The following is a 115,343-nucleotide window of genomic DNA, read 5'->3' on the forward strand; positions in this document are numbered from 1 at the left end:
AGACTTTCTGGTGGCGGTGTTTGGAACAGGCAAGGACCGGCGCGATAAGCCTTCTCGCAAATTGCCCCTGCTAGGTATAGCAGCTTATGTGAGTCAGCCCATAGGCCGGATAAGCGCCCTGACCGGTGGGGCCGAATGGATAGCGGACTTTACTCTGCGGGAATATCTGCAGGATGAAGAGGAGAATAAGAGTTTTCAGCGGGGTGCTCTGCTGGCAGGGCATGAGTTGCGCATCGGCCGGATCAGGTTCAGTCAGCAATTGGGCATATACGTATATGCTCCTCATAAGGCCCGCGACCCGGTGTACCAGCGCTGGGGCTTGGAGTACCACTCAGGAGGCCGCATGTTCTACGGCATCAACCTGAAGGCGCATCGCCATGTGGCTGACTTTGTGGACATACGAGTGGGGATGCGATTTTAAAGAACAACGGATAGTCAACAGCAACTCAGAAAATTCAGACACGTTCCATTCTATAAACTAGACTCCTCTATCATGAAACATCTACTTTTACTCATCACAGCTTCGTTACTGACCATTAACCTAGCAGTTAGTCAAGAACTCGCTTCTCAGACGATCAACACTACTCCCAGCTCATACAACATGGAAGAGACGCTAAGCAAATTGCGCACTTCTATGAAAGACATCGGCGTGAACATAATGGCTGAAGTAGATCATGCCAAAGCAGCTACCAAAAACGGGCTGGAGCTTCGACCAACTCACGTATTCATCTTTGGCAACCCGCAGGTGGGCACTAACCTCATGCAAGCTGACCAACGTGCCGGGCTGGACCTACCGTTGCGCCTGCTGGTTTGGGAGGATGAAAAAGGACAGGTAAATTTGGGCTACCATTCACCTAAATCTTTACACAACCTGTACGAACTCAAAAAACAGGATGCTGTGTTGATCAAAATAGCCTTGATGTATGAGAAGTTAAGTGAGGTAGTAAAGAAGTAACTTATCTACTTTTCTTGTCTATCAGCAACATAATAATACCACCCACGACCAATACCACGCCCACAATAGGGGGCCAGCCTATAGTGCGTTCTCTCTCCGCCTTTACTTCGATAGGCCCCACCTCGGCAACGGTTTCTTTAGACGTATAAGTAAAGCCTGTGTAAATAAAGGCCGCGATACCCAGCACGATCAATACTATGCCTAACGTTTTCATCTTTAGATTTTTACGCAATTGTACGCATGCCTAAACAAGTAGTTGTTTAGGCCTATATACTGATCTACATCCCTGCTTATTCACAGCCTAAAAACAGCAGCGGCTGCCCCCTTCCGAGAGCAGCCGCTGCTGTTTTATAAATTCTAAAGCTTACACGTCTACACGGGCATACTTGGCGTTGCGCTCGATGAAGTCGCGACGCGGGCCTACCTCGTCGCCCATCAGCATCGAGAAGAGGTGGTCGGCCTCAGCGGCTGACTCAATGGTTACTCGCTTCAAGCTGCGTGTGTCCGGGTCCATGGTGGTGTTCCAAAGCTGCTCCGGGTTCATCTCACCAAGACCTTTGTAACGCTGCACGCCCACACTCTCGTCCTTACCCTTGCCTAATTCAGCAATGGCCTCGATGCGGTCCTGCTCACTCCAGCAATAGCGCTCTTCTTTGCCCTTCTTCACTAGGTATAGCGGAGGCAAAGCGATGTAGATATAGCCGTTCTCGATCAGCTCCTTCATGTAGCGGAAGAAGAAGGTCAGGATTAGGGTACGAATGTGCGATCCGTCCACGTCCGCATCCGTCATGATGATGATGCGGTGGTAACGAAGTTTCTCCATGTTCAGGGCTTTCTCGCCGTCTGCCGTTCCGAAGCTCACGCCCAGCGCGGTGATCATATTCTTGATCTCTTCGTTCTCGTAGATGCGGTGTTCCTGTGCTTTCTCCACGTTCAGGATCTTACCACGAAGTGGCAGAATGGCTTGGAACCTACGGTTACGGCCCTGCTTGGCAGAACCACCCGCTGAGTCACCCTCCACGAGGTATATTTCGCAGTTCTCCGGATTGTTGTCGGAGCAGTCAGCCAGTTTACCAGGCAAACTCGTACCTGACAATACGCTCTTGCGCTGCACCATCTCACGGGCCTTGCGAGCTGCGAAACGTGCCTGTGCTGCTAGAATAACCTTCTGCACGATAATACGGGCTTCCTTCGGGTTCTCTTCCAAGAACTCGTTCAGCATTTCGCCGACAGCCACGTCCACGGCGCCACCCACGTCGGAGTTGCCGAGTTTGGTTTTGGTCTGCCCTTCGAACTGCGGCTCCTGCACTTTTACCGAAATAACGGCTGTTAGACCTTCGCGGAAGTCATCACCCGCGATCTCAATCTTTACCTTGTCCAGCATACCTGACTTGTCGGCATAGGCCTTCAGGGTACGGGTAAGGGCACGGCGGAAACCACCTACGTGGGTACCACCTTCAATGGTGTTGATGTTGTTCACATACGAGAAAATGTTCTCGGTATAGGAAGTGTTGTACTGCAGGGCGATCTCTACAGGCACACCGTTTTTCTCGCTCTCAATATGGATCGGCTCCGGAATCAGGTTCTCACGCGTCTCATCCAGATAGGCTACGAACTCTTTCAAGCCGCCTTCTGAGTAAAACGATTCAGTTAAAACAGGCTGTCCCTCTTCGTTCAGCTCACGCAAATCTTCCAGGTTAATACGGATGCCTTTGTTCAGGAACGAGAGTTCGCGCAAACGGCTGGCAATGGTGTCGTACTTGTATTCGGTTGTCGTGAAGATAGAGGCATCCGGCGTGAACTGTACCGTAGTTCCAGTCTTTTCCGTTGTGCCAATTTCTCGTACCGGGTATTGTGGCGCACCAATGTTGTAGTGCTGCTCAAAAATCTTCCCGTTGCGGTGCACGGTCACGTGCAGGTCCGTAGAAAGCGCGTTCACGCAGGATACACCCACGCCGTGCAAACCACCGGAAACTTTATAAGTGTCTTTATCGAACTTACCACCGGCGTGCAGCACCGTCATTACCACCTCAAGGGCCGAGCGGCCTTCTTTCTGGTGAAAGTCGGTTGGAATGCCACGTCCGTTATCGGAAACGGTGATCGAGTTATCAGGATTAATGGAAACGTTGATGGTGTCGCAATGACCGGCCAATGCTTCGTCAATAGAGTTGTCTACTACCTCCCACACCAAATGGTGCAAGCCTTTGATACCGATATCGCCGATGTACATGGCAGGACGCTTGCGAACGGCTTCGAGTCCTTCCAGTACCTGTATACTATCTGCTGAATAATTATTGTGCAATTGTTTTTCTTCCACTTCACTCATGTGTTTGAAAAGATAGATTGAATAGGTAAAATTACCACTTTTATTTTGTTTTAGCTATACTTTTGAGCATGCTAATTTAGTCTAATGTGCCCCGTTCTACAGCGGACTTGTTCCGCTTACTTCGCGTGCCTTGTTACTAACAAAACAACACTTACATTAGTGCCTGTTTTACAAATACTTATACCATAAAAAACACAAAAAGACCACCTTGTAAAAAGGCGGTCTTTCTATTTAGTTTTAATGCAAATTCAAGTAGGGTAAGCGCATCCGGGCAGGGCCTTCAGAACGCCTACATTAATTTTTTCATAGCTCAGTCAGGCATTGCATCAAGTCCAAAACGGTAATCCCCTTTTCTAGATTGCCCGACCTGTCAAAAATATCTATTGGAATAAGCTTCACATGTAGGCTCCCTTTAAAATATCACCATTGAGCTTAGGGAATGTCACCTCACCTACATCATCAAGGACGAGACTACCAACAAGGCAGAAAAAGTGCCCTATGAGAACATCTTAAATGACAAATATGAGTTTTATGAAAGCAACAAAGCCCTTAAGAATGTGTGCTTGCAATGACCAACATCACTCTGGGGGATTGTTTTCATATTCAAGCCCGTCAATTATCCTCTCCCTAATCAGCTCAAAAATCAGCTCACCGCCTAGTAGCTTTTCGTAGTTTATGAAGCTGCTCGGCAGTATCTGCCTCAGAAAGTGTGAAATGTCAGCATCATAAATTTCTGCTGTCTGCCCGCCAACTTGTAGCGTCCATGGAAGCCCAAAATGTTTTGCTTTAGCGCTGTGTAGCGAGAGCGTATCGCCAGTGTTATTAATCACTGTCATACTCAATGCAGGCTTCTCTTCTTGGAAACCCGACCAGTCGTAATCGTAATCCCTATATACCCTCTCCAAATGCTCGGGCACGATGGTTTTCACCACTTCTCGGTATTCATCAAATTGCCTATTATTTAGATCCAGTAAATAGGAAAAATCGCCACCCCATACTTTATTATTCTCCCTTTCCTCTCTTTTACTGGCAATCAGCCTTTCATAATCAGTGAAGTCTCTTTCTGAAAAGCGGATCTTTGCAGTAGAAGGTGTCCCATTGCTTATTGAATTGAGGCTATTCAAGAGCCTTGCTAATTCATTCTCACTAAACCTATACTCTCTGGCATACCTTCGCCCATACCCTTTGGACGAGAAAACAAAGGCAGTGTCAACCTTCTTGAATCTGGCTTCCTGCGTCCTTTCCCTGTATATGGTGTGCAAGCCCTTCCCTCCTTCAGCCTCATATACAATTGCCTTAACCATCACCGTCTTGATTCCTGCCGTGAGAAAGCTACCAAGCAAGATAGATGAGTTCTTGGTCTCTTTGTAAGGCTCCATAAGTGTGCTGTCCACGTATGAGCGTTTTAAGCTCAGGTTCTCAGATAGAACAAACACCTTGCTTCCGAGGCTTTTGAGATGCCACTCTACCTTTTCAGTATCAGCATAAAAGTCAATCACTGGAACACGAAAGGATTTCCAGTGGATTGAGTCTATTCCAGAGAAGAAGATATGGTCGTCTTGGTTGATAATGATGGTTGGACCAAGAATCTGGACTCTGTTTACCCTGTCTCTGGCAGAATTGGCGAGTATGGTGTACCTCCCCTGATCCAGTGGCGTCGGGAGTTGCTCTGTGGTCGCCCAGTTGTTATTCGTCACTGCCAGCCCGTTGTGCAAACTACCTGCTACGCCATACCTATGATCGACCATGTAGATGGAAAGAACTCTGCCCGCAGGCTCAAAGGGCTTTGGTCTTTTACTCCACGCCAATCCGTAGTTGGACGAATAGTAGACATGCCCATCAGATCCCCCCATCCACAGTAGTCCGTCTGGCTTATGATAAGCATCGTAGATCCACGCATCTCCGTTGAAGCTGCGTATTTCCCAGCTTTTGCCTCCATTTAGGGTTCTGTAAACAGTACTTTTGATAGCACTTAACTCAGGATCGGCAAGGTAACCTGCAACCACGATCGTATCCCGATTAAAGACGACAGACACGCTCGGTTGATCATATTCATTGAGCTTATAGCTGGACTTCAAGCTCTCTATTACCTCCTGATGGGTAGGTAAAGCACCTGACAACACTTTCTGTGCATAAGAAGAAGTTGCGCCAAGAAGCAGGAGTATGGGAATTAAAAGCTTCGTCTTATTCATTCACCTTTTTCTGTTCATAAACAAAATGAGCCAATCCGTATTCCCTTTGTCCACTTCTTTGAAGTATTCGAACTCCATGTGTGTTTCATCAAGCATGAGGTAACCGCAACCAATTCAAGCGGGTATTCAAGATTTCAAGCATTTTACATGACCATAGCACCGGCGATGGCTCCCATCACCTTTATCCAGATCAGGAAAACGTAAAAGAAAAGCCCAACGAAAACGAGCGGCAAACTGACATATCGCTTTACTCTTAGCCTTTTGGCCCAAATGACATTGAGCAGGCTCAGGAGCACTAACACTACTGTTGCGGTCTGCATCATTACGAAAATAGCAGCTGCTTCACCCAGCGCAGCAATGGCTATTGTCCAAAGGGCAAACAAAGCGAAAGGCAGAATCGCAGCCAATTTATAGAAGTACGGATACTGCCCTCTTTTAAAGTACCGATAGCCAAAAATTAAAAGCAGGGACAATATGAGCAGAAAGGGTACGATGGTGTAGAAAACGGAAATCCCCTTTTCATAGTAGCCATGGTTGATGATGTGCCAATGGATATCCCGGCTTCCATTCTCAGTGCCGTACGTCCAAATGCCAACCTTTTCCCAGTTGCTGAACTCTCCCTCAGCTTCCAGTTGACCGTTCCTGTGGAAGTACTGCGATTTACCATGACGGATGTTGTCTTTATATCGCTCGATATGCTTCAAGCTTGGGCTGTCGCCATAGTACTGATAAATGGTATAAGAAGGACTCCTTTCTAAAAAATATGCGGCAGAAGAATCTCCCATATCTCCGAATGAATTGTAGGAGTACACGACATTTTTCTGCAAATCCCATGTATGTTTCCTGCCGCCGTTCTCAAGGTAAGCCATCTCTGAAACCACTTCTCCAGCCCGTACCACTTGCATCGCCTTCACGTTGCCATTAGGGTGATAGGTATAGAGTGTATCAACTGGCAGAGCCACAGCAGAGAAAGCTAAAATGCAAAAGCTGAAAAAGAGCAAAAGTTTCATTTGATGACTACCAGGCTTATGGTTTCAAGGATATGGTTTCCTGTGATTTAAAAAAAATAACCGCACTTAGCTTATAAAAAGGTTGAATGAACCCAATACTTACTTTGTACATATCATATTCTATTTCAAGCAGAAAGGCTCTTCTCCCATCAAAAAGAGGTCAGGGCTATGAGGCGGGCAAAACAAGTAAAAATTTTCTCATATCGCCGCATCGAAGTGTTCTAACTAATCGCTAAAAGTGCAAGCTGGAGGCGACCTTGTCGAACAGCGGCTTGAACACGGGAAAGTTGTCTGAGATGGTGGCCATGGTGAGTATCAGCACTTTGTCCTCCCTGTTAGTAAGCAGCACATAGTTTTGCATTCCCTCCCCACTGTACTTGTTTTTGTGCGCCTCGATCAGGTATTTGTAGCGTCTTTCGTTAATGGTGGTATCGCCTTGCTCGATGACTCGGAATCCCTCCGCACTTCCAATGCTTCCAAGGAACTCCTTAAATATTCTATCCAAGTCCTGCTCACTGCGCTGCAGGATGTTAATGTTATAGGTTTCTCTCGGAACATCCGCCTCGCTCTCCTTCTGCCTGAGCGCAATGAAATCTACAGACTTGTCGGTAGGCACACCATAGCGCCAGCCCATTGGAACGCCCACTTCAAAGCCATTCACCGTATCCCGAACCGTAAAAAGCTCCTGACTGAAGGCTGCCGTTCCGAAAGAGACTAGTAATAAGAAACTGAGTAAAGCGTGTTTCATAGATCACGAGTGTAAAAAAAATTTAATGATATCAAAAGTGAAATGAGCAGTATATAATCAAATCCAGAATTATTCTGTGAGCCTCCTTTTAAGGAATCTTATTTCCTGCTTAAAGCATCAATATAGCAAAAACTTTATCTAAGTAAATGACATAGCTTATCAGGACATAAACTATTTACTTAATATTTCACTTTTCTGAATTGTCTGATTTGCTGGAAATATCTTCCCGGATAAGCTTCTCGTGTATTAAATTTCGGGCATGAAAACTATCCTCCTGCTGCTTGTCTCCAACATTTTCATGACTTTCGCTTGGTATGGGCACCTCAAATTCAAAGACACTATACTTTGGAAAGTCATTTTGGTGAGTTGGTTCATCGCCTTCTTCGAGTACCTGTTCCAAGTGCCGGCCAACCGCATCGGACACGGGCAGTTTACCGCTTTTCAACTCAAGACCATTCAGGAAGTGATTACATTGGTGGTCTTTGTGGGATTCTCGGTGCTATACCTGAAAGAGGAGGTGAAGTGGAACTACATTGTGGGCTTTGTCTTTATTCTGCTAGCCGTGTTCTTTGTGTTCAAAAAGTGGTGATTTTTTTAATGGTTGAATTGCTAAGTGGTTAGACTGTTGAATTGTAAAAGGTTGCTTGTTTTAGGCGCTGATTTTATTTGATTTGCATTCACCCGACTAACAAGTCCGCTCACATGTAAACCACAACCCCCTCACACCTAACGCGTTGATAATAAGACACAATGCATGTTAATCATTAAAAAAGGAGGTAAACATGGCAATGAACTTTGAGAATTATCAGAAGGAAGCCAAGACGTGGCTGCATGAGTTTTGTGACCAGCTAGGTATAGAGGATGAGCACAAAGCTGCACGCATCTTCAGGGCGGTGCTGCACGCCATCCGCGATCGTATACCTGCCGCTGAAGCAATCCATCTGGCCGCACAGATGCCGATCATTTGGAAGGGCATCTACTTCGACGGCTTCACACTGCATGAGGCGCCGGTGCGCATACGCCACGAGGATGAGTGGCTGGAGTTTATCCGCTCCAAAGACGCCTTCGCTGAAATGGCCGACTTCCCAACGCTGGACCATGCGCACTATGCCTTTAGGGATGTGATGATGTTCCTGCGAAGCCACCTGTCTGAGGGGCAGTACAACCAGCTGGCGCATGCCTTGCATTCAAATATCATGGTACCCGTTTAGGCAACCGTCATGTTGGTTTTCACAATGTTTTACTTTGCCCGGCCACCCGCTGGGCATTTTTATGTCTGCATAGCAATCACTTAATAAAGCTTCAGTTTTAAAACTTCCCTTATCCAACTCGGGTTATTCTGCCATAACCTATACCTTTGCACCATACCTACACTTCTAACTGATTGGTATCATGAAAAAGTGGTTATTATACCTTGCCTTACCGCTTGTCTTGACTAGCTGCCAAGATGGCTCCTCTTCCGAAACACAACAAAAACAGGAGTTGGAAACCGAGGTGATGAACCTGCACGACGAGGCTATGGCCGACATGGGCAAGATCTACCGCCTCCGACGCGACCTCAGCGCCCTGCGCGATACCCTGCAGGCTAGCACGACTGACACTGCTACCATTAGCCTGCTGAACCGCCGTATAGCGGAACTCAACGAGGCGGACGAGGCTATGATGGACTGGATGCGGAACTACAAGGCCCCTGACACGCTAGCTTATGAACCGGCCATGGTATACCTGCGAGATGAGCACGACAAAATGGCCCGCGTAAAAGCACTCATGGACAGCACGATCGCCAATGCCAAAGAAACTTATGCGACTTATGAACAGAAATAGAATTAGCCCCTTGCTATGCACGTTGCTCCTAAGCATTTCTGCCCTCGGTTGGCAAGGCTGCTCAGATAAGTCCGCCGAAACTGGCGACCTACCGATATTGGGTGAACGCCAACTGGTGCAACGCGAAGTAGACGGGCAGCAGGTAACCGATACGGTCTACCACCGAATACCTGATTTCGCTTTCATTAACCAAGACAGTCAGGTAGTAACCAGCCTCACTGTGCAGGACAAGGTATACGTCACCGACTTTTTCTTTACGACCTGCCCGACCATCTGCCCCAAAATGAAGAGCCAGATGCTGCGCGTGTACGAGGAATTTAAAGATGAGCCCCGCCTTATGCTCCTCTCCCACACCATCGACCCGAAACACGACACGGTGGCGGTTCTCCGCGACTACGCCGACCGGCTGCAGGTGAGCAGCGACAAATGGCATTTCGTAACTGGCGAGAAAGACAGCATTTACAGCATCGCCATGCAGTATATGGTAACGGCTCTAGAAGATGAGGAGGAGCCCGGCGGTTTTGTGCACAGTGGCGCTTTTGTGCTCGTGGACCAAAACCGCCACGTGCGCGGCATCTACGACGGCACCGATCCCGCCCAAGTAGACCGGCTGATCCGGGACATACCTGCCCTGTTGCCTAAAAAGAAAAAGAAGAAGGATGCGGATAAAAACTAAGCTTCTGCCACTGGCTGGAGGTATAGCGGCCCTGCTCACCCTCACCCAGTGCTTTACGGACAAGCAGAACGAAGGCGAGCGCCTCTATACCCAGTACTGCGCCAACTGCCACATGGACGACGGCAGCGGCCTGCGCAACCTCATTCCGCCCTTGGCCGGTGCCGACTACCTCGTAAACCACCGCGACGATTTAGCCTGCATCATTCAGCATGGGCAGACAGGCAACATTGTGGTAAACGGCAAAAACTACAACCAAGGCATGCCCGCTTTCGAACACCTCAACAAAGGGCAGATCACCAACATACTCAACTACGTGCAGACAAACTTCGGCAACAGCAATCCCCGTTTCTCCATTCAGGAAGTAGAGAAGCAGCTGTTCAAGTGCCGGCACCTGCTGGAGCAGTAAACAGAAACGGCGCTGAAACCTGAGGTTCAGCGCCGTTTCTGTTTTATACCTTATCGTGTAGGCTTATCTGCCAAAGTCGTCCTGCACCCGCACGATATCCTCTTCGTCAGACGGGTTCTCAGCATCGGTGTGCTGCCAGATCTCAGCCAGCACGCCCCAACCGTCCAAGCCCACCAGACGGTGCCGTTCGCCTTGGCGCAGTGTGATCAGATCGCCGGGGTGCAGCACTTTCAGTTCACCTTCTTCGTCGGTGTCGCTGGTCACGACGCCCACGCTGCCTTTCACCACTTTCCAGATCTCGGCGCGGCGGTGGTGGTACTGCCAGCTCAGGCGCTTGTTAGGTGCCACCAGTAGTATCTTCGGGCTCAGTTTTCCGGATATCTTCAACTTGTCCACCGACATGTTGTCGAAATAGGTGTTAGCAAAGTCCTGCGCTTGGTTTTCGTCGATTACAAAAAAACCGCCCCAAGGCCGACTCTGGTCTTGGCTGCTGATATTAAAATGCTGCTGTTTCAGTTGCTGTTCCGTCTCTTGAAAAAGACTTGTTTTATCTAGGGTATCGGCTGTCATGTTTTGTTCTTGTTCTAAGGGTGTTAGCTAGTATAGTTGCAGGTATAAGCTAACGGAAAAAGCGCCCCGCCTGTTTGGGCGGGGCGCAAATTTAGAATATTTCTGCAGAGCGAATTTCTAAACAGCACCTATTTTCAGTATGTAGCAGTTAAATGCGTAACAATTGTCCATCTCTATTTGTAATATATTCACAACTATGCTATTGCATTAAGGAGTGTTGTGTAGGAAGAAAGCTAGTAAAATTATTTTAGTGCATCATATCCCTGCATTTGCACCCTTTTTAGCTAATAGAAGTATAACAATTTATCATTGGCAAAGGCCGCGGATTAAGTAGCAAACTGGAAGCATCATCAGGAGCCTTTTAGAGCTACAAATCACAACGGACGCTTCGATTCCAGCGGTTCATTCTTGGATACAGTCCACCACCACAAATTGGATCATTCCAAAAGCTGTTCACAAGACTTGCCATTCACTTTTTCATTAAAAGAATGAATTCCCAACATAAATCTTACTATACATCCCAGGAATTGGAAGCTTCAAAACCGGGGTTATCACAGGATATTTTCCTGAACTTCAACGATAAATTAAGCGACACAGATTATCCTTGTGTAGGGGCGAAGGCCGCTCTTAACTCAGGGCAGATTCGCTTCGGGATTTACGGAAATATGGCCACCGAAGCTACCACAGAGCAACTGGGCAATGACCTGCGACAGTATATCGCAGAGACATTGGCGGCTGAAAGCGAATACATGACGTTGGTTGCTGTCTTTTCAGATGAAGGACCAGACTCAGAAATCAGTTTTGAGGAAAAGCTCTGGAAGCAGTTGCAGCTTCTGCACGACAGCGATAAAACGGAGCACCCTTGGGACCCTGAAGTGAGCAGCGATCCGGAGCAACCAGATTTCAGCTTTAGTTATAGCGGTACCGCTTTTTTTGTGGTGGGCTTACACCCAAACTCCAGCAGAAAGGCTAGGCAGCTTGGCTATACAGCTATGGCCTTTAACCTGCACCGCCAGTTTGAGCAGCTCCGCGAAAAAGGAGTGTATGAAAACATGAAGAAGGTTATACGAGAACGAGATGAAGCATACGATGGCGCTGTAAATCCTATGCTGAGTGATTTTGGAGAAGGCTTAGAAGCGCCGCAGTACAGCGGCAGACATGTTGATGAAAGCTGGAAGTGCCCTTTCTTAGCCGGAAAATTATAAAAGCTATAACACCTAACCAACAATATGACTGAAACAATAGCTAAACAAACTGGAGCTGCCTTTAAACTGAGAAAAGGTGAAAAGCTGAAGGTAATTGACCCGCAGGGTGAACAGGTAAGCGACATGGTGCTTTTTAATGCGGAAGACAAGCGTGAGAAGCTTTCTTCGGGCAAGACGCTCGACTTTGAGGAGACCATTCTCATCACGAAGGGGCACCACCTCTGGAGTAACCGCAGCCGCCAGCTCATGGAGATACTCGAAGACACCAATGGCCGCAATGATTTTTTGCTTGCCCCCTGTAGCCCCGAGACGTTTCAGATTATGTACCAGAATCCGGAATACCACCCTAGCTGTTTTGAGAACCTGTATACCAACTTAGCGCAATACGGGATTGAGCCTGACGATGTACCAACTGCTTTCAACATTTTCATGAATGTGCAATTCGCACAGGATGGCAAACTCTCCGTCGACCCGCCCACCAGCAAAGCCGGCGACTATGTGCTACTAGAAGCAAAGATGGATTTGATCGTCGGTCTCACAGCCTGCTCAGCAGAGCAATCGAACAACTACAGCTTTAAACCGATACAGTACGAAATCATCCCGGCTGATAAATAAGGGCATAAAAAAAGCCTCTTTACAATGAAGTAAAGAAGCTTTTTTGTTTTTTGAAGTGATCCCGTTTGGATTCGAACCAAAGACCTACTGCTTAGAAGGCAGTTGCTCTATCCAGCTGAGCTACGAGACCAGCGTCCTTGGGAGAGCGGTTGCTCTACCCTTAAACAAAAAATTTCGGAATTGCTTCCGAAATTTTTAAGTCGGGGTGGCAGGATTCGAACCTACGACCTCCACATCCCAAATGTGGCGCGATACCGGGCTACGCTACACCCCGAACTGTGCTTTCAACTCCGGTTAGCGATTGTGTCGCTGTTAATGTTGAACGCGGTGCAAAAGTAAGCGAAGAATTTAAATTGTCAAAACTTTTTCAATTTATTTTTCCGCTTGCGGAGGAGGGGGGATTCGAACCCCCGGTACCGTTTCCAGTACGGCAGTTTAGCAAACTGCTGGTTTAAGCCACTCACCCACCCCTCCGGGTCTCTCCCTGCTGAAGAGATTGCAAACATACTACATTAAATTTGCCCATACAATAGCACCCTCCAAAATTTTAGCAAACAAACCCGCCTAGCATACCCCTAAACTGCCTTTTTCAAAACTAACTACTTGATTCTATTCAGCTTTCTCAAGGCATATTTTTCTGAAAAAATTTTAGTCAGACACGCCTCGCAGCCTCCTCAACCCCGCTCCCCTGCCCCGCTTATACCTGCAACAGCTTTTGGTAGCCCTCAAAAACCCGTTACATTGGCTTTCCTTTCTTATATTTGTCATCGGGCACTGCCTGAAAACTGCTTTACATGACTTGGTACCAAACTATCACCCTGCTCGAAATTCTATTCGGTGTGCTGTTCCTCGGACTGTACATCGGGTATTTGCTGCGGGTGCGCCGGGTGGCGGCCTTCTTCGGGCAGCGTCCGCACGGGGTATGGGTTAAGTTTGTGCTGCGCCACGCCTATATCGTGCTGCTGATCATTGCCGTGTTAGGGCCTTCGTTCGGGGCCATGAAAAAAGAGATCAAGACTATCGGCAAGGACATTTACATCGCAGTGGACCTCTCGGCCTCCATGGATGCGAACGATGTGCAGCCCACCCGGCTCGAACGTGCCAAGCGTAATATCCTGCGACTGATCAGCCGCTTTAACTCCGACCGTATCGGCCTGATCGTTTTCTCCTCAGAAGCTTATTTGCAGAGTCCGCTCACGTACGACCAAAACGCTCTGCAACTCTATACCCAGACCCTGCGCACAGGGCTGCTTCCGCATGGGGGCACCACGTTCTTGCCCGTGCTGGAGCTGGTGTCACAGAAATTCGGGCAGGCGGCCTCTCCTGAGGCTGAAGAGCAGAAAGCGCGTATACTTGTAATAATAAGCGACGGCGAGGATTTTGGTAGCAGAACCACTGACTGGGCCGACAGGTTGCGCGAGCAAAACATCCGGATCTATACCTTGGGCATCGGCACGACCGATGGCAGCCAAATACCGATGGGCACCACCGTTCTGAAAGACCAAAACGGCAATTCCGTCGTTACCAAACTGCACCCCGAAGGCTTGGAACAGCTGGCAGAAGCCACCGGTGGCGAATACTTTGAGATCACAGAACGGGTGAACGAAGCACATCGTCTCATTACGGCCATCAACAACATAGAAGGCGAGCTGCGCGAAAGCAAGACCATCGATGTGACCGCCAACAAATACATCTACCCACTTGCATTGGCGCTCTTGCTCATTCTGCTCGATGTGCTGATCACCGTTAAACTGGTACGTATATGAAGTCGCTTATCTCGGCCATACTGTTGATTGGTTTACTGACGGGCGGGATCGGTTCCATCTCACGCATGAATGAGTATGCCAATATAGGGGCGGTGGCTTATGCGCGCGGTGAGTACATCGAGTCGGTGGCGGCGTATGAGTACCTGCTTGAAGACCTGAATGTACAGGACGACCAAGTCCGCCTTAACCTAGGGCATGCCTATTTTAAGGTGGGTGAGATACAGAAAGCACGCCAGCAGTATACCTTGTTGGCCGAGCACTCCTCACGTCACAACCGGGCGGTGGCCTTGCTGCAGCTTGGCATCATTTCCGCTCAAAGCAAGAAATACAAGCTGGCTCTCTCCCACTTCCGTCAAGCTTTGGTGGTGGAGCCAGGAAACGAGGCAGCCCGGTACAACTATGAACTGATCAAGAAACTACTGGACCAGCGGCCTGACTTGGCTGGCAAAGATGAGGAAGCCGCCACGCCACCACCAGCGGAGCAGGAGGAGCAGCTAGCACGTGACAAGCAAAACCAGTTGCCGCCCGATAACGACGAAGAGTCGCTTCAGCCCAAGAAGAAGCCCGACAGCAGCGGCGATCAGGAGGATGAGGTAGACACCGAAGAGGAAGAGGAAAACGAGGAAGGTGAGCAGCAGAAACCGGGCGGTGAGCAAAACCAAGAGGACGGCGGCTCCAGAAACAAACCCGAAAACAAAGAAAGGCAGGAAACCAGTGGCAACGAACCGGGCGATACCCAAGGGATGAACCCGGACAATAACTTCGATAAAAACCGACCAGAGCGTAGCCGGAGCAGTGACCCGCTTCCGGAGGCAGAGCAGCGCGCCCAGACCCGCAACAGCCGTCTGCAACAGATGAACATCAATCCGGAAAAAGCCCGCCTGATGCTCGAGGCCATGCGCAGCGCGGAGCAGCAGTACATCCAGCAGCTTCCGAAAAAAGCGACCCGCAAGCCAGACCCGTCCAAGCCAAATTGGTAGGCAATTCAGCAAGATGGAAAAGCATTTTCTTTTTTTGGAAATAAAAACCAATCGGTTTATTTTGCAGTATAATCCTTACCATGGAGACAATCATCAGCAAAGCCGAACGCACCCGCCAACTCATAATTGAGCGGTCAGCCCCCCTTTTCAACCAGAAGGGCTATGCCGGTACGTCCATGCAGGATATCATGGCGGCCACCGGCCTGACCAAAGGAGGCATCTATGGGCATTTTGAGAGTAAGGAGGAAATCGCGCTGGCCGCTTTTGAGCACGCAGCCGGTATCATCACGCGGCAGATTGGGGATCGAGTTGCGCAACAGCAAAGCGCTTCTGGCAAACTGAAGGCCATACTGGCTTTCTACAAGACCTACCTCATTTTTTCTCCTGTTTTGGGGGGTTGTCCGGTTTTGAATACATCCGTGGAAGCCGACGACACCAATCCGCTCCTTAGGGCCAGCGTGGTGAAAGTGCTTAATCGCCTTCACAAAGCTATTGCGAATATTGTCAGCCAAGGTATAGCCGATGGTGAATTTAAGCCCAAGACTGATGCTGCCCATTTTGCCATTTTGTTTGTGAGCCTGATCGAAGGCGGCATCATGCTTTCCAAAGCCTATGGCGACGGCAAGCACCTCAACACGGTGATTGGACAGTTGGAGCACATGATCGATACGGAATTAAAAGCCTAATATTTTTTTACCTTGAAATAAACCGAACGGTCTTTTTTGTACTATTATAGATTTAACACAATGGAAAGAAATTACGAGAAAATACTAGAGAGCACCGCCCTTATCCGATTCGAGGATTGCGACCCTTTCGGACACCTGAACAATGGCCGCTACATCGACTACTACCTGAACGCCCGCGAGGATCAGGTGCGCGAAAACTACGGGCTAGACATTTACGCGAGGGCCAAAACAACTGGCAACGCGTGGGTAGTAGCCTCTAATCAGCTGGCTTATCTGCGCGAGGTAAAATTCATGGAAACAGTTCACATCAAGACCTGCCTGCGCTGGTTCAATGGCTCTGACCTGCTGATGGAAGGACAGATGGTGGATATGAAAACGGGGGCTATTATCTCTGTTATCTGGACCCGTTTTGCCTACATCGATATCCGCAAAGGCCAGAAGGCGACGCATGAAGAAGAATTAGTTACGCTTTTCAACAAAGTGGCTGTGGTGGGCGAGGGAAAACGGGAGCAATACTTCGAAGATCGGGTAAAGGAGTTGCGACAGGAATCAGCCGCTCAAGTAGCTTCCGCACAGGTATAGTATAACTGAAGATAGAAGCTTCCGGCCTAGGCACTTCTACCTTAAAACAGGGCATGCTCACCAAGCAGCAAGGCGGTTGAGCAACATTTTTTCTTTAGACCACAACATAGTTTTCTGTTACCAGTATAAGGTACTCATAGCACAAAATATAACTATGAAAACGGGCAGCTAGTCACTAGCTGCCTTTGTTTTTTTAAGTCCCTTAACTTAGCTAAAATCAGAGTTTTATATCAGGGGCATATGCCACTTCCAACACAAAATGGTTAGGGTCGCGAAAGTCCACGGTGTAGTAGGTTTCATCGTACTGCGGCATCTCTTGCGGACCGCGAATCACATCCATTCCCTGCTCTCTCAACCAAACTCCAACCCGATCCACGACCTCCCTGCTTTCGGCATGGAAACAGATGTGCCGCACACCCAAGCTGTCATGGAAAGCCACGGGCATTTCTTTGAAATAGATCTCGTGCCGGCCACAGCTAAAGGAGGTTGCGTTCAGTGCATACCACCCTATCAGGGGGAACAGTTCGCTATAAAAGCGAAGCGACTCCTCTAGGTCTTTCACCCAGAATTCGATGTGGTTGATGCCGGGGCCGTAGGGGTAGTTCATAGTGTGTTCTAGCAGCTTATGAGGTTAACGCTCCATCACCTGCTTTCCAATATCTCCTTTATTTTCTTCAGGTCCTTGTTGTTGGCTTTTTTCATCATAGTCGCCATGATGGGAGCGAACACTTTGGAGAAGCCTGTCGGTTGTCCGGCATTGCGCAAGCTCATGCGTGTTGTATTGGCATCGACTTCCTGCCACGTATAGGTGGTCTCCATCGGAAAGGGTCCCTCTGCTGTCCGCATCACCATTTTTTGGCCGGGAATATACTCCACGATCTCATAGGTATAGGCAAGTTTCCTCCCTAGGAAGTGGGCAACAAAAGCCACCTGAGAACCAACAGCCAAAGGCTTCGGAGTTTTCCACTCCACGGACTTAATATTCTCATACCACACAGGCGCATTGTCCGGATCAGCCGCATAAGCCGCGACTTCAGCGGTTGGTCGGTTGATTGTTATTTCGGTGAGGATATTAACCATGAGGTGATGTTAGTATGCTTGCTTCAGGGAATGGACCGCATAGAATTAGGGATGCTCTCACCTACCCACTGAAGCTCATTTTTAAACACTATGCTTTTCGCACAAACTCAGACTTAAGCCCCATAGACCCGAAGCCATCAATTTTGCAATCAATATTATGGTCTCCGTCCGTCAAGCGTATGTTCTTCACTTTTGTTCCGGCTTTTACAGGTTTCGGAGCACCTTTTACGGGTAAGTCTTTGATGACAACAACAGAATCGCCATCCTGCAATACATTACCGTTTGCGTCTATTACTTTCAAGCCGGCATCCTCCTCCACTTCATTCGGATTCCACTCGTTTCCGCACTCAGGACAAGCATATATTTCCTCCCCCATGGCGTAGCCGTAAGGTGAATTACACTTTGGGCATTGTTTCAATTCTTCTGACATGATTATTTCATCTCTTTTTTACCTTGTGAACAGCCAACACACAAAAAGAAGCTGATTTCGTTTTGCCGCCCACGCTATACCTTTTATCAAGCCAAGGTACAAATATTCCTGCAATCGCTGCCGCTTCTTTCTTTCCTAGGAGCTCAATTGCCTGAGTAGCATTGCGTATACTTGCACAAAAAAAATGGCATGTCGACTAAAGCATAAGAGCACTACCGAAAACTAGAGAACCTATACCTTTTTGCTATTGTGCGCAGCGAAAGAGACATAGGCATGGCTATTAGCCTCTAATGGGAATGCTTCCGGAAGAACTCAACCAAATCGTTACCTATTTTCAAATCAGTTCCATGCCCTATATGAGAGTAGGTTCTGAAGTCAGCCTCTATGTTATTCTTGCGGTATACCTGCTGCACAAACTCCCACCGCTGTGGTATAAGCTGCTTTCCCATCAGCCGGTACACTAGTTCCCTGTCCTCTTGGCTATAAGCATCGTCGAAGGCGGACGGCATCATTGTCATCCAATGCACCCATGAAAAGCATCTTCGGCAGTTGGCGGAACCCGGCAATATCTACGGGTTGGCCCGTAATCTCCTCCATGTCGGCTATACCCAGCGGGTATGGGAGCTTGTTTCCTTCCCACTCAGAAACAGGGAGGATGGGTATGGCGTTGATTCCACCGTAGGCAGTCGCCTTGACTTTGTCAGGGTGCAGGAGAGAGAAACGGTTGGCGAAAGTACCCGAGGCAGAAAAGCCTGTCATAAAGAACTTTTCTTTGATCGGGTACCCTCGTGCCGCCAACTGCTTTTTGGCATCTTCCACCATCGCCAAGAGTTGCAGGTCGAGCCGCTCTATGTCGGGTTCCTTGGTCAGCAGCACATCCCGGTCTAGAGCATGGGTATAGAACGTCCAGTTAGTTTCTGACCTCGGGAAAATCGGAACAAGAAAAGGAATCCGCAGTCTCTTCGAGATATAAATCCCCACACCGCTTTTGCTGGCCGCATGCCGCGCTCCTCTCTCATGGTATTCAATGGAATCGTTGAGACCGGTGTTGTTAGTTTCTACAAGCAGGTGTGTTGTACTGTCGCTTTTAATCCCTTTTGGCAGGTAGATAAGGTAATCGAAGTTGAACCCCAAGGTTGGTTGGGCTTCGAATTTTAGGAGTGTATCAGTTACCAAAACCAGCGGCTGGGATGGTTCTGAAGTAGTTGTATGTTTTGTGTGGGAACTGCATCCAAGGCAGCTGCATACCAGCAGCAGAGCTAGCAGGAGTTTCATATTTTCTTCACAGTTTTAGGTTGAATGGCAAGGGTTATAGGAGGCTTATACGATGTAGTAAATGTCAGTAAATCAATTTTATTTTACAATAGCGACAAATCCCCATTAAGCTCAGTGATAGGCACTAACTGAGCAAATCCCAAGCTTATTTCCAGATCGCTTCCATGCCAGCTTCGCTTTATGTATACTTGCCTTCCGATCACACCCATTCTGTTATGATTATCGAAGAGCATTACCGGAAATTGGAGAAGCTATACCTGAGCGCAAATGTGCAGCAGCTGTTCAGCGGCAGCACGATTGCGGTATCGCACAGCAAATCGGAAATCACCCTGCCCGTCGATCCGAAGTACTTCCATGGAGCGCAGGCGATACACGGTGCAACCTACTTTAAACTGCTTGACGATGCAGCTTATTTTGCAGTGGCTTCTCTGGTAACGGATGTGTTTATTGTGACTTCCTCTTTCCAGATCAACTTGATCAGGCCTGTTACGAGCGGCACGTTGAGAGCGGTCGGCACAGTGCGTTCTGTCGCTAAAAACCTGTTTGTAGCGGAAGCCACTCTGTACAATGAGCGGGGCAAGGAAGTGGCTTTCGGTACCGGACAGTTTATGCGCACAGCCCAGCCGTGGGGGAGCCTTGAAAATTACGAATAAGGAATTAAGAATTCGAGAAACTAAAAAACCGCCCGGACTGGCCGAAGCGGTTCTAGTGTTTCATAGCGAAAAGGCACTCTAAAAATTTGCCCCATCCTGCTTACACAGCATCTGATAAACTGCTGAACGTGAAGTCACGGACTTTGAGCGGCGGCAGAATGTAGTTGATGTTCGACTCGCCACTCACCACCCTTTCTGGGCGCCCCATTTCCTCTAAGTTGTTCAGCATAATGATCGGGCTCTCGTTGAAACGGAAGTTCTTGACAGGATGTTTTATTTTTCCGTTTTCAATCAAAAAAGTACCGTCGCGTGTGAGGCCTGTCAGCAAGAGGGTTTGCGGATCAACGGAGCGGATGTACCACAGGCGCGTGACCAGTATCCCCCGCTTCGTGTTTTTTATCATGTCTTCCAGCGACGCATTACCTCCTTCCATGATCGCGTTGTTCGGCATCGGGATCGATTTTGCACCTTTGTTTTCCGCCCAGTAGCGCGATGCGTACAGGTTCTTCACTACACCGTTCTCAATCCAATGCGTTTTCTCTAAGGGTCTGCCATCGCCGCTCCAAGTAGCTGTGGGCAATTCCGGATGGGTAGGGTCTGAGTAGATGTTCACTTTAGAGTCCACGAGCTTCTCCCCTATTTTGGTTTTGCCGCCCTGCTTGCTCATAAAACTGCGGCCCTCGTCGGCGTTGCGGGCATCCATGTTGAAGAACATGTTCTCCAGTAGCACCGCTACCGCCGCTGGCTCCAGTATTACGGTGTACTTGCCCGGCTCTATGGCCACTGCCTTCGCCGACCGTTCGGCTTTGTCCATGGCAATTTGGGAGGCCGTGGCCGTGTTCAATTTACTGATGTCGTTGTACCCGCGAGAGGCATAACCAGAGCCTGTGCCCTCCTCGTTGCGCACCGTCACCGAAAACTCCACATCGGTGCTGGGGTGATAGGCAAACAGGCCTTTAGAGTTGAGCATGGACTGAAAGCCGGCATTGTGCTGCAGAAAGCCGGCGGCCTTCAGCTTCCGCTCCCGTGCAGGCAGTATGCTCGCTGCTGCGGCATTTGCCCTTTGCTGAGGCGAGAAGTCTGCGGTGCTCTTGAAAAAGGCATTGGAGCTGCTGTATTTCTGCGGACCAAGTATCGGCATGTACTCTGGATTTTCAGGTGCCAGTTGGGCCAGTTCTTCGGAGCGGCGCACAACTTTCTCCAGTGAGGCATCGTCAAACTCGTTGATGGTGGCTATACCTGTTTTTTTGCCGAACGCAGATGTCACTACAAGGCTGGTGGTGCTGTTCTCGCCGCTCGTGGACACAGCATTGTTTGCGTACCGGATATTGCCGCTGTTGCTCCCCTGCAGGTTCACAACGCACTCATCCGCCTTGGAAAACTGCAGCACCTTCTGCATAATCTCCCGTGCCTGTTGTTCTGTGAATATCATATGTTGAGTTCTGAGTTTGGGAGTTAAATTTTGCGTGCCGTATTGATCACATTCACCCCGTTGAAACGGGTGGTGGAACTGCCATGGGAAACTGCACTTGACTGCATGGGCTGGCCTTTGCCATCGAAGAAGGAACCGCCCAGCCGGTAGTCGCGCTCGTCACAGATGGCGGCACAAGAGTTCCAGAACTCTTGGGTGTTACTCTGATAGGCCACATCACGGAGCTGTCCGGCAATCTGCCCGTCTTTTATCTCATAGAAAAGCTGTCCCCCGAACTGGAAATTGTAGCGCTGCTGGTCAATTGAGAAAGAACCATCGCCGATGATGTAGATGCCTTTCTTCACATCCTTGATCATGTCTTGCACGCTGAGCGGTGTATTGCCCGCCGCCAGTGACACGTTTGGCATACGCTGGAATTGTACCGAGCTCCAGCTATCTGCGTAGCTGCAGCCATGCGATTCTTTCTCGCCAATGATGTGTGCTTGGTCACGGGTGGCTTGGTAGTTCACCAAGGTGCCGTCTTTTACCAGATCCCATTGTTTGGTCTTCACGCCCTCGTCGTCGTACCCAACAGCACCCAGTGAGCCGGGCTGTGTCTTGTCTGCAAAAAGATTGATGCGCTGGCTGCCATAGTTGAAGCTCTTGGATTTCCATTTGTCGAGCGTGGCAAAAGAGGTGCCGGCAAAGTTGGCTTCGTAGCCCAGCACACGGTCCAGCTCCAGCGGGTGACCAACCGACTCGTGTATGGTCAGCCAAAGGTGCGAAGGGTCGAGTACAAGGTCGTACTTGCCTGCCTCCACCGATTTGGCTTTCAATTTCTCTATCGCCTGCTTGCCGGCTGCGGTGGCGTCTTCCAGCATATCGTAGTGCTTGCCGTAGAGTGTGGTCACACTGGCTATTTTGCTTTCTTTACGGCCATCGAGGTACTCATAGCCCATGCCCATCGGCGCACTCAGCGATTGCCGGGTTTCGAACTTCCCTGTGGCCGGATCAATGGCCGTGGCAGTGAAAACAGGCCAGATGCGGTGCACGTCCTGATCGATGTAGGAACCGTCGGTAGAGGCAAAAAACTTCTGCTCATTCACGATGAAGAGAAGGGAGTTCATGTAGTTCGCCCCGTTCTTCATGGCGGCATCATTTACGGCCAGCAACAGGTCTGCTTTCTCCTTGATAGGTATAGCCAAGGCGTTTTTCTCGATTGGTGTTTTCCAGCTTACTTCGCCATAGCCTTGCTGTGGCGCCAACTGCACAGGTTGCTCCAGCAGTTTGGCGTTGGCTTTGGCAATAGCAACTGCTTTTTTGGCCATACTGGCAATGTTGTCTTTCGTGATATTGTCGGCGGCAACAAAGCCCCATGCCCCATCAGCCAGCACGCGTATACCTGCGCCGTACGACTCGGTGTTTACCGTGTTCTCCACCTTGTTGTCGCGGGTAATAACAAACTGGTTCAGGTAGCGGCCTATCCGGATATCGGCATAGCTCGCGCCACTGGAACGGGCTGAGTTCAAGGCAACATCCGCCAATTCTTTTTTCAGGGCCACGTCCATCTGCCCTAACAGGGCCTCCGGTGGCACATGATTTCCTATTACAGGTATAGGCAGCATCAGCGCACCAGCGCCCATACCTGCCAAGTACATAAAGTCACGACGTTTCAAATTTCTATTCGGTTAGTTAATAGAGAGTTGAAACTAAGTAATGGCTATATCAAATGCAAGTTTTTGTTGAATTTTAACAAAAACCTATTTATTACTTTGGATTATCTGTCTTTAATTAAAATTCACTTACTCCATACATTACATTTTCCCACTTCTAATCCTCTATGGGACAATATCTGTCAGCATAAACTTATATATACCTCTCACTTCAATTGCCCTTAATTCTTTCTTTTATAATATATGTGTTACAACACAGTTTAACCTCCTTACAAACTGGATTTTTCATTCACTTATTAATTAATACCACTTACACCAAAATTTGAATCATTCACCCTTCTTTCTTAAACATTTTTGAGGTTGGATGCTTGTATATCGTATGTAGTCAACATTCAAAAAATTATAATACTATGAAAAAACTAATTCAAAAGACGTCCGCTTATGTAGCAGTTGCTGCTATTCTTTTCTCTTTCAATGCCTGTGAACAGGCTGATGTGGCGCCTGATGCAAGCTTAGCGGCGCAGGGTATAGAAGAAGCACATCAGACTAACTCTATGAACCTGAATAAAACCTATACTGTACATCTGATGGAACTGAACAATTCAGGCGTAAGCGGCATGGCGACTATAGACCTCAAAGGCGACATGATCGATGTGCATTTAGAAGCATCAGGCCTGACACCCAACATGGAGCATATGCAGCACATACACGGCTTTACGGACAGCAATAAAAATGCGGTTTGTCCTCCCATGTCTGCTGATACGGATGGTGATGGCCTAATCAGTTTGGCTGAAAGTGTACCATACTATGGCCCTATCTTGGTACCACTCACGCCTTACCCTACAGCGGACGCAAGCGGCATGGTGAACTTCATGAATGACTATGGCATCTCCAGAGTGGTACGTCCACTGCAAAACAACGTAATCGTGCTGCATGGTATGTATGTTGATGGCGTATACGACCCGACCATACCTGTAGCCTGTGGCCAGATCAAAGTGATGAACAATGGCAAGGGTAATAAATAACCTGCCGGATGTTTAAAACAAAAAGGGGAGCAACCAGTTGGTTGCTCCCCTTTTTGTTTTAGCTTTTTACTATTTCTACTCTTTCGGCGCAGAAGAAACCTGTGGCTCTGTCAGTTCAAAGCCGTAGTCTTTGCCTTTCACCATTGTCGGCACTCCCTGATCCATCCACTTCGGAGCCGGAGCGCCTTTGAGGTAGTGGTCGAAGAACTGCGACATGCGCACCGACAGATCTTTGCGGTTTTTGCGCTGCATCAAGTTATGGTCTTCGCCATTGTACACGAGCATCCACACCGGCTTCTCGAGGCGGCGCAACGCCATGAAGAACTCTATACCTTGGTACCACGGCACGGCCCCGTCCTGATCGTTGTGCATAATCAAGAGTGGTGTCTTCACACGGTCGGCGAAGAAGAGCGGTGAGTTCTCGATGAATTGCATTGGCTTCTCCCACAGCGTGCCACCAATGCGGCTCTGCGTGCGCTCGTACTGGAACTGACGACTCAGCCCCGTACCCCAACGGATACCGCCGTAAGCACTTGTCATGTTCGACACCGGCGCACCGGCCATCGCAGCCTTGAACATATTGGTGCGGGTCACCATGTAGGCGATCTGGTAGCCGCCCCAGCTTTGCCCCTGCAGCGCCATGTTCTTATCGTCCACGAAGCCTTGTGCCACGATGCTCTGCACACCTGGTATGATGCAGTCCATGGCGCTCTCGCCCGGATAGCCCTCCGTGTATACAATGTCCGGCACGAACACGAGGTAGTCGTTGCTCACAAAGTATGGGATGTTGATGGTAGAGGCACTCGGAGCCGGCACACGGTGGTTGTGCATGCCGTCAGAAGAGCGCTCGTAGAAGTACACCATCATCGGGTACTTTTTGTTCGGGTCAAAATTCTCTGGCTTGTATAGGAGGCCCTCCAACGGCAAACCGTCTGTTGACTTCCAGTTTACCAGTTCCACGCTACCCCACAGGTACTCGCTCATCTGCGGATTGGCATCGCTCAGCTTCTCCACGTTAGCGAAGCTCAGGTCAGAGGTATAGAGGTCGTTGTACTCGCGGAATGAACCGCGGCGGAACGTGGTACGGTCACTGTTCTTAGCCTTGCGGAATGCCACGTATGAGTGTGGTGTCATCACCAGTTTCTCAGGCTGCATCTTTTTGCTCACATGGTCGCGGAAGAAACCGGCTGACTTGTCGGTAGTGTTGAAAGCGCTCAGGTATAGCGTCGCGTTAGCAGGTATAAACTTCTCTTCGCTGTCGAGTTGCTCGTAGCGCAGGCGCATTTTGTTGTTGCGGCCATACGTGTCAGTCAGGTTCTCAGGGGCTTTTTTGCCGCTTGGGTCCAGCTTCCAGATGTCGAAGCGGTCGTATACCAAGAAGGCATTGTCCTTCTCTACCCAGCCTGCAGCACCGTAAGAGCCTGGCAGCGCAGGTACATCATTGTCTTCTTCATAGAAAGCCTGCCCTATACCTTTGGTTAGGTTGATATTGGCGCCGCCCTTGGTGTTCATGGCATGCCAGCTACTGTCCGTTGGCTCATACCAGTAAACATACTGCCCCTGAGGCGAGAGACGCGGATAGCCTCTTGTCTCTTTCAGTATCTGCTTTGCTGTTCCCTTCTTCAGGTCGATCAGGTAAGCGTCTTTGCGGGTTGGTGTGTCGTAACCGATGGTTAATTTATACTTCTCGTCACTCACAGCCAGTGCTACGTCCGATTGGCCGTAGGCATCCAGGTATACATCGGGGATTTCGAGTGTGGCGAGTTGCTGCATTTTCTTGCCGCGCAGGTCGTACATGGCCAGGAAAGAGCGCTTCTGATCACGGCTCAGTTGCTTCAGCTGCATCGGCTGGATAAGTGGATCTTTGTAACCCCAGATATCCAAATTCACCTTTTCTTCCTCGAGTTTGGTAGTATCTTTTTCGAAGCGCGTCGGACGCGGGAAAGTGCCGAAGAACAAACGGCGGCCGTCTTCTGAGAAGCGCAAGTTACCGTGCTCACTTACCATCCAAGCGGCAGGCATACCTTTGGTTATGGTGTCGGCCAGCGTAATGGCTTTGTTGTCTTTTCTGTTCCAGTGGTAGAGGTTGAAATAGCGTAGCTCTGCTCCCACCGTGTCGGTGGTTGCCACATAGGCAAGTTGCTCACCCGCCTTGTCGGTGCTGATGCCTGTGTAAGTCACCTTGCCCGTATCGATCGGCATTACTTTGAGGTCGGTGGTGTTGAAGGCGTATACCCCGGCTGTGTGCAGCGAGTCGAGTTCATCCTTCACGAAGTAGAGCATGTTGCCTTTCTCAGAGAACATGTAATCCACCACGCGGTTGAAGCGGTGCTCCTGTCCATTTTGCAGATTGCGCAACACGAGCTCCGTACCTTCAGACTTTTTCTGCTTTGGCTTGGCAGCTGGCTTAGCTGCAACTGTCTTGGCAGGTTCGGTTTTAGCAGCTTCAGGTATAGCGGGCTCTGTTTTTGCCTCTTCTTTCTTTGCTTTTTCCTTTTTAGCAGGAAGTGGTTTTTCGAGCTGGTAGGCTACCCAGTTATTTCCCTCTTTCGGCAGCTTATAGGATTTCACGCGCGGTACTTTCACCACGTTCATGTTCTCCAGTGTTACAATAGCCAGTGAGTCCTTGGGCAGGTCGTCGCCTTTTTTCTTCTTCAACTTGAGCGCACGCACCGTGTTAAACTCCGGCTTGATCTGGAATACGGCATAACGAGAATCGTTGGTGAACTCCGCTTTGGTGCCACGGGCAAACTCCTGCATGGCCTTGCTAGCGTAGTTTCGGATGTAAAGGGCGCCATCGCCTTCCTGCGGATCGACGTTGAAAAGTACGTACTGGCCGTTATGGGAGAGCTTGTCGCCGGCTACGCCTTTCCAGCTGTCGTATACGTCGTGGGTGAGTGGTTTTTTGGTGGCTTGCTGTTGTGCCTGTGCCTGACTGAGGCCTGCCCCAAACAGCACCATCAACAATAAGAATTTCTTCATTGTAAAAGGTTTGACTATCGGTTAGCGGTTTTGATTGGTTCTCTAAATGTACAAATTATTTTGCGGCTATGCGCGTTATACCTTTAGAGGCAACTCTACAAGGAAGGTTTAAAGGAAGATGGTTCCGCAGCAACATTTACATACCCCTCAACCCTTTCCTTAAGGCTCAATAATTTGACAATAAAGACATTAAATCATCTGAAAGGCCTTTTACCTAACGATTGTTTGGTTTTCAGCTTGAATCCTGATAATTTCACACTATAAAACTATTAGACACAATCTTATGCAAACTAAAGAAGTATATATCATTTCGGCTGTGCGTACCCCGATCGGAAGTTTTGGCGGCGCGCTGGCCAGCCTTTCTGCCACGGAATTGGGTGCAGCCGCTATTAAAGGTGCGCTTGAGAAAGCCGGCGTTGACAAAAACTTAGTACAGGAAGTGATCATGGGCAACGTACTGTCTGCCAACGTAGGTCAGGCTCCTGCCCGTCAGGCTGCCATCAAAGCGGGTCTGGGTTACGAAGTGGAGTGTACAACCATTAACAAGGTATGCGCTTCCGGTACAAAGGCCATCATGTTTGCGGCGCAAGCCATCATGCTGGGTCATAAAGACATTATTGTGGCAGGTGGTATGGAAAGCATGTCGAATGTGCCTTACTACCTCGACAAAGCTCGTTTTGGTGCGAAACTGGGTCACGGTCAGATGACTGACGGCCTTGTGAAGGACGGTCTGTGGGATGTATACAACGACTTCCACATGGGCAATGCGGCTGAGAACACAGCGCGTGAGATGAAGATCACCCGCGAAATGCAGGATGAATACGCCATCAGTTCTTACAAGAAATCAGCCGAAGCTGCTGAGGCAGGTATGATGAAAGACGAGATCGTGCCTGTGGAAATTCCGCAGCGCGGCAAAGACCCAATTGTGGTATCTGAAGATGAAGAATACAAGAAAGTAAGCTTCGACAAAATTGCCGGTCTGCGCCCTGTGTTTGACAAGGCAGGTACGGTAACAGCTGCCAACGCTTCTACCCTGAACGACGGTGCCGCTGCACTAGTGCTGATGAGCAAAGAGAAAGCAGAAGAACTGGGTGTGAAGCCAATCGCGAAGATCCGTGGTTTCGCTGACGCAGAGCAGGACCCGATCTGGTTCACAACAACGCCATCACTGGCTATACCTAAGGCTTTGAAAAACGCAGGTGTATCGCCTGAGGAAGTGGATTTCTACGAGATCAACGAAGCGTTCTCTGTAGTATCGATCGCCAACAACCAGAAACTTGGTCTAGAAGGCGGCAACGTGAACGTGTTCGGTGGTGCCGTATCCTTAGGTCACCCACTTGGTGCTTCCGGTGCTCGTATCGTAACCACCCTTTGCAACGTGCTGGACAAAAAAGGCGGTAAGATCGGTGTGACCGGTATCTGCAACGGCGGTGGCGGTGCCTCTGCCCTAGTGATCGAGAAAATGTAATCTGCGCTTTGCGGTATATTTATTGCAGGAAGCCTTACGTTATTTCGTAAGGCTTCTTTTTTATACCTTGGCCTACAGATTAAACTGTTTGCCATACTTTTGGTGTTTATCCATTTTGAAGCATTTATGTTACTAGAAAACGAACTGGCCAACTTCTGGAAATGGGCCAACATGACGCCCGACACCTATAACGAAGAAAGAGGTTTAGGCGAATGGGAGGCCGAATACCCTGAATGGGATGCTTTATACAAGGCGGCCAACGAAGCACTGGAACAGCTCAACCAAGAGTTTAACCACGATGTAGCACAACTGCTAGTTTATGCGCTGGCCATCGACAACGAGGCCGGTGTGGTGCTGAAGAGCGTGGAGGAGAAACTGAAGGATAAGCTGCGTTTCGTTAGGAAAGCGGTTTACTCGAACCAGCCGCAGGCTAGGTGGCAAATGGCCGAATTGCTTGGCCATGTTGAGGTAGAGGGCCGCGAGAAAATGCTCATACACCTGATCAACAGCGAACCTGACAAGTATGTGATACGTCGCGCATTGCTGAGTTTGAGCAAAGTCAATCACACCAAGGCAGTGGAACTGGCCCGGCCATATGTGAGAGACACCGACCCGTTCATGAAGTTAGTGGCAAAAGAGATCACCAAAAAGAAGGTATAGCTTCTTCCCTTACTTAACCAGACTGATAATAGTACCCATGTCTAAATTACTTTCAATCTTACCGGCTGTTTTTCTGATCAGTGCTGCTGCTTTCGGGCAGGCTCCACAGAAAGTGGTAACCTATCACGACGAGTCGATGTCAACTGTGAAGGAGGTCTACTTCATGACGCCTGACTCAGCCATTGTGGGCTATTACAACCGTTACTATCCGACTGGTGAGCGGGAGGCTTTTGCCAAATTTGTAGAGGGCAAAAAGGACAGCGTGTTTACGGAGTTTTACCAGAACGGACAGCCCCGCATGCAGGTAACCTATGTGCAGGACCAGAAACAGGGACCGTTCAAGGCTTTCCATCCGGATGGACGCTTGCTGCAGGAAGGCAGCTACGAAAAGGACCAGCAAAGCGACGTATTCAAGACATTCTACGCCGATGGCAAGGTCCGGAAAGAGACCTCTTTTGTGAATGGCTTCCCGGAGGGGCTCGTGCGTGAGTTTTACCCGAACGGCAAGCTTAAATCAGAGATCACTTATAAGAGCAGCCAACAGAACGGACCCGCTAAAACCTATTTTGAAAATGGGAATCTTGAGACCGAAGCGACTTACCGCAACGGTATGCTGGAAGGTTCATACAAGACTTACTTTGACAACGGGCAGTTGGAGACAGAAGTAATCAATGTAGCTGGTCAGCGCAATGGTACGTTCAAGAGTTACTACCGCAGCGGCAAACTTAGTACGGAAGGTAGCTTTGCGTCTGGCAAAATGCACGGACCGTCCAAAGCCTATTTCGAGAATGGCAATCTGCGCAGCATGATCAACTACCGCAACGGACAGGTACAGGGGCTCTCTCAGATATACTTTGAAGACGGCAAACTGAAGGAAGAAGGACAGTACAGCAACAACGGTGACGACCGCAAGATCACAACGTACTACCCTTCCGGCAACATAAAAGCCGAGGAGCAATACAAGAACAAACAGCGCACCGGCAACTGGAAAGCCTACTATGACGCTCCGGGCAAGAAGGTGGAGGTATCCGAAACCTACAACGCCGACAAGCTAACCGGCGAGCGACAGGTATACTATGAAAACGGACAGGCCAAGGCGAAGTATACCTATGGCAAAGGTGATGGCAAAATCGTGAGCAGTCAGGAGTTCTATGAAAGCGGCAAGCTAAAGTCTGAGACAAGCTACAAAGATGGGTTGCGCTTCGGTCCTTACAAGCAATATTTCGAAAACGGCAAAGTAGAAGTGATCGGCCAGAACCGCAACAACAAAGCCACCGGTACATGGAAGTACCACAACGAAGAAGGCAAGGTATACAAGACCCAACTTTACCGCAATGGTGAGGTTGTAGAGGAGAAACAGAAGTAATGCTCTTCCGCGAAGCCACCGCCGCCGACATTCCCCAACTCCAGTTCGTCCGCCATTCGGTAAAGGAAAACATCCTCTCCGACCCTACACTAGTAACCGACGAACTCTGTGCGCTATACCTGACAGAACGCGGTAAAGGCTGGGTATGTAAGGTAAACGGGCAACTGGTAGGCTTTGCCATTGTCGACCTGCTGGATCATAATGTATGGGCTTTATTTTTACTGCCCGAGTTCGAAGGGCAAGGTATAGGCAAGCAGCTGCACCGCATCATGCTCGACTGGTACTTCCAGCAAACAAAAGAACCGATCTGGCTGGGCACCGACCCCGGCACAAGGGCTGAGCAATTTTACCGCCGTCAAGGCTGGCGCGAGATGGGTATACACGGCAGCTCCGAAATCAAATTTGAGATGCGCTACCACGATTGGCAGGCTCAGCAGAAGAACTAAGCAACTCTGCTCCTTTCAAGCTTTCCTCCGACTTTTGCCCGCATTCTCCCGTATAGACGAATCAAGTTTTAACCAACCAAAAACCGATTCGCTATGCTTGAAGAGCTCTGGTACAAGAATGCCATCATCTACAGTCTCGACCTAGAAACCTTTATGGACCTAAACGGCGACGGCGTGGGCGATTTTGCAGGTCTGGCCCGCCGTCTCGACTACCTCAACGCCATGGGCATCGACTGTGTTTGGCTAGCGCCTTTCCAACCTACCCCAAACAAAGACAATGGGTACGACGTCTGCGACTATTACGGCGTGGACCAGCGGCACGGCTCCAGCGGCGACTTTGTAGAGTTCATACATCAAGCTAGAAAACGCGGCATCAAGGTCATTATCGACTTGGTGGTGAACCATACCTCCGACCAGCACCCTTGGTTTCAGGATGCCCGCAGCAGCGAAGACGCTCAACACCGCGATTGGTATGTCTGGTCGAAAAAGAAGCCTTCCGACTGGGACGAGGGCATGGTGTTTCCGGGCGTGCAGGACTCCACTTGGACCTACGACAAGAAAGCCAAATCTTGGTACTTCCATCGCTTCTACGATTTTCAGCCCGACCTCAACATGGATAACCCCAAAGTGAGGGAAGAGATACAGCGCATCATGGGTTTCTGGCTGGAACTCGGGGTATCCGGTTTTCGGGTCGACGCCGTACCCTTCATGATCGAGTCGCCAGTACCGGGATCTGACAATCATGAACTCAATTTCGACTACCTGAAAGACATGCGCCGGTTCCTCCAATGGCGCCAAGGCGACGCTATCTTACTAGGCGAAGCCAATGTGCTGCCCGAAGAAACCAAAAAATACTTTGGCGATAAGGGCGACGGCATCCAGATGATGTTCAACTTTTATGTGAACCAGTATTTGTTTTATGCCTTGGCAACCGGTGAAATAGATCCTTTAATAGAAGCCCTTGAAGAAACCCGCACCCACATGCCAACGGTGCAGTGGGCTCACTTCCTGCGCAACCACGACGAGTTGGACCTTGGACGCCTCACCGACGAGCAACGGGAAAAAGTATTTGCCCGCTTTGCTCCTGATGAAAACATGCAGCTCTATGGCCGGGGTATACGCCGACGGCTTTCTACCATGCTGGGCAACCGACAGCAGAGTGAGTTGGCCTATAGCCTGATGTTCTCCCTACCGGGCACTCCCGTAATCCGCTACGGCGACGAAATAGGTATGGGCGATGACCTGAGTCTAAATGAACGCGACGCCGTGCGCACGCCTATGCAATGGACCGACGACCAGCAAGCGGGCTTCTCCAAAGCAGACAAGTTGGTCCACCCTGTCATCGACAAAGGCCCTTACTCCTACCACCACGTGAACGTAGAGAACCAGCGCCGCGAGCCCGAATCACTTCTCAATTGGATGACCGCCCTGATCCGCTTAAGGCAGGAGTGCACTGAGATAGGCTTTGGAGACTGGCAGATATTGAAAACGGATAAGGCAAAGGTACTTTGCCTGCACTACAGTTGGCAAGGCAGTTCGCTGATTATTTTGCACAACTTCGATGAGAAAGCGCATGAAGTGATCCTCGACCTGAAACAGAAAAAGAATGACAAACAGGACAAAGAGCAAAAGCTAGTCGACCTGATGGTAAATTACGAGAGCGAAGCCGATGACAAAGGCAGACATTACATTACGCTAGACGCCTACGGCTACCGTTGGTTCCGGGCCGGCGACTTAAGTCACTTGCTGAAGAAGAGCTAGTGCACTTCATAAATAACGCGAGCGGCCTCGTCCCGAACAGTATTCAGGGCGAGGCCGCTTGCGTTATACAGTAGAGCAGCAAATTATACCTTACTGCCCCTGTAAATCGATCTCGTCAGTAGGAAGCACTTCTACCCGCACTCCCATTTTCTTCTGGATGATCTTGAAATGGTGCGCGTCTTCCGACGTGATCAGCGAGATGGCTTCGCCCGACGCTTCGGCACGACCTGTGCGGCCAATGCGGTGCACGTAGTCTTTTGGGGAGCGCGGAAGTTCGTAGTTAATCACGTAAGGTAGGAACTTAATGTCTATACCCCGTGAGGCAAGGTCAGTGGCTACCAGCACGCGAAGTTTGCCGGCTTTGAACTGACGAAGCGCCTCTGTTCTGCCGCCTTGGCTTCTGTCACCGTGAAATGCTGCCGCCTCTATTCCGTGTTTCTTGAGTTTTCCCACCACATTGTCGGCCGTACGGATAGATGAGGCGAACACCAGCACCTGTTGCATGTCGTGCTGCCGGATGAGGTAACGCAGTAAAGGTCCTTTCTTTTCGGGATCCACCTGATAGGCCACTTGCTTGATCAATTCCGGCACCGTGGCTTCTTCCTGCACCGTCACCCGCACGGGGTCAGTCAGCAGTTTGCTGATTAGGTCCTCTACGTCTTGGCTAAGTGTGGCTGAGAACAACAGGTTCTGCCTTCTAGACGGCATCATGGCCAGCAACTTATTCATCTCCTCCTGAAAACCCAGATTCAGCATTTTATCGGCTTCGTCGAGCACCAAGGTTTCTACTTCTGAGAGGTGCACCGCCTTGTGCTCGATCAGGTCGAGCAGTCGGCCGGGCGTGGCGACGAGCACATCGGTACCGCTCATTTTCATCATCTGCGGGTTGATAGAGATACCGCCATACACCGCCAGCGTCTTCACTGGTCTGTCAAGTTCTTTGCCGAAAGCCCTGAATACCTCTTCGATCTGCACTGCCAATTCGCGAGTTGGCACCAGCACCAGCGTGCGCACATAGCGGTTGCGGCCTGCTTGCTTCTTCTGGTACATCTCCAAAATGGGCAGCGCAAAACTGGCTGTTTTACCGGAACCTGTCTGAGCTATCCCTAACAAGTCCTTACCTTTCAGAATGGCAGGTATGGCCTGTGTCTGTATAGGATAGGGAGCGGTATAGCCTTGGGCCTTGATGGAACGAAGAAGTGGCGCCGAAAGGCCCAGTGAAGAGAATGACATAAATTCAGGTATAGAGCTACTGGCAACCTGCCTGCGCAATGGCAAAGGTACGAATATTATGCGTTTCTGTCTTCGGCTGTAATGACGAACTCTGTTCTATGCTGTGCCAAAAAATCGAGCAGGGCATAAATAAACAGGGTTACTCCCGTCATTTCCATGAGTTCTTCTAAGCAGTACATGATGCGGTTATAGAGATGGTCGAGTCCGTAACGTTTGTATAGGTAACCCTCCACAAACTCCAAACCCAAGGCTCCTGTCACAAAGATGGCTCCTGAAATGATGATCAAGTTGCGTGTTTTGGGTGGGAGCCGCAGTACAAATCCCAGAAAATAGGCCACAACCAGTAGCGTAAGGATACCATAGGGCACTACCCAAGCCCAGTGAAGCATACCGGAAAGATCATTACCTAGCATAGGACGCACATAGTTCGCCACATGCTCGTGCAGCTGCACATTTTCGTCCACCGCCATAAACATAAAGATCACCCCTAATATCAGCCAGTGTTTTGTATTGTAACTGCCCGACCAATGTGTCTGTCGCGCATGAATAAGCAGCAACAGTATACCAGCTATAAGTAGAATAATAGAGGAGAAGAAAGCCGGAATGTTGCCCTCCCCGTTGAAATCGAAGTAACGAACAATTAGTCTGGTAGCGCGTGAATCCACCTGAAACACGCTCTCTAGCAGAATGCCCGTAATGTTGGCCACGAGTAGCACCATCACAATTAGTGCCAGCCATCTCAATATTTTCTGGGGGCTTATAAGTAGGGATTGGGTAGGGATGATTGTAGACGTATGCTTCATAGGGTGCTGTTACGGTTTAAGAAAGCAGAGAGAACTTGTGCAACTTATACCTGAACAGTCTTCCCGCTGTTGCCTTTTTTGGTATTTCCTTCTCTATTTCATTGCAGACGCCTCTCCTAGTGCCTTACCTAGGTTACCTTGACGCTATCCATAATGAGAAGAAAATGAAGAAGCAACTCAATTGCAGAGAAGGGAGCGGATTTTCCTTTCCCAACAAATTAACAAACCATTTTTTCCACATAAATAGCACAGCTAATGAATAAGTTAACAAGTTATCCACCAAACATACCCCCAAGGTTGATTTTTAATTCCTAAATCTTCAAATTACCTTCGTAATCCAAACCCGAGTAAAATGACGCAAGACGGACTAAACGAGGGACTCCGCAATGACTGGAGTCTTGAAGAGATAAAGGCTATATACTACAAGCCAGTACTGGAACTGATCGTAGAAGCAGCTAATGTGCACAAACAGCACCAAGCCACTGGTGAAGTGCAGGTATGTACCTTATTGTCAGTAAAAACCGGCGGCTGCCCCGAAGACTGCTCTTACTGTCCGCAGGCAGCCCGTTTCCATACGGGTGTGGATGTGCACAAACTCCTGAGCCAAGACCAAGTGCTCACGGCTGCACAGCGCGCAAAAGACGGCGGTTCTACCCGTTTCTGCATGGGTGCCGCATGGCGCGAAGTGCGCGACAACCGCGACTTCGACAAGGTGCTCGACATGGTGAAGGGCGTGAACGAGATGGGACTGGAAGTTTGCTGTACCTTGGGTATGGTGAACGAGTACCAAGCCGAGAAGCTGAAAGAAGCTGGCCTGTATGCCTACAACCACAACCTTGACACATCAGAGGAGAATTACTCAAACATCATCACGACCCGTACCTACGACGACCGCCTCGACACGATTGAGAACGTGCGCAAGGCAGGTATATCGGTTTGCTCAGGTGGTATTATTGGTTTGGGCGAGACAGACGAGGACCGCATTGGTATGCTCCATACCTTGTCTACCCTAGTGCAGCACCCGGAATCTGTTCCAGTTAACGCACTGGTGCCTGTAAAAGGAACGCCACTCGAAAACCAGCCACTGGTGACCGTTTGGGAGATGGTACGTATGATTGCAACAGCTCGTATCCTGATGCCAAAAACCATGGTGCGCCTGTCAGCTGGCCGTGAGCGCATGAGCGTAACCGATCAGGCCCTTTGCTTCCTGGCCGGTGCGAACTCTATCTTCACAGGCGAGAAATTGCTTACGACGCCAAACCCAGATTTCGACGCCGATAAAGCCATGTTTGAGTTGCTGGGTCTGACGCCACGCAAGTCTTTCAAAGAAGAGGCACAGCACGTTTGCTAACGTTATAGGAGATACGTTCTTCAAGGGCATTCCCCTTTAACGTTTGTCATCCCCCTGCCCCCCATCAAAGGGGGACACTCAACATGCGTAGATTCTACCTGAGTTACATGTTGTGGGGAAGTCCCCCTTTGATGGGGGCAGGGGGATGTTTCATCAGAAAAGTACATTTTTCTGTCTTAAAAAGCAGACATCAAGACATTAATCTTATATTGAAATCAGTAAACTGAGTTCTTACCCATGTCTGATGTCTTGAAAAATAAACTACAGCAGAAGCTGGCGGAACGGGCAGCGCAGGGCAACTTGCGAGAGCTCAAAACCACCGCCGGGTTAATCGACTTCTGTTCCAACGATTACCTCGGCCTTGCTCGCAGCGAAAGACTGCGGGCGCTCATCCAGAAGGAAGAGGAAAACTATAGACATTTGCCTTTGGGAGCGACTGGTTCCCGACTACTATCCGGTAACCACGGCCTTTTTGAAGAGCTGGAAGGAATCATCGCATCTTACCACAAGGGGGAGGCCGCTTTACTTTTCAACTCGGGGTATACAGCCAACGTGGGCTTATTGTCTGCTTTGCCGCAGCGTGGCGACACTGTGTTTTATGATGAGGCTAGTCATGCTTCTATGAAAGATGGTCTGCGGCTGAGTTTCGCCAAAACCTACAGCTTCCGCCACAACAACGTGGAAGATCTGCGTCAAAAGCTGAAGCACGCCACCGGTCAGGTATACGTGGTGGTAGAGTCGGTCTACTCGATGGATGGTGACAAGGCACCGCTAGTCGAACTGGCGCAGTTATGCGCCGAGCATAAAGCTGCTTTAATTGTAGACGAAGCCCATGCCGTAGGCTTGTACGGCTCAAAGGGCGAAGGTTTAACCGTAGCCCTTGGGCTCGAAAAGCAAGTATTTGCGCAAGTGATTACCTATGGCAAAGCCATGGGCAGCCATGGAGCTGCCGTGGTCGGCCTGCAGGTGCTGCGCGACTTTTTGATTAACTATAGTAGAGCATTTATCTACACGACAGGTCTGCCGACGCATGCGCTGGTAGCCTTGAAGTGTGCTTACACCCTGTTGCCCGAACTAGCGCAAGAGCGTGAGCGCGTGCAGCAACTTGCGACCCGATTGTACCAAAAACTGAACAAACTTAGCGGCATTCGCTGCACTCCAGAAAACAGTGTGATCCTGTCTGTTTTCCCGCAACAGCCCCGGCAACTCAAGGCGCTGGCGGCTGCTCTGCAACAACAAGGATTTGATGTGCGCCCCGTGCTGCCCCCTACTGTGCCCGCCGGTACAGAGCGGCTCCGCGTGATCGTACATGCCTATAATAGTGAAGAAGAAATTGACGGCCTCGTGCAGGCCATAGCGAAAGGTACATGAAAAGATATTTTGTAACAGGCATCGGTACGGACGTGGGCAAGACAGTTGCCGCAGCCATTCTCACCGAAGCCCTGCAGGCCGATTACTGGAAACCCGTACAGGCGGGCGGCCTCGATTTTACCGACACCGACACGGTTAGGAGTCTTATTTCCAATGAAAAGTCTGTGTTCCACCCTGAAGCCTACCGCCTTAAAATGGCTGCCTCCCCCCATAAGGCAGCGGCAGCTGAAGGTATAGAAATCGACGTGCACGGTCTAAAGCTTCCCGAAACACAGAATAACCTAATTGTGGAAGGTGCCGGTGGACTGATGGTGCCCCTGAATAAGCGTTATCTGGTGCTGGACTTGGTGCAGCAACTTGGGCTGGAAGTGATACTGGTCTCCAGAAATTACCTCGGCAGCATTAACCATACCTTGCTCACGGCAGAGGTGTTGCGTTATCGCAAAGTGCCAGTGGCGGGTATAATTTTCAACGGGGAGGAGAACCAGACATCCGAGGACTTCATTATCAAGTATACAGGCTTGCGCCGTCTGCCGTCTATCCGTCAGGAAGCCGACTTCTGCCAAGAGGCTGTAGCTGAGTATGCTAAGAGTTTTACACCATACCTCTAAATCAGTATAACAAAGGATAAACAGAACGATCGCCTATCGATTAAACTCTACAAAATTCACTCAATCACTCATTCAAAATTGACCCTAGCAGAACGCGACCATAACGTAATCTGGCATCCGTACACGCAGATGAAAACGGCTGCTTTCCCTATACCTATTGTGAGGGGCGAAGGCGCTTTACTGTATGCAGAAAACGGGAAAAGCTACATAGACGCAGTTGCCTCTTGGTGGGTCAACCTACACGGCCACGCACACCCCTACATCGCGCAGAAAGTGGCCGAGCAGTTGCATACACTGGAACATGTGATCTTTGCCGGTTTCACACACCCTGCCGCGGTTACTTTTGCTGAGCGATTAATTCAGATTTTACCTGATGGCCAGAGCCGCATCTTCTACTCCGACAACGGCTCCACAGCCGTAGAAGTCGCTCTGAAGATGGCGATCCAATACTGGCAGAACACGGGGACGCCGAAGCGCAAGATCATCGCCTTCCGCGACAGTTACCACGGTGACACCTTCGGGGCGATGGCTGTGAGTGCCCGCAGTGCTTTTACGGCTCCGTTCTGGTCATACTTGTTTGAAGTGGAGTTTATCGATGTACCTATACCCGGTCACGAAGAGGAAACAATCAAACAGCTAGAAGCCTATGCCGTTGCTGGCAATGTGGCCGCTTTTATTTATGAGCCACTGGTACTCGGAACGGCAGGTATGGTCATGTATACGCCAGAGGTGCTGAATCAACTCTTAAGTATTTGCCAGCAGCACGCTATCCTGACTATTGCTGATGAAGTGATGACGGGATTTGGACGCACTGGTCGCACCTTCGCTAGCGACTACCTGAAACACCAGCCCGATATGGTGACGATGTCGAAAGGACTAACAGGCGGCACCATGGCCTTGGGCGCTACCTCCTGTAACGAAAAAATATACGAAGCTTTCCTGAGCGACGACAAGCGCAAAACCTTGTTCCATGGTCATAGCTATACCGGTAACCCCGTTGCCTGCGCCGCAGGTTTAGCCAGCATGGATTTGCTGCTGCAGGACGAAACGCAAAGCAACATTCAACGCATTGATCGGCGGCACGCTGCTTTCGCGGAGAAGTTCAAATCGCTCCCCAAGGTAGCGGAAGTGAGACAGCAGGGCACTATACTGGCGGTTGAGTTCGAAGCTGATGGCACCTCATACTTCAACAAATTGGGCGACACCTTATACAGCTTCGCACTAGAACAGGGTGTAATTCTTCGACCTTTGGGCAACATCATCTATGTTATCCCACCCTACTGTATCACTGACGAGCAACTAGATCAGGTATATCAGACCATACAAGGTATGCAGCAGCTGATCACGGGCGATCGTTACTTCGAACCACCGACTCAGACTACTTTGCATGATTAATCATTCCTGATTAGTCATTCCTCAATATTACTTAACTTGCACCTGAATTGGATGTAGCGCGCGAACATATCGTCATCAGGGCTTGTGGAGCTATCTCACCCTTGGGGTACGATGAGGCAACCGTGACGCAGGCGTACCTTGCCGGCAGTCCCTCTTTTCAGAATATCCCGCATCAGGGAAAAGTTACTCCTGTTGCCTCATTGTCCGCGGCGGCAGAAGAGAAAATACAGGAGCTCATAGCCACTAACTCAAACTATAGACAACTGGACCGCTCTGTTTTGCTGGCTATCTATGCCGCGCGTCAAGCTGCAGAACAGGCTGGTTGGTTGACAACAAACGCTGAGCAGCAAGCTGACTTAGCTGTGAACATCGGCTCCTCTAGGGGTGCGACGGGTTTGTTTGAGCACCATTACGACTCATTCCAGAAAGAGAACCTATCACCCAGTTCCTCTCCCACCACCACGCTCGGCAACCTATCCAGTTGGGTGGGGCATGCCGTGAATGCCGGTGGGGCGCAGATCAGCCATTCCATCACCTGCAGCACCGCGCTCATGGCGATCGCCAACGGCATGGCTTGGCTCCGCGCAGGTATGGCCACCCGGTTTTTGGCCGGCGGCACCGAGGCCCCTCTGACTGACTTCACCATCGCCCAAATGAAGGCAGTGGGCATCTATTCCAAGCTCTATGAGCACCCTTACCCTTGCCAACCCTATGGCTCCTCCGGACAGAACACGTTTGTGCTAGGAGAAGGCGCCGCCGTGTTCGCGCTCGAAAAATCAACTGCTTCCACCTTAAAGCCCGGTGACATTATAGTAGAGTCAGCCGGATTCGGTTTTGAACAGATTGGAAGCAAAACCGGCATATCCGTAGACGGTCTAAATTTCCAGAAGTCTATGCGCCACGCCCTGTCACAAATTAATACAGCGGGCGGTGACATAGATGTCATCATAACGCACACCCCCGGAACAAAGGCCGGTGACAGTGCCGAGCTAAATGCTATAAATGCAGTCTTCCCGCATCAAAGGCCGCTTATCACTACAAACAAATGGCTGCTTGGTCACACACTTGGGGCTTCAGGCGCGCTCAGTTTACAATACGCCCTCTACCTGCTGCGCCATCAGCAAGTTCCGTTTCCGCAGTATCCTGTTTCGTTTGCCACTTCTACCATACCAAAAATACGCTGCATCCTACTCAATGCTGCCGGTTTCGGAGGCAACGCCACTAGCCTCCTACTTCGAATAATTGAGTAAATCGCCTTTGGCTTTTATAAGTCACAGCTAATTACTGATCCATCTTTACACGATTTTCATCTTCATTTACTCCCAATAGCTAGTTTGCTATATAGAGAAGTCAATACGGCCATTCCTCGCTTTTTTGGACTTTTACAATACCCTCCCCAGTTCATACTTCTTAATTATTTCAAGTAAATTTCCCGATTAAAATCGGCTAAATATAGTCCTATTGAACAAAATCTACCCATCTGCTTGACTTTAAGCCCCATAACACAAGATTCAGCTGACTATCAGTGTTTTATAAAATTAATCAATACATATAATTCTATATACCAATAGAATATATAACAGACTCGCACTCGATCTTGCCTCAAAATTGTACACTAAAGTTTTCAAAGCTCACCTCGTATAACCCAATACCCTCCACACAGCCAAACCAATTAAGTCTAGTCTTATTGGAGTTGTTTAGGAGTCTATTACCTGACCAAAAATTAACGCTATAACAAACTTTTACCTCATCTTATGAAAAGATCTATACATGCCACGTTGCTGCGGAACTTCCTGCTTACAACTCTCGTCGCTTGGGTATCTTTAACTGCCGCCACAGCCCAAACAGTCACTCCGGGATTAATCGTGCAGCCTGCAACAAATAGCGGAGAGCTTATACTTGATCCGAATGGAGACAATTATATCTCCGTGACAGCAAGCGGCTTCACCGGTACGGCAGACACAGGAGGTGGTATCAGCGAGGTGCCTTACCGCCCTATACCTACTTTAGCTACAGAGCCGCTGGGAGATGTGAAAAACGGAACCGCTGGAGGACATACCGACTTTGCGCCTCCGTCCCCTTTTCAAGTGTACTATACTGGCACTAACCTAATGTTCAGACTTAGAGTAGGCGGGATATCAACCTCAAGAAGAGGTTATAGCATACTTATAGATAGCAATAACAGCTTTGCCGGTACGGGTACGAACCCCGGCTTTGAATTCGAGGTGCTGTTGTCGTCTAATTTCGGCGTGAGTGTTATAAGACATGAAGGCACCTCAAGGCAAACCGTATTCTCAGGAGTTGCCACCCAGTTCTCTCAAAAAGCAGTTGCAGCCTCCACGGGTGGAGGAAATCCAGACTATTTCTATGACTTCTATGTTCCTATTACGGCTTTTAACAATCTGATTTCCCCTTCTACCCCGCTTCGGATGGTGGCTAATACCTTGAATTTAGCCCAAAGCGCCTTGATAGATGCCGGCAACGTGGTAGATGTAGCCGGAGTGGATTTCCGAAGCTACAACCAAAATGCACCGGCAGCGTGGACTGACATCATTAGTACCTTCCCCCCTCTCACGCTCAATGATATAGTGATAAATGAAATCGGACAGATCAGAACATTCGCTCCGGTTATCAGTTCTCCAATCACTACTGCCTCCACCACAATTACAGGTACATCACGTGAGCCTGCAGGAACAACGATCACTGTACTGCGCAACGGAACCGTCATTGGTAACACAACCGTTTTAGCAGGCGGTACGTGGACGCTCACACTGGCCGCTGGTGTAACTTTGGCAGAGGGAGACCAAATAACGGCCACTGCCACAGCAGTAGGCAGGCCAGTTTCTGAAGCATCTAACACGGTAATTGTAATAGGGACCGAATGTGTTACGGCTGCTCCAACATTTACTATAGGTGCTCAGGGTCGTTCATTCTCCGGATCAGGAGCACTTCCCAATGCGACTATCAGGGTTTACCGTAATGGTATTTTACTTGGTACCGAAACAGCAAATGCCGGTGGAAGTTGGACACTCAGGATCTGCCCTCAAGGTGGAACTGGAACAGACGGTTGTATCGGTACAGGGGAGTTCACAGTAACACAGCAAACCAGCACTACTTGCGAGTCGAATCCTTCAGCTCCTGCATATTATGGTCTGACGAATGCCACTCCTGCCCCTACGATCAGTACAGCCCCTGTATGTGTGAGCACAACAACCGTATCAGGTACAGCTGCTGCCGGCTCATTCGTCACGCTCTTCCTTAATGGCAGACCAATCAATCTCGTAACCTCTGCCAACAATGCCTATACTGTACAGGCAGGTACCGACGGTACTTGGAGCCTCAATGCAAACCTTGGCTATGAGGAAGGCGATGAATTATTTGTAAGAGCCAGAACAGCTACTGCCACTTATGGCCAGTCTACCACCGCTACGGTTACGGCTTGCCAGAGCGAAGCGCCAGTCATTACGGGTGAATACTGCGGAACTACAACTACCGTGTCAGGCACTTCCACCGAACCAGAAGGAACTACTGTACAAATTTATGTGGCTGGTGAGCCTGTCGGTGAGCCGGGGGTGGTAAATGCGAGCGGATTTTGGACGGTAACAGGATTAGAAATTCCAGAAGGGACCACCTTCACAGCCAGAGCAACTGCACCGGGCAACACAGAGAGCGAAGACTCTGAGCCAGTTACGGCCACTGTTCAAACCCCTGTGGAAGGCTTAACAATTAATGGCCCGATACAGGAAGGTGCCACCAGCATCACGGGCACTGGCCCAGCCGGGGCTGAACTCACACTCTATATTTCCGGCACGCCTTTCACACCTATCGTCATCCCGCCGGATGGCATATGGAGCCTCACCGGCTTTGCCCGTTCAGAAATATTTGCAGGGGCTGAAATCACTGCAACTGTTACAGCCACTGACCAGTGCGAGAGCACTTTTGCTGATACTGTCATTGTAGAGTGTCTGCCGCTGACCACAACCTTTACGGTTTCATCTGACTCTCCTGATATTATTTGTGGAGGCAGTGGCACTGTCACAGTCGATTTGGCAAACTCACAGTTAGGCGTGATCTATACCTTATTAGTTGATGGAGAAGAATCGGGAGCAGCGGTTCTAGGCACTGGTGATGCGCTCTCGCTTATCTCAGGCGCCATCAACAACGAGGAGGCTGAGGAAATTGAGGTGACCATAGCTGTAAGGGCAAGTAGACTAACGTCCGGCACAGATGCACCCACCAGCTGCACAGCGGTGCTGAATGAAACACTGACTAGAACAGTACTGCCCCAGCCCCCTACAGATTATACAGTTGAGCCGCTTTCAAGCAATGTGTGCGCTGGCTCTTCTCTCACACTTCAGCTAAGTTCTTCTGTTAGTGGCTATACCTATCAGCTGCTGAACGAAGCCACTGGAGAGCTTGTAGGCTCAAGTGTGCCTGGCACTGGTACCGCTATCAATCTATCAACAGGTCCACTTACTACTAATGCCACTTACAGCGTGTTTATCACAAACACAGCTAATGGCTGTACATTCACTGATACAGCACGTTACACAGCTGTTGTCGCAGGACCATCTATAGACAGACCTGTTTTCGCATTAGAAAACAGTGTGTGTGTAGGCGGAACGACCACAATTTTTGTATCTACAGAGCCAAACGCGAATTATACATACAGAGTCTTTAGAGTAGACCCAAATGGCGTGCGTTTGCTCCTCACCTCTTTCACAGGCAATGGCAATGTTATACCAGTACAGTCTGGCGCCCTTCCTATCAATGGTACTTATACTTTCTCTGTAGATGTCACTAGCCCAAGCTGTCTTACAACTCAACTGTTGCAAACTGCTACCGTGGAAACCACTAATAACCCAAGTGAGGCGACTACAGGCGATGACTTCCGCTTGTGCGGCGACGTTGCCATATTAACAGCAAACTCTCCTTCACCTGGAGTAGGTAACTGGAGCGTTGTCCAACAGCCAGGCGGCAGCCCTGAAGTAGAAATTATCAATCGCACAAGCCCAAGCGCTACTGCCAATAACTTAGTTTCTGGTGTTTACATATTTGAATGGACCGTAACAACCACTTGCGGAAACAGCGACCCTGTCGTTGATAGCGATCAGCTGACAGTGACTGTAAATTGCGATGCCACCTACGTGATCGCGCCGCTCAAGTACCGCGACGAATATGTCAGCGGTGACCCGCTTGCCACTGCGGTCGATCCTGACGGTGGTATTATCGCAGCTGTCATTCTAGCTGGAACAGTTCCTCCAGGTGTCGACTTTGATGGTATTACAGGTAATTTCACAGTAGGTGAACCTGAACTGCTGGTAACCGGCAGGTATGCGTTAACCATCAGGCTGACAGATTCATTAGGCGATCAGACAGACCTCACAATTACGCTCGTCATCCAAGAGGACTCCCCTGTCATCATCCCGCTCCCTGTCGAGCTGGTTTACTTCACGGCGTATGTCCGAAACAACCAAGCGCATTTGGAGTGGCTCACGGCTTCGGAGCAGGACAACGACCGCTTTGAGATTGAGCGCAGCCTCGATGCGAAACGATTTGAGAAGATCGGCACGGTGAAAGGCAAAGGCACTACCAGTCTGGAAAGCAAGTACCAGTTCGTGGACCGCACGCCGGTGCAGGGCACCGTATACTACAGACTCAAGCAGGTGGACTTAGACGGAGAGTTTGCTTACAGCAACATAATCGCTGTTTCGGCAGACGGGTTGGCTAATAATCTTGTGACACAGGTATACCCCAACCCATTCCCGGATGTGCTGAAAGTAACCTTGACCGCTCCACAGTCGCAGGCGGCCACCATGACCATCTATGACTTGAACGGTCGCCGTGTGATGTCTAAGAACGTTGATCTCGAACTAGGCGTCAATAACATGGAGCTACAGCTGCAGCAGTTGCAGAGCGGGATGTACATCCTCAAAATCGTGGGCGAAGGACTAGAATCAACCACACGTATCATGAAGCATTAATCTTTAAACACTGCTTTAATTAAAAAAGGGGCAGCTCCCAAAGGGCTGCCCCTTTTCTTTTCATAATATTCTAAGGCGCTTCAGTTAGAAAGCCCCCGAAAATCTTCATTTTTTACTAAATTTGCAGTTTAGAGTCAGTAAGTTTTGTCGCCCCTCGCCAGCTTATGCCCAATTGGTGGGCAACAGCGCAGCAATAATAAACTGGGCGGCTTTAAACATACTGAACTCAAACACTATACATTTCAAACTAACTAGATGAAAGTTTTAAAATTCGGCGGCACTTCGGTAGGTTCGGCCGAAAGAATGAAAGCTGTGGTAGACCTGATTCATGACGGGGAGCCTAAAATCGTAGTGCTGTCGGCTATGTCGGGTACTACCAACCAGCTGGTACAGATCGCTGAGAAGCTTTACCAGAATGCCAACCAAGAAGCCAACGCGCTCATAGATGCGCTGCACGATAAATATAAACAGGTGGTAGAGGAATTCTACACCACTGACGAAAAAAAGAAAGAGGCGCTCGAACTGATCGCCACGCATTTTGACCATATCCGCTCTTTTACGCTGGACCTCTTCACCATTTATGAGGAGCGTGCCGTACTGGCCCAAGGTGAGCTCTTGTCTACGGCCTTGTTCCAGTTCTTCTTGGAGGAGCAGGGTATATCTTCTGTGTTGCTGCCTGCCCTCAACTTCATGAAGATCGATGAGAACGAGGAGCCGGACAATGCCTATATCAGCAAGAACCTGAAGCTGGAGTTGGAGAAATACCCTGATACTAACCTGTTTATCACACAGGGCTACATTTGCCGCAACGCTTTTGGCGAAGTGGATAACTTGAAACGCGGTGGTTCAGATTACTCTGCCTCCCTGATAGGTGCAGCGGCCGATGCCTCCGAAATACAGATCTGGACCGACATAGACGGCATGCACAACAACGATCCGCGCGTCGTGAAAAACACCTTCCCGATCGCGGAGCTGTCTTTCGACGAAGCGGCCGAGTTGGCCTATTTCGGAGCGAAGATTCTGCACCCCTCCAGCGTGTTACCGGCCAAGCAAAAGAACATCCCGGTGCGCCTGCTTAACACCATGCAGCCTGAAGCCCATGGCACTACCATCTCGGCCCAAACCGGACAGGGAGGCATCAAAGCAGTAGCGGCTAAGGATGGTATTACGGCTATCAAAATCAAGTCAGGGCGCATGCTCTTGGCCTATGGTTTCCTTCGCAGCGTTTTCGAGGTGTTCGAAAGGTATAAGACTCCGATCGACATGATCACGACTTCCGAGGTCGCCGTATCGCTTACCATTGACAACCCAAAGTTCCTAACGGAGATCACCCGTGAGCTGCAGGAGTACGGACAGGTAGAAGTGGACCAAGACCAGTCTATCATCTGTGTGGTGGGCGATTTTATTGCGGAGCGCAGTGGCTCAGGCCTTAAGATATTCGAGTCACTTAAAGATATTCCGCTTCGCATGATCTCCTATGGCGGGAGCAAGAATAACATCAGTTTATTGATTAACACAACCGATAAAGAAAGATCCCTGATCCAATTGAATGAGGGCATCTTTGAAAGGAATACCAACAATGCTTAATCTTTCTGTACAGGAGTTGCAACAGCACGCCACTCCTTTCTATGTATACGACCTCGACCTGTTGCGCCAGACACTGCAGCAGGCCAGCCAAGAGGCCGCTAAATACAATTTTCAGGTGCACTACGCCATGAAGGCGAACACGAACAGCCCGATTCTGAACGAGATGCGCGCCGTGGGCTTTGGAGCTGACTGCGTGAGTGGCAACGAGGTGAAATGCGCCATCGCAAATGGATTTCCAGCACACCATGTGGTGTTTGCCGGTGTGGGCAAGTCCGACGCCGAAATAAACTTTGCGCTGGATCAGGACATTTTCTGCTTCAACTGCGAGTCGAGCCATGAGCTGACCGTGCTAAACGAACTGGCGGAGGCAAAAGGCAAAACAGCCCGCATAGCGTTGCGCATCAACCCAAACGTGAATGCCAATACGCACAAGTACATCACAACCGGACTCGAGGAAAACAAGTTCGGCATCAACGCATGGGAATTGCCCGATGTTCTGGCGCTGCTCAAAACACTGCCGAACCTGTCGCTGATCGGTCTGCATTTCCACATCGGCTCTCAGATCACGGACTTATCGGCTTTCCGCAACTTGTGCACGCGTGTGAACGAATTTCAGGACTGGTTCGAGTCGCAGCAGGTACAGTTGGAGCACATCAACGTAGGTGGTGGACTCGGCGTGGACTACTACAACCCGGACGATCAGCCTATACCTGATTTTGAGGCTTACTTTTCGCTCTTCAATCAGTTTCTGGAGGTGCGCCCTAATCAGCAGGTTCATTTTGAACTCGGCAGAGCATTAGTTGCTCAGAGTGGTACACTCATTTCCAAGGTGCTCTACATCAAGAAAGGAGTATCAACCAATTTCGCCATTCTAGACGCTGGCATGACCGAGTTGATCCGCCCGGCGCTGTACCAGTCTTACCATAAGATCGAGAACCTGAGCAGCAAGGGCACTGAGGAGCGCTATGACGTGGTGGGTCCCATCTGCGAGTCATCTGACTGTTTCGGCAAAGCAGTGGTACTGCCTGAAACGAATCGTGGCGATCTGATCGCGATCCGTACGGCCGGTGCCTATGGCGAAGTGATGGCCTCGTCTTACAACTTGCGTGATAAGGCCGCTGCCATATACCTTGGTTAAGAATCAGCAAAGCTGCATAAAAAAGAAAGCCCCGGTTCTGTAGAAAGAACCGGGGCTTTCGCACTCTTAACCCAAAACCATCACACATAAAATCTTTACAGCGGGAGCGATACTACAAAATCGGGCTCGGCGTGCTTTACAAGCGGCTGCTTATGGAAAAAGTTAGCCATTTCAAGTGCGTTTCCGCGGGAGTTCTTGTCGGCACGCAGCACAAAGGTATCTTCGCTCAAAGCCGTTATCAGTTCGGTACCGGTCGCATTGGCCAACCGATTCAGCACATCATTGGCTGGCTGGCGCCCAGCTTCCACCGTTACGATAAATTCGTTGGATATACCCAGCAGTTGTCCATCGCCTGTTTCAAAAAACGGAGCAGCATAGCTTACGGCAGGGTCCTTGGCCATCTGAGCAATAGCCGCCTCCGCCTGTTGACAGTTTAAGCCATCTACTAACTGGATCGGGTATAAGCGTGCAGAGTTAGAATGCACGGCCTGTCCCAAGCTTTGCACAAATCCGTGGCGCTGTGTAGCCTCACTGATCTGTTCTATACTTAAGTCATCTGTAAAAGCAACCAGTATCTTTCTAGTGTAGACCAGACCCAAATCCTTTTGCTCGTCTTTATAATAATAAGTTTGATTGATACAGGAGCCTCCTGCTGCCTTAATCGGATTTAGCAACCCCGGATCAAACCGCACATTACGAATGGGGGTCGCGTTGTCGTAGCGACAGGAGGAAAATATGATTATAAAGAGTAGAGAGCCTAGCCAGGGTATATTGATTTTCATCGCTGTTTTGTTATGTATCGTCCATGAATAATCTTTGTACGATAGTATAACCGGAAACAGACGAAAATATCCTCGTTATTTATTCAAATATTTTAACATATCTCTCAACTAACTAGTTGGCAACATATTACACACGCTCTATTTAAAATAAGTACAAAATAATAGATAAATTGTCAAATAAAGCAAATTGAATTATTCTTATAAGCTCAATTTAGAATAAAGCTGGACCAGCCTCTATATTTCCCAGTAACTTCATTTGGCCAGAAACTCATTAAGCAGGCACTGCCGTTGCACTGGTCAAAGCGCTAAACAAATGTTTAGAAGGTATAGATTTAGGTATAGCCGCTACAAATACCCTTTGCCTTTTCAATGCATCTTGGTGCAGCTTCAATTGCTGCGGTTCCACAGAAACTACTGCCTGCCTCAAGTCGGAAGATTGGTACAATGCCGTAGCCTTCAGTAGGTTCAGAAGGTCCAAACTTAACCTATCCTTACTTTCCAACAGCAGCGTAAGCGGCTCTTCACCCATTGCAACGGCGGCTTTACTTGCACACAGCTTCGGGTAGGTATAGCGGTATCCGCGTACAGCTGAAGTGATATCAGCCCATACCGCCGAACCAGTCGGGTGACTGCCCGCACCACGCCCTTTCAGGAATTGCTGTCCTGCAAACTGTGCATTTATCTCGATTCCATTGAATTCTGCCTCGACCCCGTACAGGGCGTCGGTTTCAGGTATCCATGTTGGAAGCACTTGCAAGGAGACCTGCGTTGTGCTTACTGCTTTAAGTGAGCCCACCAGCTTGATGCGGCAACCGAATGCAGCGGCCAATTCTATAGCTTCCGCTGAAATGTGGTTGATACCAAAGTGAAGTACCTCATCCGGATGCACCAGCACCCCATAGGCATGCGCTGCCAAAATACAGAGCTTATGCAAAGCGTCTGTTCCCTCTACGTCCAAGGACGGATCGGCCTCTGCAAAGCCCAACTCCTGTGCCTGCTCCAGAGCGAACTGGTAACTGCCTCGCTCAGTGTGCAGCTTGCTTAATATATAATTAGAGGAGCCATTGAGTATCCCTCGCACCTCCACCAGTGGCTCTGATCCATAATAGGCTTCGAGTGTGCGTAGCACAGGTATACTACCACACACGGAAGCTTCGTAAAGCAGTACGCCACCGTACTTCTGTTGCAAACTGATCAGCTCAGGCAAATTTTCGGCGATCACTTTTTTATTAGCCGATATTACCGTTCTACCTTGCTGCAGGGTCTGCCTAAGTATAGCGAGCGCCTCCTTCGGATCGCTGATCAGTTCAGCAATAATATCGAGACTTGTATCCTGCAGCACCTCCTGCACATTGTAGGTAAAGGCGGATGCTGGCAGCGTACGGGGCTTCTCTTTGTCCTTCACACAGATGCTTCCTATTTCCCAGCCAAGGTGCCGGTTAGCTTCCACCACGTCGTAGAGTCCTTGCCCTACGCAGCCGAAACCTATCAGCCCGATTCGTTTTTTAAACTTCTGTATTTTCATAGTGTATGTGCTTTACTTTTTCTGTTTCATAAAATTCCCGGATGGCCTGCGTGAGCTGTACCGTTTCTACTAAAAAGCCGTCGTGTCCGTAGCCGGAGTGGAGCAGCGTAAACTGAGAGTCCGGTACCAGTCTATGCAGCTGCTCTTGCTCCTCTTTGGGGAAAAGCAGATCGGTGTCTACCCCGACAAAAAGCGTTTTGGCCTGAAGTCGCTCCAAAGCTTTCTTGACTCCTCCCCTATCCCGGCCAATGTTGTGGGAATCCATGGCTTTGGAGAGCAGCCAGTAGGTATAAGCATTGAAGCGTTTGGCTAGTTTTTCGCCTTGGTATACCTGATAAGATGCTGCCCTAAAATTATCGGTGATGCTGTTGCCCGGCTCCTGCTGACTTGCCTCGTAGCAGGTATAGTGTCTGTAAGAAAGCATGGCTATGGCACGGGCCGTTGTGAGACCTGCTATACCTGCCTCGCTCGAATTAGTCTGCCAAGTCGGGTCCTGCCGGATGGCCATGCGCTGGCTTTCGTTAAAGGCGATTCCCCATGCCGAATGCCGCGCATTGGAAGCTACCTGAATCAGATTCCTGAAAACCTCCGGTTGCAAAATGGCCCATTCCAGCGCCTGTTGTCCTCCCAGCGAGCCGCCAAGCAAGGTATGGACGTGCGCTATACCTAGGTCCTGCCGCAGCAGATCGAAGGCCCCCACGATATCTCGGTTGGTGAGCTGCGGGAAACTGTGGTAATACGGCTGCAGCGTCTGTGGATTAACCGACAGTGGACCGGTGGATCCATAGCAGCCGCCCAGTGTATTGGCGCAAATCACAAACCAGTCAGCGGGATTGTAAAGTTTACCTTCGCCGAACAGCCCGGCCCACCAATCGGTGAAGTCGGAACTGCCGGTGAGGGCATGGCATATCCACAGCACGTTGCTTCGGTCTTGGTTGAGTTGTCCATAAGTTGTATAAGCCAACTGGAAGCCGGGAAGAAATGACCCAGACTCCAGCTGGAATCTTTTCTGATAGTGATAAACTAATTGTTCGGGCATTATGCTTCGTTCAAAACGGTTTGTTCATGTTGCTGACCTACTTTGGCAAAAGCTTGCTCAAGGTCAGCTTTGATATCATCGAGGTGCTCTATACCTGCGGATAGCCGCAGTAGCGTTGGTGTCACACCTGCACTCTGCTGCTCGGTTTCCGACAGCTGCTGGTGCGTGGTAGAGGCTGGATGTATGATTAGGGTTTTGGCGTCGCCTACGTTGGCCAGGTGACTCACCAGTTGCAGGCTGTTCACGAAGACTTCCGCCTGTTTCTTGTCGCCTTTCAGGTTGAAAGAGAGCACACCTCCGAAACCACGCTTGAGGTATTTCTTTGCCAAGCCGTGGTACTTGCTGGACTGCAGTCCCGGGTAGTTCACGCTTTCCACCTGCTCGTGCTGCTCCAGCCATTCGGCCAGTGCCTGCGCATTCTGCACGGTGCGGTCCACGCGAAGAGAAAGTGTTTCCAAGCCCTGCAGCAGCAGGAAAGAATTAAAAGGGCTCAGTGCCGGACCGAAGTCACGCAGGCCCTCTACTCTTGCTCTGATAGAGAAGGCGATGTTGCCGAATGGGCCGTCCGTGCCAAAAACTTCCCAGAAGTTAAGTCCGTGATAACCATCAGACGGCTCTGAGAACTGCGGAAACTTGCCATTTCCCCAGTTGAAATTGCCGCCATCTACGATCACACCGCCAATGCTGGTACCGTGTCCGCCGATCCATTTGGTAGCCGACTCCACCACCACGTTGGCCCCATGCTCAATTGGCCTGAACAGGTAGCCGCCTGCCCCAAAGGTATTGTCCACCACCAGCGGAATATCATGCGCCTTGGCTACTGCAGCGATGGCTTCGAAATCAGGTATGTTGAAGCGCGGGTTCCCGATTGTTTCCACATAAATCGCTTTGGTGTTTTCATCGATCAGCTGCGAATAGCTTTCAGGTTCGTCGCTGTCGGTGAAGCGCGCCTCTATACCTAATCTTTTAAAAGAAACCTTGAATTGGTTGTAAGTACCGCCGTAGAGGTAACTGGTGGATACAAAATTGTCGCCGGCCTGCAGAATGTTATTGAGCGCGATGAACTGCGCTGCCTGTCCCGAGGCTACCGCCACAGCTGCCACACCACCTTCCAAAGCGGCAATGCGTTTCTCAAACACATCAGTGGTCGGGTTCATGATGCGGGTATAGATATTACCGAACTCCTTCAAAGCAAACAGGTTAGCACCGTGCTCGGCGTCTTTGAAAACATAGGAAGAAGTCTGGTAGATCGGCACGGCACGAGAACGGGTAGTTGGGTCGATTTCTTGGCCAGCGTGTAGTTGAAGTGTCTCGAAATGAAGTGAATTAGACATAGTTGTTTAGTTTAAAATTTGGAAAAATACAGAATAGATTAGCTTGTTTTAAGACAAGAAGGAAGAAGAGGCTACAGCCGTCTGCTCACAGGCTATACCTGTGGCTCGGCGTAATTGCAGCAATACAATGGGAGTTGGTCGCGCTAGCAACAGCAGCGACAACACATGCACATTCGGCTACAGCGGGTAGTAGCGAAAGTATAAGCATGCGAAATAACAGGTAGTTGAGCTGCCGGTGTAGAAAACAATAGAAGTTGCGTTGGCTTGGTTCCCTTTTCCATAACGTTATCAATTTATATACATCCGGACTTCCGGAATCAGGAATTAGCACCTTGCCTGAGGCTGGTTGCTAGCGTTTCACAGAGCCTGTCTCTCCACGCTTCTTTATAAATCGATACCCACAAGGGATATCAGACTTGATGATGCAAACTTAGAGCAGCATTTTAAATAATCCAAATTTTTAATTTAAATAATTTTAAGATCACCGAAAAATCAATTTAACAACTCTGTATAACAACAACTTACACACGTTATTATATCTGACTGATATACCCATTAATTCATTATCTTTGAATAAGATAATTACTCAGGAATAACAATCCTAAGCTATACCTGTTGTGCAGGTATAAACTACCTGACAGACACGAATGAAAATACTCCTGACCGGCGCAAACGGCTACATTGGCAAACGACTCCTGCCTGTGCTGATAGAAGCACAGCACGAAGTGGTTTGCCTTGTCCGGGACCCGCGCCGCTTCGAGGTACCTGACAGTCTGCAGGGCAAAATTCAAGTGGTAAAAGGAGATTTGCTCAATCCGGAAACTTTAGAGCATCTGCCGCGGGATATTGAAGCGGCCTACTATCTGGTGCACTCCATGGGCTCCGGCTCAGCGGACTTTGAATCGGCTGAAAAAAAATCGGCTGCCAACTTCGTCAGCTACCTCAACACGACCAGCGCAAAGCAGCTCATCTACCTTAGCGGTATTGCCAATGATGATCACTTGTCTAAGCACCTGACTTCCCGCCGGCAGGTAGAGGATGTGCTCGCGCAGGCGAAAGCTTCGCTTACGGTGCTAAGGGCCGCGATCATTATCGGATCGGGCAGTGCCTCCTTTGAGATCATCCGTGACCTAGTGGAGAAACTGCCGGTGATGGTGACACCCCGCTGGCTCAACTCCCGTTGCCAGCCTATTGCGATACGCGATGTCATGTTTTACCTGACTGCCGTACTTGGCCGTGAAGACTGCTATGATAAACGTTTCGAGATCGGCGGGCCTGATGTGCTTACCTACAAGCAAATGTTGCTGCAACTTGCCAAGGTCCGACACCTGAAGCGGCGCATCTATACTTTACCGGTGCTCACACCCAAGCTCTCCTCCTACTGGCTGTACTTTGTCACGAGCACCAATTACGCGCTGGCCCGCAGTCTGGTGGAGAGTCTGCGCAACGATGCGGTGGTGAAAGACAGCAGTATACAGCAACTTATTCCACACAAGTGTTTGAGTTACGAGAGTGCTCTTAATCTGGCTTTTACCAAGATGGAGCAGAACATGGTGGTGTCGAGTTGGAAGGATGCACTGGTGAGTGGCAGCATGCAAAACAACTTCATGGATTTTGTACAAATTCCAGAACATGGCGTGCTCACCGACCGGCAGCGCATGCGCTTTAACAGAGACCCCGAAGAGGTGATGGATAACATCCTGCGCATTGGCGGTGAGCGTGGCTGGTATAAGACGGACTTCCTGTGGGAGATACGCGGCTTGCTCGACAAGATGGTAGGCGGTGTAGGTTTGCAGCGCGGCAGACGGCACCCCTCAGATGTTCGCGCCGGCGATTCCATCGATTTTTGGCGCGTACTGGCCGTTGACCACAAGGCGTATCGCCTCTTGCTATATGCTGAAATGAAGCTACCCGGCGAAGCTTGGCTGCAGTTTAAAATTTGCCGCGAGGCCGACGGAAACTACCTCGAGCAACTGGCCGCCTTCCGACCCGACGGCTTGGCAGGCAGGCTGTACTGGTATGCCATGCTACCATTTCATTTTATTATTTTTAGAGGAATGGCAAATAACATCATCCGTTACGAAGACCCGCCAGTATCGAAAGTTCCAACATTGGATAAACATTCTAAATAATGTACAAACAATAGATTTCATAATATAAAACTATAGCTATACTTAAGAGTATACAGCAATGTCTCAACTCAGATGATTATCCTTTCTGCGAAGGCATTTCACATTTATACCTATACCTTATAAGTCTCAGCGACAAAAATATTTTAACTTTGCCTTTCTCTAACCCAACAGACCTAATGGAGGCCATAAAAGAAACTAACTTCTCCTTCGCCGGGCAGACCGGATTTTATAGAGGCAAGGTACGCGATGTTTATTATTTTGAGGACCGTTTAGCGGTAGTAGCCACCGATCGTATCTCAGCATTTGACGTGGTATTGCCAAGAGCTATACCTTATAAAGGACAGGTTTTAAACCAAATAGCGAGCATAAACCTAAAAGCTACTTCGGACATTGTGCCGAATTGGGTGTTGTCTACGCCAGACCCGAATGTAACAATCGGTTACCGTTGCGACCCCTACAAAGTGGAGATGGTGATCAGAGGTTATTTGGCTGGACACGCTTGGCGCGAGTATAAGGCTGGCAAACGCAGTGTGTGCGGTGTAGCTTTGCCAGAAGGCCTACGCGAGAATGATAGACTGCCGGAGCCGATCATCACCCCGACGACCAAAGCGGACGAAGGGCATGACGAGGATATCTCCCGTGAAGAAATTCTGGCAAAAGACATTGTATCTGAGCAAGAATATATTAAATTAGAAGCTTATACCCGGGCGCTCTATGCCAGAGGCACAGAGCTGGCCGCACAGCGCGGACTGATACTGGTGGATACCAAGTACGAGTTCGGCAGCTACAACGGCGAGGTATACCTGATCGATGAGATCCATACGCCGGACTCTTCGCGCTACTTTTACCTCGAAGGGTATGAAGCGCGACAGCAGAACGGCGAGGCGCAGAAACAGTTGTCAAAGGAGTTTGTGCGCCAATGGCTGATCGAACATGACTTTCAAGGAAAAGAAGATCAGACTGTGCCTGAAATGACCGATGAAGTGGTGAATAGCATTTCGGACCGCTACATCGAACTTTACGAGGTTTTCACAGGGCAGCCTTTTCATAAAGAGAGTTATGATAATGTGCTCTCACGCATTGAGAATCACATAGTGGAAAACATTTTTAACAAGAAAAATTAGAATTATTAACGTGGATTTTGGTACATTCGCGTTTAAATCCTTTACTGGTAGATCTATGAAGTACACGATTGATAAGAAAGAAAACTACACGATTATCACGATAGACGAGAAGAAACTGGATACTTCAATCGCTCCGGATTTAAAATCTGAGTTCGTGAAATTGAATGCTGAAGGGATCACCAATCTGATTCTTGACCTTAATAACGTAAAATACACTGACTCTTCGGGACTGAGCTCTATCCTGATCGCTAACAGACTTTGCAACTCGTCTAACGGCTTGCTTATCCTGACTAGCCTGCAGGACCACGTGATGAAGTTGATCACAATCTCTAAACTTGAGTCTGTGCTTAACATCCTTCCTACGGTGGAAGAGGCGATTGACCGCGTGTTTCTGCACGAGATCGAGCAGGACCTGACCAACAAGGAAGACTAGTTATACCTACTTTGTGGATTTCGAACTCAGGATACTCGGAAGTTCGTCGGCCACACCCTCGGCAAACCGGCACCATACCGCCCAATTGCTGACCATCGACAATCAGCTTCATCTGATTGATTGCGGAGAAGGAACCCAAATGCAGCTGATGCTTTACAAGATAAAGCATCAGCGCATTTCTAATATCTACATCAGCCACCTGCACGGCGACCATTACTTTGGTCTGGCAGGTTTGCTCTCCACCATGCACCTGCAGGGCCGTCCACAGCCGCTGCATCTCTTCGGCCCTCCCGGCCTTTCCGAAATCCTCAGTCTGCAACTTAAGTACTCCGGCACCAACCTATGCTACAAGCTTATTTTTCATGAGCTTGACACGACCAGCTACCGCAAAATTTACGAGGACAAAAAGATCACGGTGCACACCATTCCGATGGAGCACCGCATCCCCTGCTGTGGCTTTCTGTTCCGCGAGAAGCCAAAGCCGCGTCCACTGATCAAAGAGAACCTGCCCGGCTTCCTCACGCCGCCACAGCTGGTGCGTCTGAAGTGGGGAGAGGACATACGCGACGAACAAGGCAATGTGCTGGTGCGCAACTCCGTAGTAACACTGGAGCCGAAGCGCAGCCGCAGCTACGCTTACTGTGCAGACAGCAGGTATAAACCAGACCTACTCCCCTATCTGAAAGGCGTGGACCTGCTCTACCACGAAGCCACCTTCACCGATGAACTACGAGATCGGGCGCACTATACCTTCCACAGCACCGCCCGACAGGCTGCTGAAATGGCCGTCGCCGCACAGGTGCGCCACTTGCTACTGGGCCACTTCTCGGTGCGCTACAAAAACCTAACACCCCTGCTTACAGAAGCACAGGAAATCTTCCCGAGAACTGATCTAGCTGTTGAGGGGAGCATCTTTTGTGTGCGCGAATAAGATGTAGCTATACCTAGCTAATGTGCCATTTGCGCTATTTTATCGAGTGGCAGGCTATTGGCCATTTTCAGGATGCTGTCCTCTTTTGCGTTGTCGGCAGTAAGGGTCAATAGTGTGTTCTGCAAAGGAATTTGCAGTTCATACCCAGATGGAGTTCCTTCCATACCCTCCACTTTATTCAGCACCGCTTTGTAGCCTTGCACCTTCACCACCTTCTGGCTACCATCACCGGAATTGCCTATAAATGGCAAAGCCAGTACCGCCTGTAGCGAGTTGATCAGTGGTGAATTGTTGATGATGTCCACCGTGACCTGATTGGAAGCTGGCCCATAGCTACGGTGCACGAACAAGCCCATGCCCATACCTGAACCGCCACCGGTTACATCATCTTCTTTCAGATTAGGACTGCGGTCTTCCATTTTCACCGGAAGCATCTTGAGTATTTCCTTACCAATTTCCGCATCGAGGCTACGGAGCATCTGTTCCATTGCAAAGCGCGAACTGCTCAGATCACCTGAGGTATAAGAGGTTTTTGCCTCTGCTAGGCTTTTGCTGAAATCCTGACTAAACGCTGCAAGAGGCAGGAAAGTGAGCAGGAATAGAGTAGCTATAGTTTTCATGTTATTTTTCATATTAAAAATTTCTTACTTCTCTCCCAGCATTTTCTTTATCCCATCGATGTCCACACTATTGGCCGCCGCCATCATCTCCTGTTCGTTTTTGAAGTTGACACCCTCGTAGATCAGTACCGATGACTGCCCCATGGGCACCGTCAGCTTATACCCACTGGCGTCATCATATTCGATCACCGCACGATGCCCTTTTACTTTGGTTTGTTTCCAGTTCTGCTGCTCGCCTGATGTTTGGGTATGGCCACCGTTGGCCAAGTACATGTTCACCGCCGATAGCATTACCGCATTATTGGCCACTAACACCCGTAGCTCTTTCTCGTTGTTGTCGGTATACTGGCGCATGATCGTTAGCCCGGTCCATCCCCAACCGCTACTGGCCACTCGCTCGACATTGTCATCCTTGCTTAGTCCGCTAATTGACTCAGGCAGCGACTTAAGTATTTTCTGTCCGATTTCCAGCTCAACGCCTAGCATGGCTTGCTGCACTGCATAGCGAGCCTCCCCATATGTACCGGCCTTAAAAGCTTTGTCGGCATCCGTCAGAAAGGCTTTTACATCAGGTGGCGTCGAGATAAGGCCTTCACCTCCTTTATTCCTTGCCCTGCCCGAGTTGGAGCTGCTGGAAGCCGCACTTTCATTTGGAGAACCACCGCCTATACCTGTTTTATCCTCGATCGTTTTATCCAAAGCCTTCTCGGCTAGGTTGTTAGCTTTTTGTTTAAGCTTGTTTAGCATACCACCCTGTGCAAAGGCCTCTCCCGACCCAAAACACAAAAGCAGTAGTATAGCACCTGTAAATGTCTTTTTCATAATGTTGCGAATGGTTATTACAAGGAAATTGCAAACAACAATTTAGCTTTTTACCAATTTTAAATAAAACTATTTTTATATTTATTAGTAACCTATCAATTATTTTTATTGAATGCTTGGGAATTTTTGGTGAGAGTAATGAGTCAATCCCTAGCCTGAAAACCCTAATGGACTAAAGCTGCTGACAGGTATATTTGATTTAGCGAACCAGAACTTGTAAACTTGCTGCGATAAGCAAATCCGACCTATGGCGGCAACTCCTTCCCTCGAGAAAAAACGCACCAATCTCTTCCTCGTCCTGAGTGGCATCTTTCTAGCCAATGCCCTATTAGCTGAGCTAATCGGTGTGAAAATATTTTCTGCGGAGGCACTATTTGGGATGTCGGGTGCCCAGATCGGTATTATGGGTGAGAAGTTCGACTTCAACCTCACGGCGGGTGTCATCATTTGGCCAGTCGTGTTTGTAACTACCGACATCATCAATGAGTACTTTGGCAAGGAGGGCGTCAAGAAGGTCAGCATTCTGACCGTCATCCTGATTCTATATGCCTTCCTAGTCATCACCATCGTGACAGGCCTGCCACCTGCCGCTTTTTGGCTGGAGCTAAATAATCAAGACGCCGAAGGTAACCCCTTCAATATCGACTTTGCTTTTAACTCCATTTACCGGCAGGGGCTGGGCATCATCATTGGTTCGGTGGTGGCTTTTTTAATCTCGCAGTTTCTGGATGCGACCGTATTTCATTGGCTCCGTAGCTTCACAGGGAGCAGCAAAATCTGGCTTCGGGCGACGGGCTCTACACTGGTCTCGCAGCTGATCGATAGTGTAGTCGTGCTCTTTGTGGCTTTCTATATTTTCGGGAATTGGCCCCTTTCGCTGGTTATGTCGGTGGCCGCGATCAATTATATGTATAAATTTTTCATTGCCGTCGCCCTCACCCCCTTGCTATACCTAGCGCATTATCTAATAGACGGTTACCTCGGCCACCGCACCGCCGAAACCATGATAGAAGTAGCGGCCGAGGAGAGCAAAGAATAGCCTGTATTACAAATAAATTTGCTTTTGAAATAAATACGCCCTTATCTTTGCGGCCTTGCAAAACAAAATGGCTGCACACTTAGCACATACACAGATTTTCATTACGGGGTACGTCCTGCACGACCTGTAACAGTACCCATTTCCGCCATTTGGGTCTGACGGCCCACCCCTATACCTTATTTTTTTATTTAATTTTCAAAAGGGACAGCTATGTTCAGAGGCATCCTTTTGGTATTTCTCGGAGCGTGCAGCTTCGGCATACTATCCACATTCGTAAAACTTGCCTACAAAGAGGGCTATACCTTGGGTGACGTTACCGGCACACAGGTCTTTTTTGGCTTTGTCATACTTTGGGGCATCGTGCTCGTGCGCCAGCTGATGGGGCACCGCAGCCTTGGCGTTACGGCTAAGGACAAACTCAAGCTTGTGGCGATGGGTACCAGCACGGGTTTAGTAAGCATCTTCTATTACAAGTGCGTGCAGACGGTGCCTGCCTCCATCGCCATTCTGCTGCTGATGCAGTTTACTTGGATGAGCCTGCTGCTGGAGGCGGTGATCAAGCGCAAAATGCCACAGCTGTCGCAGGTCGTGATGGTGATGCTAGTGCTGGTGGGCACGGCCATGGCAGGCAGATTGTTCTCTGGCGCTATACCTGATTTTGATTTGGTGGGTATCGGTTTCGGACTGCTGGCGGCGGCTTGTTATTCGGTGTTCCTGTTAATTAACGGTGCGGCTGGCAACGACCTACACCCTACCACCAAAAGTGCCCTTTTATTGACAGGTGCGACTATACTTGTGCTGAGCATCTTCCCACCGGTGTTCCTTGTGAATGGGTCGTTGGGTGATGGACTGCTCAAGTGGGGCGTACTGCTGGCCGTGTTCGGTACTGTCATTCCACCGCTGTTCTTCGCCTATGGTATACCGCGCACGGGCCTTGGCCTAAGTGCCATCCTGAGTTCTGCGGAGCTTCCGGTGGCTGTGGCCATGTCATACCTCGTGCTGCATGAAGAGGTATGGACGGTGCAGTGGCTAGGCGTAGCGTTAATCCTCTTAGCTATTGCAGTGAGCAACCTGAACAGGGTATACCAAACACAGAAAACAAAAAAGCTGGTAACAGCCTAAACGATATAAGATTGATTGATTTGTTTACTTAAACCGAGACTAGCCTATGATGTAATTTATTTTTGAACAATAAGATTTGATTTGATTTTTTAGAATGGCTGGGTGCCTGCTCCTGAGTGAAGCGCCTGGTCATTTGCTTTTTATGGGGAGGCATGCCCCGTACAGGCCTTAGAAATGATGCAATTCGAAAGCCTAATGTTTGGATACTTAAACCCCTCCGCTAGTCTTCCGTATTTCAATCCCTGACTTGTGAGACTACGACTGTGGCCTCTCCCTCATCTTCTTTAAGGAGCACAATAATTCACATTTAGCAACAGTTAAAAAAAGAAAAGCCAGACAACGGAGGGATTGTATACAAAACTGGTATACTTTCTGATAGATTCACCCCAAAAGACAAACCCGAACCTACATGAGAACAATTATTGCACTTTTCGTCCTATTCACACTCACCCTTGGCCTGCAACAAGTGCAGGCGCAGTCAGGCAAAAGTTACGAGGAATGGATTAAAGAAAAACGTGGCGGCGCTAAGAAAGCATCGGCCAAAACCCCCGCGAAAGGCAAAAGCACGAAGCCTAAAGCCAGTTCGGCAAAGGCAAAAGAAGAGGCCCCTGCCGCTGCTCCTGCACTAGCACCTCCAAGCGGCACCTTCAGAGGCACATTGGCTTGCAAAGACTGCCAAGGCGTTAAGACCGAACTTACCCTTAGCGGCGACTCAAAAGGCTCTTTCACCATGAAACAGATCTATGTAGGCAAACCCGCAGACAAGAGTATAGTAAACAGCAGTGGCAAGTGGTTTTTAGCCAAAGGCAACAAGCAAAATCCTGATGCCGTGGTGATACAGCTTATACCTACTGCCGGCGACATCGACCCGATGTATTTTATGCAGGTGAGCGACACGGAAGTGAAGCTGCTCAGCCGCCAGCAAAATGAAATAGAAGGCTCAAAAAATTACTCCCTTAAGAAGCTTTAAGGTATCAGGTATAGAATTGTCGTAGTCGGGCTAAGGGTGTTTTCAGCAATTTGCGTTATTTTGCAGCTGTAAACCATTATCCCGACTATGGCACGATACCTTACGGGCATTCAGAGCACAGGCCGTCCACACTTGGGCAACCTGCTGGGTGCTATCCTTCCTGCAATCGAACTTTCGAAATCGTCTCAGGAGCAGGCGCTCTATTTCATTGCCGACCTGCACTCCCTTACTTCCATACGCGAACCACAAGTGCTGCGCCACAACACCTACTCGGTAGCCGCCGCTTGGCTGGCCTGCGGATTCGATACAAACAAGCATATTTTGTACCGCCAGTCAGACGTGCCAATGGTGACGGAACTGACTTGGTACCTCAACTGCTTCGCCCCCTTCCCGATGCTGGCCAATGCCCACTCGTTTAAGGACAAGTCGAGCCGCAGGGGACTCGCTGATGTGAATGCCGGTCTGTTTACCTACCCGGTGCTCATGGCTGCCGACATTCTGATGTATGACGCCAACATCGTACCTGTAGGCAAAGACCAGATCCAACACCTCGAGATCACCCGCGACATTGCCAGCTCGTTCAACCACATCTACGGCGACACCTTTGTGCTGCCAGAAGCAAAGACCGACGAAACCGTGATGACGGTACCCGGCATCAACGGTGAGAAGATGAGCAAGTCTTACGGCAACATCATCGATATATTTGAGGCCGACAAGCCCCTGCGCAAAACCATCATGAGCATTGTGACAGACAGCACCGCACTGGAGGACCCGAAAGATCCGGATGAGGACACCACCTTTAAACTCTACAGCCTGCTGGCCTCTCCGGAGGAGATTCTGCAGATGCGCAACAACTACCTGAATGGTGGCTACGGCTACGGTCATGCCAAACAAGCGCTGTATGAGTTGATCCTGCGCAAGTTTGCCAAGGAGCGTGAGCTGTTCAACCACTACATGAACAACCTCGCCGAGATAGACAAGAAGCTACTGGAAGGCGCTGAAAAAGCCAAAGCCATTGCGACACCCGTATTGGAGCGTGTGCGCCAGAAGCTGGGTTACTAAGCTTCTATACCTATCAAATGAAAAGCGGCTGCTGAACCTGATTCAGCAGCCGCTTTTCATTTGATGCCTATACCTTAGGCCCCTGTTCCGATGGGGCGGTCGTTGCGGGACCATTCGCTCCAAGAGCCCACATAGAGTGTGGGTATACCTAAACCGGCATAGTCCATGGCCAGTGCCGTGTGGCAGGCGGTTACGCCCGAGCCGCAGTGCACCACCACATGCTCCATGTCGCGGCCACCTAGGGCGGTGGCATACTTCTCCCTGAGTGCTTCCGGGGACAGATACGTGCCGTCCTGCGCCAGATTGCTCTGGAACGGTATATTGACGGCTCCGTGGATATGCCCGGCTATCAAATCAATCGGTTCGGTCTCTCCGCGGTAGCGGGCGGCATCGCGCACATCGACCACAAGGTAGTCTGGGTCGTGGACAGCCTTCGCCACCTCATCTATGGTAATAGTGGGCAGCTCCCACGCTTTAAAAGGGTACGGATCAACCTGCTTTGCTTGCTCTTTCACGCTGCTCACCGGTATACCTGCCGCCACAGCCGCCTGATAGCCCCCATCCAACACCTGCACCGTACTGTGCCCTGCGGCTCGCAACATCCACCAAAAGCGGGAAGCGGCATTGGCGCCACTCATATCATCATATACCACCAAGTGGCTGTTGTGCGCTATACCTAAGCGCCCTAACAGTTCTGCAAATTTCTCCGGCTCGGGCAAAGGGTGTCGGCCACCGTTTGCAGCGTCGGGTTTGATATCGGCAAGATCCTTATCTAAATCAACAAACATTGAGCCTGCCAAGTGTTCCTTTTCATACTTGGCTCGGGCATTGGGGCCGGAGCGGGCGTCTATCAGAACGAGTTTTTCATTGTTCAAGATAGCGGTGAGTTCTGTGGCTGAAATGAGGGGAGACATACTGATTGAGTTTTAAGTTATAACGGTTTCGTTAATCTAGTGGGGTAGGCCTTGCATCAGATACAAACATACACCATGTTATTCTGCTGCGTTTAATTCTTTTTCAAGATGTTTGACAAAATCTCCCCACATCCCACTACCAGTTTTTTCAGTTACTCTTGCTTCTGCTTTAACTAATAAATCAAATGCCTTTTGAACATCTTTATCCACTCCCATTCCCTTGTAATAGTAGAAAGCCAAGTCAGACAAAGCATTGTAGTTATTTAACGTAGCGCACTCTTCTGCATACTCAATTCCTCTTTCGTAGTTTAATTTACCGCCAGTACCTTTCATGTATACCCTTGAGAGTTTCAGCAATGCACGTTCTCTGTACCACTTCTCATCCAGCAGACTTTCAATTAATAAAATTGCCTTATCTATCTCTTCAGGTTTCTCATCAATTATAAAATCAGCCAACTCAAAAATGTCCTCTTTGCTACCCAATTCAATGGCCTTATCTCTCCATTCAACTACTCTCTCTACGTCTACATGCTCTTGGAAATAATAATAGCTGGCTATTTCGTGGGCAGCTTCCGGGTGTCCCATTTCCGCTGCTCTGAAAAATAGCTCCAATGCTTTTTTATTTCGTTCTTCCGAGTAGTTATCATCATACTCCGATGTGTTAAGCGCAAAAGCATATTGAAATAAGCTCCCAGCACAGCTTTCTATTTCACCTAGATTCTGGTTTTCAAAACCCAGCGTTTCAATTTCTTCAATTAGCTTCTGGGTCTTTCCGAAGTTCGTAAACTCAGTTAACGAGAACGCATAGAATGTAATATCTCCCTCTTCATCTAAATGGAAGATCTTAGTACTTGCCTTTTTAGAACCTTGATAGAACAGGACTTGCTCTTCTGCATTTATTGCAAATGCAAAATCACTATTTGTCAATGTCCCGATTTTTCTCAGCTCATTCGTTTTTTTAAATGAGGTATCCAAATCCCAGAACACCCAGTTTTCTATCCTGAAATATACTTCAGTTTCATGATTGAGCTGTTTACCTCGGTAATTCAAATAGTCAATGGGAATTCCTATTCCCAATTCTTTTTCTAGCGCTTCTATTTCCATTTTGGCCTAAAAGACAATTTTAACGAAGGAGTGAGATTGAGGGGTGTCAATGCTAATTCTATAAAGCACTTTTGCTTCTTGATTTTAATAGTAACTATCGTGCTGAGCTATAAAAAATCGAAGATGGCTTGTGGGTGTGGTTGGAGTACGTAGTTCTGCTAAAGGTCCTGTTTATAAAGGTTGTCCAAGTTTCTTAGTGGCCTTCCGATGCTTTCCTCCGCTACTTTTTTGGCTGCTGCAATCTGAGTCTTGGTCAGTTCTTTTTCAACTTCCTTGATGAGTTCTATGTTCTTCTGTTGCTCAAGGATAGAGAAGTCTTGCTTACTTTCATTGTACAGCAGGAGCCAAGAGTAACTTTTTGTTAAATCCTTTGTAACGTAGTTCCCGGTTTTATACATCTGAGCGAGTTGAAGTCTTGCTGATGTAATTTGGGCGCTTAACTGCAAGTTTTCGGGATTCTCCAACGCACCGAGTCTGTTTGCCCATACCATCATCGAGTCTATGTTCTTTTCTGTTCCATAGCCTTCCATGTAACTACTCACCACATTGAACATGCACGCCGGGTCGTTCTGCTCCGCACACTTTAATGCCCACTGAAAAGCGCTCTTGCTGTCTTGAGCAATACCACGTCCTGTCGCATAACTGTAAGCAAGCTTAAACTGTGCGTCTTTCCAACCTTGGTTAGCAGATTTTAAGAACCACTCATTTGCCGTTTTTTCATCTTGTGAGACGCCTACCCCCTGCTGAAAGCACACACCATAGTTGTATTGTGCTTCAGCATTACCAAGTTCAGCAGCTTCTTTCAAAAGAGGCAAGGCAGCCGCTATATCTCCGCTTGTGAGATAGTCTTTAGATTTTTCATTTAGCTCACTTGCAGACTGGCTAAATGCGCTGGAGGATACCAACAGAATTAAGAAGAAAAGTAAGAGTGTTCTCATTTATGTTGTCGATGAGGCAAAACGGTATTGTGCAGCCGATAAGCGAGGCGTAGATGTTCATGAAGGCTAAACTTTATTAGACACAGGCATTTTTACCTTTTACCAGTCTCTTGTGGCAATCAACTCTTCTATATCAGCATCAAATCCGTATGCTTTTGCAATAAATTCGAAGTCTTCGGCAATGTTTTCCCTTGCTGCAGTTTCTAATTCGCTTTCGTTCTCATAAAACTCTTCACCAAGGTCATTGAATTTATCTGTTGAAGCATGTGTCAAGTCATAAAGCTCTTCCAGATTTTTAGGCTTCTGGCTCTCAATCTGTAGACATAATTCAATCAAGATGGTTTTCCCTTTGTCAACAAGAAAATCAGGAAAATAGTCGTCCTGATACATATCTGATAGGAATTCATAATTTTTGACTTGTTCATTCTTAATAGCGTTTTGGCTCATTTCGGTAGTTATTAATTGTTTTTGATTACTTGGCTTAGCATAACAAGCTACCAGAGAAGTTGTAAGTAGAATTAGTATAGTTTTTTCATTATTTGGTTGAATCCAACGTGCTCGTGCAGCCGAAGCCCGATGCGTAGCAAGGGTTAAGGCTGAACTTTGTTGGCGGAAGTTAATTTTCTCGAGTTGCTTTTGATTTTGTTACTTTTTCAAGCTTGCCAACTATTTCTTTGTCAAATCTATTTTCAATTCTTTCACTTTCGGCTTCTGTCAACTCTCTTTCAGTAAACCACCTGCCATTCATAAAGACCGAACGAACTGACATAACAGTTACTTTGGAGTTACCTTGATAGGAAATAAAGTACATTTCTTCAGGGCTTTCTTGAAAATAAAAACAGGTGGTATTAGCTGATAAGAATTCATAAGTATGTTGGATACTGGCAGCTGTTTCTTTCCATTTGTCTGGAATCTTCTGTTCTTCAAGTAAATTCATTGCTGCCTGCATTTCATCAAAGTTTATGCGGAATTTCCTGTCGTCAAATGAGCCTAAGGTACCTGCACCGATATTACAAGACGTAAGACAGACAGTTACAACAAACCATATTATAAATTTCTTCATTACTCTTTTATTACCGCCAACGTGTAGCTAAACGGAAGTTTATTCGGCTTATCTGCACTATGTATAGAGCGCTTTAGTTACTTTTTAAATAAACACTTTCAGTTCAATTACATACATAGCGCCTTACTAATATAGCTCCTTTCTTTAGATTGCCAAACATGATTACTGGGCTATTTAGCTAATGACCACTAAAATTTGATAGAGAGCGTTAAAAACAAAGCCGCACTTACCCTTATTACCTAAGAGCAAGTGCGGCTTTCTAAAGCAGCAAGTAAAACCCGTTAAAGTTTACTGTTAATTGTTAACTGTAAAGTCTTATTCCGCCTTCCAGAGCTCGCGTTCCTGATCTCCGATCAGCACCACGAAGCGGGCAGGGTTGGCAGCCAGTACCAAGCGCATTTCTACTCCCGGAAATTCATCAGACTCTACCCATACCCCTTCACGCTCACCATCCGGCGTCACGTGATCACCATTCAGGGAACTAGGCAGATAGGCTGTTGGCAGTAGGATGTCTGCATCGGAGCGCAGTTTGCCGTGTACTTCTTCTAAAGCGTCTTCTAAGTAATCGCCATACTCCTCGTTGAAATCGTCTTCCATATCGTGGAGTTCTTCTTCCATATCGTCGTAGCGCTCGTCGTTATAGTCAAGCGCATTCAGTTCTTCTTTCTTGCTGATGATAGCCACCAGCGAACTGTTTAGTGCATTTGCGTTCATAGCGTTATTGTGTTTTTTACAAAGTTGGAAACATGCCTTAGTAATTGCAAGAATTAACAATGATAATTTGCTGCGGCACGTCACGGGTTTTGTTAAACGCATAAAAGCTGTATTTTTACACAAATCATTTCTTAAACCATACCTATACCTATGGCAACAGATATTCTGCCGCTAAACGGCACCGACCATATCGAGTTTTATGTGGGTAACGCCAAGCAGGCCGCTCACTTCTATCAGACGGCTTTCGGCTTTAAGCTAGTAGCTTACGCCGGTCCCGAAACTGGTGTGCGTGACCGCGCCTCTTATGTGGTACAGCAGGAGAAAATCCGTCTGGTGCTGACCACATCACTGGACCCAAACTCAGATATCGCGCAGCATGTGCACAAGCACGGCGACGGCGTAAAAGTGCTGGCCCTGTGGGTAGACGATGCCGAGGCCTCTTTCCGTGGCACGGTAGAGCGTGGTGCAAAACCAGCCTTGGAGCCGAAGACACTGACCGACGAGCATGGGGAAGTGAAAGTAGCCTCCATCCATACCTACGGCGACACCATCCATACCTTTGTGGAGCGCAAAAACTATAATGGGGTATTCATGCCCGGCTATGTGCCGCGTCAGAGTCTTCTTGAGGTTGAGCCGGTTGGCCTTAAGTACGTAGACCACTGCGTAGGCAACGTAGAACTAGGCCGCATGAATGACTGGGTTAAGTTTTATGAAGATGTGATGGGCTTCAAGTTGCTGCTTACATTCGACGATAATGACATTAGCACCGAGTATACTGCCCTGATGTCGAAAGTGGTATCGAATGGAAACGGCTACATCAAATTCCCGATAAATGAGCCGGCTGAGGGCAAGAAGAAGTCTCAGATCGACGAGTATTTGGAGTTCTATAAAGGTGCCGGTGTGCAACACATTGCCGTGGCTACCAACGATATTCTGCATACAGTGAGCGAACTGCGTCGCCGTGGCGTGGAGTTCCTGTACGTGCCGGAAACATACTACGAAGATCTGATCGAACGCATCGGCCATATTGACGAGGACATGGCGGATCTCCGCAAGCTCAACATCCTTGTAGACCGCGACGATGAAGGTTATCTGTTGCAGATTTTCACGAAGCCGGTAGAAGACAGACCAACGGTGTTCTATGAAATCATCCAGCGGAAAGGCGCCAAATCGTTTGGCAAAGGCAACTTCAAAGCCCTCTTCGAAGCCATCGAGCGTGAGCAGGCGTTACGTGGCAACCTTTAGGCCGCAAGCCAAGTATAGCACGGTGTAACCCGTGTTAGATACATCTATTTTGATATAACAATATCACACCAGTTCTCAAAACCGTTAAGCGGAACAAGAAGAGCTGGTGTGATTTTTTGTGGCTTGTAAGGAATAGGTATAGCGACTAGCGACTTGGTAAGGGGGACGTAAGCGAGAGTAAATTCTCTTCGGTATAAGCATATAGCAGAGCACACATACCACTGTGACAGATTGCTAGGTAACTTGCACTGAACCTACGGAGCGAGTAGCAGTGCCCGGTGCACAAACGACGATTTTTTGTTTGAGCGGTCAGCGAGTGGGGGTAGGGGCCCTCGATTTGGAGCGTCTTGATTCTTTTGCTCACTTTTCTCATCAAGGAGAAAAGTGAGTGCCCGCCGCACAGGCGAAGCAATGAAACAAATCAGGTCGCTATACCTGCGATTGCTCCAAAGGGGCCAGAGGCCCCACTATAGCAAGTCACGAGCGAGGACGTCCCGAATCAAGTTCGGGATCTTCGACTCGCGCCATAGATACTAAATGACATTAACATCAATACATACATTACCAAAAAGACTATGATTGAACCAGCTATACAGCAGAAAATAGACGCTTGGCTGAGCGGCAACTACGACGAGGCTACCAAATCTGAAATAAACGGCTTACTAGAGCGCAACGAGCACGAGGCACTAGCCGATGCTTTCTATAAAGACCTCGAATTCGGGACGGGCGGTCTGCGCGGCATCATGGGCGCGGGCAGCAACCGCATGAACCGCTATACCTTAGGCATGGCGACGCAGGGCCTTTGCAACTACTTGAAGCAAAACTTCCCGGGTGAGCGCGTGAAAGTGGCGATCGCCCACGACTGCCGCAACAACTCGGATGTGTTTGCCCGCATCGCCGCAGACATCTTCTCGGCTAACGACATCGAGGCATACCTGTTCGAAAGCCTCCGCCCTACACCAGAATTATCCTTTGCCATCCGTCACCTCGGCTGCCAGAGCGGTGTGGTGGTAACAGCCTCTCACAATCCGAAAGAGTACAACGGCTACAAGGTATACTGGAACGACGGTGCACAAGTAACCGCTCCGCACGACAAGAACATCATCGCGGAAGTGAACAAAATCACCTCGATTGACGAAGTGAAGTTCGAAGCAAAACCGGGCAATATCCACATGCTCGGTCAGGAAATGGACGAGGCCTACATGGCAAAGGTGCAGAGCCTTTCCATCTCTCAGGAGGCTATCCGTAATCAGCATGATCTCAAAATTGTGTTCTCTTCTATACACGGAACAGGTATAACGCTGGTGCCGGAGGTGCTCAAGCGATTTGGCTTTACTAACGTGCATGTGGTAGAAGAGCAGGCTACGCCAGATGGTAACTTCCCAACGGTGGTATACCCGAACCCGGAAGAGAAAGAGGCGATGACTTTGGCCTTGAACAAAGCCAAAGAAATAGACGCCGACCTCGTGATGGCCACCGACCCGGACTCCGACCGCGTAGGTATAGCCGTGAGAAACCTGAAAGGCGAGTTTGAGCTATTGAACGGCAACCAGACCGGAGCCCTGTTGATGAATTACCTCCTGCTGGCTTGGCAGAAAGCGGGTAAACTGACAGGCAAGGAGTTCATCGTGAAGACCATCGTGACCACCGACCTCATCAAAGACATTGCCGACAGCTATAACGTGAAAATGTACGAGACCTTGACCGGCTTCAAGTACATCGCCGAAAAGATCCGTGAACTAGAGGGCAAGGAAACCTACATCGGCGGTGGCGAAGAAAGTTACGGCTACATGATCGGTGACTTCGTGCGCGACAAAGACGCCATCTCGGCCTGCGCCTTGATCGCTGAAATGGCGGCACTCGCTAAAGACAGAGGTCAGAGTCTGTTTGAGATGCTGGTGGAAATCTATACCCAGCACGGCTTTTACAAAGAAGAACTGGTGTCTTTCACCAAGAAAGGCCAACGCGGAGCAGAGGAGATTCAGCAAATGATGGCAGACATGCGTGCCAATCCGCCGCAGATTATTGCTGGCTCCAAAGTGGTTGAGGTAAGCGACTTCAAACACAGCACCCGCAAAAACCTCACAACTGGAGAAGAGTCAAAGCTTGACCTAGAGAGCTCTAACGTACTCCAGTACATGACCGAAGACGGCAGCAAGATCTCAGCCCGCCCATCCGGCACCGAGCCTAAGATCAAGTTCTATATCAGCGTGAATGAACCACTGGCTTCTAAAGAGGACTTTGACAGCGTTGACCAGAAGTTGAACCAGAAGATCGATCAAATTCTGGTGGATCTGAAGTTGAAGTAGGATGCTTTATTAAACACCAAGGCCGGCAACGCTTAGCTGCCGGCCTTGGTGTTTTCAGTTATATCTTCTGAAATTTTCTGTCGAGGTTGGAGAGTATCTCTATAAACAGGTCTGACTTTATTTCAACGCTTTTTAGCCCTTCGTGCGCTTGGTCAATATTGCCGTTGCTGTACAAGGTATACAGTTCATGCGCCAACATATTCATTTCCTGATGTAGCTTGGCCAAGGATGTAACAGCAGGTTCACTGGCATAGCGCACCCTCCCCACCGCAGTGAACCAAGCATCTATCGGCCCTGCTGTAGAGAAAAATTCAGCATCGAATGTCCCGCCGTATAAGAACGAGCGAACCTTCGACTTATACAGGATATGTTTTATCCTGAGCTGCTGAAAATCTATTTGGGTTATCTCCATCTACTGTAGGCTCCTTCCCTGTCCCATTGCATGGTTCTTCTTCATGCTATTCCTATGCAAGATTTTCCATCTTTTGTTTGTACAGCACCTCGTTCGTTGTATCATAGCCAAAGGCCAGTATACCTGTGACTTTCTCGGACTCAAAAATCGGTTGATAAGAGAAGTTAAAGAACCTCTCTTCTAAAGGCCCTTTTCCCTCCTTGGGTAGCATGATGGGCACGCCTTCTGCCACATAGGTTTCGCCGGAATTGTATACGTGGTCGAGTAGCTCGATAAAACCCTGCTGTTTGATTTCGGGCAGCGCCTCCCCCAATGGCAGGCCAACCAGATTGCGTCCCGGGTATAGCTGCTGGTACTTGTCATTCAACAACTCAAACCTGTGCTCCGGCCCTTCCAGAATAACAAACATGGCAGGTGCCTCCATCATTAGCATCTCCAGTGTCTTGCGCTCCGATTCAGCTTTTTCGTAGGCATGTTGTACTTGGTCAGAAAGCTGTGCCATCTGCTCGTTCGACTCCAGTAGTTCCTGCACCAGCTTGCGCGTATCATGTATGTCTGTAGAGCTGCCTACCCACATGGAGATACCGCCGTTAGCGTCCTTCATTGGGATGGAACGGCAAAGGTGCCAGCGGTATGTACCTTCCTTGTCGCGTATGCGCAGCTCCAACTGCATGTTGGTGCCTCCCTTCAGAGCGGCCTCCCATTTCGCTCTTGTCAATTGCAGGTCATCGGGATGTATAATGGTTTGCCAGCTATCCTGCATTAGTTCATCCAACTCGATGCCTGTATACCGCTCCCACCGTTGGTTAAAGTAGTTCAGGTTTCCCTCCTTGTCTGTAGTGAAGATAAGTTGAGGCATTACTTCTGCCATGAACCTGAACTTATCCTGACTCTCATGCAAGGCTTTTTTAGCTGATTCACGTTCTGTTACATCAACGGCTTTTTGCATGATGTATTCCACGTTCCCTTCACTGTCCAGCACAGGTATCTGGCTTGCCTCCCAGTAACGCACGTCATACCCGCCACCCGCTGATGCAGGCCGCTCAATATCGTAGCGCATCACATCCAGTCGAGCTGTACTTTTCGTTTTCAGCACCTTGTCCAAGCTCTTCTTAACAGGGTTCTTCTCATAAGGTACGTCCTTCTCTGGGAAAGCCTCTAATAGGAAATGCGTGCCTACTATTTGCTCTCTGGTGCGCATACTACTTATTAGGAAAGCGTCTGTTGCACCAAGTACAGTGTACTCCGGGGAGATAACCACAATAGAGTCGGGCAAGCTGTTAAAAAGTTTATTTAAATCCATAAGGAAAGGGCATCTCAACAATGTATAAAGAATAGCAAGATAGGAACTTAAAGCATCAGAAACTAAAAAGGTGGTTTGGGACGGCTGCGTATAGCAGAAATAGAAAAGCCGCTGGCTTTGGAGCGCAGCGGCTAATCCTCCTTTGGCTTGTAATCTTATAAAAACTGTAAGCTTTATCTTAGAACGGCGGTTCTTCCTCGAAACCTGAGGCTGGGAAACCTCCCCCACCATTACTGCCGTCGTTCATGCGACTGCCCAGTCGGATAGCGCCCGGTGTTTCGGCATCGAAGCTGCTATTAGGCAGTGCATTGAAGCCGCCCATACTGTCGCCCCCGAAGTCGGAGTCCAAGTTAGTAAACTTCGTGTACTTGCCGATAAACTTCAATTGAACATTTTCAAGTGAGCCGTTACGGTGCTTGGCAATGATCACCTCACCTACCCCGGCAGTCGGGTTGCCCATTTCATCTTCCGTGATGCCGTAGTACTCTGGACGATAGAGGAAGAGCACCATGTCGGCATCCTGCTCAATAGAACCGGATTCACGAAGGTCAGAAAGCTGCGGTCGCTTGTCACCGCCACGGGTTTCCACGGCACGGCTCAGCTGTGAGAGGGCAATTACCGGCACGTTCAGTTCCTTGGCCAGCATTTTCATGGCCCGTGAAATGGAGGCGATCTCCTGTTCACGGTTACCGCCACCCTTGCCTTCGGCGTTGCCGCTCATCAGCTGCAGGTAGTCAATGATCACCATTTGGATGTCGTACTGCGCTTTCAGACGGCGGCACTTGGTGCGGAGCTCGCGGATGGAAAGGCCCGGCGTATCGTCGATGAAGATAGGCGCTTCGGTCAGTTTCGATATCTTATGGTTGAGCTGTGCCCATTCGTAATCCTCCAGACTACCTTTTTTAATCTTCTCAGAATCGAGTTCGGCCTCTGAAGAGATAAGACGATTCACCAGCTGCAGCGAGGACATCTCAAGGGAAAAGATCGCCACCCCCTTTTTGAAATCGACAGCCGCGTTGCGCAGGCAGGAAAGCACGAAGGCTGTCTTACCCATAGCCGGGCGTGCTGCCAGAATGATCAAGTCAGATTTCTGCCAGCCGGACGTCACACGGTCCAAGGCCGTCATGCCACTTGGCACACCGGTCAGGCCGTCGGTTTGCTTGCGTTTCTCTTCGAGTTCCTTAATAGCGGCATGCATCAAGGAGCGCATGTCGTCAAAGTTCTTTCGGATATTGGATTCTGAAACTTCGTACAACTTGGCCTCGGTTCTGTCAAGGAGTTCGAATACGTCGGTAGTATCTTCAAAAGCGCTAGAAAGCACTTCAGAGGAGATCGAGATCAGGTCACGCTTGATTGAGTTTTCCGTGATGATACGGGCGTGATACTCGATGTTGGCCGCTGAGTTAACGCGGGTTGTGAGCTGCGTTACATAATAAGCACCGCCTGCCAGTTCCAGTTCGCCGTTTTCGCGGAGTTCGTGGGTTACAGTCAGAATATCAACCGGCTCGGACTTGTCAAACAATCCGATGATCGCCTTAAATATGCGTTGGTGCGCCTCTTTGTAAAAAGAACTCGGGCGCAAAATGTCGATCACGGTGGTGAGCGCATCCTTCTCCAACATCAGAGCGCCTAACACGGCCTCCTCCAAATCTAGTGCCTGCGGCGGTTTTTTACCCAACTCTGCCACGGCAGGTGCTTTTTTGCTCCAGTTGCCGCGGTTGCCAGTTGGCCGCACGTTCATTTTCATCTCCTCCATACCACAAATTTAAAAAGTAAGCCGTCCAAGTAATCCACAAATTACGGAAGATATCCACATATTAGCGTATAGCTATTTACATTTAAGCTAGGAATTATAAATTTGTCGGTTCGCTAAATTGATAGCACTGAATATGGAGAGAACGGATTTTAAACGCATCCACCTGATTGCCACTGGCGGGAGCATCATGCACAACCTCGCACTGGCGCTGCACGACCAAGGTATAAAAGTCACTGGTTCAGACGACGAGATCTACGAGCCGGCCAAAAGCCGGTTGGCTGCCGCAGGTATACTACCGGCCGAAGAAGGCTGGTTTCCCGAGAAACTGAACGACAGACCTGACGCTGTGATTCTGGGTATGCACGCCCGTCCTGACAACCCAGAGCTGCAGCGAGCGAATGAACTGCACATTCCGGTGTACTCTTTCCCAGAGTTCATTTACGAGCTGAGCAAAAACAAACAGCGCATCGTGATCGGCGGTAGCCATGGCAAAACATCCATTACCTCCATCATCATGCACGTGCTTAAGCATTGCGGTCGCCTGTTCGACTACGCCGTAGGAGCGCAGATCGAAGGCTTCGACCGCATGGTGAAACTCACGGAGGAGGCACCGATCATCATCATTGAAGGCGACGAGTACCTGTCCGACCCGATCAAGCGCGTACCGAAGTTCCACCTCTACCACCACCACATTGGGGTGATCAGCGGCATCAGTTGGGATCACATCAACGTGTTCCCTGACCCGGACGTGTACCGCGATCAGTTCCGCATTTTCGCCGAGATGACGCCAAAAGCCGGCACGCTGATCTATGATCAGGACGACGTGCAGGTGCAACTGGTGGCGGTGCCGCGCAATCCGGCTGATGTGAATTACATTGGTTACGGAGTGCATCCGCACAGCATTCGCAATGGTAAAACCATTCTGCATACCAAAAAAGAGGGTGATGTGGAGATACAACTGTTCGGCGAGCACAACCTGCGCAACATAAACGCCGCCAGAGAGGTCTGCAAGAAGATCGGTATCAAGGCGCACGATTTTTATGAGGCGCTCAAAACGTTTAAAGGCGCAGCCAAACGGTTGGAGCGTCTCGGCGAAAGCGACAGCTCCGTGCTTTTCCGTGATTTTGCACACGCCCCTTCTAAGGTAAAAGCCACCACGGAAGCTGTGAAAGCCCAGTACCCGCAGCGCAAATTAGTGGCCTGCGTGGAGCTGCATACCTTCAGTAGCCTGAACAAGAACTTCCTGCCGCAGTACGCCGGCGCCCTCGACAAAGCCGATGTACCGATCGTGTTCTTCAGCCCGAAGACCATTGAACACAAGCGTATGGAAATGCTGTCGGGCGATGAGCTGCGTGCCGCGTTTGGCAATCCGCACTTGCAGGTATTTACAGATTCGAACACTTTATTGGAGCATTTGACGGGTATGGAATGGCAAAACGCCAACCTCCTCCTAATGAGCTCCGGCACCTATAACAACCTTGACTTGGAGACGCTAAAAAAAGCGGTTCTGTAAACCACCCAACCATGAAACTGAACCTGAAGCGCCCCATCGTATTCTTTGACCTCGAAACGACCGGCACCGACATTTGCAAAGACCGCATCGTGGAGATCAGCGTGCTGAAAGTGAAGCCCGACGGCGAGGAGATCCTCAAAACGCGTCGCATCAACCCGACCGTGCCGATCCCGCTGGAGTCGAGCCTAATACACAAGATTTACGACGAGGACGTAAAAGATTGCCCTACTTTTCAACAAGTAGCCCGCAACCTGCATCAGTTTTTGGAAGGCTGCGATCTGGGCGGTTACAACTTGGTGCGCTTCGATATTCCTTTACTGGCGGAGGAGTTTCTGCGGGTAGGTATAGATTTTGACATAGACAATCGCAACGTGGTGGACGCCTGCCGTATTTTCCATATGATGGAGAAGCGCACGCTATCGGCTGCTTACAAATACTACTGCAACCAGTCGCTGGAAAACGCCCACAGTGCCGAGGCCGACACCGTAGCGACTTACCACATCCTGAAAGCACAACTAGAACGCTACGAAAACACGGTGGTGGAAGTGGCTGAAGGGATAGAGGAAACGCCGATCCAAAACGATATGGCCCAGCTACACAAGTTCACGTTCGAGAAGTCCGCTGATTTGGCAGGTCGCATTGTGTACAACAATGCCGGGCAGGAAGTCTTTAACTTCGGCAAGCACCGCAACGTGCCCGTGGAGGAAGTACTGAGCAAAGAGCCAAGCTACTACGACTGGATGATGAAAGGCGACTTTCCCCTCTACACCAAAAAAATCCTGACCCGCATCCGACTGCGGAATATGCAGAGTAGTGTTTCCTAGATCTGTACATAGGCACCAAGCCCAAGAACTAACAGGATTAAAAGATTTTCAAGATTTAATGTTTCCTAAATCCTACACCCAATAAAAAGAGCGGGGCTACCAGTAATCTGGCAGCCCCGCTCTTTTTTAGCTTTTAAAATCAAAGTTTAGTTTCTGCTATTATTCTTAAATCTGGTGCCCTGCAGCAAGGTATTCCCCTCCTGCACCTTATGGCGGCAGTCGTAGCCTGCGGCTCTGATAGAACATTGGCAACCAGTTATCTTGTTGTCCTCGAACGTAAAGTAACAGAAGTCGCAGCCGGAACTGGCTTCACACATGTGCTTAACGGACTTGCTGCTCAGGTATAAGCTGTTGTCAGTCGCAACATCTAACTCCAAGGCCATAGACCGGAAGGAACCGTTGCGTATACCTAAACCCACCAGATAGTAAGAAGCCGGAAGCTCTTTATTGTCCTGCACCTTGCGGATCATCACTCTATCCACCACTGTTCCGTTGCCAAACTCTTTTATAAAAGGCTGCATCAACTCCTGCTTTGGCACAATATAGTCTACACTATCAAACACCACCTGTGCCAGCAACTGACCGTCATAAACTGGCCCTGCATCCGCGTCGAGTGGCTCCTCTTCGCTTTCCTCAGGGAAGGCTTCGCGGCGTGTACAGCCAGCGGCTACGAGTAAGATCAAGGTCAGGGCCAGCGACCAGCGCAGGCAGGTCAGCAAAAGATGCCGACTAGTAGCAAAGGGTGATGTGGTCATGTAGGTTGGAAGTTGAGTGAATTATTTCTTGTAGTATTTCAGGGCCTCCGGCATGTATTGCTGCAGCTTAGCACGACGGGTCCCTGCGCTTGGGTGCGTGCTCAGGAACTCCGGTGGCGCCTGACCGCCAGCCTTAGCTTCCATACGCTCCCAGAAAGGAATAGCCTCCTGCGGATTGTAGCCAGCCATGGCCATAAAGATCAGTCCCAAACGGTCAGCCTCGCTCTCTTGATCTCGGCCGTACTTCAGCAAACCCAGCGTAGAACCGGCACCATAGGCCGTCATGATCAATTGCTGCGCCACACCCGGCTGGCTTCCTGATAGGGCAGAAAGCGTCTGGCCACCAAACTGCTGGGCCAATTGCTGGCTCATGCGTTCGTTACCGTGTTTAGCAATTGCGTGGGCAATCTCGTGGCCCATTACCACGGCAAGACCTGTCTCATTTTGGGCAATAGGCAGTATACCTGTATAAGTTACCGTCTTACCACCGGCCATGGCCCAAGCGTTCACTTGGTCATCCTCGATCAGGTTATGCTCCCACTGGAAGCCTTGCAATTGGTCTGACATATTGTTGGCAGCCATGTATTGCTCCACGGCGCGTTGAATGCGCTGTCCGGTACGTTTTACCATGGCCGTGGCCTGTGCATCACGCGACAGTTTATTCTCTTTCAAGAACTGGTCGTAGGCGTCGTAACTCATTTGCATCATCTGCGCGTCTGACACGAGACTCAGCTGTCTGCGGCCTGTGATTGGCACCGTCGTACAGGCTACCATCATCACTACCGCTATCGAAAAGGCGATTAACTTCTTGTACATAGTTTTTAAATTTAATGACTCTTTAAAAGGCTTTTCAAATTTTGAACCAATTTTGAGAGTCAGGTATGCTTGGATCGTTTAATATGATAAAATTACTATACTTTAACTGATAAAACAAAGTACAACCTAGCCCAAAATGACAGGTTGCAAACTGAACTGTCAGTTGCATAGGTATACGAACGCTATAATATAAAATGTTGTAGGCTCCATCAGCACAATAAAGCGGACCTTGTCTTGTTAAAGTATAAAAAGAGATACTATCCTCCACAGGTAGGGGCTACTCTAAAAAATTGTCTTTTAATTGATTCTTTTTGCGGAAACATGCTGTACTAAAACCGGATATAGCCTATTTTTGAGAATCGATAAAGCATACACCCTTACTATTTTATGAAGATAATCGCCATCGGCCGCAATTACGCCGATCACATAGCCGAACTGAAAAATGAAGTGCCGGACGAACCGGTGATATTTTTTAAGCCTGACACAGCCATCCTCCGCAACAACGAGCCGTTCTACTACCCGGAATACAGTCAGGACATTCACCACGAGGTAGAACTGATTCTGCGTGTGAGCCGCGAAGGCAAGAACATTGACAAAAAGTTTGCGCACAAATACTACGATGCCATTGGATTAGGTATAGACTTCACAGCTCGCGACCTACAGGCCAAGGCCAAAGCCAAGGGACTTCCCTGGACGCTGGCCAAAGGCTTCAACGGCTCTGCCCCAGTGTCAGAGTTTCTACCGCTTGATCAGTTCGAGGACCTGCAAGACATCAACTTTAAGCTGGATGTGAACGGCGAGACTCGTCAGCAAGGTAACTCGAAGATGATGCTAAACACATTCGATGACATCATCGCGTATATCTCCCGCTTCATCACCCTGAAGAAAGGCGATATTATCTTTACAGGTACGCCTGAGGGAGTGGGTCCGGTGCAGATCGGCGACAGATTGGAAGGCTATTTTGAAGATAAAAAACTACTTGATTTTGAAATTAAATAAGCGCCTCGCGCTCCTTTTCGCTTACGTTTTCACCACCCTTGCAGCGGCCGCACAACCGGCGCCGGAACAGGGCTACTTTATGTTTCCCATCAAGCCGGGGCAGCGCAACTTCCTGTCGGGCTCCATGGGCGAGATACGCGCCACCCACTTCCATGGCGGACTTGACATCAAGACCGACCAGCGCGAAGGTTTATCGGTATACGCTGCCGCAGACGGGTATATCTCGCGTGTGAAGATGTCGACTTACGGGTATGGCAACATCATTTATGTGACGCACCCGAATGGGCTCACGACCACTTACTCGCATTTGCTGGCTTTCTACGATCCTCTGTCTGACTACGTACTGCAGAAACAGTACGAGAAGGAAACCTTTGAGCTGGAGCTATTTCCGGAGAAGAACCTCTTTCCGGTAAAGAAAGGGCAAATCATCGCCCTGTCCGGTAACACAGGAGGCTCGGGCGGACCGCACCTGCACTTTGAGATCCGAGACTCGGAAGACAGACTGTACAACCCGCTGCGTTGGGGCTTCAAGGAGATCATCGACACCACCCCTCCTGACTTGCTGGGTTTCGGTATACAGCCGCTAGACATTTATGCCCGCATTAATCAGGAGTTTGCGCGTAAGGAGTTTACTCCAAAGAAAACCAATGGCGTCCATACCTTGCCGGACACGGTATACGCCCATGGCCTGATTGGATTTGAATTACAGACCATTGACCGCTACGACGACACCCAGAACCGCAACGGCACGCAGGATGTGACGGTATTTGTGAACGACAAACAGGTATACAATCACCATATCGACCGGGTACCATTTGAGCTTTCGAAGCAAGTGTCGCAGCACGTGAACTATAACGTATACCGCCGCACAGGCCGCACTTTTCAAAAGGCTTATGTGGACTATGGCAATGACCTGCCGCTTTATACCGCACCGCAAAACCGGGGTAAGCTGGATGTGCATGCCGACTCGATCTACCATGTTCGACTAGTAGCGAAAGACACCTACAACAATGCCTCTACCCTGACTTTTGTGGTGAAGGGGCAGAAACCGACTTTCACGCAGGCGGCGAACGGCAAGGTGACCAAGCCGCAGCTGAGCTTTGAGATCATCGGCAATATATTAAAGGTAAACGCCTCCGACACGTCGGCCACACCGCGTAACGTAGAGATGGTGGTAAACAACCAACGGCTGATGCTGGTGCCAAGCTATACCAAAGGAGCTGCCTCGGTGAGCCTTTATGACCTGCGCGGCGGTTTGCCGGAGTCGCTAGAGTACTGCGGCACCTCAACCCAACTCGACTTGCAGGCCGCTATACCTTCGGGTCAGGAGCACAGCTTCAGCAGTCGCGAAATGACCATCCGTTTCGATAAGGAGAGTCTATACGACACGCTATACCTGCAAGCCAGAAAAGAGGGCGACGTGTATACCATCGGCGACTACTTCACGCCGCTGCACAAGGCCATCAAAGTGACGATCACGCCAAGCACACCGGTAACTGACAAGAGCAAAGCCGCTGTGTATTATATAGGACTGGGCAGAGGTCGCGGGATGATGGGCGGCGTTTGGGATGGCAACAGCATCACCTTCTCCACCCGCAGTATGGGCAAGTTCAAGGTGTTCGAAGACACCAAAGCTCCAACCATTAAATTACTGAGCAAAAGCACAACGCAAATCAGGTTCAGGATTGGCGATGACCTGTCAGGCATCAATTCTTTCCGCTGCGAGGTGAACGGTAAGTGGGTGCTCATGAAATACGAGCATAAAACTGCGACCATATACTCCGAAAAATTAGATAAAAGCATACCTTTGTCGGGCAAAGTGGTCCTGAAGGTAAAAGACAACGCCGGAAACGAAGCGGTGTTTACTACCACCATCTAAAATCAGGTTGCTTCGCGCAACGGTTTTTCTTGGAAAAGACAACTCGCAAAGGACATTAGTACCGGATGAAACTGAAAAAGCTGATGATGTAAGGTATAGCGTATACCTGCGACAACAGCTACTAAACAGAAACCCATGGAACTGAAAATCGGAGATAAGGCCCCAGAGTTTGAGGCAAAAGATCAAAACGGCAACACAGTAAAACTGAGTGATTACCGCGGCAAGAAGGTTATACTATATTTTTACCCGAAAGATGACACTTCCGGCTGCACCGCCCAGAGCTGCAACCTGCGCGACAACTACAGCGATCTGAAACAGGAAGGCTACGAAGTGATCGGTGTGAGCATCGACGGCGAAAAATCGCATCAGAAGTTCATCAGCAAGTACGAACTGCCCTTCACCCTACTGGCCGACACTGAGAAGCAGCTTGTAGAGCAATATGGGGTCTGGCAGGAGAAATCAATGTATGGCCGCAATTATATGGGCACCATGCGCTATACCTTCGTCATCGACGAGGCCGGCACCATCGAGGACATCATTACGAAAGTGAAAACGGCCGACCACGCCGCCCAGATCCTGAAAAAGTAATTATAAACGCAGCTGTCCTTCTAGGCGGCTGCGTTTTTTAGTTTATATATTTGTACTTCTTATTCGCATTCAGGTATAACAAGTAACGGGGCAGCCCGAAACAGCAAACCTAAGCCCTAGATCAACAAGTAAACAATTTAACAATCAATAATTAATTTCTATATCGTGAACCCACACAACAAAAGCATCGACGAGCTTAAGGAGATTGCGGCACAGGTTCGCCGTGACATCGTGCGCATGGTGCATGCGGTAAACTCCGGTCACCCGGGCGGCTCGCTCGGCTGCACGGACTATTTCGTGTCGCTGTACTTCCGCCTGATGAACTACAAAGCGCAACCGTTTGACATGAATGGCGAAGGCGAAGACTTGTTCTTCCTTTCCAATGGACACATCTCTCCGGTATGGTACAGTGTGTTGGCTCGCGCTGGCTTCTTTGAAGTATCAGAACTGGCTACCTTCCGCAAGATCAACTCAAGGCTGCAAGGCCACCCGGCTACTGAAGAAGGCCTTCCGGGCATCCGTGTAGCGTCTGGCTCACTCGGTCAAGGCTTGTCAGTGGCAGTAGGTGCTGCACAGACCAAGAAGCTGAACAAAGACAGCAACTTGGTGTACGTGCTGATGGGCGACGGCGAGCTGGGTGAAGGTCAGGTATGGGAAGCGGCCATGTACGCGGCCCACAACAAAGTGGACAACCTGATTGCAACCGTGGACCGCAACTACCAGCAGATTGATGGTGGCACCGAAGAGGTTCTATCGTTGGGCGACCTGCGTGCCAAGTTCGAAGCATTCGGCTGGCATGTACTGGAGGCGGATGGCAACAACTTTGAGCTGTTGCTGCCTGCGTTGGAAGACGCTAAGAAGGCTACCGGCAACGGCAAGCCAGTGATGGTCCTGATGAACACGGAGATGGGCTTCGGAGTGGACTTCATGATGGGCTCACACAAGTGGCACGGCGTAGCGCCGAATGATGAGCAGTTGGAGATCGCACTTCAGCAGTTGGCAGTAAGAGAGGCTTCTGATTACTAAGCAAAAGAGAAATGAAAGAATTTAAATATACAGAGAAAAAAGACACCCGTTCTGGTTTTGGCGCTGGCTTACTGGAGCTTGGCCGCACTAACGAGAATGTAGTAGCCCTTTGCGCTGACCTAACAGGCTCACTTAAAATGGATGCCTTCGAGAAAGAGTTTCCGGAGCGTTTCTTTCAAGTAGGTATAGCCGAGGCCAACATGATGGGTCTGGCAGCCGGTATGACCATCGGTGGCAAGATTCCTTTCACAGGCACGTTTGCTAACTTCTCGACGGGCCGTGTGTACGACCAGATTCGTCAGTCGATCGCCTATTCGGGTAAGAACGTGAAAATATGCGCTTCGCACGCCGGTTTGACGCTCGGTGAGGACGGTGCTACGCACCAGATTCTGGAAGATGTGGGCATGATGAAAATGCTGCCGCACATGACCGTGATCAACCCATGCGACTTTAACCAGACCAAAGCCGCTACCATCGCGATTGCTGAGCACGAAGGTCCGGTATACCTGCGTTTCGGTCGTCCGGCCGTTCCTAACTTCACACCTGCTGACCAGAAGTTCGAGATCGGTAAAGCCGTGATGCTGAACGAAGGTACAGACGTAACCATTCTGGCCACTGGTCACTTGGTTTGGAAAGCCATCGAAGCGGGTCACAAACTGGCTGAAAAAGGCATCAACGCCGAGGTTATCAACATCCACACCATCAAGCCGCTGGACGACGAGGCTATCTTGAAATCTGCTGGTAAGACCAAGTGTGTGGTGACAGCTGAAGAGCATCAGTTGAACGGTGGTCTGGGTGACGCAGTAGCGCAGCTGCTGGGTCGTAACCTGCCTACTCCGCTGGAGATGGTGGCTGTAAACGATTCGTTCGGCGAGTCTGGCACGCCAGACCAGTTGATGGAAAAGTACGGACTGAGCACCGAGAATATCGTGGCTGCCGCTGAGCGTGTGATTCGCCGCAAGTAATACAAAGGGCTATACCTTAGCTTTTTTATAAAAACGGAAGGGGCTGTACTGTTAAAGTGCAGTCCCTTCTGTTTTTATGCATTATATTGCATATTCAGACAGGTATAACCGCCCTGCCCCTGCTACCTAATACGTGGAAGACAAAGATATTTTAGAGAAATTCGCCAACCCCGACAGCCGTAATCTGGCCTTCAACCAGCTGATTCGGAAGTACCAGCAGAAAATCTACTGGCACATCCGGAAGATGGTGATCGACCACGACGATGCCGACGATCTCACGCAGGAGGTGTTTATCAAGGTATGGAAGAATCTGGAGAATTTCCGGCAGGACGCGCAGCTTTATACTTGGCTTTACCGTATCGCCACCAACGAGTGCCTTACCTTTCTGTCGAGCAAGCGCAAAAAATTCTTTCTGCCCATAAACGACGTGGCCGCCGAGCTCACCGAAAAGATTGATTCGTCGCCTCATATTGATGGAGATGAGATACAGCTCAAACTGCAAAAAGCTTTGCTGAGGCTGCCTGACAAGCAAAGGCTGGTCTTTAACATGAAGTATTACGACGAGCTCAAGTACGAGGAGATATCTGAGATTCTGGGCACCTCGGTAGGTGCTTTAAAGGCCTCTTATCACCACGCCGTAAAAAAAATTGAAGAATTTATTAAACAAGATTAAACTATAGTGCTCTACCGCTATCTAACTGATAAGTACATTAACCATGAAAAACGATTTTAAACTAAGCGACCTGCCCAAGCGCAACATCTACGAGGTGCCTGACAAGTACTTCGACAGACTGCCTGCTCAGATCATGGAGCGCACTGCCGGCGCCGGGTATAGCCCTGCCCCTTGGTCTGCAGCTGCTTGGAAGCCACTGCGTATGGCACTGGCCCCGTTGGTACTGCTTTTAGTAGTAGGCGTAGTTTATTTCACACAGTTGCGTGATCAATCTAAAGAGCAAGCTATCCACCTAGCCACAGTGGCCGATGATGATATAATGGATTATCTGAGCACCTACGCAGTGCTGGAGACGGGCGACTTTGCCGAGCTGTCTGTCACTTCAGAGCAGGAGATGACCGCTGATTTCCTCAATGTGAGCGCAACTGCCGCAGAAGAAGAACTCGAATACTACCAAATAGAAACGACTGACTTTTAACACACCCATGAGAAAATACACTTTTATACTTGCCCTTTTTTGCGCCTTCTTCATTGGCAGCTCCGCGGCCATGGCACAGACTGGACGTCCGCAGGATAGAAGAGAGAACGTAGAGGCTGCCAAGGTGGCCTTCCTGACTGACAAGATGGGACTTACTGCCGAGCAGTCACAGAAGTTCTGGCCCCTCTACAACGAGTATGAGGCCAAGCGCCGCGAACTGGTGCGCTCCTACCGCAGCGGTTACCGCCAAGATGTGGACGAGCTGAGCGATCAGGAGGCGAAAGCTCGATTGGACGGCATGTTCAGTACCCGCGAAAAAGAGCTGGAGTTGGAGAAAGAATACGTGGCCCGTTACCAGCGCGTAATCTCCTCAAACCAGATTATCAAACTGTACCGCAGCGAGCGGGAGTTTACAAAACTGCTTCTGAAAAGACTGGAAGCCAATAACAAAGCACAGTAGTTTTTTATAGATAATAATTATAGTGAGAACAGCAAAAGGGCATGGCATCTTGCCTTGTCTTTTTCAACAAAAAGCCCCTGCTTATGGTATAGCAGGGGCTTTTGTATTTTAATAAGCTTCGAGCAGGAAATTGATATCGTCGTTGGGCTTAAACTCCATCGGCTTCTGCCCCTGCAGGAATATCCGGGCAGAATGCGGTCCCAACAGGCTGATCTTCTCCCCCTTCACCCGCAGCATGCTGCCTTCACGCAAACCAACCACCGGCTGACGGTTGTGCACATGAAACTCCTCGATACGGGTCTCGCGGGTCTCGCCCATGTGCGTTGAATTCGGCTCAGGGTCCAGATAGTGCGGGTTGATGTTAAAGGGAACGAGCTGCAGCGCATCAAATGACTTCGGAAACACGATCGGCATGTCGTTGGTAGTGCCAATGGTTTTGCCAGCCACGTTGGTGCCGGCGCTGGTTCCCATGTAAGGCATTCCCTGCTCCACCCGCTTCTGCAACGGTTCGATCAGTTTGTTAGCGTATAGCTGTCGTAAAAGTAAAAAAGTATTACCACCACCGATAAACACAGCCTCCGCCTGCTGCACAGCCGCCACAGGGTCAGCCGCTTCGTGCACGCCGGTTAGTTGCACACCCATCGCCTCGAAAGCTTCGCGCGCTTTGGCTGTATAGTCTTTGTGTGAAATCCCCCCCGGGCGGGCGTAAGGTATAAACAGGATGCTTTTTCTGTCTCCCAGCAGTTCTTTCACCTCGTTCTGGCAGTGTTCGAGGTAGCCTGTGCCGTGTGTGGTAGAGGTACTTACTAACAGGATATCTTTTTTTGGTAGCTGTTTTCTCATTTATTTTTTATTTGGGTGATACGCCATGCGTATACCTGCAAAAGTATCAAAAACTGACAAACCTATCGCCAATCATCTTTTCCAATTCTGATTTTATACCTGTTCAGTATGCCTTCGCGGGATTACTTCAAACCTCCTGAATTAAGGTAGCATAAGTTTTGCCGCACCTGAAGGTGAAATTAGCCTAGGGTTTGACTTTGAGCTTAATGGTTTCCAAATAAGGGTCGAGCGAAGCCTTGTTGGTCAGGGCCCGCACCAGTCCGATCGTTTTGAGGTCGTACAGAAACCACACCTCCACATAGTAGTTGTGAAACCAGTAGAGGTCGATCTTGCACCAGCCTCTGATGATGTGATGAAGGTAGCGCCCCTGATCCAGCACTAGACTGGCCTGCTGTCGGGGCGACAGTGAATTGAACTCCGAAATACTTAACATATAAATCTACTCCATACCTGATAGATAAGAAAAAAGGCTGCCGGGGCAGCCTTTTGGTTAACGAAAATATCAGCGGTTTTGATATTAATTCAAATGAAGGGTGTATAATTCGAACCTAGTGGAGGCGAAACTCCAATGGGAAGAAGATGGATGAATTTCTACACCGTCCTCATCCATAATGGTCACAGCAAAGCCATCACCTTGGTTGAGGGGCTCCGTAAAGTGTTTCACAGGATACACTCTCCCTTCCTCTATCCACTCTTCCGGTTCAAAAGCCGGCATTGTCGCATCTACGCACTTAGCGTACACGGCCATATAGCTTGGGGGAACAAATAAATTTACCATGTGTATGTAACGTTTTCAGAAAGATAAATAATTCCTGCCAATCAGGAAACAATGGCCTCATTAAATTTAGCGAGAACCTCCTGACAATATAACACAAAAAGTGTGCCCTTGTTTATGATGTCACTACCCTGCCAAATAGCGCGTACCATGCCTCCACTGTGTTGTAGTGCCACCTGCAAGCATAAAAAAACTAGTGGAAGAGTCCGTTGCAACTGATTATCTGGCTTTGTCGCAGCCAATTGTCACGGCCGCCGTACTATAGTATTCCGCTCGTGTTGTTGCACAAAAACATATAATTGGTGAATGCCTATGGAAACTCCTTACCGAACTTCAGTACATGAAAACAAACAAGCCTTTCCGGTTGCGCCCGGTGTGTGGGGCCTCAAAACCGTCTTTGTCAACCTGTTCTTTGTCAGCGCACCCGACGGCTCTTGGGTCTTGGTTGACACCGGTGTTTATGGGTCTGCCGACAAGATCCGGAAAGTGGCACAGGAACTTTTCGGGGATGAGCGACCCAAAGCCATCTTGCTCACTCACGGCCACTTTGACCACATCGGGGCAGTAAAAGAACTCGCACAGGACTGGGATGTGCCTGTATATGCGCATCCGCTCGAAATGCCATACCTGACTGGTAAATCTTCCTACCCCCCACCAGATCCGAGCGTGGGCGGTGGCGGCATGGCCTACATGTCATTCCTATACCCAAAAAAACCGATTAACATCCACGAAAACATCGAATTGCTACCGCCTGACGGCTCAGTTCCGGGACTACCCGACTGGCGCTGGGTGCACACGCCCGGACACACAGCCGGACATGTGTCTTTCTTCAGGGAGCGTGACCGCGTGCTGCTTGCCGGCGACGCCTTCATTACCCGCGACGGGGAGTCTATGCTGGCCGTGATGTCGCAGAAGCGAGAAGTACATGGACCGCCGAAGTACTTCACCTCCGACTGGGGCGCTGCTCATCATTCAGTTGAGCGGTTGATGGTCCTAAACCCAAGTATAGCTGCTACGGGTCATGGCCTCCCCATGGAAGGCGAGCAACTGATGCGCCAACTCGAGCAGCTGGTGAAAGACTTCTGGTCCGTAGCAGTGCCCGGGCATGGCCGCTACGTAAACCAACCTGCTATAGCCGATGAGCAAGGCGTGCTCTCAGTACCGCCTTCGGACAACACCATCCCGAAAGTAATGGCGGCCACTGGCCTCGTGGCGTTAGCCGGTGTGGCACTGGTCATGTATGCACGCCAGCAGAACAAGAGCCAGCAGGCACGTAAAGGTGATTGGCGCAATCGCCCTTTTTCGCATAACCGTCCGCTGCAGGGTATACCACCCACAGTACCGGCCACGCTGGACGAAGACGATCCGCACGCGCATACCAACAATTACCCATAGACGAGAAAGGCCGGAAGCAATCACTTCCGGCCTTTCTTATACCTTGTTTGTTTTGTATTCAGTATTTATTTGCCTCTTCCGGAGCCGCTTTTTTTGCCGCCCCCGTCTTGCTTGTTCACAGTTGCCCATGCGCGTTTCTCGGCTTCATCATGGCTCACGCCTTTTTTCTCATAGCTCTCTTCAATGTGCTCTGCTTGGCGCTTTTGCTTGTCCGTGTATGATGATTTATCTCCCTGTGGCATAATATCCTCCTTTTTTTAGTTTGTTCAAAATAATCACCAATCTCGCATTGGCTCCTGCCTTTATACGATTAATTGCCGGAGGAGAACACCAATAGCCAAGGTTATTGAACCATACGCACGACCTTGATCTGGTTATAAGCGGCAAAAACGCCTAAGCCCCCTCTTATATTGGAATAGATTCGCTTTGGCTCCGCAAAAGGATTGTTGCCACTGCGCTCCTGACTGATCACAGATTGATGATAATCGTAATACGCCTTATCTGTAACAGCAAGCACAGCGTATATAGCGAATGGTTTTGACGCGTGATCCTCTTCTGAAGTGGTCAACCCAAAGTTTGGAGACTGCATGATTTGTCCATCCTGTTCAGTATCACGTGCATATATTTTAAAAGGATCGGCGTGAAACGGTTCATGCTGCACAGTTCTAACTGCAGGGTAACCAATATCATGTACGTATGAGCGGTAGCCGGATAGATGATAGTAATTCTCAACGCCGGGGGCATCCTGCCATTTAAAGTTGATTACATGCATTAGCCATGAATAATCATACTGCTCCTGTGTATTGGTCTCATAATGAAGCCCCGTAAAATGAATTCCTTCCAAAGATGGCACTACACACTCGGCTTCCGCCTTCTCACCGGTTGGAGTTGTTACACGCAGAAAATAGGCTTTGCCACTAACAATTGGAAGCGATGCCATAGGTGCGAAATATTTGTTATGTTTTTCGTCATATTCCAATTGCGTTTGCTGAGTCCCATCCGATAAAACAACAGTCGCATTTTTCACCTTCAGCTGCTCCTCGGATAGCTGTTTGCCAATGGCAGGCTGTGTTAGTTTCACCTCCACTGTCAGAATCGTGTCCTGCGGTGATAGGAAGGCGGTAGTCACAAGCATCGGCTTGGTGCTTATATCAAAATTTTCAACGTCTTTCTCGCAGCTCTGCAGGGCGATGGCAGCTATAATCATTACTGCCAGTAAATAGTTTTTCAGTCTCATGATTTTATTTTTAACTGATTCTCTCACCACTAAAATTTAAAACCGTAGCTCACAGAAGGTATAAGCGGGAAGAGGGTGATCTGCTTCAGCTTAGTCTCTGACTCATAAGTCTCCCCATTATGCGTAGTGCGCTCGTCGAGGTAGTAAAAGAATGGGTTTCTTCGATTGTAGGCATTGTAAAAGCTGATCTCCCATGTGCGTTCTCCCCACTTCTTCAACTTGTGAAACTGTATGCCCAAGTCTAAGCGGTGGTAAGGGGCCATGCGATGGCCGTTCATCGGGCCATAGTGCGTGGACTTCATGTTCCAATAGTTAGCGGTTCTTCCGGCTTCATTGCGAGAGGGATTATTGCGCGGCGCCTGCCATGTGCCAATCGGCATGGAAATGGCGTTGCCCGTGCCGTATACCCACGTGCCGGAAAGCGTAATGTTTTTGCGCAGCTCGTAGATTCCGACAAGCGACACGTCATGGCGGCGGTCGTAACGGGCATAGTATTTTTCTCCCGCGTTCAGAGAGTCGAATTGCAGCTGCGTCCACGACAGGGTATAGCCCGCCCATCCTGACAGCCGGCCCACCTTTTTCTGCAGTAGCACCTCTATACCGTAAGACCAGCCTTGCCCCTTCGTAATATTATCCTCCCAGCTTATTTTCTCCGCCGACGTGGGGTCTTCTATCAGCAGGAAACTAGCGCCTTCTTTGTACCCAATAATGTCGTCGGACTTTTTATAATAGCCTTCGACAGTAAGAGCCAGATCACGGTCGAGGAAATCTTTCGCCACCCCGAGCGCTACCTGTCTTGAGCGCTGCGGCGCCACTTTGCTCGTTGTAGGCACCCACAAATCTGTCGGCAGGCCGATGCCCGTGTTGGTGAGCAGGTGCACATATTGGCTCATCTGTGAGAAAGACCCTTTCACGGCTAAATCGGTTCGCAGGCTATAGGAAGCGGAAAGGCGTGGCTCGGGGTTAAAATAGCTTTTCCCCTTCGCATAGAAATGACTCAGGCGCAGACCGCCGTTCAGGCGCAGTCGCTCAAAGGGTTTATAGGTATCCTCTATGTACACCGCTGACTCCAGCACATCAATATTCTCTACTTTGCTTTCCAGCTTATCAATGTCAGAATCTTTTACCACGATAGCACTTGGGCTGAAGCGATGGTAGGTACTAAGCAAACCAGCCCTGATGGAGTGTTGCGGGTTGGGCAGAAAGTCTAGGTCGTATTTCAGCCCGAAGTCCCGGATGCCAGAGGAATAGCGGAGGCTGTACTCAGCATCCTTTGACTTCTCTTCGGTATAGATATTAAATTGATAGCGGCTGAAAATAAGTGAGGCATTGGAAAACAGCCTGTCATTGAAAAGGTGGTTCCAGCGCAGCGTACCGGTGGCATTGCCCCAGTTAAAGCCTGCCTCTTCTACCTCTCCATCGTATTTCTCCTTGTAGGAGAACTTGTCCTCACCGAAATAGCCGCTCAGGTATAACTTGTTCTTCCTGCCAAAGTCATAGTTTAACTTAGTATTAAGGTCATAGAAATAATAGCCGGGACGCTCGTTTTTCGGCATAAAAGGGCGGGCTAAAATATCGGCATATGTGCGTCTGCCAGAGATCAGGAAAGATGATTTCCCTTTTTTGATAGGCCCCTCCAACATAAGACGCGACGACAGCAAGCCAATTCCCCCTTCGCCGTGCAGTTCTTCCTTGTTGCCGTCCTTCATGTTCAGCTCGATCACGGAAGAAAGCCTGCCGCCATACCTTGCCGGGAAGCCTCCTTTGGTCAGCTCGACACTTTTAAGGGCGTCGCCGTTGAAAAGTGAGAAGAAGCCGAACAGGTGGGAGGCATTGTACACCGTGGCGTCATCCAGAATAATCAGGTTCTGGTCCGGCCCACCGCCACGCACATAAATGCCGCTGTTGCCTTCGCTGCCTGACTGCACACCGGGCATGAGTTGCATTACCTTCATCACGTCTTTTTCGCCCAGCAGCGCCGGCAGATTTTTGATCTGAGAAACAGGTATATCGATCGTGCTCATCAATGCCGACTCGCTTACCCGCTCCACGCGCTGTGCCACAATCTCCACCTCTTTGAGGACCGCTTCCGATTGCAGCTCCACATCCATTTCGGTGCTTTGGCGGAGAATCACCTTTTTAGCGACCGGCTTAAAGCCAATGTAGGAGAAGAGCAGCGTGAGAGAGTCCTGCTGAGCCGGTAGCGTTAAAGAGTAAAAGCCATAGGTGTTAGAGGTCGTACCCGTAGAGGTACCGGGTAGGTATACGCTCACCCCGATCAGCGACTCACCGCTGCCTTTTTCGCGCACGTAGCCGCTGATGGTATACTTGGCTTGGGCACAAAGCCCCCCTACACTACTTAAGAGCAGAAAAAACGTAAAGATTGTTCTCATGAGGCTGGAGATAATTTGAATTAATTTACGAAAATACTGACTTCTCTCCAGACAATTAATGTGCCATTTATTAAATATTGGTAATATTTGATAAATGGTCTAAATCTATCGACCAACTCCTTTTGATGGTCTATCAAAAACAAACACACCTAATTTTGTGCTAAGACTGCCGCCATTTCCTCATTTTGATTAGCTTAAACTCCTGCGAGTGTTTCAACTGGGAAAGCAGCAATTCTCAGGCATTTCCGTTATGATTAGAGAACTAAGAAGCGATTGCTATGCAACAGGTACACTATAACTTCGAAGGTAAGACAGCGCTGGTAACAGGCGGGACATCAGGCATTGGTTTGGCCACAGCACAGCTTTTGGTGGAGTCGGGTGCCCAAGTGATCATCACAGGTCGCAACAAAGAAAAAGGGGACGCCGCCCTTGCTTCCCTACCTACTACCCCCTTGCAACCTGTTTACATTCAGACCGACAACAGCAACAACGACACGATCTTTGCGCTTTTCCATGAAATACAAAACAGATTCGGCCGGCTGGATATAGCGGTAAACAATGCTGCCCAAGAAGCAGGTATAGGCAAACCGCTGCATGAGTTTGAGCCACATGAGTACGAGGATGCCATGGGTGCCAACCTGCGCGGGGTCTGGCTTTGCATGAAGCAGGAGATCAAGCTGATGCTCGAACAGAAACCATCTGGAGGAGCTATCGTCAATGTGGCCAGCATCAATGGGCTGGGAGGCGCAGCCATGGGCTCGCTCTACTCAGCAGCCAAAGCTGCTATTATCGCCTTGGCAAAATCCGCCGCGCAGGAAGTGGCAACCTCCAACATCCGCATCAACGTGCTCGCTCCCGGCGCACACCGTACGCCCATGCTGCAAAAAGCCTTTGAGTCACAGGTGAATGGGGACAAAACCAAACTGCCGGAGATTGAGCAGATGTACCTCTCTTACATACCGCAAAAGCGAATCGCAGATCCCAAAGAGGCTGCCTACGCCATACTTTGGCTCTGTTCCGATGCTGCGAGCTACATAACCGGGCAAACCACTATAGTAGACGGAGGCATGAGCGCCATGATGCGATAGCTCCAAAATTGCCTACCTTTGCAGCATGGTATCATTAAGGCAACTGTTTCTGCAGCACCAAGCGCAGACGAGCGACTTTCCGCTGATGATCGAGGTGGAGAAGGCAGAGGGAATTTACATGTACGGCAGCGACGGCCATCGCTACATTGACCTGATTTCAGGTATAGGCGTGAGCAATGTGGGACACCGGCATCCGAAAGTGCTGCGGGCCATACACGAGCAACTGGATCGCTACATGCACCTAATGGTGTATGGCGAGTTTGTGCAGGGGCCGCAAGTGCAGTTGGCGCAGGCACTCTGTAGCACACTGCCTCCTAGACTTAACAATGTATACCTGCTCAACTCCGGCACCGAGGCCGTAGAGGGTGCCATGAAATTGGCCAAGCGCTATACCGGTCGCACAGAGTTTGTCTCCTGCCGCAACGCCTACCATGGCTCTACGCAGGGTGCCCTTTCTGTCAATGGCAGTGAGGGTTTCAAGAACGCCTTCCGGCCACTGCTGCCCGACGTCCGCATCATCAACCACGGCGCTATACCTGACTTGGAGCAGATTACTGAACGCACAGCCGCCATCATCATCGAGACGGTGCAGGGCGAGGCCGGCGTGCGTGTGCCGGAGATTAGCTACATGCAGGCGCTCCGTGCCCGCTGCACCGAGGTGGGCGCGTTGCTTATACTCGACGAGATACAGACCGGCTTCGGGCGTACGGGTACCTTCTGGGCATTTGAGCAGTTCGGCATCGAGCCTGACATCCTCCTCTGTGCCAAAGGTATGGGCGGTGGTATGCCGATCGGGGCCTTTATCGCGCCACAGGAGATCATGGGCGTGTTCAAAAACGACCCGATTCTCGGTCACCTGACAACTTTTGGCGGGCATCCTGTGTCCTGTGCCGCCTCACTGGCTACCCTGCAAACGATACAGGAAGAAAACCTGCTGGCTGGTGTGGAAGAGAAAGCGAATCTCTTCAAGCAACTGTTGGTACACCCACGCATCAAAGGCATCCGCAACCAAGGCCTCATGATGGCCGCTGAGTTTGAGTCGTTTGAGGTACTGAAGGCGGTAATCGATCAGGCTATTCTGAATGGCGTACTGACGGACTGGTTCCTTTTCTGCGACAACTCCATGCGCATCGCCCCGCCCCTCACCATCACTGAGGAGCAGATACGCGAGGCCTGTCAGATCATCCTGACTTCCATTGACGAGGCGCTGGTGTAAAATTAAAAACCCTTCAGATCCGCAAATATTTTCCATAGTGCATTATCGGGCGCGGCTTTGTCACGTAAAAGCCGTTGCTACACCTTCTATTGGGGTGTACTTTCCCCCGAAAACGCTCTATGGAAATAGCCATTGTCCTGACGCTACTTATAATTGCGGTGGTGCTTTTCGCCACCGAAAAGGTGTCTATCGAACTGGTCACCCTGCTCATGCTGATCATATTGGCAGGACTGCGCATTATCACGCCCGAAGAGGCCTTTGCCGGATTCAGCAGTGACTTTATCATCATTATCGCCTCCATCTTTATTTTGAGTGCCGCCCTTGAGGAGACCGGCATACTGGACTTTGCGGTGGTGCGGCTGGTCAGGCTGGCGCAGCGCAGTAACAACCTCATGCTGCTGACCATCATGACGGTGACAGGCGTGGTGTCCGCCTTCATGAACAACACAACCGTTACGGCCATGTTCATTACCCCGCTCGTAGGCCTCTCCAAACGGATTAACATGAGTGCCTCCAAGTTGCTGATGCCATTGGCCTACGCCGCCATTCTGGGTGGCACCTGCACACTCATCGGCACATCTACAAACGTGGCGGTAAGCGGCTACATTGCCAAGGCGGGATTGGAGCCGATAGGGCTTTTTGAGATATCAGGTATAGGTTTCGTCATTTTCGTCGTGGGCATGATTTACATGATGACCATCGGGCAGCGAATGCTACCCAGCCACCACGATCAAGCGCTGGTAGAGGAATACAAGCTCCAGAAGTTTGTCACCGAGGTTATTGTGCAACCTGACTCCCCGCTTATCGGTCAACTGGTTTTTGCCTCTGACCTTACCACCCTCAACCTTCGGATGCTCAATGTTATCCGCAACACTGAGAACTTCCTGCCCGACTTCCGCACACGCATCCGCGAGAATGACATTCTGCTTGTCGAGGGAGATATCGACAACCTGATGAAAGTGAAAGAGACGAAAGGCCTGCAAATCATGGCTGATGCGCTCATCTCCAAAGATCTTCAGACAGAGAATATCAGGCTGGCGGAGATTATGGTTACGCGGCAGTCTAACCTCATTAACCGCACTATAAAAGAGTCAGAGTTTCTGCGGCGTTTTGGCTTGGTGGTGCTGGCCGTTTCTCGCCACGGGGATACGCTGCGCAGTAAAATCGGCAGCATCCGGCTGCGTATGGGCGACGTGCTGCTGGTACAAGGCGCACCGGAGCGTTTCGAGCAGGTCAGAAACTCGAACCACATTGCGGTGCTCGACGAGTTTGAGCCGGTGCTCTATAAAAAGAAGAAAGGCCTGATTGTGATCATCAGCTTTGCGTTGGCCATTCTGGTGGGTACGCTTCAGTTGCTACCTCTTTCCATTGCTTTTCTATCCGCTGCCGTGGCCAGCATTCTGCTGCGTGCCATTAGTTCCGAAAAAGCCTATAGCGCCATCGACTGGCGACTGCTCATACTGATAGGTGGTATGACGGCCTTTGGTTCCGCAATGGAGAATTCCGGAGCGGCCGATTTTCTGGCGCAGGGTATTGTGCAGGTGTTGGAGCCTATCGGGGGGAAATTAGGTATACTGGCGGGCTTCGTGATCCTGACCGTGCTGCTCACACAACCGATGTCGAATGCGGCGGCGGCGCTGGTCGTTATACCTGTCGCGTTAAGGGCAGCCGTCGAACTCAGCGCAGACCCGAGAGCCTTTGCCATCGCCATCATGCTGGGTGCCTCCGTGTCGCTTATCACGCCTTTCGAACCGGCCTGCATACTGGTCTACAGCCCCGGCAAGTACCGTTTCTGGGATTTCATCCGGATCGGCTCACCACTCACCCTTATATTGATTACAGTGATTCTGTTGCTTGTGCCTGTGATTTGGCCGCTGTAGCGGTGTTATTGCAAACGGCTTAAAGAAACGATGACAACCGTAAAAAATGCGGCTGAAAGTCCGACTGCCAGAATAAGCTTGCCTGCCTGTATGGCCACAATTTTTTCGGTGCGCGGCAACCAAAGGTAGTTGAAGCTCAAGTTGAGAAGGTATACCATGATGGTAAGCAAAAAGCTGATGAACCAGAAGGCTGAGAAGCGCAATATGAAGTCGTCAGACAGCAGGGCGTTTCTGTAAGAGACAAGATGCCATTCGTGGGAGAAGAAAAAATAAGCCAACAGCAGTAGCGCCAGCGCATACATACCCAACACCACACTATTCCACACACGCAGGTTTTTCATGCCGTAATTTAAGAGAATTAATAGTTGAGAAATGCCTGTGCATCCGACCGAATCTGTTCGCGCGAAAGACCGTCTTTCACACCCACCGATATTTTGCGCACCAGCACGCCTACGATGGCTTTTTTAAAGCCGAGCCGCACCGCCATGTTAATACAGAACTCCATCTCGCTCTCATCCACAATGCCATCGGCCAGCATCATCTCCACCAGATCATAGATCTGGTCAAAACGTTCCGAATCGTTGGTCGGCAGTTGGGGTTTTACCTCTTGCAAGTTGGAGAGCAGGTTGCGCACATCGTTGGGCTTCATGCCGTGACGCTCCCCTATCGAGATGATAAAATCCATCTCGCTGGGGTCCACATGGCCGTCAGCTTTCGCGAGGGCCCCCAGATTAGTGATGTGGCTCTTTAATTTTTTTTCTGCCTCGCTTTCAAAAAAACTAAACATACAGCTCCCTTTTTAGAATCGTTTTTGTTTTGATAACAAATTAGTAACGAACAACCTAAGTATAGCTATACCCGGCCGATTAATTTTGCAGAAGCCAAAAAAGAAAGGGGCCTTTCTTGTTTACAGCTTGCAGGCGTTGGTGCTTTTACATACGGTTTTTACTATCTTAGAAGTTATGATTTTGCATTATTTTTTTATTTCCACTTAAATTAGCAATTGCATAACTTGCGGATTCATCGAAACCGCAGAGGCTCACCTTTTGCATTTTTTAAGAGAGACTGCACAAATGTCTCTTCACGACACTTATTAAACATTATCTCCTTATGAAGAGGATTGGAGTATTTACATCAGGAGGCGACGCACCGGGCATGAATGCGTGCATCCGGGCCATTGTCCGGGCAGCCGTTTACAACGACATCGAAATTTACGGTATCAGAAGAGGATACAACGGCATGATCAAAGGCGACATTTTTAAAATGGAGTCTTTGACAGTGAGTAATATCATACAGAAAGGCGGCACGATCCTGAAGTCGGCCCGCAGCAAAGAGTTCATGACCAAAGAGGGCCGTCAGGCGGCCTATGATCAGCTGAAGGAGTTCGGTATTGAAGGACTGGTAGCTATTGGCGGCGACGGCACTTTCACCGGGGCCAATATATTCTATGAGGAGTTTGGTGTGCCTACCATTGGCGCACCCGGCACTATCGACAACGACCTCTACGGCACGGACTATACCATCGGCTATGACACAGCCGTGAATACCGCCCTTGACGCCATCGACAAGATACGCGACACGGCAGATAGCCACGAACGTGTGTTCTTTGTGGAGGTGATGGGCCGTGACTCGGGTTATATTGCCATACCTTGCGCCATTGGTGGCGGGGCCGAGATCGTGATGATTCCGGAGACGGACACTTCGATTGACTTTGTAATCGATCAACTGAAAGCTGGTTGGAGACGCTCTAAAACTTCTTTCATAGTGATCGTGGCGGAAGGCGATGAAGAGGGAAGCGCCACTGACATCGCAGCGAAGGTTTCCAGTATCATTCCAAACATGGACGCCCGTGTGACGATACTAGGGCACGTGCAACGCGGAGGCGCCCCTACGGCAGCTGACCGCATGCTGGCCAGCCAACTGGGCATCGCCTGCGTGGAAGGTCTGCTAGCAGGCCGCACTAACGAGATGGCCGGCATTATCAACAAAGAGCTGGTTTACACCCCGTTTATCGAAACCATTACCAAACAGAAACTCATCAACCCGAACTTTACTAAAATGGTGGATATCCTGTCGGTATAAATGTATCCAGCCTTTTAAAACAGAAGAAGCCGGAGCTCTACACTGCCGGCTTCTTCTGTTTTATACATTGCCTCTTAGCTTTCTCCCTGCATTTGGCGTTCTATAAAAGCCACGATCTTATCCCATTGCTCCGGATGAAACCACTTATAGTCGGCATGCTTGTGAAACCACGTCAGTTGCCGCTTGGCATAGCGGCGGCTGTTCCGTTTGAGTAGGCGCACGGCCTCTTTCCAATCATACTTACCCTCCAAAAAGTCGAAAATCTCCTTATACCCCACTGTCTGTAGGGCATTGTGCTGCCGGTAGGGGTATAGCGCTTTGGCCTCCTCCAGCAGTCCCTGCTCCAACATCTGGTCCATGCGCTGGTCGATGCGGGTATACAGCTCCTGCCGGTCTCGGTTGAGGCCGATTTTAATAATATGGAAAGGACGTTCTTGCTGCCCCGACTTCCTGAAAGCTGAATAAGGCTGTCCGCTGGAAAGACACACCTCGAGCGCCCGAATGACGCGCTGCGGGTTGGCTTTGTCCACCCGCTCATAATAGGCGGGGTCGAGTTGCTGCAGTTGCTCCAAAAGCGGCCCAAGCCCTTCTCGGCTGTGCACTTCACTTAGTCGCTCCCGCACGGCCGGATCGGTTTCGGGCATTTCGTCCATACCCTCCGTCACAGCCCGCACGTACAGGCCCGAGCCCCCCGTCAATAGCACGGCTTGGTGCTCCTTGTAAAGTTGCTGCAACAATTGAAGCACATCCTGTTCGTAAGCGCCGGCGTTATACTCTTCGGTGATATGGTGGGAGTCTACGAAATGATGCGGTACCCCCTCCTGATCTTCCGAACTGGGCTTGGCCGTCCCGATCGACATCTCCTTGTAAAATTGGCGTGAGTCGGCCGATATGATTTCCGTTTGAAAGTGCTTAGCCAAACGCACACATAGATCCGTCTTGCCCACGGCGGTGGGACCAACTACCACTATCAGGAAACGAGGGCTGTCAGCTAGGCTCATGTGCGTCGGGTGGGAATATAATTGGTAAAACAGCACAAATTAACTTGCTTTATTGTTATTCAGGAAGCAAAATGTGCCATTGCTGTTGTTTTTTTATTAATTTATCGGTTTAAACGAGAACTGACTGACCTAGATGCCACTGATACCCAGCCGCCATACCACCCAAAACCTAATACTTCAGGCCGAAAACCTCCTACAGGTGCTCACGCAGCTATACCCTGCTGATCACGCGCTGTTGGTTACCTCCACTACCGGGGAGATTCTGGCCGCAAATCCCAGAGCCGAGGCCCTTTTCCGTCTCGAAGCGGGTGCGAACATAAGACCACTGGTTGGCGACTTGTCCTCAGAGCAGGAGTTTACCTCCTTTACAGCCTCTTTGTCACACGGTAGCAAGGTTAAAGGAGAGATTAAGGATCGGAGCGGTAAAGAGCATATTTTTCAATGTCAGCAACTGCAATTCCAAGGCCATACCTTTCTGTGTTTCGATCTAGCTGAAAGCATCCAAACTGAAGCAGCGGACACCAGCTATCATAACGTGTTTGACGATAGCGCTGAACCGCTCTTTATTCTGGATCGCGATGGCAATTTCATTGACATTAACCAAAGCGGATTGGAGCTGGTAGGCTTCCAGAAACGGGATATCATTGGAAAATCGCTCTATAGACAATTCGAGCTAAACCTGTTTGAGCGGGTGGCGCTGCGCAACCAGTTGCATAGCACCCTGCAAGGCGAACCGCAACGGTTTGAGTGGTGGCTGCGCGAAACGGACCAAGAGCTTATGCCCGTTGAGATATCGCTTCGCCGGGGCACTTTCAACGGAGAAACCGTGATATTCGGCTCTGCCAAAAACCTGTACGAGGCGGTGGGTGCCGAGCGCAATGTCCGCTTCCGTAACCATCAGTTGGAGTTTGTGAACCACCTGATCACCAACCTCTCAGGCTCTGGTAGCCGGGAGGACGTGTTGCGCTATACCTTAGACGAGCTGCTTGATAAAAGTGACGTGATCGGAGGTGCCGTCTATACCTATGACACCGCCGGTGAAAAGGTGCGTCTCTCCTACTCTACTGGTGTAGCTCCCGCCAAAGAGCTGCCTGCCTCCGTCGATATGCCGGCAGAACAGGCAGAGCAGCTGATCCATACAGACAAGCGCAAATCGTTGCAGCAGCTTATCACGTCAATGGAGAACCTGCTCGGGCAGCACCTGACCGTAGTGCCTGTCAGCACTGAGACGGGGCTCATTGCCCTCTTGCTGGTATGGCCCGGCCATGAGTCCAAAATTACACAGTCCTTTGTATCACTGCTCGACTTTATTGGCAGCGCCATAAGCAACTACATTGCCCAGCACGATCTGCAACTTAAACTCACCCATACCGAGGACAAGTACAAGATCATGTTCGAGTCTACCTACGATGCCATTCTCCTATTTCGGGACGGCATTGTGGTGGATTGTAACGAGAAGGCACTGCAGTATTTCCGCTGTAAGCGTGAGGACTTGGTAGGCTCATCCCCGGTAGAGTTTTCACCGGAGTATCAGCCAGACGGGTCGCTCTCATCAGAAAAGACGGCAAAGCTTATCGATCAGCTCATGAAGACGGGCCAGCCGATTACGGTGGAGTGGAAAAACCTGCGTAAAGACGGCACTCCGATGGACACGGAACTGAACCTCAATCGGGTCATGATAGATGGGGCCTATCATATCTTGGTATTTAAACGCGACATCACGCAGCAGAAACAGGTGCAGAGCGCCAAGCGCCGCGAAGACGTGGCCCGCGAGTCGATGTCGCACTTCCGTAGCTTTCTCGAGAAAGTTAACCTGATCTACTACAGCTTGGATGTGAACGGCAACATCGCCTATGCCAACGACTATTTCCTGACTTATGTGGAGTACACCCGCGAGGAGCTTATCGGACAGAACTTTTATGAATTACTAGTTCCAGAGGTTGACCGTGAGTCGAGATTGGCAGACTTCAAGAAATCGATAGAGACACGCCACCTCAACTCCTACTACGAGCGCGATATGATCACCAAATCGGGCCAGATTAAAACGGTGCGCTGGAACTGTATGTTTGAGTACGGACCGGAGGGAGATCTGATCGGCCTGACGAGCGTGGGCAAAGACATGACCGACAAACGCATTGCGATGGAGGCCCTCAAAGACAACAAGATCCGTCTGCAGGACCTCTTCGACAATGCACACGACCTTATCCAGAATATCTCGGTTGACAACAAGTTCATCTTTGTGAACAAGGCGTGGAAAGAGCGCTTGGGCTATACCGACCACGACATAGAATCGCTCACGCTTAACGACATTGTGCACCCCTACTACAAAGCCAAGCTGATTTACCAGCTGCGCAACCTGTATAAGGGTGAGAATGTGAACAAGATGGAGACCGTGTTCCTGACCAAGGCCGGCAAACCGGTGCACCTGATCGGATCCATTACCTGCAGCTGGCAGGACGGACGTCCGGTGGCTACCCGCGCTATCCTCCACGACATTACGGACCGCATCAAAGCCGAGCGCCTGCAGAAGGTATACTACAGTATCGCCAACTTGGCCATCAGCAGTAAAGACCTTAACTCACTTTACTCGGCCATACACCGAGAGCTGAGCAAGATCATTGAGACACGCAACATCTACATCGCGCTTTGCGACGACGAGCACCGCCATCTGCACTTCGCCTACCTTGTCGACCAATTTGTAGACAAAGCCGCCAAGGCGCAGATGCGGCGTCCATTCGCACGCGGCCTGTCAGAGCACATTATTGAGACGGGCAAACCACTTTACATGCAGAAAGCGGAGTTGCTGCAACTGGCCAAAGAGCAGGATTTCACTATACACGGCGCCATTCCGGAGGTGATGCTATGCTCCCCACTGGCCATCGGAGACCGTATCATCGGGGTGATTACTTTGCAGGATTATCAAGATCCGAACGCCTACGTGCACACTGATATCGAGATTCTGCACTTTATCTCCAACCAAGTGGCGCTTGCCATTGAGCGTAAGCGCAACGAAGAGCAGATCAACAACCAGAACGCCCGACTCAACGCGATCTTCGAAAGCGGATCGCACCACATGTGGTCGCTTAACCGGCATTTTGAGCTTACTTCCTTTAATAGAAACTTCGCAGCCGCTTTCTTTGACCGCAGCGGACAGGAGTTAGAGCTTTTCACGCGGCTAAACGACGAGAATGTGGTGAGTTTCCACGAAAACTCATTTGAATTCTGGAAAGACAAGTACATCGAGGCCTTTAAAGGACATCCGCAACACTTTGAGGTGCACCTCCACAATCCGGAGGGATGGCGAGAGGTATACCTGAACCCAATCTATTTGGAGGACGGCAGCTTTGAGGAGATATCAGGTATAGCGCTCGACATAACAGACAAGAAACGGTCGCAGCTGGCGCTGGCTCAAAGCGAGGTGAAGTTCCGAAGCATCTTCGAATCCTTCCAAGACGTGTACTACCGCACCACCATGGGCGGCACGTTCGAGCTGGTCAGCCCGTCTATCCAAAACCTGATTGGCTACACGGAGCAGGAGGTCCTCGCCATTTCGTCGGAGAGTCTGTATGCGAACATAGCTGATCGTGCCCTGATAAAAGAGAGAGTGCTGGAGCAGGAAAGCATACGCGACTTTGAGATAGAAATGGTGTGCAAGGACGGTACCATCAAAACCGTACTGCTTGACGCCCGCCTCACCTACGACCAAGACGGCCAGCCAGCAGGTATGGAAGGTGTGCTGCGCGATGTATCGGAACTGAAGCGCACCCAAGTGGCCCTGCTAAAAGCCAAGGAGGAAGCCGAAAATCTGCTCAAGGTGAAAACCCAGTTCTTGGCGAACATGAGCCACGAGTTGCGCACCCCTATGAACGGCATCATCGGCATGATCGACTTGCTGAGCCAGATCGTATCGGACGAGGAGCAGAAAGAGTACATTGATACACTGCGCAAATCATCGGATGCGCTACTGGCCATTTTGAACGATATTCTGGACCTCTCTAAGATGCAGGCCGGCAAACTGGTGCTGCACGAGAGCGGCATGGATCTGCACGACACGCTCAACAAGATCCACTCCCTGTTTGCGAACAGGGCCCAGCAAAAAGACCTGCACTTCACGTATGCCATTACGCCGAACACCCCGCGCTATGTGCTCACCGATGAGACGCGCTTTCTGCAGGTGCTCTCTAACCTGACCTCCAATGCTATTAAGTTCACGAATGAGGGCGAGGTAAGTATACACGTAGATGCGAAACCGCTTAAAAACGGAAAGGAATACATGCTGAAGGTACGCGTGAAAGACTCAGGTATAGGTATAACTGAAGCTGATCAGAAGCTGCTCTTCACGGACTTTACGCAGCTCGATAACTCTTCGACAAAAACCTTTGGCGGCACCGGACTCGGTCTGGCCATCTCCAAACAGCTGACCCAGCTGCTGGGCGGCGACATTGGGGTAGAGTCGAAGCCGAACGACGGAAGTACCTTCTGGTTTACCATAAAAGTGAAGCAAGCCAACAGCGAAGAGGTGGAAGCGCAGGTACAGCGCATGCAGCTGCAGAATGCAGAGGCCGAAGTGCTGGACTTTACGCCATACGTGCTGCTGGTAGATGATAACCAGATCAACCAGAAAGTGGCCTTTAAACTACTGGAGCGCTTAGGCTGCCGCACTGATGTGGCCTCCAATGGCTACGAGGCTATTGACCGTGCCCTTAATAACGGTTACGACATGGTGTTCATGGACATACAGATGCCGGAGATGGATGGCGTGACGGCCACTTCCATTCTAAAGGAAAAGCTAGGAGCCGACTGTCCGCCGGTAGTGGCCATGACAGCCTACTCTATGCGCGAAGACGCCGAGAAGTTCATGAGCCAAGGTATGGACGACTACATCTCCAAGCCTGTGAAGAGCAACGACCTGTATAAGGTGATCATGAACTGGCACGCACGCAACTGGAAACGCGAAAACGCCGAGGGACTGGAAGCCAACCTGCCGGAAGACGCCGAAACCCAAGCGCAGCCCGTAATAGACGTGGCTATTGTGGAGCAATTGCGTGAGATTGGAGGAGATGACTTTACGAAGCAACTTTACAGCGAATTTGAGGTAGAGGCGGGCGAATTGCTTGAGGAGGCCAAAAAAGAGCTCGATGCACAACAATACAAAAGTATTTTAAGTACATTGCATCAACTAAAGGGAACCGGCTTCACGTTAGGTATCAATCAGGTGGCGGAGCTCGCCAAAATACTAGAGCACGACATCAAGCACGACCAATTCGAAAGCGTGGCCGACAACTTCTCTGAACTGTTGAAACAATACGAAAACTACCGCAAAACTTATAAAGAGATCATTTTATAGTTTATAAACCTATGGCAGAAAACAAGACCATCCTGATTGCAGAAGACAGTTCTGTGATCCTGAACCTGACGAAGAAAATTCTAGAGCTTCAGAACTACAAGATCCTGACCGCCAAGAATGGCAGTGAAGTGATCAAACAGGTGGAGAACAATAAGATCGATGCGATCCTTATGGACCTTAACATTCCGATAAAAAACGGCATGGAGTGTTCTAAAGAGATCCGTGCGCATAAAGACGAGCAAATCGCTAACATTCCGATCATCGCGGTAACTGGCAACGCTAACAACTACACCATGGAAGACTTCAAGGAGGTGGGCATTAACGAGTACCTGCCAAAGCCGCTTGATTTCGACATGCTGGTACAGACCGTAAAGAAGCACACCGGAGAGTTGTAAATGGAACTGAAGTACACGCGGCCATTTTTAAATAAGTTGGAGGATATTTTTGCGGAGTCGGATTTTGTGCTGCGCTACGAGAAGGGCAATTTTAAAGCGGGTTACTGTGTATTGAAGGATATGAAAGTAGCCGTCGTGAACAAATATTTCAGCCTTGAGGGCAAAATAAACTGCCTTTACGACATTCTGAGAACTATTACGTTGGATGAGAGTCTGCTGAGCGAAAAGAACAGGCAGCTTTACCAAAACATCTGCAATCAGGAAAGATCCAATTGAAAGTAACGCTTTTAGGCACCGGCACTTCGCAGGGCGTCCCCGTTATCGGGTGCTCCTGCGAAGTGTGCCGCTCTGTCGATTATCGGGACAAGCGCCTTCGGGTGTCTGTGCACATGCAGGTGGATGGCAAGAGCTTTATCATCGACTCTGGCCCTGATTTCCGGCAACAGGTGCTGCGTGAGCGCATTCGCACGCTCGATGCGCTAGTGTTTACGCACGAGCACAAAGACCACACCGCCGGTCTCGATGACATTCGTGCCTATAATTTCTCGCAGCACAAAGACATGCCGCTCTATGGCGAGGAGCGCGTACTTGAGCAGCTAAAGCGGGAGTTTGCCTACATCTTCTCAGGTATACAGTATCCGGGCATCCCCCGTGTAGAGCTTCATCCAATCACAGAAGAGCCGTTCGAGATCGAGGGCGTGCCTTTTATACCTATCCGGGTAAAGCATTACAAACTTCCCGTGATGGGTTATCGGGTGGGCGACTTCACCTACATTACCGATGCCAACTACATTGCTGAATCCGAGAAAGAAAAAGTGCGCGGTTCTAAAGTGATCGTGCTCAATGCCCTGCGCCAAGAGCCGCATATTTCGCACTTCTCGCTGCAGGAGGCCATCGACCTGCTCGAAGACCTGCAGCCGGAGCGCGCCTACCTCACCCACATCAGCCACCTGCTAGGCCTCCACCGCGAAGTAGAACTCACCCTCCCCGATTTTATCCGACTCGGCTACGACGGTCTTCAGTTTGAGGTATAAATGCACCAGAACTACTACTTTTTACGGCAACTTACCGAGCAACTGCAGTCGCGGTTGGAAGGTATGGAGGTTGCAACCTGTTTCAGCCAGAACAAGGACGAACTGGTTATCGGCTTTGTGTCAAGCGACGGGCAGGAGCTTTACATACGGGCCATGCTTACCGCTCACTTTTCATCCCTATCCTTCCCCACCGAGTTCAAGCGCGCGCGCGCCAACACCGTCAACCTTTTCGCTGAACTGATCGGGGAGAAAGTGCTGGATGTGGTGCAGCATCTGAATGAGCGCAGCTTCTACCTGCGACTCAGCAACGACTATATTTTCCTGTTCAAACTATTTGGCAATCGCTCCAATATCGTGCTATTTCAGGGCACAGAGCCACTCAAGATTTTCCATAAGAAGTTCGGAGCTGATCTGGAGCTTGACCCGCTGAAGATGGACCGACCCATCCGCCAGAATTTCGAGACATTTGCGGCGGCAGAGGGCAATCTCAAAAAAGTATACCCCACTTTTGGCGACCTGCCCGCGCTATACCTAGCGGAGCGACATTACAGTACACTAGCGCTGGAAGACAAATGGGAACTGGTACAGGAGATGCTGGAAAAACTCGAAGCGCCGGAGGCTTACTACCTCATCCGATTGGAAGGCAAGCTGCGCCTTTCGCTGCTCGAGATTGGTGAAGTGGTGCAGGTATACGACAATCCAATGGAGTCCCTGAATGCCTTTACGCGCTACTACCTGAGCGAAACGGGCTTTGAGCGGCTGTATGAGCAAACCAAACAGCAACTTCTCAAGAAACAGCGGGCCACGCAGGCTATACTGGAGCAGACGGAGAGCCGGCTGTATGAGCTGCGCCACGGCCGCTCTTACTCCCAGATCGCAGACATCTTGATGGCGAACCTGACCAACATACCGCCGCGTGCCACCGAAGTGGAACTCTACGACTTCTATACCGACCGCCAACGAAAGTTCAAGCTCAAAGCCACCGAGACACCTCAAAAACAGGCAGAGCGCCTTTACCGCAAGGCAAAGAAACAACATGTGGAAGTAAGTCAGCTGGAAGAGCGGCAGGAACGCAAACTGGAAGAAGCCATTATGTTGGAAGACGCGCTGCAGGCGCTGGAGGAAGTAAAAACTTATAAGGCCTTCAAGCCATACCTGAAAGAGTACGCCCACCTGCTCAGCACGCGGCAGCAGGCACAACAGGAGGCACCTTTCCGCTTATTTGAAACTGAAGGATTTAAGATACTGGTCGGGAAGAGTGCCCAGAATAACGATCTGCTCACCCAGCGCCATACCTATAAAGAGGATATCTGGCTGCACGCAAAAGACGTGTCGGGCTCGCATGTGGTGATCAAACACCAAGCCGGTAAAACCATACCTGCCACCGTGCTTGAAAAAGCAGCCCAACTGGCCGCCTACTACAGCAAGCGCAAAAGCGACTCCCTTTGCCCTGTACTATACACCCCTAAGAAATGGGTGCGTAAACCCAAAGGCGCCCCCGCCGGCGCTGTAGTCGTGGAGCGGGAGCAGGTGATGCTGGTCAAGCCCGAGAATCCGTTTGAGAAGAAGGTATAGGACGTTAGTCAGACAGATATACAGAATTAGTATGCTGAAGAAAATTCTGCCAATGCGTCAAGCATAGCATCAAGCCACAAGACACGCATAGATATAAGACAGGTGAGGTTAGTACTTTCCCTCAGACAATTTCAAACCTGCTAACCCCCTAGCCTTTTTTTAAGGAGACCATTCAAAAACGAGTTATACCATTTTAAATAACACTTAATCAATAACTTACAAGCTTATTCGTGACCAAATTCCATTTATTGTTTCAGGTCACTGATTAGCTCACTGCTGGATAGGAAAAAGGAGCAATAAAACAGGCTTTAAAAACAAAAAAGCCCCGTTCAGTTAAGAACAGAGCTTTTGATGTGCGCGCGGGGAGATTCGAACTCCCACACCCGAAGGCACCACCCCCTCAAGATGGCGTGTCTACCAATTTCACCACGTGCGCAGGTAAATAGGTTTGCAAAAGTATACAGCAGAGTCGAGAATTGCAACAGCCAAACCCCGCTTAGAACGTTTTTTTCATGCAAGACAGACTGTTCTATACTTCCTTCCCTTAAAACCTTAGACTAACTCAGCACAAAGTCAATTACTTAGCCCTTTGCGGCAAGGTATAGCGCAAGCCCACAAAAAACCGCCGGCCCTGCATAGGTGCGTAGTTATACTCCGTGTCGAAGCTATACCCATTGGGGTTGTTAATATCCACTCGCTTGTCAAAAGGGTCGAAGGGACGCATGAGTGGATTTTCGGGTAGAAAGTTGAGCAGATTTTTCACGCCGCCGTAGATCTCCAGCCCCTCTCCCATAACTTTAGTGGCTTGCAAGTTCTGCAAACTGAACCATGGCGACATCTCTGGCCTGAAATCGTTTTCCTGCACTGGCAAGTGCATTGGCCCTTTTACACTGCCGGTATAGTCCAGCGTAAGCCCGAGCTGGCGGAAATGGTAAGAAGCCGTGAAGGTACCTGAGAAGCGGGGCGCATGCAACTGCGGGATGCGCTCACTCAAACCTTCAGCAGAGTTCTGCATTTGGTATACATCCATCAGGGTAACACCCGCATGCAAGCGCAAAGGGAAGGTAAAAGCGAGCTCGGTGTTCAAGGCTATACCCTTGGAAACAGCATGCCCGCTCAGGTTATCATAAATGATCAGGTTATTGTCTGTCAGGAAATCTGCGATGATTTTGTTTGTGAAATAGGTATAGAAAGCGGAGCCCTCCAGATTAATAAAGCCGCTGCCCAGTGGCACGTAGCGTTGGTAATTCAGGTTGGCATTGTAGGACTGTTCAGGTTTCAGTTCATTGCGAATCACCACTTGGCGGGCACCCGTCAGCGCGGCGTGGTCTTCTGTAAAAAGATTGACTACCCGATAGCCATTGCCGATGCTCAGGCGGAATATATTGTCTCCGTTTGGCGCCCAACGCATATTGAAGCGTGGCGTCAGGATACTGCCATGCGCTGAGTTGTAGTCGTAGCGCAGGCCTGTGAGCAGCGTGGTTTTGTCAGAAGCTTTGAATTCGTGCTCTGCAAACAAGCCGGGGAGCGAGGTATTCACAGGTTTGTTTTCTGTTTCCGCGCCCTCGCCACGCTGCGTAGCCGGTGTGTTGTCGTCGTACCATGTATACCTGTACGCAGAGCCCAAAAGGAATTTGTGTTGAGAGGAGAGTTCCTTGTCCCATACCAACTGACCGAAAGCTACCCGCTGCTGGCCTTTGTAAAGCGTTTCGCCGTAGGCCGCGTTCTGAGAATGATCGTTGTAGGAGTAACTCAGCATGATGTGCTCTTGCACCGGAAGCTGGTAGGCGCCTAGTATTTCGTAACGTCTGGTATAAACCGACTCGCCGTATATACTGTCTCCTCCCCGGAAGGCAGGCGTCCATTGTAACTCACCTCCGAAGCGGTCCTCATAGTAATAGCGGGCCGCCACGTTAGCCACCCTGTTCTGTTTTCGGCTCAGGCTCCACTTATTGAACAGGGAGATACGGTGCTGTAGCGGTATGTCCGTAAAGTTATCGCCGTTCACATCGCGTCTGTCATTAAACCGAAAATAGTTCGCGCTGAGCATCGTAGACGCCTTGTCCCATTGTTTGCTATACCCAATGTCTGCGTTGAGTTCATTGTGAGAGGTATAGAACACATCCGCAGCAAGGCGGGGGGCTGTGAGTGGGCTTTTGGTGATGATGTTAATGAGACCGGCGACTGCCTCAGAGCCGTACAGCGTCGAAGCCGGTCCCTTCACTATTTCTACCCGCTCGATCAGGCTGTTAGGTATACCGCTTAGACCATACACTGTCGACAGCGCGCTTACAATCGGCATGCCATCTATAAGCACCATGGTATAGGAGCCTTCCATGCCATTGATGTGAATGTCGCCCGTACCACAGACGTTGCAGTTAATCTGGGGCTGTACCCCGTTCACAATCTCCAGCGCCTCAAATATGGCCGGTGTCGGGTTTTTCTGAAAATAACGGGGCGTATAAATCTCCACGGGCACTGTCGACTCCAGCAAGTAGGTCTCGCGCATATTCCCTGTCACGACGACTTCGCTTAGCCGGGCATCCTGTTGCTGCAGCATCACCTGTACAGTGATGACTTCGCCTGCATCTACTGCCACAGTCTTTTCGGTTGGCCGGTAGCCCACCGCCGATAACTTTAATTGATGCTCACCTGCCGGAACCAGTGCCAACTCAAATTTGCCGTGCTCATCGGCTGTCGCTCCTATAGTTGTACCTACCACCCCTATACTGGCAAATGCTGCAGGCCCTTCATTTGTCCTCACCTCCCCCCTAATACTCCCGGTTTGAGCGCTTACCAACCAAGGTAACAGTAAAAACATACCCAGCAGGTATAAATATCTCATAAGTTCAAATGAATAAGTTTAATCTAATCATACTACGAGACAAACTTAAACAAAAGTTTAAGTTTATTTAATTTATGTTTTAGATTCATCTAAAATTAACAAATCACTCAGAGCTTTGTTATACAATAGCTGAGGTAACTATTTGTATTAAATGCACTTATCAAGTCGGCAATTAAAAAATTGTACTTATATGGCAGGTTGCAGAAACCTTATGCATAGCTACTATTGTTGCCTATAACAATAACAGGAACATAAGAATTATCGGTCACAGTCTGCAGTATGCTTAACAATCATGGCATTATGTTTGGACTATTCCGAGCGCATCGCTAACTTTATACCTGATTATTAAATAGTTATATAACTATATTTTAGCCGAAGAACGAATTATGAGCATCGAGATAAAGGGACTATCCAAAGCGTATGGCCGCAAGAACGTGCTGCAGTCGCTTGACATGACAATAGAACAGGGTCAGTGCTATTGCCTTTTGGGAAAAAACGGAGTGGGTAAAAGCACTTTCCTCAACAGCATTCTCGATCTCATTAAACCTGATGAAGGCTCCATCACCCTTTTCGGCAAAGACTACCTTACGGACAGCCTTGAGGTAAAGCAGGACCTAGGCGCTCTTTGCGAAGACAATCCTTTAATTGAGGAATTCACCGGTCTGGAGTATCTCAACTTCGTAGCGAAGCTTTATAAGTTGCCTGAGGCGGAAGCACAGCAGCGCATCAGCAGTCTAACCAACTATTTCTTTACCGATAGAGAGTCGCTGCACAAGAACATCGCGGGCTACTCTACCGGCATGAAAAAGAAAGTAGGCATTGTAGCCGCCATCCTGCACAAGCCTCGTGTTTTGATCCTTGATGAGCCTTTTACGGGCCTTGACCCGATCGCGGCGCAACTGCTCGTGAAGCTGATTCGCAATTACAGCACGCCAAACCGGGTGGTGCTGATCTCTTCGCATGACTTGAATTATGTGGAGCGCGTTGCCACGCACATCGGCGTGCTCAACGATGGCCAGTTAATGTACAACGGCACGGTGCAGGAGTTCACCATGAACGGCGAGGCCCTGATCGATCAGGCGCTCTTCCAGCTGCTACTCCCTCACCATACCTCCGCCGACGCCGACATAGACTGGATGTTGAATTAGTTAGAGCGTTTTAGAGTTTAGGAGTTCAAGATTCAAGAGCACTCTTAAACCCCCTCAACCCTCAAACTCCTAAACTCATTTAAATGGACCTAATCCTATATTCTTGCAAGGCGAGACTGAACAGCTATTTCCGACAGAAGAAGCTGCAGCGTGTGCTGTTGCTGGCGTTGGGAATCGTGCTGTCGGGTTTCTATGCATGGCTGTTCACTTATTTGTTGCAGCAGGCTCGTGAGGGTGGCTTGAATATGGACGTGAGCGAGATGCTAGGATATACCAACCTGCTCCTGCTCGCCTTTACCATACTGCGCGGCTTTTTCCCGGCCTATATCCCAAAAGCCGACTTTATCAACCGCATCTACCCCATCAAACCGCTAAAGCGCTTCTCAACGGAGCTAGTAGTGGAACTGGTGTCGCCCTTCTATTTCGTGCTGCTCAATTTCCTGTTGCTGCTTTTCATGATGTCGCCGGATTATACCTTCCTGCATTTCATACAAAGCTTTCTGGTATTCCTGACGGCCCATATCACAAGGCGTTCGCTACAGATCTTTATCGAGCGGCGGATTAACTGGCGTAGTTTTATGTTTTGGGGAGCGGTAGTTATGACAGGGGCCTTTATAGCTTTAGAAGCCCGTGCACCCATGTTTGAACCGGTTAATTCGGTTATGATGCTGGTTGTGCACTTTGTATCTCTGTCAGCTTTCCTGATAGCAAATTACCTGCTCGAGCAAGCCGCTTATGAACCGAAGCGCCGCACCGTTAACTACAGCAGCGACGCTCGCCGCAGCCTTGGCTGGCGCCTGTTCAAGAACCATAAAATGGCCAAGCAACTCCTGCTCTTCGGATTGGGCTTTAAGGTGCTTATGCTAGGTATAGATGCCACCGTATACATGGCCAAGGGCGTGCACATGTTCGACAAGAATATGTCGCTGTGGCTGTTCGTGGGCCCACTCGTAATCTATACCTATGTGTTCAACAATGTGTGGGGCTTCTACAAGAACCTCTGGCTGACGACCGAGCGGGCCACCGGCGACTATAAGACTTTTCTGAAAGCGAGTCTGATGCCGCTGCGCATGCCGCTCCTGATTGATGCCGCCATCGTGGTGCTTTATGTGGCTTTCTTTAACCACGAGCAGGCTACCTTTATACTACTTATGTACAGCGGTGCGGTTATGGTACTCACTCCGATCGGAATCATTGCTTCGTTTACGAGTCCGAAGATGGTAAAGGGCGGTATTCTGAGTTTCAGCGCCAAGACCTCGTATCTGTATAGCTTTATCTCGATTCTACTATTAGGCCTGCTGTTTCTGCCACTTCTGCACCCGATGCTGTACATGGTATACCCGGTGGTAATTGCCCTGACACTGTTTGCGATGGTGGCTGTGCTGCAGGAGTACAAGCACTATAAGTACAAGCTGTTCGAAACACTCTATAAGACTGAGTAACAGGTCTGCGTCACTAGTGGTAAAGTCCTTGAGGGGCTGTTAGAATTCAATCAAAGACTAAAAAAGAAAGAGGCTGTTTACTTGCGTAAACAGCCTCTTTCTTTTTTAGTGATCCCGCTGGGATTCGAACCCAGGACCCATACATTAAAAGTGTATTGCTCTACCAGCTGAGCTACAGAATCAATTATATTATACCCGTGATGGGAGTGCAAAAGTAGTGGTTTTTCTATTAATCACAAAACCATGTTGGAATATACACGCTACTACCGGTATCTGATTAAAACGCCACAACACATTTTTGGTTTAAAAACCCTAAGCATCAGCGCTCTAGCAACAGGTATAGAATTTCGTGAACTACAAAAGAAAATAGTTACTCCCAGTCTTATTCGTCTGCTGCTTTAAAGAAAAAGGCCTGCTCACTAAAGATTGCTAGCTAAGCGGGCATCAGCTCACTCAGATCCAACACCTCCACTTCTACGTTTGCCTGCGCTTCCAACTTGAGTAACATCCGATTCTGTTTGGGGGTGATGTCCTGCACGCGCACTTCCTCTACCGCGCCCAACAGCTTAAGCCCTTTCAGCTCAAGTCCCTTTTCCAATAGGCCGTTGGCCTTTGTCAGTTCCCGCTCTATTATTTCCTGCAGGTTGACTCTCGCTTTTTGTATGATCTGGTTGTAGGCCACTCTATTTACGAGCACCTCTAAGGAGGAATTGTAAAAGCTGCTGGAAGTCTGGGACTGCATGTTGAACTTCCGAACAAACACCTGTTGTGTGGCATTGTCGTATCCCGGTGTGGCCTGTACATACAACTCCACGTTGTCCCGTTTCAGGATGGTGCGCAGTATGCGGATTCTTACTTTCAAGAAGATGTCACCGGCGCCCGAGCTGCTGCCCGCCAGCCCGACATCCAGTATCTGGGCGTATGGAGAAGCCTCACTGTCCTCTGTAGGTTTGGGAATAAACTCTCCTACCAGTTGCTTCTTCAGTACACCTTCTAGGGCGGAATAGGAAATGGATACAGGTACTTGAATCTTGACAAAGTTTTCCATGGATAAACTTTAGATATGCTTTGGCATATATAAACCTGAAACTGTGCGAAGAGTTACAGACTTACCACTAGTAGAAATAAAAAAAGCCCCAAACACAGGTTTGAGGCTTTCTATTTGTGATCCCGCTGGGATTCGAACCCAGGACCCATACATTAAAAGTGTATTGCTCTACCAGCTGAGCTACAGAATCGGTACTATTTTGTTAGTTGGTAAAAAAACCTCTCTACCTAAATAGAGAGGTTTTACTTGTGATCCCGCTGGGATTCGAACCCAGGACCCATACATTAAAAGTGTATTGCTCTACCAGCTGAGCTACAGAATCTTTTTACTAACTTGCATTCCCAAGGGCGTTTCCCTTAATTGCGTTGCAAAAGTAATAGCTATCTGTTTAAATGCAAAATCTTTGGTTCAAAATATCTGGTTTTTTGCTCCTTTTTTTGGCGCTGAACACCGAACCAGTTTATAGTCAGCCAGATACTAAAACCCTTTCTCAGGCCGATTCACTGTTCAACAGCCAACAATACACCGAGGCCTTTGTGCTCTACGATTCTTTGCTGCAGCAGCAACTCTACTCTCCGCAGATGCTCCTCAAAATGGCTTATATACGGGAGAGTCTCCGTGACTATACCGGTGCCATGTACTACCTGCATCTGTTCTACAAAAAGCAACCAAGCCGTTCTGTGCTT

General features: G+C 49.6%; 105 protein-coding genes, 7 tRNA genes and 1 riboswitch (2 of these 113 cut by a window edge). Of the genes, 61 read left to right on the forward strand and 51 right to left on the reverse strand.

Annotated elements, in window-relative coordinates; genetic code table 11:
- On the forward strand, positions 1–421 hold the 3' end of the coding sequence (locus tag Q1A04_RS04220; protein ID WP_299701655.1) for an acyloxyacyl hydrolase. It extends 710 nt beyond the left edge of the window; only the last 421 of its 1,131 coding nucleotides appear in the window; the start codon falls outside the window, past its left edge; it ends in the stop codon at positions 419–421.
- 72 nt (positions 422–493) lie between these two features.
- Positions 494–955 (forward strand): DUF302 domain-containing protein, encoded by a 462-nt coding sequence (locus tag Q1A04_RS04225; RefSeq protein ID WP_299701657.1) that lies wholly within the window; start codon positions 494–496, stop codon positions 953–955.
- Position 956: 1 nt separating this feature from the next.
- Here the strand turns inward: Q1A04_RS04225 and Q1A04_RS04230 are convergent, their stop codons facing one another.
- The 5 genes from Q1A04_RS04230 to Q1A04_RS04250 all read right to left on the reverse strand — a co-directional run bounded on the left by Q1A04_RS04230 (position 957) and on the right by Q1A04_RS04250 (position 7,231).
- On the reverse strand, positions 957–1,169 hold the full coding sequence (locus tag Q1A04_RS04230; protein ID WP_299701660.1) for a DUF308 domain-containing protein: 213 nt from the start codon (positions 1,167–1,169) through the stop codon (positions 957–959).
- A 150-nt stretch (positions 1,170–1,319) separates the two neighbouring features.
- A complete protein-coding gene (gene gyrB, locus Q1A04_RS04235) occupies positions 1,320–3,281 on the reverse strand; it encodes a DNA topoisomerase (ATP-hydrolyzing) subunit B (RefSeq protein WP_299701663.1) in 1,962 nt (653 codons plus the stop codon).
- Between the two features lie 578 nt (positions 3,282–3,859).
- Entirely contained in the window at positions 3,860–5,473 is a 1,614-nt protein-coding gene (locus tag Q1A04_RS04240; protein ID WP_299701666.1) for a hypothetical protein, read from the reverse strand.
- A 143-nt stretch (positions 5,474–5,616) separates the two neighbouring features.
- The gene (locus tag Q1A04_RS04245) at positions 5,617–6,435 is read right to left on the reverse strand and encodes a hypothetical protein (protein ID WP_299701669.1); all 819 of its coding nucleotides are present in this window, start codon (positions 6,433–6,435) and stop codon (positions 5,617–5,619) included.
- 280 nt (positions 6,436–6,715) lie between these two features.
- Positions 6,716–7,231, reverse strand: a complete 516-nt coding sequence (locus tag Q1A04_RS04250) for a hypothetical protein (RefSeq protein ID WP_299701672.1) — start codon at positions 7,229–7,231, stop codon at positions 6,716–6,718.
- 259 nt (positions 7,232–7,490) lie between these two features.
- On the opposite strand from Q1A04_RS04250, the gene Q1A04_RS04255 reads away from it, so the two are divergent.
- The 5 genes from Q1A04_RS04255 (at position 7,491) to Q1A04_RS04275 (ending at position 10,137) form a co-directional block, all read left to right on the forward strand.
- Positions 7,491–7,820 (forward strand): DMT family protein, encoded by a 330-nt coding sequence (locus Q1A04_RS04255; RefSeq protein WP_299701675.1) that lies wholly within the window; start codon positions 7,491–7,493, stop codon positions 7,818–7,820.
- Positions 7,821–8,013: 193 nt separating this feature from the next.
- Positions 8,014–8,442, forward strand: coding sequence for a DUF2267 domain-containing protein (locus tag Q1A04_RS04260; protein ID WP_299701678.1), 429 nt, complete (start codon positions 8,014–8,016; stop codon positions 8,440–8,442).
- Between the two features lie 181 nt (positions 8,443–8,623).
- Entirely contained in the window at positions 8,624–9,055 is a 432-nt protein-coding gene (locus Q1A04_RS04265; RefSeq protein ID WP_299701680.1) for a hypothetical protein, read from the forward strand.
- Positions 9,042–9,731 carry an SCO family protein gene (locus Q1A04_RS04270; protein WP_299701683.1) on the forward strand — a complete coding sequence of 230 codons (690 nt, stop codon included), beginning with the start codon at positions 9,042–9,044 and terminating at the stop codon, positions 9,729–9,731. The genes Q1A04_RS04265 and Q1A04_RS04270 overlap by 14 nt, the downstream gene beginning before the upstream one ends.
- Positions 9,715–10,137, forward strand: a complete 423-nt coding sequence (locus tag Q1A04_RS04275) for a cytochrome c (RefSeq protein WP_299701686.1) — start codon at positions 9,715–9,717, stop codon at positions 10,135–10,137. Before Q1A04_RS04270 ends, Q1A04_RS04275 begins: the two co-directional genes overlap by 17 nt.
- Before the next feature lie 63 nt (positions 10,138–10,200).
- Here the strand turns inward: Q1A04_RS04275 and Q1A04_RS04280 are convergent, their stop codons facing one another.
- Complete coding sequence (locus Q1A04_RS04280; protein WP_299701689.1) at positions 10,201–10,707, reverse strand: phosphoheptose isomerase; 507 nt, start codon at positions 10,705–10,707, stop codon at positions 10,201–10,203.
- 527 nt (positions 10,708–11,234) lie between these two features.
- Between Q1A04_RS04280 and gntA the strand changes: the two genes are divergently transcribed.
- Together gntA and Q1A04_RS04290 are read left to right on the forward strand one after the other, a co-directional pair.
- Positions 11,235–11,912 (forward strand): guanitoxin biosynthesis heme-dependent pre-guanitoxin N-hydroxylase GntA, encoded by a 678-nt coding sequence (gntA, locus tag Q1A04_RS04285; RefSeq protein WP_299701692.1) that lies wholly within the window; start codon positions 11,235–11,237, stop codon positions 11,910–11,912.
- Between the two features lie 24 nt (positions 11,913–11,936).
- Positions 11,937–12,527 (forward strand): urea carboxylase-associated family protein, encoded by a 591-nt coding sequence (locus Q1A04_RS04290; protein WP_299701695.1) that lies wholly within the window; start codon positions 11,937–11,939, stop codon positions 12,525–12,527.
- A 56-nt stretch (positions 12,528–12,583) separates the two neighbouring features.
- Here Q1A04_RS04290 and Q1A04_RS04295 read toward each other — a convergent pair.
- From Q1A04_RS04295 to Q1A04_RS04305, 3 genes are all read right to left on the reverse strand, one after another.
- Positions 12,584–12,657 (reverse strand) — tRNA-Arg (locus tag Q1A04_RS04295).
- 70 nt (positions 12,658–12,727) lie between these two features.
- Positions 12,728–12,801: transfer RNA gene (locus Q1A04_RS04300), tRNA-Pro, on the reverse strand.
- Positions 12,802–12,914: 113 nt separating this feature from the next.
- Positions 12,915–13,001: transfer RNA gene (locus Q1A04_RS04305), tRNA-Ser, on the reverse strand.
- Positions 13,002–13,321: 320 nt separating this feature from the next.
- Between Q1A04_RS04305 and Q1A04_RS04310 the strand changes: the two genes are divergently transcribed.
- From Q1A04_RS04310 to Q1A04_RS04325, 4 genes are all read left to right on the forward strand, one after another.
- Complete coding sequence (locus Q1A04_RS04310; protein WP_299701699.1) at positions 13,322–14,293, forward strand: VWA domain-containing protein; 972 nt, start codon at positions 13,322–13,324, stop codon at positions 14,291–14,293.
- Positions 14,290–15,273: a tetratricopeptide repeat protein gene (locus Q1A04_RS04315; protein WP_299701702.1), complete on the forward strand. Its 984-nt coding sequence runs from the start codon at positions 14,290–14,292 to the stop codon at positions 15,271–15,273. Before Q1A04_RS04310 ends, Q1A04_RS04315 begins: the two co-directional genes overlap by 4 nt.
- A gap of 80 nt (positions 15,274–15,353) precedes the next feature.
- Entirely contained in the window at positions 15,354–15,959 is a 606-nt protein-coding gene (locus Q1A04_RS04320; protein WP_299701705.1) for a TetR/AcrR family transcriptional regulator, read from the forward strand.
- A 60-nt stretch (positions 15,960–16,019) separates the two neighbouring features.
- Positions 16,020–16,541, forward strand: coding sequence for a thioesterase family protein (locus Q1A04_RS04325; RefSeq protein WP_299701708.1), 522 nt, complete (start codon positions 16,020–16,022; stop codon positions 16,539–16,541).
- Positions 16,542–16,758: 217 nt separating this feature from the next.
- Here the strand turns inward: Q1A04_RS04325 and Q1A04_RS04330 are convergent, their stop codons facing one another.
- From Q1A04_RS04330 to Q1A04_RS04350, 5 genes are all read right to left on the reverse strand, one after another.
- The gene (locus Q1A04_RS04330) at positions 16,759–17,148 is read right to left on the reverse strand and encodes a VOC family protein (RefSeq protein WP_299701711.1); all 390 of its coding nucleotides are present in this window, start codon (positions 17,146–17,148) and stop codon (positions 16,759–16,761) included.
- Positions 17,149–17,183: 35 nt separating this feature from the next.
- Positions 17,184–17,621, reverse strand: coding sequence for an SRPBCC family protein (locus Q1A04_RS04335; protein ID WP_299701714.1), 438 nt, complete (start codon positions 17,619–17,621; stop codon positions 17,184–17,186).
- A gap of 88 nt (positions 17,622–17,709) precedes the next feature.
- Positions 17,710–18,051, reverse strand: coding sequence for a zinc ribbon domain-containing protein YjdM (locus Q1A04_RS04340; RefSeq protein WP_299701717.1), 342 nt, complete (start codon positions 18,049–18,051; stop codon positions 17,710–17,712).
- A 287-nt stretch (positions 18,052–18,338) separates the two neighbouring features.
- Positions 18,339–18,563 carry a hypothetical protein gene (locus tag Q1A04_RS04345; protein WP_299701720.1) on the reverse strand — a complete coding sequence of 75 codons (225 nt, stop codon included), beginning with the start codon at positions 18,561–18,563 and terminating at the stop codon, positions 18,339–18,341.
- Positions 18,532–19,326 (reverse strand): hypothetical protein, encoded by a 795-nt coding sequence (locus Q1A04_RS04350; RefSeq protein WP_299701723.1) that lies wholly within the window; start codon positions 19,324–19,326, stop codon positions 18,532–18,534. Before Q1A04_RS04350 ends, Q1A04_RS04345 begins: the two co-directional genes overlap by 32 nt.
- 215 nt (positions 19,327–19,541) lie before the next feature.
- Between Q1A04_RS04350 and Q1A04_RS04355 the strand changes: the two genes are divergently transcribed.
- Entirely contained in the window at positions 19,542–19,979 is a 438-nt protein-coding gene (locus Q1A04_RS04355) for a PaaI family thioesterase (protein ID WP_299701725.1), read from the forward strand.
- 100 nt (positions 19,980–20,079) lie between these two features.
- On the opposite strand, the gene Q1A04_RS04360 is transcribed toward Q1A04_RS04355, so the two are convergent.
- Both Q1A04_RS04360 and Q1A04_RS04365 read right to left on the reverse strand, forming a co-directional pair.
- Complete coding sequence (locus Q1A04_RS04360) at positions 20,080–21,411, reverse strand: TldD/PmbA family protein (RefSeq protein ID WP_299701728.1); 1,332 nt, start codon at positions 21,409–21,411, stop codon at positions 20,080–20,082.
- 23 nt (positions 21,412–21,434) lie between these two features.
- Complete coding sequence (locus Q1A04_RS04365) at positions 21,435–23,066, reverse strand: TldD/PmbA family protein (RefSeq protein WP_299701731.1); 1,632 nt, start codon at positions 23,064–23,066, stop codon at positions 21,435–21,437.
- A gap of 407 nt (positions 23,067–23,473) precedes the next feature.
- Between Q1A04_RS04365 and Q1A04_RS04370 the strand changes: the two genes are divergently transcribed.
- Positions 23,474–24,088, forward strand: a complete 615-nt coding sequence (locus Q1A04_RS04370) for a hypothetical protein (protein ID WP_299701733.1) — start codon at positions 23,474–23,476, stop codon at positions 24,086–24,088.
- Between the two features lie 75 nt (positions 24,089–24,163).
- On the opposite strand, the gene Q1A04_RS04375 is transcribed toward Q1A04_RS04370, so the two are convergent.
- Entirely contained in the window at positions 24,164–27,070 is a 2,907-nt protein-coding gene (locus Q1A04_RS04375) for a prolyl oligopeptidase family serine peptidase (protein WP_299701736.1), read from the reverse strand.
- Between the two features lie 283 nt (positions 27,071–27,353).
- On the opposite strand from Q1A04_RS04375, the gene Q1A04_RS04380 reads away from it, so the two are divergent.
- From Q1A04_RS04380 to Q1A04_RS04400, 5 genes are all read left to right on the forward strand, one after another.
- Positions 27,354–28,538 (forward strand): acetyl-CoA C-acyltransferase, encoded by a 1,185-nt coding sequence (locus Q1A04_RS04380; RefSeq protein WP_299701739.1) that lies wholly within the window; start codon positions 27,354–27,356, stop codon positions 28,536–28,538.
- A gap of 126 nt (positions 28,539–28,664) precedes the next feature.
- The gene (locus Q1A04_RS04385) at positions 28,665–29,198 is read left to right on the forward strand and encodes a hypothetical protein (RefSeq protein WP_299701741.1); all 534 of its coding nucleotides are present in this window, start codon (positions 28,665–28,667) and stop codon (positions 29,196–29,198) included.
- Between the two features lie 37 nt (positions 29,199–29,235).
- Positions 29,236–30,564 carry a toxin-antitoxin system YwqK family antitoxin gene (locus Q1A04_RS04390; protein ID WP_299701744.1) on the forward strand — a complete coding sequence of 443 codons (1,329 nt, stop codon included), beginning with the start codon at positions 29,236–29,238 and terminating at the stop codon, positions 30,562–30,564.
- Positions 30,564–31,010 (forward strand): GNAT family N-acetyltransferase, encoded by a 447-nt coding sequence (locus tag Q1A04_RS04395; protein ID WP_299701747.1) that lies wholly within the window; start codon positions 30,564–30,566, stop codon positions 31,008–31,010. The genes Q1A04_RS04390 and Q1A04_RS04395 overlap by 1 nt, the downstream gene beginning before the upstream one ends.
- Positions 31,011–31,103: 93 nt before the next feature.
- Positions 31,104–32,771 (forward strand): alpha-amylase family protein, encoded by a 1,668-nt coding sequence (locus Q1A04_RS04400; protein WP_299701750.1) that lies wholly within the window; start codon positions 31,104–31,106, stop codon positions 32,769–32,771.
- Between the two features lie 90 nt (positions 32,772–32,861).
- Here Q1A04_RS04400 and Q1A04_RS04405 read toward each other — a convergent pair whose 3' ends face one another.
- Together Q1A04_RS04405 and Q1A04_RS04410 are read right to left on the reverse strand one after the other, a co-directional pair.
- Positions 32,862–34,004, reverse strand: a complete 1,143-nt coding sequence (locus Q1A04_RS04405; protein ID WP_299701753.1) for a DEAD/DEAH box helicase — start codon at positions 34,002–34,004, stop codon at positions 32,862–32,864.
- A gap of 56 nt (positions 34,005–34,060) precedes the next feature.
- Positions 34,061–34,807 carry a multidrug transporter gene (locus Q1A04_RS04410; protein ID WP_299701756.1) on the reverse strand — a complete coding sequence of 249 codons (747 nt, stop codon included), beginning with the start codon at positions 34,805–34,807 and terminating at the stop codon, positions 34,061–34,063.
- 352 nt (positions 34,808–35,159) lie between these two features.
- On the opposite strand from Q1A04_RS04410, the gene bioB reads away from it, so the two are divergent.
- The 8 genes from bioB (at position 35,160) to lysA (ending at position 48,244) form a co-directional block, all read left to right on the forward strand.
- Entirely contained in the window at positions 35,160–36,158 is a 999-nt protein-coding gene (gene bioB / locus Q1A04_RS04415; RefSeq protein ID WP_299701759.1) for a biotin synthase BioB, read from the forward strand.
- Positions 36,159–36,395: 237 nt separating this feature from the next.
- Positions 36,396–37,529, forward strand: coding sequence for an 8-amino-7-oxononanoate synthase (locus Q1A04_RS04420; protein ID WP_299701762.1), 1,134 nt, complete (start codon positions 36,396–36,398; stop codon positions 37,527–37,529).
- Positions 37,526–38,140, forward strand: a complete 615-nt coding sequence (gene bioD, locus Q1A04_RS04425) for a dethiobiotin synthase (RefSeq protein ID WP_299701765.1) — start codon at positions 37,526–37,528, stop codon at positions 38,138–38,140. The genes Q1A04_RS04420 and bioD overlap by 4 nt, the downstream gene beginning before the upstream one ends.
- A 78-nt stretch (positions 38,141–38,218) precedes the next feature.
- Complete coding sequence (gene bioA, locus Q1A04_RS04430) at positions 38,219–39,535, forward strand: adenosylmethionine--8-amino-7-oxononanoate transaminase (protein WP_299701768.1); 1,317 nt, start codon at positions 38,219–38,221, stop codon at positions 39,533–39,535.
- A 47-nt stretch (positions 39,536–39,582) separates the two neighbouring features.
- On the forward strand, positions 39,583–40,785 hold the full coding sequence (locus Q1A04_RS04435; RefSeq protein ID WP_299701771.1) for a beta-ketoacyl synthase N-terminal-like domain-containing protein: 1,203 nt from the start codon (positions 39,583–39,585) through the stop codon (positions 40,783–40,785).
- 504 nt (positions 40,786–41,289) lie between these two features.
- Positions 41,290–45,519, forward strand: a complete 4,230-nt coding sequence (locus Q1A04_RS04440) for a T9SS type A sorting domain-containing protein (protein WP_299701774.1) — start codon at positions 41,290–41,292, stop codon at positions 45,517–45,519.
- A gap of 255 nt (positions 45,520–45,774) precedes the next feature.
- Positions 45,775–47,106: an aspartate kinase gene (locus Q1A04_RS04445; RefSeq protein WP_299701777.1), complete on the forward strand. Its 1,332-nt coding sequence runs from the start codon at positions 45,775–45,777 to the stop codon at positions 47,104–47,106.
- Positions 47,099–48,244 (forward strand): diaminopimelate decarboxylase, encoded by a 1,146-nt coding sequence (gene lysA, locus Q1A04_RS04450; RefSeq protein WP_299701779.1) that lies wholly within the window; start codon positions 47,099–47,101, stop codon positions 48,242–48,244. Before Q1A04_RS04445 ends, lysA begins: the two co-directional genes overlap by 8 nt.
- A 95-nt stretch (positions 48,245–48,339) precedes the next feature.
- On the opposite strand, the gene Q1A04_RS04455 is transcribed toward lysA, so the two are convergent.
- The 4 genes from Q1A04_RS04455 to Q1A04_RS04470 all read right to left on the reverse strand — a co-directional run bounded on the left by Q1A04_RS04455 (position 48,340) and on the right by Q1A04_RS04470 (position 52,924).
- Positions 48,340–49,026, reverse strand: coding sequence for a hypothetical protein (locus tag Q1A04_RS04455; RefSeq protein ID WP_299701782.1), 687 nt, complete (start codon positions 49,024–49,026; stop codon positions 48,340–48,342).
- 271 nt (positions 49,027–49,297) lie between these two features.
- A complete protein-coding gene (locus Q1A04_RS04460; protein WP_299701785.1) occupies positions 49,298–50,551 on the reverse strand; it encodes a homoserine dehydrogenase in 1,254 nt (417 codons plus the stop codon).
- Positions 50,532–51,590 carry a homoserine O-acetyltransferase gene (metX, locus tag Q1A04_RS04465; protein ID WP_299701788.1) on the reverse strand — a complete coding sequence of 353 codons (1,059 nt, stop codon included), beginning with the start codon at positions 51,588–51,590 and terminating at the stop codon, positions 50,532–50,534. The genes Q1A04_RS04460 and metX overlap by 20 nt, the downstream gene beginning before the upstream one ends.
- Positions 51,590–52,924 carry an O-acetylhomoserine aminocarboxypropyltransferase/cysteine synthase family protein gene (locus tag Q1A04_RS04470; protein WP_299701791.1) on the reverse strand — a complete coding sequence of 445 codons (1,335 nt, stop codon included), beginning with the start codon at positions 52,922–52,924 and terminating at the stop codon, positions 51,590–51,592. The genes metX and Q1A04_RS04470 overlap by 1 nt, the downstream gene beginning before the upstream one ends.
- Before the next feature lie 290 nt (positions 52,925–53,214).
- Positions 53,215–53,317: riboswitch (SAM riboswitch) on the reverse strand.
- A gap of 254 nt (positions 53,318–53,571) precedes the next feature.
- Here Q1A04_RS04470 and Q1A04_RS04475 point away from each other — a divergent pair.
- The 4 genes from Q1A04_RS04475 (at position 53,572) to Q1A04_RS04490 (ending at position 57,544) form a co-directional block, all read left to right on the forward strand.
- Positions 53,572–55,056 (forward strand): SDR family oxidoreductase, encoded by a 1,485-nt coding sequence (locus tag Q1A04_RS04475; protein ID WP_299701794.1) that lies wholly within the window; start codon positions 53,572–53,574, stop codon positions 55,054–55,056.
- 176 nt (positions 55,057–55,232) lie between these two features.
- Positions 55,233–56,180, forward strand: coding sequence for a phosphoribosylaminoimidazolesuccinocarboxamide synthase (locus tag Q1A04_RS04480; RefSeq protein ID WP_299701797.1), 948 nt, complete (start codon positions 55,233–55,235; stop codon positions 56,178–56,180).
- Between the two features lie 55 nt (positions 56,181–56,235).
- Positions 56,236–56,613: an STAS domain-containing protein gene (locus tag Q1A04_RS04485; RefSeq protein ID WP_007657896.1), complete on the forward strand. Its 378-nt coding sequence runs from the start codon at positions 56,236–56,238 to the stop codon at positions 56,611–56,613.
- Positions 56,614–56,626: 13 nt separating this feature from the next.
- A complete protein-coding gene (locus Q1A04_RS04490; protein WP_299701803.1) occupies positions 56,627–57,544 on the forward strand; it encodes a ribonuclease Z in 918 nt (305 codons plus the stop codon).
- Positions 57,545–57,561: 17 nt separating this feature from the next.
- Here Q1A04_RS04490 and Q1A04_RS04495 read toward each other — a convergent pair whose 3' ends face one another.
- Positions 57,562–58,164, reverse strand: a complete 603-nt coding sequence (locus Q1A04_RS04495) for a hypothetical protein (protein WP_299701805.1) — start codon at positions 58,162–58,164, stop codon at positions 57,562–57,564.
- Between the two features lie 24 nt (positions 58,165–58,188).
- Positions 58,189–58,986, reverse strand: coding sequence for a hypothetical protein (locus Q1A04_RS04500; protein ID WP_299701807.1), 798 nt, complete (start codon positions 58,984–58,986; stop codon positions 58,189–58,191).
- A 247-nt stretch (positions 58,987–59,233) separates the two neighbouring features.
- On the opposite strand from Q1A04_RS04500, the gene Q1A04_RS04505 reads away from it, so the two are divergent.
- The 4 genes from Q1A04_RS04505 to trpS all read left to right on the forward strand — a co-directional run bounded on the left by Q1A04_RS04505 (position 59,234) and on the right by trpS (position 63,179).
- Positions 59,234–60,025 (forward strand): queuosine precursor transporter, encoded by a 792-nt coding sequence (locus Q1A04_RS04505; protein WP_299701809.1) that lies wholly within the window; start codon positions 59,234–59,236, stop codon positions 60,023–60,025.
- Between the two features lie 210 nt (positions 60,026–60,235).
- Positions 60,236–61,147, forward strand: coding sequence for a DMT family transporter (locus Q1A04_RS04510; RefSeq protein ID WP_299701812.1), 912 nt, complete (start codon positions 60,236–60,238; stop codon positions 61,145–61,147).
- 409 nt (positions 61,148–61,556) lie between these two features.
- The gene (locus tag Q1A04_RS04515; protein WP_299701815.1) at positions 61,557–62,117 is read left to right on the forward strand and encodes a copper resistance protein NlpE; all 561 of its coding nucleotides are present in this window, start codon (positions 61,557–61,559) and stop codon (positions 62,115–62,117) included.
- A gap of 87 nt (positions 62,118–62,204) precedes the next feature.
- Entirely contained in the window at positions 62,205–63,179 is a 975-nt protein-coding gene (gene trpS / locus Q1A04_RS04520) for a tryptophan--tRNA ligase (protein WP_299701817.1), read from the forward strand.
- Between the two features lie 74 nt (positions 63,180–63,253).
- On the opposite strand, the gene Q1A04_RS04525 is transcribed toward trpS, so the two are convergent.
- From Q1A04_RS04525 to Q1A04_RS04550, 6 genes are all read right to left on the reverse strand, one after another.
- On the reverse strand, positions 63,254–64,093 hold the full coding sequence (locus tag Q1A04_RS04525) for a sulfurtransferase (protein WP_299701818.1): 840 nt from the start codon (positions 64,091–64,093) through the stop codon (positions 63,254–63,256).
- Positions 64,094–64,171: 78 nt separating this feature from the next.
- A complete protein-coding gene (locus tag Q1A04_RS04530; protein WP_299701820.1) occupies positions 64,172–65,197 on the reverse strand; it encodes a hypothetical protein in 1,026 nt (341 codons plus the stop codon).
- Positions 65,198–65,355: 158 nt separating this feature from the next.
- Positions 65,356–66,135, reverse strand: coding sequence for a tetratricopeptide repeat protein (locus tag Q1A04_RS04535; protein WP_299701822.1), 780 nt, complete (start codon positions 66,133–66,135; stop codon positions 65,356–65,358).
- A 99-nt stretch (positions 66,136–66,234) separates the two neighbouring features.
- A complete protein-coding gene (locus Q1A04_RS04540) occupies positions 66,235–66,582 on the reverse strand; it encodes a DUF5713 family protein (protein WP_299701824.1) in 348 nt (115 codons plus the stop codon).
- Between the two features lie 169 nt (positions 66,583–66,751).
- Positions 66,752–67,198, reverse strand: coding sequence for a hypothetical protein (locus tag Q1A04_RS04545; RefSeq protein WP_299701826.1), 447 nt, complete (start codon positions 67,196–67,198; stop codon positions 66,752–66,754).
- Between the two features lie 315 nt (positions 67,199–67,513).
- A complete protein-coding gene (locus Q1A04_RS04550; RefSeq protein WP_299701828.1) occupies positions 67,514–67,912 on the reverse strand; it encodes a hypothetical protein in 399 nt (132 codons plus the stop codon).
- Between the two features lie 150 nt (positions 67,913–68,062).
- Here Q1A04_RS04550 and hppD point away from each other — a divergent pair, with 150 nt between their 5' ends.
- Entirely contained in the window at positions 68,063–69,157 is a 1,095-nt protein-coding gene (gene hppD / locus Q1A04_RS04555; RefSeq protein WP_299701830.1) for a 4-hydroxyphenylpyruvate dioxygenase, read from the forward strand.
- Between the two features lie 575 nt (positions 69,158–69,732).
- Positions 69,733–71,466 carry a phospho-sugar mutase gene (locus tag Q1A04_RS04560; protein WP_299701832.1) on the forward strand — a complete coding sequence of 578 codons (1,734 nt, stop codon included), beginning with the start codon at positions 69,733–69,735 and terminating at the stop codon, positions 71,464–71,466.
- 58 nt (positions 71,467–71,524) lie between these two features.
- Here Q1A04_RS04560 and Q1A04_RS04565 read toward each other — a convergent pair whose 3' ends face one another.
- The 3 genes from Q1A04_RS04565 to dnaB form a co-directional block, all read right to left on the reverse strand.
- A complete protein-coding gene (locus Q1A04_RS04565) occupies positions 71,525–71,878 on the reverse strand; it encodes a histidine kinase (protein WP_299701834.1) in 354 nt (117 codons plus the stop codon).
- A gap of 52 nt (positions 71,879–71,930) precedes the next feature.
- Positions 71,931–73,181, reverse strand: coding sequence for a PAS domain-containing protein (locus Q1A04_RS04570; protein WP_299701836.1), 1,251 nt, complete (start codon positions 73,179–73,181; stop codon positions 71,931–71,933).
- A gap of 178 nt (positions 73,182–73,359) precedes the next feature.
- Positions 73,360–74,928, reverse strand: coding sequence for a replicative DNA helicase (gene dnaB / locus Q1A04_RS04575; RefSeq protein WP_299703626.1), 1,569 nt, complete (start codon positions 74,926–74,928; stop codon positions 73,360–73,362).
- A 142-nt stretch (positions 74,929–75,070) separates the two neighbouring features.
- On the opposite strand from dnaB, the gene Q1A04_RS04580 reads away from it, so the two are divergent.
- The gene (locus Q1A04_RS04580) at positions 75,071–76,450 is read left to right on the forward strand and encodes a Mur ligase family protein (RefSeq protein ID WP_299701838.1); all 1,380 of its coding nucleotides are present in this window, start codon (positions 75,071–75,073) and stop codon (positions 76,448–76,450) included.
- An 11-nt stretch (positions 76,451–76,461) separates the two neighbouring features.
- On the forward strand, positions 76,462–77,274 hold the full coding sequence (locus Q1A04_RS04585; RefSeq protein ID WP_299701840.1) for a 3'-5' exonuclease: 813 nt from the start codon (positions 76,462–76,464) through the stop codon (positions 77,272–77,274).
- A gap of 146 nt (positions 77,275–77,420) precedes the next feature.
- On the opposite strand, the gene Q1A04_RS04590 is transcribed toward Q1A04_RS04585, so the two are convergent.
- Positions 77,421–78,029 carry a hypothetical protein gene (locus Q1A04_RS04590; protein ID WP_299701842.1) on the reverse strand — a complete coding sequence of 203 codons (609 nt, stop codon included), beginning with the start codon at positions 78,027–78,029 and terminating at the stop codon, positions 77,421–77,423.
- Between the two features lie 21 nt (positions 78,030–78,050).
- A complete protein-coding gene (locus Q1A04_RS04595) occupies positions 78,051–78,845 on the reverse strand; it encodes a M48 family metallopeptidase (RefSeq protein WP_299701844.1) in 795 nt (264 codons plus the stop codon).
- Between the two features lie 387 nt (positions 78,846–79,232).
- Between Q1A04_RS04595 and Q1A04_RS04600 the strand changes: the two genes are divergently transcribed.
- From Q1A04_RS04600 to Q1A04_RS04635, 8 genes are all read left to right on the forward strand, one after another.
- The gene (locus tag Q1A04_RS04600) at positions 79,233–79,844 is read left to right on the forward strand and encodes a fumarylacetoacetate hydrolase family protein (protein ID WP_299701846.1); all 612 of its coding nucleotides are present in this window, start codon (positions 79,233–79,235) and stop codon (positions 79,842–79,844) included.
- Positions 79,831–81,723 carry a M23 family metallopeptidase gene (locus tag Q1A04_RS04605; protein ID WP_299701848.1) on the forward strand — a complete coding sequence of 631 codons (1,893 nt, stop codon included), beginning with the start codon at positions 79,831–79,833 and terminating at the stop codon, positions 81,721–81,723. Before Q1A04_RS04600 ends, Q1A04_RS04605 begins: the two co-directional genes overlap by 14 nt.
- A 135-nt stretch (positions 81,724–81,858) precedes the next feature.
- Entirely contained in the window at positions 81,859–82,311 is a 453-nt protein-coding gene (gene bcp, locus Q1A04_RS04610; protein ID WP_299701850.1) for a thioredoxin-dependent thiol peroxidase, read from the forward strand.
- Positions 82,312–82,476: 165 nt separating this feature from the next.
- Complete coding sequence (locus Q1A04_RS04615) at positions 82,477–83,337, forward strand: transketolase (protein WP_299701852.1); 861 nt, start codon at positions 82,477–82,479, stop codon at positions 83,335–83,337.
- An 11-nt stretch (positions 83,338–83,348) separates the two neighbouring features.
- Entirely contained in the window at positions 83,349–84,302 is a 954-nt protein-coding gene (locus tag Q1A04_RS04620) for a transketolase family protein (protein WP_299701854.1), read from the forward strand.
- A 133-nt stretch (positions 84,303–84,435) separates the two neighbouring features.
- Positions 84,436–84,975, forward strand: a complete 540-nt coding sequence (locus Q1A04_RS04625; protein ID WP_299701856.1) for an RNA polymerase sigma factor — start codon at positions 84,436–84,438, stop codon at positions 84,973–84,975.
- 43 nt (positions 84,976–85,018) lie between these two features.
- Positions 85,019–85,453, forward strand: coding sequence for a hypothetical protein (locus Q1A04_RS04630; RefSeq protein WP_299701858.1), 435 nt, complete (start codon positions 85,019–85,021; stop codon positions 85,451–85,453).
- A 7-nt stretch (positions 85,454–85,460) separates the two neighbouring features.
- On the forward strand, positions 85,461–85,913 hold the full coding sequence (locus Q1A04_RS04635; RefSeq protein WP_299701860.1) for a hypothetical protein: 453 nt from the start codon (positions 85,461–85,463) through the stop codon (positions 85,911–85,913).
- A gap of 108 nt (positions 85,914–86,021) precedes the next feature.
- On the opposite strand, the gene pepE is transcribed toward Q1A04_RS04635, so the two are convergent.
- From pepE to Q1A04_RS04650, 3 genes are all read right to left on the reverse strand, one after another.
- Positions 86,022–86,756, reverse strand: coding sequence for a dipeptidase PepE (gene pepE / locus Q1A04_RS04640; RefSeq protein ID WP_299701862.1), 735 nt, complete (start codon positions 86,754–86,756; stop codon positions 86,022–86,024).
- 184 nt (positions 86,757–86,940) lie between these two features.
- A complete protein-coding gene (locus Q1A04_RS04645) occupies positions 86,941–87,189 on the reverse strand; it encodes a hypothetical protein (protein WP_299701865.1) in 249 nt (82 codons plus the stop codon).
- Between the two features lie 84 nt (positions 87,190–87,273).
- The gene (locus Q1A04_RS04650; RefSeq protein WP_299701868.1) at positions 87,274–87,534 is read right to left on the reverse strand and encodes a hypothetical protein; all 261 of its coding nucleotides are present in this window, start codon (positions 87,532–87,534) and stop codon (positions 87,274–87,276) included.
- A gap of 309 nt (positions 87,535–87,843) precedes the next feature.
- Here Q1A04_RS04650 and Q1A04_RS04655 point away from each other — a divergent pair, with 309 nt between their 5' ends.
- Complete coding sequence (locus tag Q1A04_RS04655) at positions 87,844–88,926, forward strand: MBL fold metallo-hydrolase (protein ID WP_299701871.1); 1,083 nt, start codon at positions 87,844–87,846, stop codon at positions 88,924–88,926.
- Positions 88,927–88,991: 65 nt separating this feature from the next.
- On the opposite strand, the gene Q1A04_RS04660 is transcribed toward Q1A04_RS04655, so the two are convergent.
- From Q1A04_RS04660 to Q1A04_RS04670, 3 genes are all read right to left on the reverse strand, one after another.
- Complete coding sequence (locus tag Q1A04_RS04660; RefSeq protein WP_299701874.1) at positions 88,992–89,168, reverse strand: hypothetical protein; 177 nt, start codon at positions 89,166–89,168, stop codon at positions 88,992–88,994.
- Between the two features lie 101 nt (positions 89,169–89,269).
- The gene (locus tag Q1A04_RS04665) at positions 89,270–90,163 is read right to left on the reverse strand and encodes a DUF4249 domain-containing protein (protein ID WP_299701877.1); all 894 of its coding nucleotides are present in this window, start codon (positions 90,161–90,163) and stop codon (positions 89,270–89,272) included.
- Positions 90,164–90,192: 29 nt separating this feature from the next.
- Entirely contained in the window at positions 90,193–92,556 is a 2,364-nt protein-coding gene (locus Q1A04_RS04670; RefSeq protein WP_299701880.1) for a carboxypeptidase-like regulatory domain-containing protein, read from the reverse strand.
- Positions 92,557–92,834: 278 nt separating this feature from the next.
- On the opposite strand from Q1A04_RS04670, the gene Q1A04_RS04675 reads away from it, so the two are divergent.
- The 3 genes from Q1A04_RS04675 (at position 92,835) to Q1A04_RS04685 (ending at position 96,740) form a co-directional block, all read left to right on the forward strand.
- Entirely contained in the window at positions 92,835–93,644 is an 810-nt protein-coding gene (locus Q1A04_RS04675) for an SDR family oxidoreductase (RefSeq protein WP_299701883.1), read from the forward strand.
- A gap of 25 nt (positions 93,645–93,669) precedes the next feature.
- A complete protein-coding gene (locus Q1A04_RS04680; protein WP_299701886.1) occupies positions 93,670–94,860 on the forward strand; it encodes an aspartate aminotransferase family protein in 1,191 nt (396 codons plus the stop codon).
- A gap of 119 nt (positions 94,861–94,979) precedes the next feature.
- Entirely contained in the window at positions 94,980–96,740 is a 1,761-nt protein-coding gene (locus Q1A04_RS04685; protein WP_299701889.1) for an SLC13 family permease, read from the forward strand.
- A gap of 5 nt (positions 96,741–96,745) precedes the next feature.
- On the opposite strand, the gene Q1A04_RS04690 is transcribed toward Q1A04_RS04685, so the two are convergent.
- Entirely contained in the window at positions 96,746–97,081 is a 336-nt protein-coding gene (locus tag Q1A04_RS04690) for a hypothetical protein (RefSeq protein ID WP_299701892.1), read from the reverse strand.
- Positions 97,082–97,098: 17 nt separating this feature from the next.
- The gene (locus Q1A04_RS04695; RefSeq protein ID WP_299701895.1) at positions 97,099–97,527 is read right to left on the reverse strand and encodes a TerB family tellurite resistance protein; all 429 of its coding nucleotides are present in this window, start codon (positions 97,525–97,527) and stop codon (positions 97,099–97,101) included.
- Between the two features lie 323 nt (positions 97,528–97,850).
- Between Q1A04_RS04695 and pfkA the strand changes: the two genes are divergently transcribed.
- The gene (gene pfkA / locus Q1A04_RS04700; RefSeq protein WP_299701898.1) at positions 97,851–98,822 is read left to right on the forward strand and encodes a 6-phosphofructokinase; all 972 of its coding nucleotides are present in this window, start codon (positions 97,851–97,853) and stop codon (positions 98,820–98,822) included.
- A gap of 74 nt (positions 98,823–98,896) precedes the next feature.
- Here pfkA and miaA read toward each other — a convergent pair whose 3' ends face one another.
- Entirely contained in the window at positions 98,897–99,823 is a 927-nt protein-coding gene (gene miaA / locus Q1A04_RS04705) for a tRNA (adenosine(37)-N6)-dimethylallyltransferase MiaA (protein WP_299701901.1), read from the reverse strand.
- A 133-nt stretch (positions 99,824–99,956) separates the two neighbouring features.
- Here miaA and Q1A04_RS04710 point away from each other — a divergent pair, with 133 nt between their 5' ends.
- From Q1A04_RS04710 to Q1A04_RS04730, 5 genes are read left to right on the forward strand one after another with little or no spacing between them, the layout of a single operon-like run.
- Positions 99,957–105,170 carry a PAS domain S-box protein gene (locus Q1A04_RS04710; protein WP_299701904.1) on the forward strand — a complete coding sequence of 1,738 codons (5,214 nt, stop codon included), beginning with the start codon at positions 99,957–99,959 and terminating at the stop codon, positions 105,168–105,170.
- An 11-nt stretch (positions 105,171–105,181) separates the two neighbouring features.
- Positions 105,182–105,565 (forward strand): response regulator, encoded by a 384-nt coding sequence (locus Q1A04_RS04715; protein WP_299701907.1) that lies wholly within the window; start codon positions 105,182–105,184, stop codon positions 105,563–105,565.
- Positions 105,566–105,841 carry a hypothetical protein gene (locus Q1A04_RS04720; RefSeq protein ID WP_299701910.1) on the forward strand — a complete coding sequence of 92 codons (276 nt, stop codon included), beginning with the start codon at positions 105,566–105,568 and terminating at the stop codon, positions 105,839–105,841. It abuts the gene before it with no gap.
- A complete protein-coding gene (locus Q1A04_RS04725; protein WP_299701913.1) occupies positions 105,838–106,599 on the forward strand; it encodes an MBL fold metallo-hydrolase in 762 nt (253 codons plus the stop codon). Before Q1A04_RS04720 ends, Q1A04_RS04725 begins: the two co-directional genes overlap by 4 nt.
- Positions 106,600–108,174, forward strand: a complete 1,575-nt coding sequence (locus Q1A04_RS04730) for an NFACT RNA binding domain-containing protein (RefSeq protein ID WP_299701916.1) — start codon at positions 106,600–106,602, stop codon at positions 108,172–108,174. It abuts the gene before it with no gap.
- A 354-nt stretch (positions 108,175–108,528) separates the two neighbouring features.
- On the opposite strand, the gene Q1A04_RS04735 is transcribed toward Q1A04_RS04730, so the two are convergent.
- Both Q1A04_RS04735 and Q1A04_RS04740 read right to left on the reverse strand, forming a co-directional pair.
- A tRNA-Leu gene (locus tag Q1A04_RS04735) sits at positions 108,529–108,610 on the reverse strand.
- A 141-nt stretch (positions 108,611–108,751) separates the two neighbouring features.
- Positions 108,752–110,995 (reverse strand): TonB-dependent receptor, encoded by a 2,244-nt coding sequence (locus Q1A04_RS04740; RefSeq protein WP_299701919.1) that lies wholly within the window; start codon positions 110,993–110,995, stop codon positions 108,752–108,754.
- A gap of 410 nt (positions 110,996–111,405) precedes the next feature.
- On the opposite strand from Q1A04_RS04740, the gene Q1A04_RS04745 reads away from it, so the two are divergent.
- Together Q1A04_RS04745 and Q1A04_RS04750 are read left to right on the forward strand one after the other, a co-directional pair.
- Entirely contained in the window at positions 111,406–112,167 is a 762-nt protein-coding gene (locus Q1A04_RS04745; RefSeq protein WP_299701922.1) for an ABC transporter ATP-binding protein, read from the forward strand.
- A gap of 83 nt (positions 112,168–112,250) precedes the next feature.
- Complete coding sequence (locus Q1A04_RS04750) at positions 112,251–113,609, forward strand: hypothetical protein (RefSeq protein WP_299701925.1); 1,359 nt, start codon at positions 112,251–112,253, stop codon at positions 113,607–113,609.
- A 109-nt stretch (positions 113,610–113,718) separates the two neighbouring features.
- Here the strand turns inward: Q1A04_RS04750 and Q1A04_RS04755 are convergent.
- The 4 genes from Q1A04_RS04755 to Q1A04_RS04770 all read right to left on the reverse strand — a co-directional run bounded on the left by Q1A04_RS04755 (position 113,719) and on the right by Q1A04_RS04770 (position 114,979).
- A tRNA-Lys gene (locus Q1A04_RS04755) sits at positions 113,719–113,791 on the reverse strand.
- A 251-nt stretch (positions 113,792–114,042) separates the two neighbouring features.
- Positions 114,043–114,657 carry a DUF4403 family protein gene (locus tag Q1A04_RS04760; protein ID WP_299701928.1) on the reverse strand — a complete coding sequence of 205 codons (615 nt, stop codon included), beginning with the start codon at positions 114,655–114,657 and terminating at the stop codon, positions 114,043–114,045.
- Positions 114,658–114,774: 117 nt separating this feature from the next.
- Positions 114,775–114,847, reverse strand: a tRNA-Lys gene (locus tag Q1A04_RS04765).
- Between the two features lie 59 nt (positions 114,848–114,906).
- Positions 114,907–114,979, reverse strand: a tRNA-Lys gene (locus tag Q1A04_RS04770).
- Between the two features lie 115 nt (positions 114,980–115,094).
- Between Q1A04_RS04770 and Q1A04_RS04775 the strand changes: the two genes are divergently transcribed.
- Positions 115,095–115,343, forward strand: the beginning of a protein-coding gene (locus Q1A04_RS04775) for an SH3 domain-containing protein (protein WP_299701931.1). It continues 441 nt past the right edge of the window; the window shows 249 of its 690 coding nt (coding positions 1–249); its start codon is at positions 115,095–115,097; its stop codon lies off the right edge, out of view.

Source organism: uncultured Pontibacter sp., assembly GCF_947499215.1.
In the GTDB taxonomy this organism is placed as follows: domain Bacteria; phylum Bacteroidota; class Bacteroidia; order Cytophagales; family Hymenobacteraceae; genus Pontibacter.

What these genes read in the sequence shown, in the direction of transcription:
- Q1A04_RS04690 (WP_299701892.1), bottom strand. Translation starts at nt 97,081, where the DNA reads ATGAAAAACCTGCGTGTGTGGAATAGTGTGGTGTTGGGTATGTATGCG.
- pepE (WP_299701862.1), bottom strand. Translation starts at nt 86,756, where the DNA reads ATGAGAAAACAGCTACCAAAAAAAGATATCCTGTTAGTAAGTACCTCT.
- Q1A04_RS04510 (WP_299701812.1), top strand. Translation starts at nt 60,236, where the DNA reads ATGTTCAGAGGCATCCTTTTGGTATTTCTCGGAGCGTGCAGCTTCGGC.
- Q1A04_RS04655 (WP_299701871.1), top strand. Translation starts at nt 87,844, where the DNA reads ATGGAAACTCCTTACCGAACTTCAGTACATGAAAACAAACAAGCCTTT.
- Q1A04_RS04310 (WP_299701699.1), top strand. Translation starts at nt 13,322, where the DNA reads ATGACTTGGTACCAAACTATCACCCTGCTCGAAATTCTATTCGGTGTG.
- Q1A04_RS04390 (WP_299701744.1), top strand. Translation starts at nt 29,236, where the DNA reads ATGTCTAAATTACTTTCAATCTTACCGGCTGTTTTTCTGATCAGTGCT.
- Q1A04_RS04440 (WP_299701774.1), top strand. Translation starts at nt 41,290, where the DNA reads ATGAAAAGATCTATACATGCCACGTTGCTGCGGAACTTCCTGCTTACA.
- Q1A04_RS04740 (WP_299701919.1), bottom strand. Translation starts at nt 110,995, where the DNA reads ATGTTTTTACTGTTACCTTGGTTGGTAAGCGCTCAAACCGGGAGTATT.
- Q1A04_RS04240 (WP_299701666.1), bottom strand. Translation starts at nt 5,473, where the DNA reads ATGAATAAGACGAAGCTTTTAATTCCCATACTCCTGCTTCTTGGCGCA.
- Q1A04_RS04275 (WP_299701686.1), top strand. Translation starts at nt 9,715, where the DNA reads ATGCGGATAAAAACTAAGCTTCTGCCACTGGCTGGAGGTATAGCGGCC.
- Q1A04_RS04760 (WP_299701928.1), bottom strand. Translation starts at nt 114,657, where the DNA reads ATGGAAAACTTTGTCAAGATTCAAGTACCTGTATCCATTTCCTATTCC.
- Q1A04_RS04565 (WP_299701834.1), bottom strand. Translation starts at nt 71,878, where the DNA reads ATGGAGATAACCCAAATAGATTTTCAGCAGCTCAGGATAAAACATATC.
- metX (WP_299701788.1), bottom strand. Translation starts at nt 51,590, where the DNA reads ATGCCCGAACAATTAGTTTATCACTATCAGAAAAGATTCCAGCTGGAG.
- Q1A04_RS04400 (WP_299701750.1), top strand. Translation starts at nt 31,104, where the DNA reads ATGCTTGAAGAGCTCTGGTACAAGAATGCCATCATCTACAGTCTCGAC.
- Q1A04_RS04420 (WP_299701762.1), top strand. Translation starts at nt 36,396, where the DNA reads ATGTCTGATGTCTTGAAAAATAAACTACAGCAGAAGCTGGCGGAACGG.
- Q1A04_RS04550 (WP_299701828.1), bottom strand. Translation starts at nt 67,912, where the DNA reads ATGAACGCAAATGCACTAAACAGTTCGCTGGTGGCTATCATCAGCAAG.
- Q1A04_RS04590 (WP_299701842.1), bottom strand. Translation starts at nt 78,029, where the DNA reads ATGACCACATCACCCTTTGCTACTAGTCGGCATCTTTTGCTGACCTGC.
- Q1A04_RS04370 (WP_299701733.1), top strand. Translation starts at nt 23,474, where the DNA reads ATGAAAAAACTAATTCAAAAGACGTCCGCTTATGTAGCAGTTGCTGCT.
- Q1A04_RS04650 (WP_299701868.1), bottom strand. Translation starts at nt 87,534, where the DNA reads ATGGTAAATTTATTTGTTCCCCCAAGCTATATGGCCGTGTACGCTAAG.
- lysA (WP_299701779.1), top strand. Translation starts at nt 47,099, where the DNA reads ATGCTTAATCTTTCTGTACAGGAGTTGCAACAGCACGCCACTCCTTTC.
- Q1A04_RS04750 (WP_299701925.1), top strand. Translation starts at nt 112,251, where the DNA reads ATGGACCTAATCCTATATTCTTGCAAGGCGAGACTGAACAGCTATTTC.
- Q1A04_RS04255 (WP_299701675.1), top strand. Translation starts at nt 7,491, where the DNA reads ATGAAAACTATCCTCCTGCTGCTTGTCTCCAACATTTTCATGACTTTC.
- hppD (WP_299701830.1), top strand. Translation starts at nt 68,063, where the DNA reads ATGGCAACAGATATTCTGCCGCTAAACGGCACCGACCATATCGAGTTT.
- Q1A04_RS04405 (WP_299701753.1), bottom strand. Translation starts at nt 34,004, where the DNA reads ATGTCATTCTCTTCACTGGGCCTTTCGGCGCCACTTCTTCGTTCCATC.
- Q1A04_RS04630 (WP_299701858.1), top strand. Translation starts at nt 85,019, where the DNA reads ATGAAAAACGATTTTAAACTAAGCGACCTGCCCAAGCGCAACATCTAC.
- Q1A04_RS04265 (WP_299701680.1), top strand. Translation starts at nt 8,624, where the DNA reads ATGAAAAAGTGGTTATTATACCTTGCCTTACCGCTTGTCTTGACTAGC.
- dnaB (WP_299703626.1), bottom strand. Translation starts at nt 74,928, where the DNA reads ATGAAAATGAACGTGCGGCCAACTGGCAACCGCGGCAACTGGAGCAAA.
- bioD (WP_299701765.1), top strand. Translation starts at nt 37,526, where the DNA reads ATGAAAAGATATTTTGTAACAGGCATCGGTACGGACGTGGGCAAGACA.
- Q1A04_RS04280 (WP_299701689.1), bottom strand. Translation starts at nt 10,707, where the DNA reads ATGACAGCCGATACCCTAGATAAAACAAGTCTTTTTCAAGAGACGGAA.
- Q1A04_RS04635 (WP_299701860.1), top strand. Translation starts at nt 85,461, where the DNA reads ATGAGAAAATACACTTTTATACTTGCCCTTTTTTGCGCCTTCTTCATT.
- Q1A04_RS04730 (WP_299701916.1), top strand. Translation starts at nt 106,600, where the DNA reads ATGCACCAGAACTACTACTTTTTACGGCAACTTACCGAGCAACTGCAG.
- Q1A04_RS04320 (WP_299701705.1), top strand. Translation starts at nt 15,354, where the DNA reads ATGGAGACAATCATCAGCAAAGCCGAACGCACCCGCCAACTCATAATT.
- Q1A04_RS04720 (WP_299701910.1), top strand. Translation starts at nt 105,566, where the DNA reads ATGGAACTGAAGTACACGCGGCCATTTTTAAATAAGTTGGAGGATATT.
- Q1A04_RS04540 (WP_299701824.1), bottom strand. Translation starts at nt 66,582, where the DNA reads ATGAGCCAAAACGCTATTAAGAATGAACAAGTCAAAAATTATGAATTC.
- Q1A04_RS04560 (WP_299701832.1), top strand. Translation starts at nt 69,733, where the DNA reads ATGATTGAACCAGCTATACAGCAGAAAATAGACGCTTGGCTGAGCGGC.
- Q1A04_RS04685 (WP_299701889.1), top strand. Translation starts at nt 94,980, where the DNA reads ATGGAAATAGCCATTGTCCTGACGCTACTTATAATTGCGGTGGTGCTT.
- Q1A04_RS04505 (WP_299701809.1), top strand. Translation starts at nt 59,234, where the DNA reads ATGGCGGCAACTCCTTCCCTCGAGAAAAAACGCACCAATCTCTTCCTC.
- Q1A04_RS04645 (WP_299701865.1), bottom strand. Translation starts at nt 87,189, where the DNA reads ATGTTAAGTATTTCGGAGTTCAATTCACTGTCGCCCCGACAGCAGGCC.
- Q1A04_RS04570 (WP_299701836.1), bottom strand. Translation starts at nt 73,181, where the DNA reads ATGGATTTAAATAAACTTTTTAACAGCTTGCCCGACTCTATTGTGGTT.
- Q1A04_RS04395 (WP_299701747.1), top strand. Translation starts at nt 30,564, where the DNA reads ATGCTCTTCCGCGAAGCCACCGCCGCCGACATTCCCCAACTCCAGTTC.
- Q1A04_RS04545 (WP_299701826.1), bottom strand. Translation starts at nt 67,198, where the DNA reads ATGAAGAAATTTATAATATGGTTTGTTGTAACTGTCTGTCTTACGTCT.
- Q1A04_RS04535 (WP_299701822.1), bottom strand. Translation starts at nt 66,135, where the DNA reads ATGAGAACACTCTTACTTTTCTTCTTAATTCTGTTGGTATCCTCCAGC.
- Q1A04_RS04380 (WP_299701739.1), top strand. Translation starts at nt 27,354, where the DNA reads ATGCAAACTAAAGAAGTATATATCATTTCGGCTGTGCGTACCCCGATC.
- Q1A04_RS04315 (WP_299701702.1), top strand. Translation starts at nt 14,290, where the DNA reads ATGAAGTCGCTTATCTCGGCCATACTGTTGATTGGTTTACTGACGGGC.
- Q1A04_RS04330 (WP_299701711.1), bottom strand. Translation starts at nt 17,148, where the DNA reads ATGAACTACCCCTACGGCCCCGGCATCAACCACATCGAATTCTGGGTG.
- Q1A04_RS04230 (WP_299701660.1), bottom strand. Translation starts at nt 1,169, where the DNA reads ATGAAAACGTTAGGCATAGTATTGATCGTGCTGGGTATCGCGGCCTTT.
- Q1A04_RS04460 (WP_299701785.1), bottom strand. Translation starts at nt 50,551, where the DNA reads ATGAAAATACAGAAGTTTAAAAAACGAATCGGGCTGATAGGTTTCGGC.
- Q1A04_RS04660 (WP_299701874.1), bottom strand. Translation starts at nt 89,168, where the DNA reads ATGCCACAGGGAGATAAATCATCATACACGGACAAGCAAAAGCGCCAA.
- Q1A04_RS04270 (WP_299701683.1), top strand. Translation starts at nt 9,042, where the DNA reads ATGAACAGAAATAGAATTAGCCCCTTGCTATGCACGTTGCTCCTAAGC.
- Q1A04_RS04355 (WP_299701725.1), top strand. Translation starts at nt 19,542, where the DNA reads ATGATTATCGAAGAGCATTACCGGAAATTGGAGAAGCTATACCTGAGC.
- Q1A04_RS04525 (WP_299701818.1), bottom strand. Translation starts at nt 64,093, where the DNA reads ATGTCTCCCCTCATTTCAGCCACAGAACTCACCGCTATCTTGAACAAT.
- Q1A04_RS04250 (WP_299701672.1), bottom strand. Translation starts at nt 7,231, where the DNA reads ATGAAACACGCTTTACTCAGTTTCTTATTACTAGTCTCTTTCGGAACG.
- trpS (WP_299701817.1), top strand. Translation starts at nt 62,205, where the DNA reads ATGGCACGATACCTTACGGGCATTCAGAGCACAGGCCGTCCACACTTG.
- Q1A04_RS04515 (WP_299701815.1), top strand. Translation starts at nt 61,557, where the DNA reads ATGAGAACAATTATTGCACTTTTCGTCCTATTCACACTCACCCTTGGC.
- Q1A04_RS04715 (WP_299701907.1), top strand. Translation starts at nt 105,182, where the DNA reads ATGGCAGAAAACAAGACCATCCTGATTGCAGAAGACAGTTCTGTGATC.
- bcp (WP_299701850.1), top strand. Translation starts at nt 81,859, where the DNA reads ATGGAACTGAAAATCGGAGATAAGGCCCCAGAGTTTGAGGCAAAAGAT.
- Q1A04_RS04500 (WP_299701807.1), bottom strand. Translation starts at nt 58,986, where the DNA reads ATGAAAAAGACATTTACAGGTGCTATACTACTGCTTTTGTGTTTTGGG.
- Q1A04_RS04345 (WP_299701720.1), bottom strand. Translation starts at nt 18,563, where the DNA reads ATGATGCCGTCCGCCTTCGACGATGCTTATAGCCAAGAGGACAGGGAA.
- Q1A04_RS04670 (WP_299701880.1), bottom strand. Translation starts at nt 92,556, where the DNA reads ATGAGAACAATCTTTACGTTTTTTCTGCTCTTAAGTAGTGTAGGGGGG.
- Q1A04_RS04745 (WP_299701922.1), top strand. Translation starts at nt 111,406, where the DNA reads ATGAGCATCGAGATAAAGGGACTATCCAAAGCGTATGGCCGCAAGAAC.
- Q1A04_RS04620 (WP_299701854.1), top strand. Translation starts at nt 83,349, where the DNA reads ATGAAAGAATTTAAATATACAGAGAAAAAAGACACCCGTTCTGGTTTT.
- Q1A04_RS04585 (WP_299701840.1), top strand. Translation starts at nt 76,462, where the DNA reads ATGAAACTGAACCTGAAGCGCCCCATCGTATTCTTTGACCTCGAAACG.
- Q1A04_RS04410 (WP_299701756.1), bottom strand. Translation starts at nt 34,807, where the DNA reads ATGAAGCATACGTCTACAATCATCCCTACCCAATCCCTACTTATAAGC.
- Q1A04_RS04600 (WP_299701846.1), top strand. Translation starts at nt 79,233, where the DNA reads ATGAAGATAATCGCCATCGGCCGCAATTACGCCGATCACATAGCCGAA.
- Q1A04_RS04350 (WP_299701723.1), bottom strand. Translation starts at nt 19,326, where the DNA reads ATGAAACTCCTGCTAGCTCTGCTGCTGGTATGCAGCTGCCTTGGATGC.
- Q1A04_RS04480 (WP_299701797.1), top strand. Translation starts at nt 55,233, where the DNA reads ATGGAGGCCATAAAAGAAACTAACTTCTCCTTCGCCGGGCAGACCGGA.
- Q1A04_RS04455 (WP_299701782.1), bottom strand. Translation starts at nt 49,026, where the DNA reads ATGAAAATCAATATACCCTGGCTAGGCTCTCTACTCTTTATAATCATA.
- Q1A04_RS04530 (WP_299701820.1), bottom strand. Translation starts at nt 65,197, where the DNA reads ATGGAAATAGAAGCGCTAGAAAAAGAATTGGGAATAGGAATTCCCATT.
- Q1A04_RS04475 (WP_299701794.1), top strand. Translation starts at nt 53,572, where the DNA reads ATGAAAATACTCCTGACCGGCGCAAACGGCTACATTGGCAAACGACTC.
- Q1A04_RS04485 (WP_007657896.1), top strand. Translation starts at nt 56,236, where the DNA reads ATGAAGTACACGATTGATAAGAAAGAAAACTACACGATTATCACGATA.
- Q1A04_RS04695 (WP_299701895.1), bottom strand. Translation starts at nt 97,527, where the DNA reads ATGTTTAGTTTTTTTGAAAGCGAGGCAGAAAAAAAATTAAAGAGCCAC.
- gyrB (WP_299701663.1), bottom strand. Translation starts at nt 3,281, where the DNA reads ATGAGTGAAGTGGAAGAAAAACAATTGCACAATAATTATTCAGCAGAT.
- Q1A04_RS04325 (WP_299701708.1), top strand. Translation starts at nt 16,020, where the DNA reads ATGGAAAGAAATTACGAGAAAATACTAGAGAGCACCGCCCTTATCCGA.
- Q1A04_RS04335 (WP_299701714.1), bottom strand. Translation starts at nt 17,621, where the DNA reads ATGGTTAATATCCTCACCGAAATAACAATCAACCGACCAACCGCTGAA.
- Q1A04_RS04385 (WP_299701741.1), top strand. Translation starts at nt 28,665, where the DNA reads ATGTTACTAGAAAACGAACTGGCCAACTTCTGGAAATGGGCCAACATG.
- Q1A04_RS04665 (WP_299701877.1), bottom strand. Translation starts at nt 90,163, where the DNA reads ATGAGACTGAAAAACTATTTACTGGCAGTAATGATTATAGCTGCCATC.
- Q1A04_RS04360 (WP_299701728.1), bottom strand. Translation starts at nt 21,411, where the DNA reads ATGATATTCACAGAACAACAGGCACGGGAGATTATGCAGAAGGTGCTG.
- Q1A04_RS04290 (WP_299701695.1), top strand. Translation starts at nt 11,937, where the DNA reads ATGACTGAAACAATAGCTAAACAAACTGGAGCTGCCTTTAAACTGAGA.
- bioB (WP_299701759.1), top strand. Translation starts at nt 35,160, where the DNA reads ATGACGCAAGACGGACTAAACGAGGGACTCCGCAATGACTGGAGTCTT.
- miaA (WP_299701901.1), bottom strand. Translation starts at nt 99,823, where the DNA reads ATGAGCCTAGCTGACAGCCCTCGTTTCCTGATAGTGGTAGTTGGTCCC.
- Q1A04_RS04710 (WP_299701904.1), top strand. Translation starts at nt 99,957, where the DNA reads ATGCCACTGATACCCAGCCGCCATACCACCCAAAACCTAATACTTCAG.
- Q1A04_RS04495 (WP_299701805.1), bottom strand. Translation starts at nt 58,164, where the DNA reads ATGAAAACTATAGCTACTCTATTCCTGCTCACTTTCCTGCCTCTTGCA.
- Q1A04_RS04375 (WP_299701736.1), bottom strand. Translation starts at nt 27,070, where the DNA reads ATGAAGAAATTCTTATTGTTGATGGTGCTGTTTGGGGCAGGCCTCAGT.
- Q1A04_RS04595 (WP_299701844.1), bottom strand. Translation starts at nt 78,845, where the DNA reads ATGTACAAGAAGTTAATCGCCTTTTCGATAGCGGTAGTGATGATGGTA.
- Q1A04_RS04260 (WP_299701678.1), top strand. Translation starts at nt 8,014, where the DNA reads ATGGCAATGAACTTTGAGAATTATCAGAAGGAAGCCAAGACGTGGCTG.
- Q1A04_RS04225 (WP_299701657.1), top strand. Translation starts at nt 494, where the DNA reads ATGAAACATCTACTTTTACTCATCACAGCTTCGTTACTGACCATTAAC.
- Q1A04_RS04340 (WP_299701717.1), bottom strand. Translation starts at nt 18,051, where the DNA reads ATGTCAGAAGAATTGAAACAATGCCCAAAGTGTAATTCACCTTACGGC.
- Q1A04_RS04470 (WP_299701791.1), bottom strand. Translation starts at nt 52,924, where the DNA reads ATGTCTAATTCACTTCATTTCGAGACACTTCAACTACACGCTGGCCAA.
- Q1A04_RS04680 (WP_299701886.1), top strand. Translation starts at nt 93,670, where the DNA reads ATGGTATCATTAAGGCAACTGTTTCTGCAGCACCAAGCGCAGACGAGC.
- pfkA (WP_299701898.1), top strand. Translation starts at nt 97,851, where the DNA reads ATGAAGAGGATTGGAGTATTTACATCAGGAGGCGACGCACCGGGCATG.
- Q1A04_RS04445 (WP_299701777.1), top strand. Translation starts at nt 45,775, where the DNA reads ATGAAAGTTTTAAAATTCGGCGGCACTTCGGTAGGTTCGGCCGAAAGA.
- Q1A04_RS04580 (WP_299701838.1), top strand. Translation starts at nt 75,071, where the DNA reads ATGGAGAGAACGGATTTTAAACGCATCCACCTGATTGCCACTGGCGGG.
- Q1A04_RS04675 (WP_299701883.1), top strand. Translation starts at nt 92,835, where the DNA reads ATGCAACAGGTACACTATAACTTCGAAGGTAAGACAGCGCTGGTAACA.